Source organism: Allobosea sp. FW305-C-101 (assembly GCF_058783685.1).
Window position 1 is genome coordinate 394575 of record NZ_JBYSYT010000001.1, and the last position, 110083, is coordinate 504657.

At 66.7% G+C, this 110083-nt stretch carries 110 protein-coding genes and 1 tRNA gene (2 of these 111 only partly in view); 52 read left to right on the forward strand and 59 right to left on the reverse strand.

Going from position 1 to position 110083, the window contains the following annotated elements:
* Positions 1-513, forward strand: the 3' portion of a protein-coding gene (locus tag AC3WMA_RS01825) for a fumarylacetoacetate hydrolase family protein (RefSeq protein WP_336813352.1). It extends 336 nt beyond the left edge of the window; 513 of the gene's 849 nt are visible here — the last part of the coding sequence; its start codon lies off the left edge, out of view; its stop codon occupies positions 511-513.
* A gap of 238 nt (positions 514-751) precedes the next feature.
* Here AC3WMA_RS01825 and AC3WMA_RS01830 read toward each other — a convergent pair whose 3' ends face one another.
* The 8 genes from AC3WMA_RS01830 to rplM form a co-directional block, all read right to left on the reverse strand.
* On the reverse strand, positions 752-1852 hold the full coding sequence (locus tag AC3WMA_RS01830; protein ID WP_492283706.1) for a helix-turn-helix transcriptional regulator: 1101 nt from the start codon (positions 1850-1852) through the stop codon (positions 752-754).
* A 103-nt stretch (positions 1853-1955) separates the two neighbouring features.
* Positions 1956-2891: an N-acetyl-gamma-glutamyl-phosphate reductase gene (gene argC, locus AC3WMA_RS01835; RefSeq protein WP_492283707.1), complete on the reverse strand. Its 936-nt coding sequence runs from the start codon at positions 2889-2891 to the stop codon at positions 1956-1958.
* Positions 2892-3077: 186 nt separating this feature from the next.
* Complete coding sequence (locus AC3WMA_RS01840) at positions 3078-3545, reverse strand: YybH family protein (protein ID WP_492283708.1); 468 nt, start codon at positions 3543-3545, stop codon at positions 3078-3080.
* Positions 3546-3646: 101 nt separating this feature from the next.
* Positions 3647-4603, reverse strand: coding sequence for an agmatinase (speB, locus tag AC3WMA_RS01845; protein ID WP_492283709.1), 957 nt, complete (start codon positions 4601-4603; stop codon positions 3647-3649).
* 15 nt (positions 4604-4618) lie between these two features.
* Positions 4619-4897 carry a hypothetical protein gene (locus AC3WMA_RS01850; RefSeq protein WP_492283710.1) on the reverse strand — a complete coding sequence of 93 codons (279 nt, stop codon included), beginning with the start codon at positions 4895-4897 and terminating at the stop codon, positions 4619-4621.
* Positions 4898-5092: 195 nt separating this feature from the next.
* Complete coding sequence (locus AC3WMA_RS01855) at positions 5093-5845, reverse strand: SDR family oxidoreductase (RefSeq protein WP_492283711.1); 753 nt, start codon at positions 5843-5845, stop codon at positions 5093-5095.
* Positions 5846-5942: 97 nt separating this feature from the next.
* Positions 5943-6422 (reverse strand): 30S ribosomal protein S9, encoded by a 480-nt coding sequence (gene rpsI / locus AC3WMA_RS01860; protein ID WP_199090930.1) that lies wholly within the window; start codon positions 6420-6422, stop codon positions 5943-5945.
* Positions 6423-6424: 2 nt separating this feature from the next.
* Positions 6425-6889 (reverse strand): 50S ribosomal protein L13, encoded by a 465-nt coding sequence (gene rplM / locus AC3WMA_RS01865; RefSeq protein ID WP_257731664.1) that lies wholly within the window; start codon positions 6887-6889, stop codon positions 6425-6427.
* Between the two features lie 229 nt (positions 6890-7118).
* On the opposite strand from rplM, the gene AC3WMA_RS01870 reads away from it, so the two are divergent.
* A complete protein-coding gene (locus AC3WMA_RS01870; RefSeq protein WP_492283712.1) occupies positions 7119-7892 on the forward strand; it encodes a substrate-binding domain-containing protein in 774 nt (257 codons plus the stop codon).
* Between the two features lie 24 nt (positions 7893-7916).
* Here AC3WMA_RS01870 and AC3WMA_RS01875 read toward each other — a convergent pair whose 3' ends face one another.
* On the reverse strand, positions 7917-8330 hold the full coding sequence (locus AC3WMA_RS01875) for a PaaI family thioesterase (protein WP_492283713.1): 414 nt from the start codon (positions 8328-8330) through the stop codon (positions 7917-7919).
* A gap of 102 nt (positions 8331-8432) precedes the next feature.
* Here AC3WMA_RS01875 and AC3WMA_RS01880 point away from each other — a divergent pair, with 102 nt between their 5' ends.
* The 3 genes from AC3WMA_RS01880 (at position 8433) to AC3WMA_RS01890 (ending at position 11252) form a co-directional block, all read left to right on the forward strand.
* Positions 8433-9245: an enoyl-CoA hydratase gene (locus tag AC3WMA_RS01880; RefSeq protein WP_492283714.1), complete on the forward strand. Its 813-nt coding sequence runs from the start codon at positions 8433-8435 to the stop codon at positions 9243-9245.
* Between the two features lie 92 nt (positions 9246-9337).
* Positions 9338-9886, forward strand: a complete 549-nt coding sequence (locus AC3WMA_RS01885; RefSeq protein ID WP_492283715.1) for a CoA-binding protein — start codon at positions 9338-9340, stop codon at positions 9884-9886.
* A gap of 88 nt (positions 9887-9974) precedes the next feature.
* A complete protein-coding gene (locus AC3WMA_RS01890) occupies positions 9975-11252 on the forward strand; it encodes an O-acetylhomoserine aminocarboxypropyltransferase (protein WP_492283716.1) in 1278 nt (425 codons plus the stop codon).
* 111 nt (positions 11253-11363) lie between these two features.
* Here the strand turns inward: AC3WMA_RS01890 and AC3WMA_RS01895 are convergent, their stop codons facing one another.
* Positions 11364-12467 (reverse strand): COX15/CtaA family protein, encoded by a 1104-nt coding sequence (locus tag AC3WMA_RS01895; RefSeq protein WP_492283717.1) that lies wholly within the window; start codon positions 12465-12467, stop codon positions 11364-11366.
* A 98-nt stretch (positions 12468-12565) separates the two neighbouring features.
* Between AC3WMA_RS01895 and AC3WMA_RS01900 the strand changes: the two genes are divergently transcribed.
* Positions 12566-12775 (forward strand): DUF2842 domain-containing protein, encoded by a 210-nt coding sequence (locus tag AC3WMA_RS01900; protein WP_454657411.1) that lies wholly within the window; start codon positions 12566-12568, stop codon positions 12773-12775.
* A gap of 6 nt (positions 12776-12781) precedes the next feature.
* Here AC3WMA_RS01900 and AC3WMA_RS01905 read toward each other — a convergent pair whose 3' ends face one another.
* Entirely contained in the window at positions 12782-13843 is a 1062-nt protein-coding gene (locus tag AC3WMA_RS01905; RefSeq protein WP_492283718.1) for a polysaccharide deacetylase family protein, read from the reverse strand.
* Between the two features lie 138 nt (positions 13844-13981).
* Here AC3WMA_RS01905 and AC3WMA_RS01910 point away from each other — a divergent pair, with 138 nt between their 5' ends.
* The gene (locus AC3WMA_RS01910) at positions 13982-15208 is read left to right on the forward strand and encodes a GNAT family N-acetyltransferase (protein ID WP_492283719.1); all 1227 of its coding nucleotides are present in this window, start codon (positions 13982-13984) and stop codon (positions 15206-15208) included.
* Between the two features lie 9 nt (positions 15209-15217).
* Here AC3WMA_RS01910 and AC3WMA_RS01915 read toward each other — a convergent pair whose 3' ends face one another.
* Positions 15218-17380, reverse strand: a complete 2163-nt coding sequence (locus AC3WMA_RS01915; protein ID WP_492283720.1) for a GumC family protein — start codon at positions 17378-17380, stop codon at positions 15218-15220.
* 677 nt (positions 17381-18057) lie between these two features.
* On the opposite strand from AC3WMA_RS01915, the gene AC3WMA_RS01920 reads away from it, so the two are divergent.
* Both AC3WMA_RS01920 and AC3WMA_RS01925 read left to right on the forward strand, forming a co-directional pair.
* Positions 18058-18618 carry a polysaccharide biosynthesis/export family protein gene (locus tag AC3WMA_RS01920; protein WP_492283721.1) on the forward strand — a complete coding sequence of 187 codons (561 nt, stop codon included), beginning with the start codon at positions 18058-18060 and terminating at the stop codon, positions 18616-18618.
* A gap of 15 nt (positions 18619-18633) precedes the next feature.
* Entirely contained in the window at positions 18634-19800 is a 1167-nt protein-coding gene (locus AC3WMA_RS01925; protein ID WP_492283722.1) for a glycosyltransferase, read from the forward strand.
* Between the two features lie 10 nt (positions 19801-19810).
* On the opposite strand, the gene AC3WMA_RS01930 is transcribed toward AC3WMA_RS01925, so the two are convergent.
* Together AC3WMA_RS01930 and AC3WMA_RS01935 are read right to left on the reverse strand one after the other, a co-directional pair.
* On the reverse strand, positions 19811-20146 hold the full coding sequence (locus AC3WMA_RS01930; RefSeq protein WP_492283723.1) for an SMR family transporter: 336 nt from the start codon (positions 20144-20146) through the stop codon (positions 19811-19813).
* Positions 20143-20496 (reverse strand): DMT family transporter, encoded by a 354-nt coding sequence (locus AC3WMA_RS01935; protein WP_492283724.1) that lies wholly within the window; start codon positions 20494-20496, stop codon positions 20143-20145. The genes AC3WMA_RS01930 and AC3WMA_RS01935 overlap by 4 nt, the downstream gene beginning before the upstream one ends.
* 521 nt (positions 20497-21017) lie before the next feature.
* Here AC3WMA_RS01935 and AC3WMA_RS01940 point away from each other — a divergent pair.
* From AC3WMA_RS01940 to AC3WMA_RS01950, 3 genes are read left to right on the forward strand one after another with little or no spacing between them, the layout of a single operon-like run.
* Positions 21018-22571 (forward strand): undecaprenyl-phosphate glucose phosphotransferase, encoded by a 1554-nt coding sequence (locus AC3WMA_RS01940; RefSeq protein WP_492283725.1) that lies wholly within the window; start codon positions 21018-21020, stop codon positions 22569-22571.
* Positions 22568-23812, forward strand: coding sequence for an O-antigen ligase family protein (locus tag AC3WMA_RS01945; RefSeq protein WP_492283726.1), 1245 nt, complete (start codon positions 22568-22570; stop codon positions 23810-23812). The genes AC3WMA_RS01940 and AC3WMA_RS01945 overlap by 4 nt, the downstream gene beginning before the upstream one ends.
* Positions 23809-24969: an acyltransferase family protein gene (locus AC3WMA_RS01950; RefSeq protein ID WP_492283727.1), complete on the forward strand. Its 1161-nt coding sequence runs from the start codon at positions 23809-23811 to the stop codon at positions 24967-24969. The genes AC3WMA_RS01945 and AC3WMA_RS01950 overlap by 4 nt, the downstream gene beginning before the upstream one ends.
* Positions 24970-25022: 53 nt before the next feature.
* Here AC3WMA_RS01950 and AC3WMA_RS01955 read toward each other — a convergent pair whose 3' ends face one another.
* The 3 genes from AC3WMA_RS01955 to AC3WMA_RS01965 all read right to left on the reverse strand — a co-directional run bounded on the left by AC3WMA_RS01955 (position 25023) and on the right by AC3WMA_RS01965 (position 26826).
* Positions 25023-25841, reverse strand: a complete 819-nt coding sequence (locus AC3WMA_RS01955) for a class I SAM-dependent methyltransferase (protein WP_492283728.1) — start codon at positions 25839-25841, stop codon at positions 25023-25025.
* 298 nt (positions 25842-26139) lie between these two features.
* On the reverse strand, positions 26140-26496 hold the full coding sequence (locus AC3WMA_RS01960; RefSeq protein WP_492283729.1) for a hypothetical protein: 357 nt from the start codon (positions 26494-26496) through the stop codon (positions 26140-26142).
* Positions 26497-26748: 252 nt separating this feature from the next.
* Positions 26749-26826 (reverse strand) — tRNA-Pro (locus AC3WMA_RS01965).
* Between the two features lie 435 nt (positions 26827-27261).
* On the opposite strand from AC3WMA_RS01965, the gene AC3WMA_RS01970 reads away from it, so the two are divergent.
* A complete protein-coding gene (locus AC3WMA_RS01970) occupies positions 27262-27453 on the forward strand; it encodes a hypothetical protein (RefSeq protein ID WP_492283730.1) in 192 nt (63 codons plus the stop codon).
* Between the two features lie 96 nt (positions 27454-27549).
* Positions 27550-27798: a hypothetical protein gene (locus AC3WMA_RS01975; protein WP_492283731.1), complete on the forward strand. Its 249-nt coding sequence runs from the start codon at positions 27550-27552 to the stop codon at positions 27796-27798.
* A 324-nt stretch (positions 27799-28122) separates the two neighbouring features.
* Here the strand turns inward: AC3WMA_RS01975 and AC3WMA_RS01980 are convergent, their stop codons facing one another.
* Both AC3WMA_RS01980 and AC3WMA_RS01985 read right to left on the reverse strand, forming a co-directional pair.
* Positions 28123-28746 carry an alpha/beta hydrolase gene (locus AC3WMA_RS01980; protein ID WP_492283732.1) on the reverse strand — a complete coding sequence of 208 codons (624 nt, stop codon included), beginning with the start codon at positions 28744-28746 and terminating at the stop codon, positions 28123-28125.
* 106 nt (positions 28747-28852) lie between these two features.
* Positions 28853-29785: a ring-cleaving dioxygenase gene (locus AC3WMA_RS01985; RefSeq protein WP_492283733.1), complete on the reverse strand. Its 933-nt coding sequence runs from the start codon at positions 29783-29785 to the stop codon at positions 28853-28855.
* Between the two features lie 203 nt (positions 29786-29988).
* On the opposite strand from AC3WMA_RS01985, the gene AC3WMA_RS01990 reads away from it, so the two are divergent.
* The 4 genes from AC3WMA_RS01990 (at position 29989) to AC3WMA_RS02005 (ending at position 32892) form a co-directional block, all read left to right on the forward strand.
* The gene (locus tag AC3WMA_RS01990; RefSeq protein WP_492283734.1) at positions 29989-30414 is read left to right on the forward strand and encodes a DoxX family protein; all 426 of its coding nucleotides are present in this window, start codon (positions 29989-29991) and stop codon (positions 30412-30414) included.
* Between the two features lie 47 nt (positions 30415-30461).
* Positions 30462-31427 (forward strand): LysR family transcriptional regulator, encoded by a 966-nt coding sequence (locus tag AC3WMA_RS01995; protein ID WP_492283735.1) that lies wholly within the window; start codon positions 30462-30464, stop codon positions 31425-31427.
* Between the two features lie 158 nt (positions 31428-31585).
* On the forward strand, positions 31586-32623 hold the full coding sequence (locus AC3WMA_RS02000) for a peptidoglycan-binding domain-containing protein (RefSeq protein WP_492283736.1): 1038 nt from the start codon (positions 31586-31588) through the stop codon (positions 32621-32623).
* Positions 32624-32721: 98 nt separating this feature from the next.
* Positions 32722-32892: a hypothetical protein gene (locus AC3WMA_RS02005; protein WP_492283737.1), complete on the forward strand. Its 171-nt coding sequence runs from the start codon at positions 32722-32724 to the stop codon at positions 32890-32892.
* A gap of 10 nt (positions 32893-32902) precedes the next feature.
* On the opposite strand, the gene sugE is transcribed toward AC3WMA_RS02005, so the two are convergent.
* The 7 genes from sugE to AC3WMA_RS02040 all read right to left on the reverse strand — a co-directional run bounded on the left by sugE (position 32903) and on the right by AC3WMA_RS02040 (position 37677).
* On the reverse strand, positions 32903-33220 hold the full coding sequence (gene sugE, locus AC3WMA_RS02010) for a quaternary ammonium compound efflux SMR transporter SugE (RefSeq protein WP_492283738.1): 318 nt from the start codon (positions 33218-33220) through the stop codon (positions 32903-32905).
* A 159-nt stretch (positions 33221-33379) separates the two neighbouring features.
* Entirely contained in the window at positions 33380-33919 is a 540-nt protein-coding gene (locus AC3WMA_RS02015) for a MerR family transcriptional regulator (RefSeq protein WP_492283739.1), read from the reverse strand.
* Positions 33916-34230, reverse strand: coding sequence for an integration host factor subunit alpha (locus AC3WMA_RS02020; protein ID WP_047573001.1), 315 nt, complete (start codon positions 34228-34230; stop codon positions 33916-33918). The genes AC3WMA_RS02015 and AC3WMA_RS02020 overlap by 4 nt, the downstream gene beginning before the upstream one ends.
* Positions 34231-34420: 190 nt before the next feature.
* Entirely contained in the window at positions 34421-35398 is a 978-nt protein-coding gene (locus tag AC3WMA_RS02025) for a beta-ketoacyl-ACP synthase III (protein ID WP_492283740.1), read from the reverse strand.
* Positions 35399-35411: 13 nt separating this feature from the next.
* Positions 35412-36470 carry a phosphate acyltransferase PlsX gene (gene plsX / locus AC3WMA_RS02030; RefSeq protein ID WP_492283741.1) on the reverse strand — a complete coding sequence of 353 codons (1059 nt, stop codon included), beginning with the start codon at positions 36468-36470 and terminating at the stop codon, positions 35412-35414.
* A 114-nt stretch (positions 36471-36584) separates the two neighbouring features.
* Positions 36585-37142 carry a YceD family protein gene (locus AC3WMA_RS02035; protein ID WP_492283742.1) on the reverse strand — a complete coding sequence of 186 codons (558 nt, stop codon included), beginning with the start codon at positions 37140-37142 and terminating at the stop codon, positions 36585-36587.
* The gene (locus tag AC3WMA_RS02040; protein ID WP_492283743.1) at positions 37132-37677 is read right to left on the reverse strand and encodes a ubiquinol-cytochrome C chaperone family protein; all 546 of its coding nucleotides are present in this window, start codon (positions 37675-37677) and stop codon (positions 37132-37134) included. Before AC3WMA_RS02040 ends, AC3WMA_RS02035 begins: the two co-directional genes overlap by 11 nt.
* Positions 37678-37815: 138 nt before the next feature.
* On the opposite strand from AC3WMA_RS02040, the gene AC3WMA_RS02045 reads away from it, so the two are divergent.
* Positions 37816-38310 carry an outer membrane protein assembly factor BamE gene (locus AC3WMA_RS02045; protein ID WP_492283744.1) on the forward strand — a complete coding sequence of 165 codons (495 nt, stop codon included), beginning with the start codon at positions 37816-37818 and terminating at the stop codon, positions 38308-38310.
* Between the two features lie 75 nt (positions 38311-38385).
* On the opposite strand, the gene AC3WMA_RS02050 is transcribed toward AC3WMA_RS02045, so the two are convergent.
* The 12 genes from AC3WMA_RS02050 to AC3WMA_RS02105 all read right to left on the reverse strand — a co-directional run bounded on the left by AC3WMA_RS02050 (position 38386) and on the right by AC3WMA_RS02105 (position 50495).
* Positions 38386-39312 carry a DMT family transporter gene (locus AC3WMA_RS02050; RefSeq protein ID WP_492283745.1) on the reverse strand — a complete coding sequence of 309 codons (927 nt, stop codon included), beginning with the start codon at positions 39310-39312 and terminating at the stop codon, positions 38386-38388.
* Positions 39313-39668: 356 nt separating this feature from the next.
* On the reverse strand, positions 39669-41825 hold the full coding sequence (locus tag AC3WMA_RS02055; protein ID WP_492283746.1) for a sodium-translocating pyrophosphatase: 2157 nt from the start codon (positions 41823-41825) through the stop codon (positions 39669-39671).
* A 213-nt stretch (positions 41826-42038) separates the two neighbouring features.
* Positions 42039-42839, reverse strand: coding sequence for a (S)-ureidoglycine aminohydrolase (gene allE / locus AC3WMA_RS02060; protein ID WP_492283747.1), 801 nt, complete (start codon positions 42837-42839; stop codon positions 42039-42041).
* Between the two features lie 31 nt (positions 42840-42870).
* Complete coding sequence (locus AC3WMA_RS02065; RefSeq protein WP_492283748.1) at positions 42871-44073, reverse strand: MFS transporter; 1203 nt, start codon at positions 44071-44073, stop codon at positions 42871-42873.
* A 36-nt stretch (positions 44074-44109) separates the two neighbouring features.
* On the reverse strand, positions 44110-45105 hold the full coding sequence (thiL, locus tag AC3WMA_RS02070; RefSeq protein WP_492283749.1) for a thiamine-phosphate kinase: 996 nt from the start codon (positions 45103-45105) through the stop codon (positions 44110-44112).
* 154 nt (positions 45106-45259) lie between these two features.
* Complete coding sequence (nusB, locus tag AC3WMA_RS02075; protein ID WP_047580654.1) at positions 45260-45724, reverse strand: transcription antitermination factor NusB; 465 nt, start codon at positions 45722-45724, stop codon at positions 45260-45262.
* Positions 45721-46230 carry a 6,7-dimethyl-8-ribityllumazine synthase gene (gene ribH, locus AC3WMA_RS02080; RefSeq protein WP_492283750.1) on the reverse strand — a complete coding sequence of 170 codons (510 nt, stop codon included), beginning with the start codon at positions 46228-46230 and terminating at the stop codon, positions 45721-45723. The genes nusB and ribH overlap by 4 nt, the downstream gene beginning before the upstream one ends.
* A 34-nt stretch (positions 46231-46264) precedes the next feature.
* The gene (locus AC3WMA_RS02085) at positions 46265-46912 is read right to left on the reverse strand and encodes a riboflavin synthase (protein ID WP_492283751.1); all 648 of its coding nucleotides are present in this window, start codon (positions 46910-46912) and stop codon (positions 46265-46267) included.
* A complete protein-coding gene (gene ribD, locus AC3WMA_RS02090; RefSeq protein ID WP_492283752.1) occupies positions 46912-48081 on the reverse strand; it encodes a bifunctional diaminohydroxyphosphoribosylaminopyrimidine deaminase/5-amino-6-(5-phosphoribosylamino)uracil reductase RibD in 1170 nt (389 codons plus the stop codon). The genes AC3WMA_RS02085 and ribD overlap by 1 nt, the downstream gene beginning before the upstream one ends.
* On the reverse strand, positions 48074-48568 hold the full coding sequence (nrdR, locus tag AC3WMA_RS02095; protein ID WP_257731624.1) for a transcriptional regulator NrdR: 495 nt from the start codon (positions 48566-48568) through the stop codon (positions 48074-48076). Before nrdR ends, ribD begins: the two co-directional genes overlap by 8 nt.
* Positions 48569-48610: 42 nt before the next feature.
* Positions 48611-49909, reverse strand: a complete 1299-nt coding sequence (glyA, locus tag AC3WMA_RS02100) for a serine hydroxymethyltransferase (protein WP_492283753.1) — start codon at positions 49907-49909, stop codon at positions 48611-48613.
* Positions 49910-50030: 121 nt separating this feature from the next.
* Positions 50031-50495 carry a helix-turn-helix domain-containing protein gene (locus AC3WMA_RS02105; RefSeq protein WP_492283754.1) on the reverse strand — a complete coding sequence of 155 codons (465 nt, stop codon included), beginning with the start codon at positions 50493-50495 and terminating at the stop codon, positions 50031-50033.
* Between the two features lie 95 nt (positions 50496-50590).
* On the opposite strand from AC3WMA_RS02105, the gene AC3WMA_RS02110 reads away from it, so the two are divergent.
* Entirely contained in the window at positions 50591-51775 is a 1185-nt protein-coding gene (locus tag AC3WMA_RS02110; protein ID WP_492283755.1) for an MFS transporter, read from the forward strand.
* 126 nt (positions 51776-51901) lie between these two features.
* Positions 51902-52252, forward strand: coding sequence for a hypothetical protein (locus AC3WMA_RS02115; protein WP_492283756.1), 351 nt, complete (start codon positions 51902-51904; stop codon positions 52250-52252).
* Between the two features lie 80 nt (positions 52253-52332).
* Here AC3WMA_RS02115 and AC3WMA_RS02120 read toward each other — a convergent pair whose 3' ends face one another.
* The 5 genes from AC3WMA_RS02120 to AC3WMA_RS02140 all read right to left on the reverse strand — a co-directional run bounded on the left by AC3WMA_RS02120 (position 52333) and on the right by AC3WMA_RS02140 (position 56766).
* Positions 52333-53577 carry a L,D-transpeptidase family protein gene (locus tag AC3WMA_RS02120; protein WP_492283757.1) on the reverse strand — a complete coding sequence of 415 codons (1245 nt, stop codon included), beginning with the start codon at positions 53575-53577 and terminating at the stop codon, positions 52333-52335.
* Between the two features lie 303 nt (positions 53578-53880).
* Positions 53881-54393 carry a transcriptional regulator LdtR gene (ldtR, locus tag AC3WMA_RS02125; protein WP_336814487.1) on the reverse strand — a complete coding sequence of 171 codons (513 nt, stop codon included), beginning with the start codon at positions 54391-54393 and terminating at the stop codon, positions 53881-53883.
* A 445-nt stretch (positions 54394-54838) separates the two neighbouring features.
* Positions 54839-55279: a DUF6163 family protein gene (locus AC3WMA_RS02130; protein WP_492283758.1), complete on the reverse strand. Its 441-nt coding sequence runs from the start codon at positions 55277-55279 to the stop codon at positions 54839-54841.
* Between the two features lie 2 nt (positions 55280-55281).
* A complete protein-coding gene (locus AC3WMA_RS02135; RefSeq protein WP_492283759.1) occupies positions 55282-56337 on the reverse strand; it encodes an enoyl-CoA hydratase/isomerase family protein in 1056 nt (351 codons plus the stop codon).
* Positions 56338-56421: 84 nt separating this feature from the next.
* Complete coding sequence (locus AC3WMA_RS02140) at positions 56422-56766, reverse strand: hypothetical protein (protein ID WP_492283760.1); 345 nt, start codon at positions 56764-56766, stop codon at positions 56422-56424.
* Positions 56767-56983: 217 nt separating this feature from the next.
* Here AC3WMA_RS02140 and hemB point away from each other — a divergent pair, with 217 nt between their 5' ends.
* The 11 genes from hemB to AC3WMA_RS02195 all read left to right on the forward strand — a co-directional run bounded on the left by hemB (position 56984) and on the right by AC3WMA_RS02195 (position 67021).
* Complete coding sequence (gene hemB / locus AC3WMA_RS02145) at positions 56984-58033, forward strand: porphobilinogen synthase (RefSeq protein ID WP_492283761.1); 1050 nt, start codon at positions 56984-56986, stop codon at positions 58031-58033.
* Positions 58034-58176: 143 nt separating this feature from the next.
* Entirely contained in the window at positions 58177-58584 is a 408-nt protein-coding gene (locus AC3WMA_RS02150; protein WP_492283762.1) for a GatB/YqeY domain-containing protein, read from the forward strand.
* 134 nt (positions 58585-58718) lie between these two features.
* Complete coding sequence (locus AC3WMA_RS02155; RefSeq protein WP_492283763.1) at positions 58719-60098, forward strand: branched-chain amino acid ABC transporter permease; 1380 nt, start codon at positions 58719-58721, stop codon at positions 60096-60098.
* 40 nt (positions 60099-60138) lie between these two features.
* Positions 60139-61383 carry a threonine ammonia-lyase gene (locus AC3WMA_RS02160; RefSeq protein ID WP_492283764.1) on the forward strand — a complete coding sequence of 415 codons (1245 nt, stop codon included), beginning with the start codon at positions 60139-60141 and terminating at the stop codon, positions 61381-61383.
* Between the two features lie 56 nt (positions 61384-61439).
* Positions 61440-61913: an RDD family protein gene (locus tag AC3WMA_RS02165; protein ID WP_492283765.1), complete on the forward strand. Its 474-nt coding sequence runs from the start codon at positions 61440-61442 to the stop codon at positions 61911-61913.
* Positions 61914-62028: 115 nt separating this feature from the next.
* Positions 62029-62793: an arginyltransferase gene (locus tag AC3WMA_RS02170; protein ID WP_336814478.1), complete on the forward strand. Its 765-nt coding sequence runs from the start codon at positions 62029-62031 to the stop codon at positions 62791-62793.
* A gap of 112 nt (positions 62794-62905) precedes the next feature.
* Positions 62906-63553 carry an RraA family protein gene (locus AC3WMA_RS02175; RefSeq protein WP_492283766.1) on the forward strand — a complete coding sequence of 216 codons (648 nt, stop codon included), beginning with the start codon at positions 62906-62908 and terminating at the stop codon, positions 63551-63553.
* A gap of 30 nt (positions 63554-63583) precedes the next feature.
* Positions 63584-63898, forward strand: coding sequence for a UxaA family hydrolase (locus AC3WMA_RS02180; RefSeq protein WP_492283767.1), 315 nt, complete (start codon positions 63584-63586; stop codon positions 63896-63898).
* Positions 63895-65094, forward strand: a complete 1200-nt coding sequence (locus AC3WMA_RS02185; RefSeq protein ID WP_492283768.1) for a UxaA family hydrolase — start codon at positions 63895-63897, stop codon at positions 65092-65094. The genes AC3WMA_RS02180 and AC3WMA_RS02185 overlap by 4 nt, the downstream gene beginning before the upstream one ends.
* 245 nt (positions 65095-65339) lie before the next feature.
* Positions 65340-66329 carry a DUF2336 domain-containing protein gene (locus AC3WMA_RS02190; RefSeq protein WP_492283769.1) on the forward strand — a complete coding sequence of 330 codons (990 nt, stop codon included), beginning with the start codon at positions 65340-65342 and terminating at the stop codon, positions 66327-66329.
* Positions 66330-66421: 92 nt separating this feature from the next.
* Entirely contained in the window at positions 66422-67021 is a 600-nt protein-coding gene (locus tag AC3WMA_RS02195) for an outer membrane protein (protein ID WP_492283770.1), read from the forward strand.
* Between the two features lie 155 nt (positions 67022-67176).
* Here the strand turns inward: AC3WMA_RS02195 and parC are convergent, their stop codons facing one another.
* From parC to AC3WMA_RS02210, 3 genes are all read right to left on the reverse strand, one after another.
* Complete coding sequence (parC, locus tag AC3WMA_RS02200) at positions 67177-69423, reverse strand: DNA topoisomerase IV subunit A (RefSeq protein WP_492283771.1); 2247 nt, start codon at positions 69421-69423, stop codon at positions 67177-67179.
* 122 nt (positions 69424-69545) lie between these two features.
* Complete coding sequence (recO, locus tag AC3WMA_RS02205; RefSeq protein WP_492283772.1) at positions 69546-70307, reverse strand: DNA repair protein RecO; 762 nt, start codon at positions 70305-70307, stop codon at positions 69546-69548.
* 181 nt (positions 70308-70488) lie between these two features.
* Entirely contained in the window at positions 70489-70872 is a 384-nt protein-coding gene (locus AC3WMA_RS02210; protein ID WP_336814470.1) for a tautomerase family protein, read from the reverse strand.
* A gap of 112 nt (positions 70873-70984) precedes the next feature.
* Between AC3WMA_RS02210 and AC3WMA_RS02215 the strand changes: the two genes are divergently transcribed.
* Positions 70985-71824 carry a LysR family transcriptional regulator gene (locus AC3WMA_RS02215; protein ID WP_492283773.1) on the forward strand — a complete coding sequence of 280 codons (840 nt, stop codon included), beginning with the start codon at positions 70985-70987 and terminating at the stop codon, positions 71822-71824.
* A gap of 52 nt (positions 71825-71876) precedes the next feature.
* On the opposite strand, the gene AC3WMA_RS02220 is transcribed toward AC3WMA_RS02215, so the two are convergent.
* From AC3WMA_RS02220 to AC3WMA_RS02230, 3 genes are all read right to left on the reverse strand, one after another.
* Positions 71877-74087: a RelA/SpoT family protein gene (locus tag AC3WMA_RS02220; RefSeq protein WP_492284726.1), complete on the reverse strand. Its 2211-nt coding sequence runs from the start codon at positions 74085-74087 to the stop codon at positions 71877-71879.
* Positions 74088-74248: 161 nt separating this feature from the next.
* Complete coding sequence (gene rpoZ / locus AC3WMA_RS02225; RefSeq protein WP_291651738.1) at positions 74249-74638, reverse strand: DNA-directed RNA polymerase subunit omega; 390 nt, start codon at positions 74636-74638, stop codon at positions 74249-74251.
* A gap of 99 nt (positions 74639-74737) precedes the next feature.
* Positions 74738-76456: an ATP-binding protein gene (locus tag AC3WMA_RS02230; protein WP_492283774.1), complete on the reverse strand. Its 1719-nt coding sequence runs from the start codon at positions 76454-76456 to the stop codon at positions 74738-74740.
* A gap of 213 nt (positions 76457-76669) precedes the next feature.
* Between AC3WMA_RS02230 and AC3WMA_RS02235 the strand changes: the two genes are divergently transcribed.
* Together AC3WMA_RS02235 and acpS are read left to right on the forward strand one after the other, a co-directional pair.
* Positions 76670-77422 carry a pyridoxine 5'-phosphate synthase gene (locus AC3WMA_RS02235; protein ID WP_492283775.1) on the forward strand — a complete coding sequence of 251 codons (753 nt, stop codon included), beginning with the start codon at positions 76670-76672 and terminating at the stop codon, positions 77420-77422.
* A gap of 69 nt (positions 77423-77491) precedes the next feature.
* Positions 77492-77893 carry a holo-ACP synthase gene (gene acpS, locus AC3WMA_RS02240; protein WP_492283776.1) on the forward strand — a complete coding sequence of 134 codons (402 nt, stop codon included), beginning with the start codon at positions 77492-77494 and terminating at the stop codon, positions 77891-77893.
* A gap of 104 nt (positions 77894-77997) precedes the next feature.
* On the opposite strand, the gene aqpZ is transcribed toward acpS, so the two are convergent.
* On the reverse strand, positions 77998-78711 hold the full coding sequence (aqpZ, locus tag AC3WMA_RS02245; RefSeq protein ID WP_492283777.1) for an aquaporin Z: 714 nt from the start codon (positions 78709-78711) through the stop codon (positions 77998-78000).
* A gap of 231 nt (positions 78712-78942) precedes the next feature.
* Here aqpZ and lepB point away from each other — a divergent pair, with 231 nt between their 5' ends.
* From lepB to AC3WMA_RS02275, 6 genes are all read left to right on the forward strand, one after another.
* The gene (gene lepB / locus AC3WMA_RS02250; protein WP_492283778.1) at positions 78943-79710 is read left to right on the forward strand and encodes a signal peptidase I; all 768 of its coding nucleotides are present in this window, start codon (positions 78943-78945) and stop codon (positions 79708-79710) included.
* Positions 79707-80438, forward strand: a complete 732-nt coding sequence (gene rnc / locus AC3WMA_RS02255; protein WP_492283779.1) for a ribonuclease III — start codon at positions 79707-79709, stop codon at positions 80436-80438. Before lepB ends, rnc begins: the two co-directional genes overlap by 4 nt.
* The gene (gene era / locus AC3WMA_RS02260) at positions 80431-81348 is read left to right on the forward strand and encodes a GTPase Era (protein ID WP_492283780.1); all 918 of its coding nucleotides are present in this window, start codon (positions 80431-80433) and stop codon (positions 81346-81348) included. The genes rnc and era overlap by 8 nt, the downstream gene beginning before the upstream one ends.
* Positions 81349-81365: 17 nt before the next feature.
* The gene (locus AC3WMA_RS02265; RefSeq protein ID WP_492283781.1) at positions 81366-81911 is read left to right on the forward strand and encodes a sugar O-acetyltransferase; all 546 of its coding nucleotides are present in this window, start codon (positions 81366-81368) and stop codon (positions 81909-81911) included.
* Positions 81912-82050: 139 nt separating this feature from the next.
* Positions 82051-82683 (forward strand): LabA-like NYN domain-containing protein, encoded by a 633-nt coding sequence (locus tag AC3WMA_RS02270; RefSeq protein ID WP_492283782.1) that lies wholly within the window; start codon positions 82051-82053, stop codon positions 82681-82683.
* Positions 82684-82767: 84 nt separating this feature from the next.
* Positions 82768-83109: an endonuclease domain-containing protein gene (locus AC3WMA_RS02275; protein ID WP_492283783.1), complete on the forward strand. Its 342-nt coding sequence runs from the start codon at positions 82768-82770 to the stop codon at positions 83107-83109.
* A 104-nt stretch (positions 83110-83213) separates the two neighbouring features.
* Here AC3WMA_RS02275 and smpB read toward each other — a convergent pair whose 3' ends face one another.
* Positions 83214-83687: an SsrA-binding protein SmpB gene (gene smpB, locus AC3WMA_RS02280; protein ID WP_061964114.1), complete on the reverse strand. Its 474-nt coding sequence runs from the start codon at positions 83685-83687 to the stop codon at positions 83214-83216.
* A gap of 163 nt (positions 83688-83850) precedes the next feature.
* The gene (dapA, locus tag AC3WMA_RS02285; protein ID WP_492283784.1) at positions 83851-84744 is read right to left on the reverse strand and encodes a 4-hydroxy-tetrahydrodipicolinate synthase; all 894 of its coding nucleotides are present in this window, start codon (positions 84742-84744) and stop codon (positions 83851-83853) included.
* A 168-nt stretch (positions 84745-84912) separates the two neighbouring features.
* Between dapA and AC3WMA_RS02290 the strand changes: the two genes are divergently transcribed.
* From AC3WMA_RS02290 to AC3WMA_RS02310, 5 genes are all read left to right on the forward strand, one after another.
* Positions 84913-86988: a lytic transglycosylase domain-containing protein gene (locus AC3WMA_RS02290; RefSeq protein WP_492283785.1), complete on the forward strand. Its 2076-nt coding sequence runs from the start codon at positions 84913-84915 to the stop codon at positions 86986-86988.
* 271 nt (positions 86989-87259) lie between these two features.
* Positions 87260-88414, forward strand: coding sequence for an amidohydrolase (locus AC3WMA_RS02295; RefSeq protein WP_492283786.1), 1155 nt, complete (start codon positions 87260-87262; stop codon positions 88412-88414).
* Positions 88411-89706 (forward strand): MFS transporter, encoded by a 1296-nt coding sequence (locus tag AC3WMA_RS02300; protein WP_492283787.1) that lies wholly within the window; start codon positions 88411-88413, stop codon positions 89704-89706. Before AC3WMA_RS02295 ends, AC3WMA_RS02300 begins: the two co-directional genes overlap by 4 nt.
* Before the next feature lie 13 nt (positions 89707-89719).
* Positions 89720-90145, forward strand: a complete 426-nt coding sequence (locus AC3WMA_RS02305) for a MarR family winged helix-turn-helix transcriptional regulator (protein ID WP_492283788.1) — start codon at positions 89720-89722, stop codon at positions 90143-90145.
* A 70-nt stretch (positions 90146-90215) separates the two neighbouring features.
* Positions 90216-91103 (forward strand): alpha/beta fold hydrolase, encoded by an 888-nt coding sequence (locus tag AC3WMA_RS02310; protein ID WP_492283789.1) that lies wholly within the window; start codon positions 90216-90218, stop codon positions 91101-91103.
* A gap of 6 nt (positions 91104-91109) precedes the next feature.
* Here the strand turns inward: AC3WMA_RS02310 and AC3WMA_RS02315 are convergent, their stop codons facing one another.
* From AC3WMA_RS02315 to AC3WMA_RS02340, 6 genes are all read right to left on the reverse strand, one after another.
* Positions 91110-91877: a helix-hairpin-helix domain-containing protein gene (locus AC3WMA_RS02315; RefSeq protein WP_492283790.1), complete on the reverse strand. Its 768-nt coding sequence runs from the start codon at positions 91875-91877 to the stop codon at positions 91110-91112.
* A 9-nt stretch (positions 91878-91886) separates the two neighbouring features.
* A complete protein-coding gene (locus AC3WMA_RS02320; RefSeq protein ID WP_492283791.1) occupies positions 91887-94226 on the reverse strand; it encodes an OmpA family protein in 2340 nt (779 codons plus the stop codon).
* Between the two features lie 267 nt (positions 94227-94493).
* Positions 94494-95792: a porin gene (locus AC3WMA_RS02325; RefSeq protein ID WP_492283792.1), complete on the reverse strand. Its 1299-nt coding sequence runs from the start codon at positions 95790-95792 to the stop codon at positions 94494-94496.
* A 405-nt stretch (positions 95793-96197) separates the two neighbouring features.
* Positions 96198-100514 carry a translocation/assembly module TamB domain-containing protein gene (locus AC3WMA_RS02330; RefSeq protein ID WP_492283793.1) on the reverse strand — a complete coding sequence of 1439 codons (4317 nt, stop codon included), beginning with the start codon at positions 100512-100514 and terminating at the stop codon, positions 96198-96200.
* A complete protein-coding gene (locus AC3WMA_RS02335) occupies positions 100514-102526 on the reverse strand; it encodes an autotransporter assembly complex protein TamA (RefSeq protein ID WP_492283794.1) in 2013 nt (670 codons plus the stop codon). Before AC3WMA_RS02335 ends, AC3WMA_RS02330 begins: the two co-directional genes overlap by 1 nt.
* 104 nt (positions 102527-102630) lie before the next feature.
* Positions 102631-103386 (reverse strand): hypothetical protein, encoded by a 756-nt coding sequence (locus AC3WMA_RS02340; RefSeq protein WP_492283795.1) that lies wholly within the window; start codon positions 103384-103386, stop codon positions 102631-102633.
* A 146-nt stretch (positions 103387-103532) separates the two neighbouring features.
* Between AC3WMA_RS02340 and AC3WMA_RS02345 the strand changes: the two genes are divergently transcribed.
* Entirely contained in the window at positions 103533-104045 is a 513-nt protein-coding gene (locus tag AC3WMA_RS02345; protein WP_492283796.1) for a DUF4142 domain-containing protein, read from the forward strand.
* A 180-nt stretch (positions 104046-104225) separates the two neighbouring features.
* Here AC3WMA_RS02345 and AC3WMA_RS02350 read toward each other — a convergent pair whose 3' ends face one another.
* A complete protein-coding gene (locus tag AC3WMA_RS02350) occupies positions 104226-105491 on the reverse strand; it encodes an alkyl sulfatase dimerization domain-containing protein (protein WP_492283797.1) in 1266 nt (421 codons plus the stop codon).
* 248 nt (positions 105492-105739) lie between these two features.
* On the opposite strand from AC3WMA_RS02350, the gene AC3WMA_RS02355 reads away from it, so the two are divergent.
* From AC3WMA_RS02355 to AC3WMA_RS02375, 5 genes are all read left to right on the forward strand, one after another.
* The gene (locus AC3WMA_RS02355) at positions 105740-106876 is read left to right on the forward strand and encodes an ABC transporter substrate-binding protein (protein ID WP_492283798.1); all 1137 of its coding nucleotides are present in this window, start codon (positions 105740-105742) and stop codon (positions 106874-106876) included.
* Between the two features lie 163 nt (positions 106877-107039).
* The gene (locus AC3WMA_RS02360; protein WP_492283799.1) at positions 107040-107918 is read left to right on the forward strand and encodes a branched-chain amino acid ABC transporter permease; all 879 of its coding nucleotides are present in this window, start codon (positions 107040-107042) and stop codon (positions 107916-107918) included.
* Complete coding sequence (locus AC3WMA_RS02365; RefSeq protein ID WP_492283800.1) at positions 107915-108910, forward strand: branched-chain amino acid ABC transporter permease; 996 nt, start codon at positions 107915-107917, stop codon at positions 108908-108910. Before AC3WMA_RS02360 ends, AC3WMA_RS02365 begins: the two co-directional genes overlap by 4 nt.
* Entirely contained in the window at positions 108907-109650 is a 744-nt protein-coding gene (locus tag AC3WMA_RS02370; protein WP_492283801.1) for an ABC transporter ATP-binding protein, read from the forward strand. The genes AC3WMA_RS02365 and AC3WMA_RS02370 overlap by 4 nt, the downstream gene beginning before the upstream one ends.
* An 11-nt stretch (positions 109651-109661) precedes the next feature.
* Positions 109662-110083 carry the 5' portion of an ABC transporter ATP-binding protein gene (locus tag AC3WMA_RS02375; protein WP_492283802.1) on the forward strand. Its footprint extends 316 nt past the window's final position, so the window shows 422 of its 738 coding nt (coding positions 1-422); its start codon is at positions 109662-109664; its stop codon lies off the right edge, out of view.

Sequence of the window (110083 nt, forward strand, 5' to 3'; positions counted from 1 at the left end):
ATCATCCCGAAGGGTTCGCAGAAGACCGACTGGGAGGTCGAGCTCGCGATCGTGATCGGTGACGGCGGCTCCTATATCGAGGAAAAGGACGCGATGGCCGCGATCGCCGGCTTCTGCGTCTGCAACGACGTCTCCGAGCGCGCCTTCCAGCAGGAGCGCGGCGGCCAGTGGGCCAAGGGCAAGGGCTGCCCGACCTTCGGCCCCCTCGGCCCGTGGCTCGTCACCACCGACGAGATCAAGGACATCCAGAATCTCGGCATGTGGCTCGAGGTCGATGGCGAGCGCGTGCAGAACGGCTCGACCAAGACGATGATCTTCGGCGCGGCCTATCTCGTCCACTACATCAGCCAGTTCATGCGGCTCGATCCGGGCGATGTCATCACCACCGGCACGCCTCCGGGCGTCGGCCTCGGCTTCAAGCCGCCGCGCTTCCTCAAGGGCGGCGAGGTCGTCACCCTCGGCATCGAGGGCCTCGGCGAGCAGAAGCAGAACTTCATCCCCTACAAGGGGTGACCATGGCAGGGGCGCTTCGGCGCCCCTTTCATTGTGGCGGCGCGATGCCCGCGATCGGTCGATGCTTCATCTGATTGGGCGAGGCGACGCGAAAAAGCGCTGCCGAAGCCGCTTGACCCAGCTTCGGCAGCGCAAGCTGATACTCGCCTGTGGCCTTGCGGCCTCTCTTGAGAATCCCACCTTGGCGCGGGCACGCCCGTTTGCCATCCCCCAAATGGGGGCTTCCCCGATCAGCCGATCAGCGCGGTCCGGTTGCGCTTTTCAACAAGCCGACCAGATCGGCCTGCCGGCGCGTGCCGGTCTTGGCGAGGATGCGCTTCAGCGTCGTGCGGGCGGTGGCTTCGGTCACGCCGAGGCGCAGAGCCGCATCCCGCGGCGGGTGCCCGCCCGCGATGACGGCCGCCAGCCGGGCTTCGGCCGGTGTCAGGTCGAACAAGCCGGCGATCAGGCCGGCATCCGGCGCTGCGCCTGCCGCGACCGGCGTCGCGACGACGATAGCCCCGGCAAAGGAAAAGACATCGCGCGCCCGGCCGCGCACCGGCGCGACATGCACCACCATCGGGCTCTCGCCGCGACTGGACGGGATCGGCAACGACCGCACGAGCTGAGGCAGATCCGATCGCGAGAAGCCGGCTATCACCGCCGCCAGCATTTCGTCGGCCGGAGCATGGGCCAAGGTCAGCCTGGCCGTGCGATCGAGGAACACGCCCGGCATCAGGTCCTGGAACAGGGTATTGGCGTCGAGCAGATGGCCGCGCAGACTGAGAACCGCAGCCGGCAGCCCCATCAGCTCGAGGGCCTGTGAGGCGGCACGGGCACGCTCCATCGCCAGCCGGCGCCCGAGCAGCCCGGCCCGGGCGAAATGCGGCCGCAGCCGGTCGAGCGCGGCAATGGCCTGACCATCGACGCTGCCCTCGGCGAAGGTCCGCTCGCAATGGACGATCGTCGTGTCGCCGGTGGGCGCGCTGATCACCGTCGCCACTCCCGAGCCGTATCCGGCCGGGATCAGATGTTCCTGATAGACGGGCTCCCGGGCGATCTCGTCATGGGTAAAGACGTCCTCGTCGGTGATGAAACCGTGGCGGCCATGCACGAGCAAGCGCTGCGCCCGCTCGTTGACCGGAAACGGAATGCGGCGCAGCACCTCTTCGTAATTCTCGCAGAACTCCGGCGACGAAGCGAGAAGGCGCACCTCGTCATGCAGCACGGTCCCGAGCAGGGCCTCGCGGCAATGGGCGATCCGCGCAGTATCGCGCAGCACCGCCGGCCAGCTTTCAGGCACGATCGCGGCTTCATAGATGCCGTCGATCAACGCATTCTCGAACTCGTCGCCTGCCACGTCCATCCCTCGCCCAGGGGGGACTACTTTAGCGGGAGCGATGCGAAATTGTCTCCTCTAAATGGAGGAGACAAAATGTCTTCGGCACGCGTCGGACGGACCGTCAGCCCTCAGGCAGGCCGAGCATCAGGCGGATGTTCTGCACCGCCGCACCCGAAGCGCCCTTGCCGAGATTATCGAGCCGCGCGACCAGCACCGCCTGGCCGAGATCGTCCTGCCCGAACACCGTGAGCTCCAGCTTGTTGGTGTCGTTCAGCGCCTCCGGTTCGATCTTGCCGCTCTTGCCGTCCTGCGGGAGGACGCTGACATAGGTCGAGCCGGCATAGCGCTCCGCCAGCGCATGGTGGAGATCGGCGACGCCCGGCCGCCCCGGCAACGTGTCGAGATGCAGGGGCACGGAGACCAGCATGCCCTGCCGGAAATTGCCGACGGAGGGCACGAAGATCGGCCGCCGGGTCAGGCGGGCATAGGCCTGCAACTCTGGCAGGTGCTTGTGGCGGAGCCCAAGACCGTAGAGCTCGAAGGCCGGCGCGACGCCGGTCTCGAAATCCTCGATCATCGACTTGCCGCCGCCGGAATAGCCGGAGACGGCGTTGACGGTGACCGGATGGTCCTGCGCCATCAGGCCGGCATCGACGAGCGGGCGCAGCAGCGCGATGGCGCCGGTCGGGTAGCAGCCGGGATTGGCGACCCGGTCCGCCCTGGCGATCTTCTCGGCGTGACCGGGCTCCAGCTCGGCGAAGCCATAGACCCAGCCGGGCGCGACACGATGGGCCGTCGCGGCATCGACGATCTTGGGCGCGTCGGAGCCGAGCTGATCGGCCAGAGCGACCGATTCCTTCGCGGCATCGTCCGGCAGGCAGAGCACGACGAGATCGACGCTCGCCATCATATCCTTGCGGGCGGCGGGGTCCTTGCGCTTGTCGGGATCAATGCTCCTGACCGCGACCTCCGGCACCACGGCCAGACGCTCGCGGATGCCGAGACCGGTCGTGCCGGCTTCGCCGTCGATGAAGATGGTTTTCAGGTTCTGGCTCATCGGGCACCCCGGTGGCTGGCAGGCAAGTTGGCTAAAGGCATAAAAAAACCGCGCTCTGTGGCGCGGTCGCGGGCGTTCGGACGTCAGCCGAGCGTCATCGCGGGCGCGCCGGAGCGGCCTGGACAGGGCGACGTCGGATGAAGCTCGTCATCATGGCACCGTATATGTTCGCAAGGCGCGCGACTGTCAATCTCGCGCAGTCGCGCCCTTCGCCTGAAACCTGCCCGCCGGCTCGTAGCGCCCCTCCAGCCGGTTAGCGTGCCGGTGCAGCAGGCGCCAGCCGCCCTCCTCGAACCGGAAAACGTGGGTGACGCGATTGGTCCAGCGCGTGGGTGCGGCGCCCGGCGTCAGCGCGACCTCGAAGATCTCGATATCGGTGACGAGGGCGACCGGATCTCCGACCACCGTGGTGACGTTCTCATGCGAAACGGTGCCGCCCTTGAACTGCTCCGCAGCCCAGTCCCAGCGTCGGGAGACAGCCTCCCAGCCCTTCTCATAGCCGCCCCAGCCATAGAAGCTCGTGGCCTCCTCGCTATGCGAATAGAGCGCCTTGATCGCCCGCACATCGCCATTGGCGACATCGGCCAAGGCCCGGCGCAGAGCGGCCAATGCCGCGGGAAAGCTTTCGGCGGATGCTGCGCTTGTTCCTGTCATCGCAAGCCCTCTCTATCCAGGGACAAAGCCCAAAAACGGAATCGGACAAAAGGCTTGAAGAAAAGCCTTCGCAGATTGATTCCGCCGTCTCACGGATCGATTCAACCGCTCCGTTTCAGCGCCAATGCCTGAATGTAATGCTGGACGATGGTCGAGGCCGCGATGGCGGTGATGTCGGCATGATCGTAGGGCGGCGAGACCTCGACCACGTCCATGCCGCGGATATCGAGATCGCGGAGCGCCCAGAGGATGCGCAGCGCCTGATCCGCGGTAAAGCCGCCCGAAACCGGCGTGCCGGTGCCGGGCGCGAAGGCGGGGTCGAGGGCATCGATATCGAAGGTCAGGTAGGCTGCGCCCTCCCCGACCCGCTCGCGGATGCGCCTTGCCGTTCCGACCACGCCAAGCTCCTGCGCCTCATAGGCATCGAGGATGGCGATGCCGCAATCGCGCGGCGCCACCGTGCGGATGCCGATCTGGATCGAGCGCTCGACATCGATCAGCCCCTCGCGGACCGCCTCCAGCACGAAGCTGCCATGGCCGATGCCGCCGGGGCCGTCGTCCCAGGTATCCTGATGTGCGTCGAACTGGATCAGCGCCAACTTGCCGTGACGGGCGACATGGGCCCGCAAGAGCGGCAAGGTGACGAAATGATCACCGCCGAGCGTGACGAGATGGGCGCCCGAGGCGAGGATGCCGGCAGCTTCCGCTTGAATCGCGCGGGAGCATCCCTGGAGATCGCCGCGCGGCAGCGCGCAGTCGCCGTAATCGACGGCGGAGAGCCGGACGAAGGGGTCGATGCCCGAGGGATATTGCGGATCGCCGTCGAAAATCGCGCCGGCACGGCGGATCGCCTGCGGGCCGAAGCGGGCTCCCGGCCGGTTGGTCACCGAGAGATCGAAGGGCACGCCCCAGATGACGAGATCGGCGCCCGTGACGTCCTTGCCGTAGCGGCGGCGCATGAAGGAGAGCGCGCCGGCATAGGTCGGGTCGGCGGCGCCACCGCGCCTGTCGCCGGTGAAGGCGTGGTCGATCGGCGGCTTGTCGGTGGCTTCGGTCATGATCGCCTCAGGGCGTCAGCGACGCGCGTTGAACCAGACATAGAGGCACCAGGGCAGGATCAGCGCCAGCGCGGTCAGGACGAGCCTTAGCATCGTCCAGGCGTTCGGGTTGTTGAGCGCACGGCCATCGAGGTCCGGCACGCCATGGATCAGGCCGAGCGCCACCGCCGGAGCCAAAAAGACGACCAGCGCCCGAGCAATGCGCGCCCCGCGCGGGAGTTCCTCCCGCGCCAGCATCAGCAGGGCCGGCACGGCGATCATGCCGAAGGCGATCAGGACGAGGAGGACGCGCATAGGGTTCCGGGCAGAGTGTCGGTTGCGAGCACTATATGTCGTTTCCCACCCGCGCCGTCATCCCGGGCGACCGAAGGGAGATCCGGGATCCATGCCGGAACCTTTACCGGAAGCGTTCCGGCATGGATCCCGGATCGGCGCCGCTCCGCGGCTTGTCCGGGATGACAGCGCGGTTGGGTGCAAGAGGATTGGAAGCTACCGCCCGCCACCAACCTTCAGGACGATGCCAGTGGTGTAGCTCGACGCACCGGACAACAGGAACAGCACCGCCTCGGCGATCTCGTCAGCGGTCGCGGCGCGCTTCAGCGGGATCATCGGCGCGATCCGCGCGACGCGGCCGGCCTCGCCGGTCGAAAGCGCGTGGATCTCGGTCTCGGTGATGCCCGGCGCCACGCCGTTCACGCGGATGCCGTGCGCTGCCAGCTCCTTGGCGAGGCCGATGGTGAGGGAATCGACCGCCCCTTTCGAGGCCGCGTACCAGACATACTCGCCGGGCGAACCCAGCTCCGCCGCGACGGAGGAGATGTTGACGATCGCCCTGCCTTGCACCCGATCGTTGGCGATGAGCGCACGAGCTGCCTCACGAGCGACGAGGATCGCGCCGGTGACGTTGACGTCGATGCATTCGCGGATGACCGCCGTTTCGGCGTCGACGAGCGGACCCGACTTGCCGGTGATGCCGGCATTGTTGACGACATGGGTCAGCGGGCCCAGCGCCGCCTTCGCTTCGGCAAAGACGCGAATGATGTCGGTCGCGCTCGCCATGTCGCCCTGCAGGGCCACAGCTTTCGCACCCGCCGCCTCGCAGGCCGCGACGACCTCAGCCGCAGCCTTGGCGTTGCTCTGGTAGTTCACCGCGACGTCATAGCCGCGCCCGGCCGCCATGATGCAGGTCGCCGCGCCGATGCCACGGCTGCCGCCGGTGACGAGAAGAACGGGGCGGGTCATGGCGGGCTCCTGCTGATCTGGCGTGACAGGACCAGCCAATACGAAAAGGGCGGCTCTTGCGAGCCGCCCTTCCGCATACCGGTAATCCCGGAAACGATCAGCGCTTCGAGAACTGGAAGCTGCGGCGGGCCTTGGCCTTACCGAACTTCTTACGCTCGACGACACGCGAGTCGCGGGTCAGGAAGCCTTCCTTCTTGAGCGGGCCGCGAAGCTCCGGCTCGTAGAAGGTCAGCGCCTTGGAGATGCCATGGCGCACCGCGCCGGCCTGGCCGGAGAGGCCGCCGCCCTTGACCGAGACGACGACGTCGTACTGGGTCACGCGGTCGACGAGCTGCAGCGGCTGCTTGAGCACGAGGCGCAGCACCGGGCGAGCGAAGTAGACCTCCTGGTCGCGGCCGTTCACGGTGACCTTGCCGGAACCCGGCTTGATCCAGACGCGAGCGATCGCGTTCTTGCGCTTGCCGGTGGCATAGGCGCGGCCCTGCGCATCGACCTTCTTGACGTGGACGGGAGCAGCGGGCTGCTCAGGCTTGGCGACGTCGCCGAGCTGGGCGAGAGACTGAAGAACTTCGGCCACGGTCAGACCCTCTTGTTCTTGCTGTTGAGCGCGGCGACGTCGAGCGCCTCCGGCGACTGGGCAGCGTGCGGATGCTCCGCGCCCTTGTAGACGCGCAGGTTGCCGAGGATCTGGCGGAAGAGCGGGCCGCGCGGCAGCATGCGCTCGACGGCCTTCTCGACGACGCGCTCAGGGAAGCGGCCTTCCAGGATGAACTTGGCCGAACGCTCCTTGATGCCGCCCGGGAAGCCAGTGTGGTGATAATACACCTTCTGGTCACGCTTGCGGCCGGTCAGGGAGACCTTATCGGCGTTGATGACGATGACATTGTCGCCGCAGTCGACGTGGGGGGTGTAGGCGGCCTTGTGCTTGCCGCGCAGACGCATCGCCACAACGGAGGCGAGACGGCCGACGACGAGCCCGGAGGCGTCGATCACAACCCACTTCTTTTCGACATCGGCGGGCTTGAGCGAGACGGTGGTCTTCATCGCGGTACCCCTTCGGTTGCGTAAAAAAGGACAAGCCGCCGGAGAGCCCGGCGGCGGTGTGGCGTCGGGATAGGGGCAAGGAAGCCGGCTGTCAAGCATTCCTGAAAACGCAAAACCCGAAAAAATGCAATTTTCTCATAGCGATGAGCAGAGAGGTATCTGGATACCGCTCATCTCTCTTGCGCCGCGCGATCCCCTGCCCCAGCATCCCGGCGCAGGAGGATACGCCATGACACAAAAACGCATCGCCTTCATCGCCGCCTGCCTGCTTCTTGGTGCCCCGCCCGCCTTCGCCGAGGTCAACGTGATCAGCTCGGGCGGCTTCACCGCCGCCTACAAGGAGCTCGTCCCGGCCTGCGAGGTGAAGATCGGCCAGAAGGTCACGAGCGCCTATGGCGCCTCGATGGGCGCGGCACCGGATGCGATTCCCAACCGCCTGGCGCGCGGCGAGCCGGCCGATGTCGTGATCCTGGCCGGCGATGCCTTCGACAAGCTGGTCAAGGACGGCAAGGGCATGGCCGGCACCCGCACCGACCTCGCGCGCTCGGCGATCGGGCTTTCGGTCAAGGCCGGCGCACCGAAGCCCGACATCTCCACGGTCGAGGCGCTGAAGAAGACGCTGATGGAAGCCAAGTCGATCGCCTATTCGGCGAGCGCCAGCGGCACCTATCTCTCCGAGGAGCTCTTTCCCAAGCTCGACCCAAGCGGCCAGGTCATGGCGAAGTCGAAGAAAATCTTGAGCGAGCGCGTCGGCACCATCGTGGCGCGCGGCGAGGCCGAGCTCGGCTTCCAGCAGGTCAGCGAGCTCATCCCGATCGAAGGGCTGGATTTCGTCGGCACCTTGCCGGAGGAGGTTCAGCGCGTGACGGTGTTCTCGGCGGGGCTTGCGGCCGGCGCCAAGGAGACCGAAGCCGCGAAGGCGCTGATCGCCTGCCTCGGCGGCACGGATGCGGCGGAGACGATCCGCAAGACCGGACTCGATCCGATTCCGGCGAAGAAGTAGCGGTTCCGGCCGCCTCAGCCGCGATCAGCGCACGGGGATCGAGTAGGTCCCCGTCGCATGGCAGACCATCTCCGGCTCGCCTTGAGAATAGAGGCAGACCTCGCCAACAGCGAGCCGCTTGCCGAGCTTGAGCAGCTTCGCCTCGCCGATCAGCGCCGCCTGGCCGGGCTTGCGCAGGAAATTGAAGTTGAGGCTCGTCGTGACCGCCAGGCCGACCGGCCCGATCTGGGCGAGGATCGCCGCATAGAGCGCGAGATCGGCCAGCGCCATCATCGTCGGCCCGGAGATGGTGCCGCCCGGGCGCAGGTGCTTCTCGTGGTAGTCGCAGCGCATCCGGGCCGTCATCGGCCCGACCTCCTCGATGAAATAGGTGCGCCCGCCATGGTGGAGCTGAGGGAAGACCTCGTCGAGATAGGCATCGATCTCGGAGGCGCTCATGCGGGTCGTCATGCGGAAAACCACAGGCTGGAACGGGGCTTATCCCCTTGCAGCATGGCCGGCCGGTTCCGACAATAGGCGGAAATGCGGAAGGGAAGCGCCATGAACGCCCATCACAAGCCGGAGGCCGCGCCCGTGCTGCTGCGCGAGGATGCGCAGGGCATCGCGACGCTGACGCTGAACCGCCCGCTGGCCCGCAACCCGCTGAGCGAGGCGATGCTGGCGGCATTGAGCGAGACCTTTGCCGCGATCGCCGCCGATCGCACGGTCAAGGTCGTCATCCTCACGGCGGCCGGGCCGGTGTTCAGCGCCGGGCACGATCTCAAGGAGATGACCGCCCATCGCGCCGATGCCGACCGGGGCCGGGCCTATTTCACGGACATTCTCGGGCGCTGCTCGGCCATGATGCAGCAGATCACCGCGCTGCCCCAGCCGGTGATCGCGGCCGTCGAGGGCACGGCGACGGCCGCCGGCTGCCAGCTCGTCGCGAGCTGCGATCTGGCGGTCGCCGGCGAGGTCGCGCGCTTCTGCACGCCGGGCGTCCATATCGGGCTGTTCTGCTCGACGCCGATGGTCGCGCTGTCGCGCAATCTTTCGGCCAAGCACGCGCTGGAAATGCTGCTGCTCGGCGAGATGGTGCCGGCGGCGGAGGCGGCTCGCATGGGACTGGTCAATCGTGTCGTGCCGGCCGGCGATGCGCTGGCGGAGGCGCTGCGGCTCGCCGCGATCATCGCCTCGAAATCGCCGGCGACGGTCAAGATCGGCAAGCGCGCCTTCTACGAGCAGCGCGAGATGGGGCTGAAGGCGGCCTATGATCACGCCTCGGCGGTCATGGTCGAGAACATGCTGGCGCGGGACGCCGAGGAAGGCATCGGCGCCTTCGTGGAAAAGCGCGCGCCGGTGTGGGAGGGATGATGGTCGTCATGCCCGGGCTTGACCCGGGCATCTCGTAAACCAGAAATCTCCATCGAAGAGATTCTCGGGTCTGCGCTTCGCTCCGCCCGAGAATGACGCAGAGTGTCCCCATGACCCACGACGCCTATCCCGACAGCCTGATCCGCGAGATCCTGAAATCCGTGAAGCGGATCGCGCTGGTCGGCGCCTCCGCCAACGAGGCGCGGCCGAGCTGGATCGTGACGAAATATCTGATCGACCGCGGCTATGACGTCATTCCCGTCAATCCCGGTCTCGCCGGCCAGGCGATCCTCGGCAAGACGGTCTATGCCGCGCTCAAGGATATTCCCGGCCCGATCGACATGGTCGAGATCTTCCGCAATTCGGAAGCGGCGGGCCCGATCACCGACGAGGCGCTGGCGCTCGATCCCCTGCCGAAGGTGATCTGGATGCAGTTGTCGGTGCGCAATGACGACGCCGCGGCGCGGGCCGAGGCGAAGGGCGTCACCGTTATCATGAACCGCTGCCCGAAGATCGAGTACGGCCGCCTCTCCGGCGAGATCGGCTGGCAAGGCATCAATTCGCGCATCCTCTCGGCGAAGAAGCCGGTGCTCGCCGGCAAAGGCTTTCAGAAGCTGACGATCCATCGGCCGGGGACCTGACGGGGCTGCCGCTCTCGAATTGACGCCTTGCGAACCGTTCGTTAAATCGAACGATCCGTTTTCGACGTCAGATTGTCAGGGAGCAGCCATGACCGACCGCGCACCGGGTTTCAGCACACTCGCCATCCATGCCGGAGCGGCCCCCGACGCGGCGACGGGCGCACGCGCCACGCCAATCTATCAGACGACCTCCTTCGTCTTCGACGATGTCGACCACGCCGCCTCGCTGTTCGGGCTCCAGGCCTTCGGCAACATCTATACCCGCATCGGCAACCCGACGAACGCGGTGCTGGAGGAGCGCGTCGCGGCGCTGGAGGGCGGCACGGCCGCGCTCGCCGTCGCCTCCGGCCATGCGGCCGAGTTCCTCTGCTTCCACGCGCTGCTGCAGCCGGGAGACGAATTCGTCGCGGCGCGCAAGCTCTATGGCGGCTCGATCAACCAGTTCAACCATTCCTACAAGAGCTTCGGCTGGAACGTGATCTGGGCCGATCCGGACGATGTCGAGGGCTTCGCCGCCGCCGTGACGCCGAAGACCAAGGCGATCTTCATCGAGTCCATAGCCAATCCGGGCGGCGTGATCGTCGACATCGCCGCGATCAGCGCCATCGCGAAGAAGCACAACATCCCGCTCATCGTCGACAACACGATGGCCTCGCCCTATCTGCTGCGCCCGTTCGAGCATGGCGCCGACATCGTCGTGCATTCGGCCACCAAGTTCCTGGGCGGCCATGGCAACTCGATCGGCGGCCTGATCGTCGATGGCGGCTCGTTCAACTGGGTCGGCGACGACCGCTACCCGATGCTGTCCAAGCCGCGCCCGGAATATAACGGCATGGTGCTGGGCGAGACCTTCGGCAATTTCGCCTTCGCCATCGCGACCCGCGTGCTGGGCCTGCGCGATCTCGGCCCGGCTCTGTCGCCCTTCAACGCCTTCATGTTGCTGACCGGTATCGAAACCCTGCCGCTGCGCATGCAGCGCCATTGCGAGAGCACGCAGAAGGTCGCCGAGCATCTCCAGAAGCATCCGGCGGTCGAATGGGTCAGCTATCCCGGCCTGCCCGGCGACAAGTATCAGGAGCTGGCCAAGCGTTATGCGCCGAAGGGCGCCGGCGCGGTCTTCACCTTCGGGCTCAAGGGCGGATATGACGCCGGCGTCAAGCTGGTCTCGAACCTCAAGCTGTTCTCGCATCTCGCCAATATCGGCGACACGCGCTCGCTGGTGATCCACCCGGCCTCGACCACGCATCGCCAGCTGACCGACGAGCAGAAGATCGCGTCGGGCGCCGGGCCGCAGGTGGTGCGCCTCTCGATCGGGCTCGAGGATGTCGAGGACCTGATCGCGGATCTGGATCAGGCGCTGGCCTGAGCTCGTGCGTCATTCTCGGGCTTGACCCGAGAATCTCATGATGATGGAGGCGCCGGAGACGGCGCCTTTTTCTTGGGGAGATGCTCGGGTCAAGCCCGAGCATGACGCTCCCTAGTGGCGCGCCGCCTGCTCGCTGCGGGTGACATGCACCACGCCCATCGCCAGCACGGCGAAGCCGAGCGCCTGATGAGCGAGCCCGGCCCAGAGCGGCACCACCAGCAATAGCGTCACGATACCGAGCGCCGATTGCGCCAGGACCAGCCCGGCGATGGCGGTCGAGCGCTTGGCGCTGCCCGAGCCCGGCGCCGTGCGGCGCAGCCTCAGCACGTTCCACAGAGCAACTGCGAGGAGGATGTAGGCACCGAGGCGGTGGTTGAACTGCACCAAGGCGACATTGTCGACGAAGTTCTCCCAGAACGGCGTCTGGGCGAAGAGCTGCGAGCCCGGCGGCACGAGCGCGCCGTCCATCAAGGGCCAGGTGTTGAAGGTGAAGCCGGCCTTCGAGCCGGCGACGAGCCCGCCGAGCGCGACCTGCACGAAGAGCAGCAGCAGGAGCAGCCACGCAGTCGCCCTGCCCCGCGCCGGCTCGACCCGGCGCAGTGGCGTTAGCGCCGTCGCGAAGGCCACGACAGAGGCGAAGAACAGGCCGGCGAAGGTCAGATGCAGCGTCAGCTTCACCGGCGCGACGGCAACCATGCCGGGCTGCAAGCCTGACGCGACCATGATCCAGCCGATCGCGCCTTGCAGGCCGAGCAGCAGGCCCATGCCGAACAGCGTTGCGACCTGCCGGACCGGCAGCAGGCGGCGCAGAGCGACGACGAGGAAACCGGCGAGATAGATCAGCCCGATGAAGCGGCCGAGTTGGCGATGGCCCCATTCCCACCAGTAAATGAACTGGAACTCGCCAAGGCTCATGCCCTCGTTCAGCAATTGGTATTGCGGGCTCGCGCGATACTTGCCGAATTCCTCGGCCCAGGCCTGCGCCGAGAGCGGCGGCATCGCTCCGGTGATCGGCTTCCATTCGGTGATCGAGAGACCGGAGCCGGTGAGCCGCGTCGCGCCGCCCACCACGACCATCAGGAAGACGAGGCCCGCCACGATCCAGAGCCAGCGGCGGATGCCGGCATGATCGGCCTTGGCGTCGGCGCGTGTCTGGTCGAGGGCGAGGGTCACGGGCGGGCTTTCGGTCGCAGGCGGGGATATTTGGGCGCGCATCGCTTCACAAGTGCGCTCGCCAGTGACATAGACCCCTCGCTCCGGCGCGACAACGCCCGCATTGCCGCAGCAGCAAAGTCCGCGCGGTGGAGAGCCCGATGAAACAACGCAACCGCAAGCTGGTCGGGACCGTGCTGATCCTCGTCTTCGTCTGCGTCTACGCGCTCGTCGCCATGGCGCTGGCACAGGGACGGATCACCGAGGCCTCGAAGCCGGTTCAGACCATCGCCTATATCGCGCTCGGCCTCGCCTGGGTGCTGCCTCTGCTGCCGCTGATCAAGTGGATGGAGCGCAAGGACGAGGCCTGACGCTCGTCAGGCGACGTCGATTTTGCGCCCCCTGCTCCGCAGCCAAAACGGCAACCCCGACAGCAGCGCCCGCAGAGCCGCCTCGTTCTGGTGGAGGCCGTTCAGCGAGACGCGCGGCAGGGCGTGGAGATGGGCCGCGTGCTCGGGAAAGAGATGGCACGGTCGCGTCGTGACCGCGCTTTCGAAACCCGCCTCCGCGACAAGCGCGAAATCGCGTGGCCCGGCCGAGCCGGGATCGCCGACCGGGTAGGCGAAATGGCGGATCGGGATCCCCAATTCCGCCTCGAGGCGCTGCTTGCTGCCCGCGATCTCGCGGCGCGCGACATCCGCGTCGTGCTTCGCCAACATCGGATGCGTCAGGGTATGGGCGCCGATGGTCACGCCCGGCGCACCTGAGAGCGCCCGCAGCGTCTCCCAGGGCAGGCATTCACGCTCGACGAGGGCGACGGGGTCGATGCCAGCCTCGGCCGCGAGAGTGTAAATCGCCGAGAACAGAATCGCTTCCGGACCGCGGCGTAGGCGCCAGTAGAGCCTGGCGAAGGCGCGGCTCTTCTCGACATCGCTTTCGGTGCGGGCGGTGAAGCGACCATCCGGCAAGGCGAGATCGAGGCGCGGCAGGGCGCGGATCGCCTCCTCCAGCTCCAGCCACCAGAGCCGCGCCGTCCGGTCGGCGAAGCCCGGCGTGACGAACAGCGTCCAGGGCGCCTCATGCTTCGCCAGCACGGGCCAGGCCTCCTCGACATTGTCGCGATAGCCGTCGTCGAAGGTCAGCGCGACGAAGAAGCGGCCGGGCCTGGGATTGCGCAGGCGCGCCAGCGCCTCCTGCAGCGAGACGATGTCGTAGCCCTCGGCCCGGACCAGGCGCAGCGCGCGATCGAGGAAATCCGGGGTGATGTCGAGCAACGCATTCGGCGCGAAGCCGCGCGTCTCGGCCGCTCGGACATGGTGCAGGGTCAGGATCACGCCCTGCCCTTGCGCGAAGCTGCGGCTCCAGCGGTCGGCGCCGGTCGCCGCCATCATCCGGAATGCGGCCGCGATGGCCTTGTGACGCCCGTTCATCGCCGCCAAATGCAACCGTCCTCTTGCAAACCGCCCGGTAACGCTATCGCGCGATCGCGCGGCCGGGCCGGCACAATGTGGCCGATCCGTTCACAATGACGGGTTAAGGAAGCGCCATCAGTCCCTGCTCGCACGGGCGAAAGAAACATGCCCACCGCCACCGCCTCTCCGCTGGCCACGCTCGACGAGATCCCGACCGGCCGCGCTCCGTCGCGCCCCTGGGCCTCGATCGCGATCGAGACCGATATCGCCGGCCTTGCCGAGACATGGCGCGGCTTCGAAGCGGCGGCGCTCGCGACGCCCTATCAGAGCTATGACTGGATCAGGCCCTTCGTCGAGACGATCGGCGCAGCCCATGACATGGCTTTGCGCTATGCGCTCGTGCGCGATGCCGGCGGCGCACTCTGCGCGCTCCTGCCGCTCACCATCACCGGGCGCAGCGGCTTCCGTTTCGCCGAATTCATCGGCGGCAAGCACGCCAACTATCATATGGGGCTCTACGCGCCGGCCTTCGCGGCGCAGCTCGATGCCCGCCTGACGACGCAGCTGCTGACCGAGATCGGCACAGCCATCGGCGGGCTCGATGCGCTGGCCTTCGTCAACCAGCCTGTCACATGGCAAGGTGTCAGCAATCCCGCGGCGCTGCTGGCCGCCGGGCCGAGCCCGAGCCGCGCCTACAAGCTCGCCCTGATTGCGGGAGACGGCGACGCGACGCTGAAGCGCTCGATGAGCAGCCACGCACGCAAGAAGCTCAAGAACAAGCATAGCCGCTTCCGGGATTTCGGGCCCTCGACCCTGACGCGTGCCACGACGCCGGGCGAGGTCACGCGCATCATCGACGCGTTCCTGTCGCAGAAGGCGGAGCGCTTCCGCGCCATGGGCGTGCCCGATCCTTTCGCCGAGCCGGCGATGCGCGCCTTCCTGGAACAGGGGGCCATGAGCGATGGGTCGACGCATCCGGCGATCGAGCTCTATGCGCTCGATCTCGGTGGCCAGGCGGTCGCGACCTATGTCGGCGCGATCCAGGGCGAGCGCTTCTCAGGCATGGCGACCTCGTTCGACATGGCGAGCGAGACCGTCAAGACGAGCCCCGGCGAGTTGCTGCTGGCCGAATTGATCCGCCTGAAGGCGAGAGAGGGCGTCGCGGTCTTCGATCTCGGCGTCGGCGAGGCCCGTTACAAAACCACCTTCTGCGACGACCATGACGATCTCGTCGACAGCTTCCTGCCGCTGACCTTCAAGGGAGGCTTCTTCGCGCGGATCGCCCGCGCCAAGCGCGAGCTGAAGCGGCAGATCAAGCGCTCGCCGGTCGCGTTGAAAATCGCTCATCGCGCATCGGGCCTGCTTCGGGGCAAGCGCTCCGAAGAGGAGTAAAGCGCCGGATCAGGCCTCGACCGGCACCTCCGAGCGCGAGACCGGAGGCATCGGCGCACCGCCCTCGCCGTCGAGGATCAGCGTCACCGGCGCCTCGGTCAGTTCGCTCAGGCGATAGGCGGTCTCCAGCGCATGGCCGTTGCCCACCTGCCCGCTCATGACGAGCCCAGCCTGCGCGCGGCGGGCAATCGGCTTCAGCACCGCGCCGTCATCGTTCGAGGCGGCAGCGACCAGCACCCAGTCATAGGTCTCGCAGAGCGCATCGAGCGCGACATCGACGAGATCGGGTGCGGCGAGAACCGCCTCACGGCCGGCACGGCCGGAGCCGATGCGATGCAGCCGCGAGCCCGGCGCCCGCATGATGATGTCGGAGAACAGGGCCTCGCCCGCGAGCAGCTCAGAGAAACCGGCCTCGCCGCCGTCAGGATCGGACGACAGGTCGATGAGCACGCAGCGGCAGCGCTGCGCCAGCAATTCGGCGAGGTCGCGGGGCCGCGCGGCGTCGTCTCCGGCGCCGTCGAGGACGAGCGCGAGGGGCGCCATGCCGCGCGCAGGCTCACGTGTCCGCTCGGCGATCTCGGCCAGCGTCAATTCGGGCCGATCGAGGTCGAGCCGGGTCTGACCGAGCTTTCCGGCATGGGTCAGCAGGCCAGCGACGCGTTCATGGCGCGGCGCGGCGGGAACCGGACCGGCCGATCCGGCCTCGTCCTCGGGCGAACCGGCGGAAACCCAGCGCGGGCCCCGCGCGGCGCCCGGCAGGGGCCGGCCCTGGCCGTTGAGCAATTCACGCGTCACGATCGTCGCCAGCGCGATCAGGAAGGTCGCGAGCGTCGCGACCAGCACGACCGGTACCTTCTTCGGGAAGGAGGGCTCGGTCGGCTCGACGGCCCGCGAGATGATGCGCGCATCGGCCGGCGTGGCATTCATGGTGTCGCGCGCGACCGCCTCGCGGTAGCGCTGCATGTACTGCTCCAGCTGCTCGCGCATCGTGCGGGCTTCGCGCTCAAGGGCGCGCAGCTGCACTTCGCTGTCGTTGGCGCTGGAGACGTTCTTCTTCTGCCCGTCGAGCGCGGCCTGGAAGCTTTCGACGCGCTGGCCGGCGATCTTGGCCTCGTTCTCCAGCGTGCGCACGGTGCGCTCGGCGGCGGCACGGAGCTGGCCCTCAAGGTCGAGCAGCTGGGCGTTCAGTTCCTTGATCCGGGGATGCTCCGGCAGGAGGCTGCGCGACTCCGCTGCGATCTGGGCACGCAGGTTGACGCGCTGCTCGATCAGCCGGCGGACGAGGTCGTTATTGGCGACATCAGGGATTTCGAAGGTGCGGCCCTGTTTGATGGCGTCGCGGATCAATCCCGCCTTGGCCTGCGACTCGGCCTGCTGACTGCGGGCACTGGAGAGCTGTGCCGACAGGTCGGTGAGCTGCTGGGAGGTGATGGTGGTGTTGTTCGGGCCGGCGAAGAGCCCGTTCTTCGAGCGATAGTCTTCGACCTTGGCCTCGGCCTCGGCAACGCGTTTGCGCAGGGGCTCGATCGTGGTCGAGAGCCAGTTCGAGGCGCTGCGGGCGTTATCCTGCTTCGCCTGCTCCTGGAATTCCAGATAGGTCTCGGCGATGGTGTTCGCGGCCCGGGCGGCGAGCGCGGGATCGCGCGAGGTGAACTCGATCGAGACGATGCGCGAGCGGCCGACCGGATAAACCAGCAAACGGTCGTAATACTTCTCGAGAACGCGCTCTTCCGGCGACCGATCGGCTGGATGACCACCGAGCCCGATCATGACCGCGAGCTTGCGCACGGCGCCGAGCGCGCCGACGCCCGAGTCGAACTCGGCATTGCCGACCAGGCCGATCCGCTTCACCGCCTCGCGCGCCAGGTCGCGGGACATGATGATCTGGACCTGGCTCTGCACGGCCTCGGCGTCAATCTGGCTGCTGTCGCCGGCCGTCTGGCCCGGCAGCGCGAAGAAGCCGCCGCGGCTTTCCAGCAGCAGCCGCGCCTCGCCGGTATAGCGCGGCGTCACGACATTCACCGCAACGAAGGAGAGACCCAACGCCACGAGCGTCGGCCCGATGATCCAGAGCTTGCGGCGCTTGATCGCCGCCCAGAGGGCGGAGAGATCGAGCATGTCGCCTCGGCCTTCGCCGGCGCCGCGCGCATCAATCCCAGCTTGAGCGGTCATGGGCCCACCTATCGACGCAAAACTGTCGCCCCTAGGGAGGGACGCGGGCGACATTGAACACTCGGTAAGGTTAGTGCCGAGTAAATGCCGACCCGAGGGCAGCAGGAATTGCGGCTGCCCGCCCTTTACGTCACGCGCGAAGATCAGCCGACGAGACCGATCGGACGAATCGCGACCGCCTGACGTCCGACATGACGATGCCAGCCCAACGCCTCGCCCCGCGCGGCGCAACCGAAGCGCCGCGGGGCGATTTTCCGGACGAACCGATCGCATTCGTAAACGATTTTCCGCCCCTCCCCGCCTTTGCCGCCAATGCCTTGAGCGCGTGAGCGCTGTGGCACGGCAAGGATGGTTAACGAGTCGTTGCACCCTCACGAAGCCGCAGCTTCATCCGCCCTTCAGCGAGACGAACGAGATTCGATTCGTCCGGTCAAACGTGTCGCCATGACCGGGCCGCTGCCGACTGCTGCTACCCCCACAGCCTAGCAGTCGGCAGCGTACTTCCTCCCGGCTCGCTGGAGCCGGCTACCGAGGAAAAGCGACTGCGGCGGCCAATCCGCAGCACAGGCCGAGGCCGCCTGCCCTATCGGCAAGATACCCGCGACGGGCCCGCAGGAAGCCTTTGTTAACCATATCCGACCTAAGGATCAGGCGAGTTCTGCACGGGTAAGCCAGTGATGAGTCGACGCCTCGCCTCTCTCGCCTTGGCCGCCGCCATGACGGCGGGCGCCTGCGCGCCCCGCTATCCGGCGTCGGACTATGCGCTCGCCGAGCCGGCCGGCCCCTACAGGCTCGCCAGCGGCGACCGGCTGCGCGTCATCGTCTTCGGGCAGGACAATCTCTCGAACATCTATGCCGTCGACGGTGCCGGGCGCATCGCCATGCCATTGATCGGCTCGGTCGAGGCGCAGGGGCGCACGACGCAGCAGCTCGCCCAGGCGATCGAGGCCAAGCTGCGCGGCGGCTATCTGCGCGAGCCCAAAGTCTCGGTCGAGGTCGATACCTACCGGCCCTTCTTCGTGCTCGGCGAAGTCAGCAATTCCGGCCAGTTCCCCTTTGTGAACGGCATGACCGTGCAGACAGCCGTCGCCATCGCCGGCGGCTTCACGCCGCGCGGCCAGCGCTCTTCCGCCGAAGTGACGCGCCAGATCGAAGGGCAGACCGTGACCGCGACCGTGCCGATCACCTACCCGGTGCAGCCCGGCGATACGATCGTCATCAAGGAACGCTGGTTCTGAGATCGCGCTGAGCTCATGACGGATCGTCTCGCCTCGCGCCCCCTGAAAATCCTGCATGTCTTCCGCGCGCCGCTCGGCGGGCTGTTCCGACACGTTCTCGACGTGGCCCGGGGCCAGGTCGAACGCGGACATGATGTTGGAATCTTCTGCGATTCAAGCACCGGAGGCGCGCGGGCCGACGACGTCTTTCGCGAGCTCGGCAGTCAGCTGACGCTGGGCATCACGCGCGTGCCGATGTCGCGCTATCCGAGCGTGACCGACCTCAAGGCGCAATTCTCCGAAATTGCACTGCGGCGACGCCTCGCGCCGGATGTCGTGCATTGCCACGGCTCGAAAGGCGGGGTCTATGGCCGCATCCCGGCCCTGTTCTCGCCCGGCCGGCGCTATGTCACCGCATACACACCCCATGGCGGCAGCTTCAACTACAAGCCCGGCAGCACGGAGCATAAGGTCTATATGACCGTCGAGCGCCTGCTCGAAGGCGCCACCGACATGTTCCTGTTCGAGAGCCGCTTCATCGCCGGCCGCTTCGAGGCCCATATCGGCCACAAGCCGCGCACGGATCATCGCATCGTGCTCAACGGCGTCTCCGATGCGGAATTCGAGCCGATCGACCATGGCGCGGCGGAATTCGACCTGCTCTATCTGGGGGAGTTGCGCTCGGCCAAGGGCGTCGACACGCTGATCGACGCGCTGGCGCTACTGCGCCGCCGGGACAAGCTGACGCCGCGCATCCTGATCGTCGGGTCCGGGCCGGACGAGGTCGAACTGAGGCAGATGACGCGCGAGCGCGGCATCGCCGACCAATGCGTATTCGAGCCGCCCGCCCCGATCCGCAAGGCCCTGGCCCGCGCCCGGGCCATGGTGATCCCGTCGCGGGCGGAATCCCTGCCTTATGTCATCCTGGAAGCGGCCGCGGCCGCGCAGCCGCTGATCTCGACCGATGTCGGCGGGATCGGCGAGATCTACGGCCCCGGGCATCGCCAGCGCCTGATCCCGGCCAACGACCCGACGATCCTGGCCGGGGCGATCAAGGCGATGATCGAGACCCCGGAGGCCGAGCGCCTCGCCCAGGCGGCCGACCTCGCCAGCCATGTCCGACAGAATTTCCGCCTGGACGACATGGTCGACGGCGTCATTGCCGGCTATCGCGACGCACTGAAGGCACGCGGCATCGCCTGAAGCCTCTGCTTCAGACCATCTTGAGCGCGACGACGCCGCAGACCACCAGCAGAATGCCAAGCCAGCCCACCGGCCTGATGCGCTGGCCGAAGACCAGCGCGCCGATGATGGCCGTGATCACCAGGCCTGCCCCGCCCCAGACGGCATAGGCGACCGAAAGGTCCATGCCCTCGATGGCCTTCGCAAGCGCGGCAAAGGCGCCCATGACGAGGACGATGCCACCCGCCCCTATCGCGCGACGGGTCATGCCGTCCGAGAGCTTGAGCAGATAGGTGCCGCCGATTTCGAGCGCGACGGCGAGCAGGAGCCAGAGGAACGGCGCAGCCTGCATAAGGGAGGTGCTCACACGAGCCTCCCGTGATCCTCGCTACGTTCGTGCCCCACTCCGTTCTCGATCAGCAGGATGCCAGCGAGGATTGCGGCAAGACCAGCCGCACGCGCGGCGGTCAGGTGCTCACCGAAGAGCACATGGCCGATCAGCGCGATGCCGACGATGCCGAGACCTTCCCAGACGGCATAGGCGACCGCCATCGGGATGACGCGCAGCGCGACGCTGAGCAGGACGAAAGACAGACCGATCAGGAGCAGCGGCAAGGTGCCGACGAGCCATGAGGTGGAGACAGCCGACTTCAGCGCGGCCGTCGCGACGATCTCGACGGCGATGGCCGCGAGCAGAACCAACCAATGAAAAGACATGTTGCACACGGGCGAAGCCGGCGCTGAACGTCACGGGTGCGACGCAGGGACAGCCAAGCAATCGTTAGAGTTTAAAATCGACAGATCCGAAAAGAAGACTGGGCCGAAGATTTTCTCCAGCAGCCGGCACCATAGGCAAAATACCTGTTCGGGCGCGGCGCTCTTTAACGAGCAATATGTGCTTCTCAGACACTCATCGAAAACCAATATGCCTACGCGACACGGAACTGTCAACTCGCGATCACTTGCAATAACAATCACTTGCGGGAAATGACAACTTTTTCGCCGGCTTCGAACCTGCGCCAAATCACTGGCCGGCCAAGACAAAATCCACTTTTTCGCCATCGCGTTTCGACATCATGCCAAAGGCGCCCCGGAGAGGCCGCCGGACCGCCCCCGAGGTTTACGAATCCCCGGAAACAGCGAGCGGTCGGGTTAAATGTTCCGTGAGCAATTTCGGGTAGAGCCGAACCGGGATCGCTGCACCCCGGCGCGGCGCTCCGAGTTGAGGGTGTAGGGTCATGGGGACTTTCGACGTCCGCGATATGATGAAGGCGGATGCGGCCGCCTCGGCCTCGCCGGCGATGTTCGGCGGAGCCGACAAGAGCCAGACGCGGCGCTTCCATCCGCTGGCCGAGCGCATCGCGGCGATCCCGGTCAAGCCCACGCTCTCCCCGGTGATGATCGAAGGCGCCGCCCGGCTGCTCGACCTCATCGCCGTGCTCGCGACGGGCGGATTGATCTACTGGCTCTATGCCGCCGGCAAGGTCGAATACACGCTGCCCTATCAGGTGACCGTCGGCGCGCTGGCGTTCGGCTCGCTCGCCCTGTTCCAGGCGCTGCAGCTCTACCCGATCGGTGCGCTACGCCATGTCATCGGCAGCGCCGTCAGGCTGGTTACCGGCTGGACCATGCTGTTCCTGTTCGCGCTCGCGGCCTTCTTCTTCCTCAAGATCGGCGACCAGGTCTCGCGCGTCTGGCTGGTCGGCTTCTATTTCGCCGGTGCCGGCGCCCTGATCACCGGGCGCGTGGTGATGATGGCGGGCGTGCGCCATCTCACCCGCACCGGCCGGCTGGAGCGGCGCACGGCCATCGTCGGCGGCGGCGAGGCAGGCGAGGCCCTGATCCGCGCGCTGGAGAGCCAGAAGGATACCGGCTTGCGCATCTGCGGCGTCTTCGACGACCGCAATGACGAGCGCTCACCCGATCTCGTCGCGGGCTATCCCAAGCTCGGCACGATCGACGACCTCGTCGAGTTCGCGCGTCGCACCAAGCTCGACCTCGTCATCTTCACCCTGCCGATCTCGGCGGAGGCACGGCTTCTGACGATGCTGCGCAAGCTCTGGGTGCTGCCGATCGACATCCGCCTCTCCGCTCATATGTCGAAGCTGCGCCTGCGGCCGCGTTCCTATTCCTATTTCGGCGCCGTCCCGGTGCTCGACGTCTTCGACCGGCCGATCGCCGACTGGGACATCGTCGTGAAATGGGCCTTCGACAAGGTCGTCGGCACGCTCGCGCTGATCGCGCTTTCGCCGGTGATGCTGGCGACCGCGATCGCCATCAAGCTCGACACCAAGGGTCCGGTCTTCTTCCGTCAGAAGCGCTACGGCTTCAACAACGAGACCGTCGACGTCTTCAAGTTCCGCTCGCTGCGCAACGACATGGCCGACCCTACCGCGGCCAAGCAGGTCACCAAGGACGATCCACGCGTGACGCGCGTCGGCCGCTTCATCCGCAAGACCTCGATCGACGAACTGCCGCAGCTGATCAACGTCGTGTTCAAGGGCGATCTCTCGCTGGTCGGCCCGCGGCCGCATGCGATCCACGCCACGGCCTCCAACCGCGCCTATGAGCAGGTGGTGGACGGCTATTTCGCGCGCCACAAGGTCAAGCCCGGCATCACCGGCTGGGCCCAGATCAACGGTTGGCGCGGCGAGACCGACACGGACGAGAAGATCCAGCGCCGCGTCGAGCACGATCTCTACTATATCGAGAACTGGTCGGTGCTGCTCGACCTCTACATCCTCGCCAAGACGCCGTTCTCGCTGCTGACCAAGAACGAGAACGCCTATTGAGCGCGCTGGCGCAACATCCGCCGCGCGGCGAGCGGCCGGCGCGCCTCACCGTCTCCTATGCGGCGATCAAGCGCGGGACGCTGTGGCTGCTCGGCGCCTCCAGCGGGCTCGCGCTGATCGAGCCCTCGCCGTATGAGGTCGTCTTCCTGCTGGCGCTGTTCGTCTTCGCGCTGACGGGCATCCGGTTCTCGCAGAAGCTCCTGCCGCTGGCCGTGCTGCTGCTCGGCTACAATATCGGCGGCATCTTCTCGCTCATCCCCTGGATGGGCGATGGCGACGCGGTGCGCTTCACCGCCGTCTCGGTCTATCTGATGATCACGGCGGTCTTCATCGCCGGCATCATGTCGCAGGACGCGGCCGGGCGGCTGGAGACGCTGCGCCGGGGCTATCTCTTCGCCGCATGGGTCGCGGGCTTTGCGGCGCTGCTCGGCTATTTCGATGTCGCCGGGCTCGGCTCGACCTTCACGCTCTACGGGCGCGCGTCGGGCACGTTCAAGGACCCCAACGTGCTCGGCCCGTATCTCGCGCTGCCGATCGTCTATGTGCTGCAACGCATCCTGACCGGGCAGGTCGGCATGCTGCGCGGCCTCATCACACTCAGCGTCCCGCTCGCCGCGCTGTTCTTCACCTTCTCCCGCGGCGCCTGGGGCGTGCTTGTGGTGTCGGCCGCCCTGATGGTCGTTCTCACCTTCCTGACCGCACCCGATGCCGCCCGCCGGGCCCGCATCGTCACGATGTCGCTGGCCGCGCTCGTCGCCATGGTCGCGGCGCTGCTCGTCGCGCTGTCCTTCGAGGATATCCGCAGCGTCTTCGACGCGCGCGCCAGCCTCAACCAGGATTACGACCAGGGCGTCACCGGCCGCTTCGGCAACCAGCTGCGCGCCATTCCGATGCTGCTCGATGCGCCCAATGGCTTCGGGCCGCTGCAATTCCGCTGGATCTTCAACCAGGCCGACCCGCACAACGTCTATATCAACGCCTTCGCCTCCTATGGCTGGCTCGGCGGGCTGTCATGGGCCTGCCTGATGGTGGCGACCTGCTATGTCGGCTGGCGGGTGGTGTTCCGGCCGGGGCCGACACAGCTGCATGCCATCGCGATCTGGTCCGTGCTCTTCGTCACTATCCTGCAGGGCTTCCAGATCGACAGCGACCACTGGCGGCATCTCTACATGCTGCTTGGCCTGATCTGGGGCCTTGCCGCGCTGAGGCCGGGCGACGGCGGCAGCGAGGAACGCGCATGACGGCAGCCGCCCCCTCTACCGGCGCAGCTGCGCCGGCCGGACAGATCGAGGCCATCCAGGCCCTGCGCGCAATCGCCGCGCTGCTGGTCGTCTTCGGCCATGCCGCTCATGAGACGGAGGCCATCGGCCCGCGCGTCGGCCTGCCCGCCATCGACCCGAACTTCATGCACTGGGGCATCGGCGTCGATATCTTCTTCGTGATTTCCGGCTTCATCATGGTCCATACCTCGGCTGACCTGTTCGGCCGGCCGGGCGCCTGGCGGGTCTTCCTCACCCGGCGCATCGCCAGGATCGTGCCGCTCTACTGGCTTCTGACCAGCGTCCTGCTGATTGGCGGCCTGATCGCGCCCCGGCTGCTGAACGTACCGCTCGGCGACTGGCAGCATATTCTCGCCTCCTACCTCTTCATCCCCAGCCTGCGCGGCGGCGACGAGATCAGGCCGGTGATGGCGCTGGGCTGGACGCTGAACCTGGAGATGTTCTTCTACGTGCTGTTCGCAGCTGCGATGCTCCTGCCCCTGCGGCGCGGCATGATCGCGCTCGCGCTTGTCATCTCCGGCCTCGCGCTGGCCGGCGCGCTCCTGCAACCAGCCCAGGTGCAGCTCGCGTTCTGGACGCAGCAGATCATCCTCGAATTCCTGTTCGGCTGCCTGCTGGCGCTGGTTCATCGGCAGGGCGTCAGGCTGGCCGGCCCGGGCGCGGTGCTCCTCGTGGCGCTCGGCTTCGCCGGCATGTTCAAGTTCCACGGCCTGGATGCCGAAGGAGCGATCCCCCCGGCGCTGCGCTGGGGCCTGCCCGCCGCCCTGATCGTCGGCGGCGCGGCGCTCTATCGTGGAGCCCCACCGCGGCTGGCCCTGCTGCTCGGCGGGCTCGGCAATGCATCCTACAGCCTTTACCTCTTCCACCCCTTCGCCTTGCGGCCGCTCCGAGAGGTCTGGGTCAAGCTGGTGGGCGGGGCACTGCCGCTGGAATTCTATATCGTTGTCGCGATGACGGTTGCGGCGCTGGCATCCGCCCTGCTCTATCGTTGGGTCGAACGCCCGATGGGGCGCTGGTTCCGGCTTCCCTCGTCCTTGAGCAACTCTCGCCGAACGCGCGCGGCAAACGACGGATCAAGCTGGAGCGAGAGCCGGGAAGCCCGCCGCATCGCCAGCTAGACAATCCGGGTTGCGCGCATGGCCGAGCAGGCCTGCGCCGCGGCGACTTCAGCTCAGCCCCTGCCCTTGCGGACCACGACATAGGCGTGGGTGGTCACGAAGTTCCATCCGACCCGCGCCGCGAGAGCGTTGAAGACGTGGTCGACCTGCTTGAGCCCCGGCATCCGGTCGAAATAGCCGTGTCCCCAGAAGCGCTGAACATGGATGTCGGCAAAGCCGGCCTGCTTCAGCATCGGCTCGAGCAAGGCCGGATCGCCGCGGCACCAATCGTAAAGCGCGGGGAACTTCGGATCACCGCCACCATCGCGGCGCGCCGGGAACAGGGCATGCACGATGGCGCGCGAGGCCTTCTCCGGCAGAATGTGGTTCAGCGCGAAGACGGGAGCCCACAAGGTCGGGAAAAACGCCAAGGCCACGCCACCGGGCGCAAGCAACTCGTGGATGTTGCGCCAGGCGAGCTCGACCCCGTCGACATGCTCGAAGACCATGCGCGACACCATCATGTCGTAGCCGCCGCGCCGGACATCGGGCTCGGAGAGGTCGCCGGCGATGTCGAAGCGCGCGGTCTTCAGTCCGCGTCCCGTCAGAGCGAGCTCACCGGCATCGATGTCGTTGACGATGAGATCGATGCCGTTGCGGGCGGCCTGCTCCTGCGTGAACAGCGGATCGCGGCCGCCGCCGATCTCGCAGACGCTGCGCAGGCCGAACTGATGGGCGAGCCCTAGAATGGTCGCCTCGTAGCGGTCCCAGGCCCATTGCGAGTGCCAGTCGGGCTCGATCTCACCGAAGAATGCCGCGAGCGAGCCGGCCGGCTGCGCGATCGCGCGACGCTGCGGCCCGGTGCTCGTGATCGCCAGACTTGCCATGGACATGATCGCTTCCGCCTCTGCACGCCTCCCCGTCCACGGCGACATTGAGCGCACGGCCGAGCAGCCGCAACGACAAGCTTAAGCAAGGGTTAATGACGGGAGCTACCTTGTCGGCACCGAAAGCGCTCGCCTGAAGCAACCGCCGAGCGGATCGAAACCTGTGCTAAGACAGCAGCAACCGATGGTGCCGAAGGCAAATTCAGCGGGAACACGAGATACACTCCAGGGGCCGCGAGCGGACGGCCTCTGGATATCGTAGCCGAGTTGCATAAAACGACGGCCGCTCAACCCTTTATTGAAATCACCACCGCCGGGCACACGGGACGCCGCCACAGCCAAATATCGACGGATGAGGGTCAAGCCGCGGCCCACCACCGTAGCGCGGACCATAACCTTGGCCGTAGCCGCCGCGACCATAGCCATAGCCTCCGTCGCCACGACCGTAGCCATAGCCGCCGCGGCCATAGTGCCGCTGACGGGCCATGTTTTCCTGAATGATCATCAGGCGCTCGCGCTTCGCTTCGGACATCGAGAATTCAATTGGCGCCTTGTCGAGGCGCTTGGAAACGTCCTGCGGCAAGGCTTCGCCGGCCTGAGCCGAAGCCACGATTGCGGCCAAACCAGCCCCGAGCAGCACTGAGGTCACATACCGACGCATGACGATCTCCTTTTGCTCCAGCGATTGAAGCAGATACCTGGATAACGCCGCCTGAACGAAATTGTTCTCTGACGTTCATCTTCCGGATGGAATCGCGGGCGCCAAGTCCCCCTTTTTCGCGCAGGGTCTTTCTCGCGACGCGGAACAGATCTCAAGCAGATGAGTCGCAGATCGTGCCGCAATGGTCGCAGAAATTCGCGGCCCGCCCTCATTCGGCGAACCGGCATTTCTCAACGATTTCCGGCAGTTAAATGGTCGGAGCGAGAGGATTCGAACCTCCGACCCCTTGTCCCCCAGACAAGTGCGCTAACCGGGCTGCGCTACGCTCCGACGGCTCGGCTTATAGTGGCGAGGCCGCGCAGATGCAATGCGCTTCGACACGATCTTGCACAACCCGTCGAAAGGATCCGAGAGACTGGCATCGCCTGATCGCGCGCGTGCCGGCGGATGCGACCACGCTGCCTCCATCTCGCTCGCTTCCTGGGGCAGAGCATGGCTGCTCTCCCAAATGGGAGCTGCGCGCCGGCCTCGACAGTGCTTCGATACGGGTGAGGACGCGATGCTCGATCAAGACGACGATCACCGGCGTGACCGTGCCGCTCTGGTTGCTGTCAGCGATCAATGGAGTAGCCGCAATCGTCCTCATGCTCGTGATCTAATCCGATATCGAATTGATCGCCGGATGCTATCTCCTCCCCCAAATGGGGGGTGCGCGAACGGCCGGGTCGAGGCGATGATGAGCGGGCGGCGTCAGGTAGTTCGATCATGAAACACAAGCAGCAGATGTCGCTTATCGCGCGACGAGCCCAGATTCGACGCGCGGCCGCCAGCCGCAGGGACCAGCTCGCGCTCGAGCCGGCCAGCAGGCCCGTTCTGCGTCTGGTCATCACGACCGGCCACGACACCGAACGGGATCAGCTGCGTGAGCGTCGCGAGCAAGTCTCCGCCGTCGATTGAGCGCCCGCTTTCGATCCTGAACCGCACGTTCAGCCGACAGTCATCTCCGATGGCCCTTGATGTCGTCGCGGCATGCGAATTGCCGTAGCGTCAACGATGAGCACGGACGGTATCGCGTTGAGACAAGACGGGTTCCATTGTGAGGATTGCGGCTCGCCGGGCGTTTCGATTCCGCACGCACTGAGCGATGCGAGCGTCGTCTCCTGCGCCAATTGCGGGTTGAGCCTCGGCTCCTGGGCCGACTATCGCCGCCGGATCGACCAGGTTCTGTTGGCCGAGCAAGCCTGCAAGGCTCGCCGCGTCATCGTCGCGGACCCGGTCGGCTGCGTGCTGGCCAACGCGTAGCAGCGCCTTTCGGCACCGTTCGCGCGGTTGCCCAGCGCATCGATCTCGACAGGTACAGTTGTCCACCTTTTAGCGTCCCCCGCAGACTTGCCAGACGCATCGTCTCGTTCCACGATCCCCTGACGTAGCGTCGATTGGGAGGTCGAGGATGCGTGCGGTGTCGCGTTCGGTGGATATTCCTGTTTCGAGCCAGCGCGCCGTTCTGCTGCGCATGCTCGTGCTTCTGGCCATCACGATGGCCATTTTGATGCCCCTGATCGACTAGGAACGACCGCGCCGCCAGAAGCGGCATCGCGGAACTATGCCCACGATGCCGCTTACGGGTCAGTTGCGTGCCAGCCAATCGCTGAGCAAGCCGATATCCGCCTGCCCGAGGCCGTGGCCGGCCGGCAGCCCGCGGTGCTCGACGGCCGCGCCGTTTTCCGAGAGCCGCCAGGCGAGCGTCTCGGCATTGCTCTTCGGCACGATCGGATCGAGCGCGCCCGACAGGATCAGCACGGGTTTGCCCGCGAGATCGGCGGGGGACGCCTCCGCGAAGGGTACCATCGCGCGCAGCAGCGCCGCGCCGGCGAGGATCTCCGGCCGCTGCTGCAGGAGAGCCGCCGCGATATTGGCGCCGTTGGAGAAGCCGAGCGCGATCGGCGCCGGCAGGCCGTAGCGCTCCCGCGCCCACAGCACGAACTCCGCCAGCTCGTCGGTGCGCCGCTTGAGATCGGCCTCGTCGAAGACGCCCTCGGCGAGGCGGCGGAAAAAGCGCGGCGCCGAACCTTCCAGGACCTTGCCGCGCGGCGAGAGCAGGCCTGCTCCGGGCGCGACGGTGCGGCCGAGCGAGAGGAGGTCACGCTCGTCGCCGCCGGTTCCGTGCAGGAGAAGCAGCGGCCGGCGCGCCGGATCACGGCCGGGCTCGAAGACATGGATGAAATCGGTATCGACGGTCGTGGCGGTCATGGTCGTCTCCCTTCATCAAGCGGAATCGCCCTGCCCCTTGCGATAAGCAGGCAGGGCGTCGTGGTGTCGGTCCGCCGCCCGCCTGGGTGGCGGGCAGCGGGTTTCGTCAGCCGAGAGCGGGCAGGACCGCCTCGATCTCCTTGCGATGTGCCTCGTACTGGGGCGGCAGCTTCAGCGAACGGCCGAGCTCGGCCGCCGGCTCGTCGACCGCGAAGCCGGGGATATCGGTCGCGATCTCGAACAGGACATGGCCGGGCTCCCGGAAATAGACCGAGCGGAAATAGTTCCGGTCGCGCTGTTCCGTGGGGCTGATGCCATGGTTCTGAACGAGGCGGCGCACCATCTCCTCCTGCGCGGCGTCATCGGCCGCCCGGAAGGCGATGTGGTGGACCGAGCCCGCGCCCTGCCGGGCCGGCAGGAAGCCACCGGCGACGCGCAGGTCGATGACGCCACCGATCGCCGTGCCCTTAACTGCGTAGCGGATCAGCGTGTCCTCGCGGCCGATCTCCGTGAAGCCGAAGACGTCGCTGAGGATGGCGCCCGTCGGCGCGGCATCGGCCAGCAGCAGGCTGACGCTGTGGAAGCCGCGCAGCGCATGCTCGGCGGGGATGCCGCCCTCGGCCCAGGCCGGCTCCTTCTCGACACCCGGCAGGCCGACGAGGGCGAGCCTCATGCCGTCCGGGTCGCGGAAGCTCAGCACGGTCTCGCCGAAGCGCTTGACCGGCACCTCATGCGGCACGCCCTGCTCGACGAAGCGATGCGCCCAGAAGCCGATCGAGCCTTCCGGAACCCGGAAGACCGTCTCCTGGGTCTCACCGATGCCGAGGCGACCGGGAGCCGCATGTTCCCACGGGAAGAAGGTCAGGATCGAACCGGGCGCGGCATCCACATCGCCGAAATAGAGGTGATAGGTGCCGGGATCGTCGAAATTGACCGTCTTCTTGACGAGGCGCAGGCCGAGCACGCGGCTGTAGAAGTCGAGATTGCGGCGCGCCGGGCCGGAGATGGCGGTGACGTGGTGAAGGCCGTTGATCTGCATGGTTGGGGTCCTCCGTTGTCCTGATCACGATGAGCGGACATCCGCTCCGTTGGCCGGAAGATCGGCATGAAGGCGGCCGAAAGCCAGAGGCATTTCATTGCATCCATGCAATGTCACTATCGCCAATCTACAATTTGATTTGCGGACAAGGCTGCCCGATCTTTCGGTCCGAGACCAACCGGTCCCGTTTCAGGAGACTTCCCATGATCGACAATCGCCTCGCCCCTTATGGCGCCCTCGGCCTGCGCGTCGCGCTCGGCCTGATGTTCATCGCCCATGCCTATCTCAAGCTCGTCATCTTCACGCCCGCCGGCTTCACCGGCTTCCTTGGACAGGTCGGCCTGCCCGGCTTCCTCGCCTGGCCGATCATGCTGGCCGAGCTCATCGGCGGCATCGCCATCCTCATCGGCTTCCATGGCCGCCTCGTCTCGGCGGCGCTGCTGCCGGTTCTGCTGGGCGCTCTTGCGATCCACGCCCCGAACGGCTGGGTCTTCAATGCGCCGAATGGCGGCTGGGAGTATCCCGCCTTCCTGGCCTTGACCGCGCTGGCGCATGTGCTGATCGGCGACGGCGCGCTCGCCGTCACCGGCTCGCGCTCTTCGGCCTCCGCCAAGCCGGCCCTGGCGTGACGCAAGCCCGCCTTGAAGGGGCTCGCGCCTTGGCCGAGAGTGAGCGGATGAATCAAGCCGCGAAGCCCCTGGCCTGGGACGATTTCCGCCTGATCAAGGCGATCGCCGATAAACGGGCGCTGCCGGCAGCCGCGGCAGCGCTCGGCGTCAACCACTCGACGGTGTTCCGCCGCCTCGGCCAGATCGAGGAAGCGCTCGGCACCCGCCTGTTCGAGCGCCATCGCAGCGGCTATGTCGCGACGCCGGCCGGCGAGGAGATGATCCAGCTCGCTGCCCGCGTCGACGACGACATCACCGCCTTCGCCCGCAAGCTCGCCGGACAGGAAATCAAGCCGGCCGGCGAATTGCGCGTCGCCACCAACGACTCCCTGCTGGTCGACCTGCTGACCCCGCTCTTCGCCCGCTTCCTCGGGCAGTGCCCGGATATCCGGCTCGATATCCTGATCGGCAACCAGGCCGCCAATCTCTCCAAGCGCGACGCCGATGTGGCGATCCGCGCCACCGACAATCCGCCGGAGACGCTGATCGGCCGCAAGCCGGCCCGGATCGCCTGGGCGCTCTACGGCCGCGCCGCCGACTTCCCCGATGCGGAACCGCCCAGCCGCGAAAGCCTGTGGGAGCGCAGCTGGGTCTCGCTCGGCGACCAGTTCACCATGCTGAGCGCGGTGCGTTATCTCGCCCGCCATGTCGCGCCGGAACGCGTCGTCTACCGGCTCAACACCGTGCTCGGCCTGGCCGAGGCGGTCGAGGCCGGGATCGGCGTCGGCTTCCTGCCCTGCTTCATCGGCGACACGCGCCCCGCCCTGCGTCGTCTGGGGGAGCCCGAGCCCGATCTTGCCGCCGATCTCTGGCTGCTGACCCATCCGGACATGCGGCACACGCCCCGCGTCAGGCTCTTCCTCGATTTCCTCGCGGTCGAGCTCGGGCGGCTGAAGCCGCTGGTCGAAGGCGGGCTGCCGATCGGTCGGAGCGCGAGGCCGGACAGCGCCGCGGCGGACGCAGCCGCATCCTGAGCGCCTCTTCGCCCTCCCTCCGTCATGTGGATGACGAGCATACGGCTCCGGCAGTGCTAGCTCTGCATGGAGGCGGCAGCCTGGAGCAGGCGCCGCCGTAATCGCGGCGCTACGGTCGCTCCCGCGACCGTCAGGGCTGGCCGCGACGGAGGCTAAACATGTCCGGGCCTGCCAGGAAATCCGTCTCGAAGGGATCGCGCTGCAACAATACCGCTGCGATCCAGAACGCCATCAACTTCATGAATGGCGGCAAGAACAACCTCAAGGTCGATGGCATCTTCGGCGACAACACCGAAAGCGCGGTCAAGACCTTCCAGCGCGCCTGCGGACTGTTCGACGACGGCAGCGTCGGCAATCTGACAGGCAGCCGCCTGTTCGAGGTCGTCAAGGTCACGCAGATCCTGACGCTGGACCTGCCGGCGGATGCCTTCGCCTTCACCGGCAAGGCCCTGCCGCTGCCGCCGCTGCTCGACACCGCCGGCAAGCTGCTGACGCGGCGCAACGACATCCAGAGCTGGACCTCCCTGCCCCGCCTCGAGAAGACCGGGCTCGACATCCCAAAGCTGGAGCTGCGCCATATCGGCTTGAAGACGGCGACGATGATGGCTCATGGCGTGGTCCCCAAGGCGCTGAAGACGCCGCTGGCTTTGCTGGACCAGCTCAAGCTCGACGGGACGATGCCGCAATCGATCCAGGTCATCGGCACCACCAAGGACCTGCGCAAGCTCACGCTCACCTACAGCATCAACAAGATCGTCCAGCCGCGCGCGCCCAAGTTCTTCAGCCCCTATTTCAAGATGGAAGGCGATATCGACTTCGACCAGCAGAACCTGAAGCTGACCGGGACCTGGAAGACCAAGGTGGAGATCGCCACGCCGACGCTGGTCATCGCGGACTGGCTGGAAGCGGGCATCAACGCCAATCTCTGGGCCAGCGCCAATGGCGCGGTCGGCATGGGCGGCGCGGCCGGCGAAGTCTCCGCGGGAGCGAATGTGGAGGGCAAGGCCGTCATCCACGTCCTCAAGACCGAGACGCCGATCGGCCCGTTCAAGCGCGCCCAGATCGACCTCTTCGGCGGCTTCAATCTCGGGCTCTCCGCCCATGCCTCGATCAGCCAAGACGGGGCGACGTTCAACATCATCCCGCCTAAGCTCGGGCCGACGCTCGGCGTCAATCTGGTCCTGGCGACATTCTAAGGCCCGGCCCGCCAGCGGGTTTCGCGCCGCGCGGGTCGCGCTTCGAAAGGTCGAGGCGGCGATTGCAGCCCGGCCGCCGCGCAGGCTACGATCGCCGCATGGAGATCGTCATACCCCTGATCGTCGGCCTCAGCCTGATCTGGCTCGTCGGCCGCGGCGTGCCCTGGAACGCGAAGCTCATGACCCTCGTGGTCACGCTCGCGATCATCGTCCTGATCGTGCTGGTGGAGCGCGGCGGCTACTGGCCGGAGTCCTGGCGGCGCAGCTGAGCTTTGGCGCTCAGGCAGAGACCAGCTTGAGCCCGACGATGCCGGCGACGATCAGGCCGATGCAGGCCAGTCGCAGCGCACCCGCCGGCTCGCCCAGCAGGGCGATGCCAAGGATCGCCGTGCCGATCGTGCCGATGCCGGTCCAGACCGCATAGGCCGTACCGACGGGCAGCGACTTCAGGGCAAGCCCCAGCAGGCCGAGGCTGACGACCATGCTCGCGCCGGTGAACAGCGTCGGGACAAGGCGCGTGAAGCCGTTGGTGTATTTCAGGCCGATGGCCCAGCCGACCTCGAACAGGCCCGCGACGAAGAGATAGAGCCAAGCCATGCCGGGCGCTCCTTTGAGGGATGGGGCGCAAGGTCCGCGCCGGAGGGAGGCGCGTCGACGGCGTCCTCTGGCCCTGAACCTATGGTCTGGAGCGGAACGATCAACGGGCGCCGCGCCTGCATCGGCGCAAGCGCCGCAGGCGCGACCGCAAGTCCTGGATCAGGCAGCGTCAGGCGCCGGCTGCAAGGCCTGTTCGAGGATGCGCCGGCACTCGCCGAGTTCCTTCATGACCGCCGTCAGGATGGAGACGTCGTCGAGCCCTTCCGGAACGGGCTGCCGGTAAGGCGCCGTCCGCTCCGGCGAGGCCTCGGCCATGTCACCCGGCACGGCGGCCGGGCCGCCTGGCGCAGCAGCTGGCGCGCCGCCGCCCATGGCGCCGATCGGCGCGCCGCGTCCGATCGCCTGGACATGGCGTGGCCCCTGTTCCTTCAGGATGCGCTGGAGGCCCTTGATCGTATAGCCTTCGCTATAGAGCAGGCGCCGGATGCCCTTGAGCAGGGCAACGTCGTCAGGCCGGTAGTAGCGGCGTCCGCCGCCACGTTTCAGCGGCTTGATCTGGTTGAAGCGGGTTTCCCAGAAACGCAGCACGTGCTGGGGTATGTCGAGGTCTTCTGCGACCTCGCTGATTGTCCGGAAGGCATCTGGGCTCTTGGTGTCCAATTCGGCCTCGGTATCGCCGGCGTGGAACTCCAGGCTCACTCAGTCTCACCCTCACCCGTCTGCCCGTTGATGCGGGCCTTCATCACGTTAGAGGGTTTGAACACCATCACGCGACGCGGCTCGATCGGCACCTCAACGCCAGTTTTCGGATTACGCCCGATTCGCTCGCCTTTGTCTCGCACGACGAAAGAACCGAACGAAGAAAGCTTCACATTCTCGCCACGCGCGACCGCGTCGCAGATCTCGTCGAGCACCGCTTCGACGAGCTTCGACGACTCCGTCCGCGACAAGCCGATCTTCTGGTAGACAGCCTCGCACAGGTCCGCGCGAGTGACCGTTTGCCCCGCCATTCATATCCTCCAAGGCGTATTGCGGGCAGCGGCTCAAAACAGCCGGCCCTTCGCCATTACGGACGGCGGACGCTAGGCGCCCCCGTCGCGCGGGTCAATCCTCAAGCGGGGCCATTATGCCCGCGAAGGCCGGATTCGACCCGAAATAGCGACGATTTATGACAATTTTCGCGGAATACCTGCCGCAGCGTCACCAGCGGATCAGAGCCGACCCCCAGGTGAAGCCGCCGCCCATCGCCTCGATCAGCACAAGCTGGCCGCGCTTGATGCGGCCATCGGCATGAGCCTCGGCCAGAGCGAGCGGTATCGAGGCAGCCGAAGTGTTGCCGTGACGGTCTACCGTGACGACGACATTGTCGTGGCTGATGCCCAGCTTGTCGGCCGTCGCGTCGATGATGCGGCGATTGGCCTGGTGGGGCACGAACCAGTCGATATCGGCGCCCGTGAGCCCGGTCTGCTCGAAGGTGTGGCGCACCGTCTCGGCGAGATTGGTGACGGCGTGGCGGAAGACCTCCTTGCCCTCCATGCGCAGGAAGCCGACCGTCTTGGTCGAGCCGGCGCCGCCGTCGACATAGAGCTTGTCCTTGTAGCGGCCATCCGAGCGGATATGGGTGGTGAGGATGCCGCGATCGGCCAGCGTCCCCTCGCCCGGCGCCGCCTTCAGCACGACGGCGCCTGCGCCATCGCCGAACAGCACGCAGGTGGCGCGGTCCTCCCAGTCGAGGATGCGCGAGAAGGTCTCGGCACCGATCACCAGGGCAGCGCGGGCGCCGCCCGTGGTCAGGAACTTGTCGGCCGTCGCCAGAGCGAAGACGAAGCCGGAGCAGACCGCCTGTACGTCGAAGGCCGCGCCGCCGGTGATACCGAGCGCCGCCTGGATCTGCGTTGCGGTGGCGGGAAAGGTGTGATCCGGCGTCGCGGTCGCGACGATGATCAGGTCGATCTCGCCGGGGTCGATGCCGGCGTCAGCGATCGCCGCCTGCGCCGCCTTGAGGCCGACGATGGATGTCGGCTCGTCATCGGCCGCGACATGGCGCTGGCGGATGCCGGTGCGCTGGACGATCCACTCGTCGCTGGTATCGACGCGCGCGGCGAGCTCGGCATTGGTGACGATGCGCGCGGGCAGATAGGAGCCGCAGCCGACGACTTGAGAGCGCAGGATGGACAAAAGAGGTTGTTCCTTACTCGGTCTCGGCGGGCTGCGCGGCCGTCAATTCCGGGCGCGTGCTCGCGGCGACCATTTCGCGGACCTTCGCCATCAGGTCCTCGCGTGCCATTTCATAGCCCAATTCGGCGGCGCTGGCGAAGCCGATCACATCCGTGCCGCCATGGCTTTTGACGACGATGCCCTCCAGGCCGAGAAAGACGCCCCCGTTCGACTTGCGCGGATCGAGCTTGTCCTTCAGCGCCGTGAAGGCGCCGCGGGCGAAAAGATAGCCGATTTTCGACATCAGCGAACGGCCCATCGCGGCGCGCAGATATTCGGCGATCTGCTTGGCGGTGCCTTCGGCGGTCTTGAGCGCGATATTGCCGGTGAAGCCCTCGGTGACGACGACGTCGACCGTGCCCTTGCCGAGATCGTCACCCTCGACGAAGCCATGATAGGCAAGATGCGGCAGGTTGCTCTCGCGCAGGATGCGCCCGGCTTCCTTGACCGCCTCGACGCCCTTGATCTCCTCGACGCCGACATTGAGCAGGCCGACGGTCGGACGGTCGAGATCGAGCACGACGCGGGCCATGGCCGCGCCCATCACCGCGAGATCGACGAGATGGCGGGCATCCGCGCCGATGGTGGCGCCGAGATCGAGCACGATGCTCTCGCCGCGCGCCGTCGGCCACAGGCCGGCGAGCGCCGGCCGGTCGACCTGCGGCATCGACTTCAGGCAGAATTTCGACATCGCCATCAGCGCGCCGGTATTGCCGGCGGAGACGGTGACGTCCGCCTCTCCGGTCTTGGTCGCGTCGATCGCGCGCCACATCGAGGACTTGTAGCGGCCATAGCGCAGAGCCTGGCTCGGCTTGTCGTCCATCTTCACCGAGACCTCGGTGTGATGGAATGTCGTCACCGCCTTGAGCTTCGGGTGCTGGTCGATCAGCGGCAGCACCTGCTTCTCGTCGCCGAAGATTACGAAGCGGCAGTCCGGGCGGCGCTCAAGCATCAGGGCGGCGCCGGGGATGACGACGGAAGGGCCGTGATCCCCGCCCATCGCATCGAGCGCGATTGTAACCGGTCTTGTCATGGAATTCTGGCGTGTCCCGGAAATGGCCGACCTTCGATCCGGGACGGCTCAGTGCCGGCCGGACAATAGCGACTTGGGCCAATGCCGCAAGCAGCGCAAGGGCCGGAGAGCGCTTCAGTCACCGCGTTTCAACTTTGCAAGCGCCGCGAAAGGCGATTCCGTGCCAGTGTCACCCGCAGATGACTCGAAACTGGCGCCGGGCTTGCGCGGATAGGGATCGAGTGCCAGCGCCAGGAATTCCAGCGTGATGGAGCCCAGATCGATCACACCCTCGACGATCGGCTCGGGCGGGTCCGCTTCGTTCAGCAGCACCTCGATATCGATCTCGGCATCGTCCCGCTCGTTGCGCCGGGCGAAGGCCGCGACCTCTTCCTCAGGGGCGAAATCGAGCTGCACGGGCACGTCGAGCTGTACCGGGAACGGATCGAGCGTCACGATGCAGGCTTGGTGCAGCCGGGCGGCGATGCGGCCGTCGAGTTTCACCCGCTCGCCATTGCGCGAGAGCGTATAGCGCGCCTCCAGCGACTCGATGGAGACCAAGCCGAGTTGCGCGGCGATCGCGGGCAGTTGCTCAGCCTCGGCCCGGACCACGACCTCGCTGCCGCGCGGGCGGATCGCCTCGACGCGGATGGTATGCCTGAGCGGCAAAGCCGGCGGGTGATCAGGCGTCATGAGCGACCTCCGGGGTCAAGAAGGCCGGGAAAAGATCGTCCCGGTTCAAGATGCCGTCGAGATCGGCCGTGGCCAGCCTCTCCTGGGCGGCACGCATATAGGCAGCGAGCGCAGGCGCCGCTTCCGGCGCACAGGCATTGCGTCCCAGTGCCTCGACCAACGCCTCCGGGCTGGGGTCCGCAAGCGCCGCCTCATAGGCCTGCACGCGGCCATAAAACATCTGGCCGATCTTCTTCATCTTCTTGGGCACGGCGATGTCGCTGATGCCGCCATTGCGGAAGCCGAGCTCGAGATAGGCAAAGCAGGCATCGACGAAGTCCTGCGCGAGATCGGCAGCCGGGGGCGGCAACTCACGCAGGCGGCGCAGCACCAGGAAAACATGCAGGGTCAGCGATTCGAAGCGGCCTTCGAAGCTGTCGGGAATCCCGCCATCGATATAGAGGGCGGGCAGACGCGAAGCCTCTGCGACCCGCGCGAACAACGCGTCCACAGGAGAGCGCCGATTGGCGCGCTTGCCGAACAACCCGAAAATCACTTGTTTACTCCCGCCCGCTCTTGCCCGGGGCGTCCTCGCCTTGCCAAAGCCATCCTCGGGCGTTACGCCAACCCTTACCCTTTTGACAAGCGGCTTGGGATCGTCCCGCGCCGTGCTCGCCTTTCGGATCGTGCCCGCATGACCCAGATCACCCGCCGCACGGCTCTGCTCGGAGCCCTCGCGACCACCTCCCTTGCGCTCGCCGGCTGCGGCCCCGATGCCGGCGGCTTCATGCTGCCGACCTCCTCAGGCATCAACGAGGTGTTCAAGCGCGGCTTCGTGATGGACGACGCGCTGATCGCGCAGGTCAAGGTCGGCATGGACGTGCAGGCGGTGCTGACGACGCTCGGCACGCCCTCGACGACGTCGACGGTCGGCAACCGCACCTTCTACTATATCAGCCAGACGATGCGCCGCCGGTTCCAGTTCCAGGATCCGCAGACCATCGACCAGCAGGTGCTGGTGATCTATTTCAACAAGGGCTTCAAGGTCGAGCGCATCGCCCATTACGGCCTGCAGGACGGCGTGATCTTCGACTTCATCAGCCGCACCACCCCGACCGGCGGCGAGGAGCAGAGCTTCCTGCGCAACCTGTTCAAGGGCGTCACCAAGTTCAACCCGCTCGGCGCATAAGCGGGGGCGCCATCGCCCAATCAGAAAAGCCCGCGGCACCGGCCGCGGGCTTTTTGCTTTCAGGCAGCGTCGTGATCAGCCTGCCACAGCGCGGCTGCGCAGTGGCAGCGTCATCGCCAGCACGCCGCCGATGACGAGGACGAGCCCGGCCCAGGCCGTCGGCGCCAGCGCTTCGCCGAGGAAGACCATGCCGATCAGCACGCCCGCTGGAACCCGCAGATAGGCGACCGAGGTCGTCGCGACCGAGCCCAGCCGCGCGATCAACCGGAAATAGATCACAAAGGCCAGCGCGGTCGAGACGAGCGAGAGCGCGATCAGCGCCTGGATGGATTGCACTGAGGGCGACAGTGTCCACGGCCGATCCAGCAAGAGGCTGAGCGGCAGCAGGACGAGCGCGCCGCACAGCAGCGAACCCGCCGCCGGCATGATCGGGTCGAGCCCCTTGAAGCTGCGCCCGAACAAGGCCGCGCCGCCATAGCAGATGCTGGCCGCGACCAGCGCCAGCTGCGCCCAGAGCTGTTCGCCGAAGCCCGTCATCGCCTGTGCACCGACAATGAGGACGGTGCCGGCAAGGCCAGTCGCGATGCCTGCCAGGCGGAGAGCAGGCAGGCGCTCGGCCGAGGCCGACAGGCAGGACAGCAGGACGACGAAGATCGGGCTCGTCGAGCTCAGGATCGTCGCCAGTCCGGCATCGACGCTGCGCTCGGCCCAGGCGATCAAGGTGAAGGGCACGACGCTGTTGAGGCCGGCCTGGACCAGGAACAACCGCCACGTCGCGAGATCGCGCGGCAGCCGCAGACCGCGCCAGCGGATGACGACGAGCAGAACGAGGCCGGCGATCAGCGTCCGGGCGGTGATCAGGGTCAGCGGCGGGATCGTCTCCACGCCGAGCTTGATGAAGGTGTAGGAGCCGCCCCAAAGCCCCGCCAGCACCAGCAGCAGGGCGAGTTCCACGGCGCGGTTTGGCGCGGCGGCGGGTTGGTCGAGCATCTGCGTGGACATGGTTCCTCCTGGCGTTGGCGGGACCATGCCAGCCGGGAGGCAGCGAAGCATGCGGGAACGCTACGGAGCCGGCCGTAGCTTCGGAGCTTGATTCAAGGGCTTGTGAAGATGATTCAGGTGGCAGCCATAAATTATTGATTTCAAGGATTTCTTGACGGCCAGCCGGCGCTTTCTGATTTCGGACGGAACCGCATCGTCATCCCGGACAAGCTGCGCAGCAGCGCCGATCCGGGATGACGATGTGGTTCCGAGGATGGATCGGTACGCTCCAGAGCCCCCGGCTGGAGCCACGTTGCGCCCAACGAAAAACCCGCGGCTTTCGCCGCGGGTCCGGAATGCATCGTCGATGCCTGCGATCAGGAATGCGCCAGGATCGCCAGCAGCAGCAGCGCGATGATGTTGGTGATCTTGATCGCCGGGTTCACGGCGGGGCCCGCCGTGTCCTTGTAGGGGTCACCGACGGTATCGCCGGTCACCGAGGCCTTGTGGGCCTCGGAGCCCTTGAGATGGCGCACGCCGTCCTTGTCAACGAAGCCGTCCTCGAAGCTCTTCTTGGCGTTGTCCCAGGCGCCGCCGCCCGAGGTCATCGAGATCGCGACGAAGATGCCGGTGACGATCACGCCCATCAGCATGGCGCCGACGGCCGCGAAGGCGTTGTTCTTGCCGGCGATCCAGTAGATCACGAAATAGGTCACGATCGGCGCCAGCACCGGCAGGAGCGAAGGCACCACCATTTCCTTGATCGCGGCCTTCGTCAGCAGGTCGACGGCGCGGGCGTAATCGGGCCGCTCCGTGCCTTGCATGATGCCGGGCTTCTCGCGGAACTGCCGGCGGACCTCCTCGACGACGGAGCCCGCCGCGCGCCCGACCGCCGTCATGCCCATGCCGGCGAAGAGGAAGGGGATCAGGCCACCGAGCAGCAGGCCGACGACGACATAGGGGTTCGACAGGGTGAAATCGACCGTGACGCCCTTGAAGTACTGGAAGGTCGTCGACCCCGCCTTGTTGGCTTCCCCGATGAAGAAGTTCAGGTCCGAGGTATAGGCCGCGAAGAGCACCAGAGCGCCGAGGCCGGCCGAGCCGATCGCATAGCCCTTGGTGATCGCCTTGGTGGTGTTGCCGACCGCGTCGAGCGCGTCGGTGGAGTGGCGGACTTCCTTGGGCAGGCCCGCCATCTCGGCGATGCCGCCGGCATTGTCGGTGACCGGGCCGAAGGCATCGAGCGCCACGACCACGCCGGCCAGCGCCAGCATGGCGGTGGTGGCGATGGCGATGCCGAACAGGCCGGCGAAGGTATAGGACACGATGATGCCGGCGATGATGACGATGGTCGGCAGCGCGGTCGATTCCAGGGAGACCGCGAGGCCCTGGATGACGTTGGTGCCGTGGCCGGTCACCGAGGCCTGGGCGATCGAGACCACCGGACGCTTGCCGGTGCCGGTGTAATATTCGGTAATGACGACGATGAGCAGCGTCACCGCGAGACCGACCAGCGCGCAGGCGAAGAGGCTGCCCGAGGTGAAGCTGACGCCCTGCGCCGTCTTGAAGGCGGCCGAGAAGCCGCCGAACATCACGTAGTTCACCGCCGCGATCGCGCCGACCGAGAGCACGCCGGCGGCGATGAAGCCCTTGTAGAGCGCACCCATGATCGACTGGTTGGCACCGAGCTTCACGAAGAAGGTGCCGATGATCGAGGTCACGATGCAGGCCGCGCCGATCGCCATCGGGTAGAGCATCATCGTGCCGAGAACCGGCTGGCCGGCGAAGAAGATCGCGGCGAGCACCATGGTCGCGACCAGCGTCACCGCATAGGTCTCGAACAGGTCGGCAGCCATGCCGGCGCAGTCGCCGACATTGTCGCCGACGTTGTCGGCGATGGTCGCGGGGTTACGCGGATCGTCCTCCGGGATACCGGCCTCGACCTTGCCGACGAGGTCGGCGCCGACATCGGCTCCTTTAGTGAAGATGCCGCCGCCGAGACGGGCGAAGATCGAGATCAGCGAGGCGCCGAAGCCGAGCGCCACCAGCGAATCGATCACCGTGCGGCTGGAAGCCTCGAAGCCGAGGAAGGAGGTCAGGATGCCGTAATAGACGGCGACGCCGAGCAGCGCGAGGCCAGCGACGAGCATGCCGGTGACGGCGCCCGCCTTGAAGGCGACGTCGAGGCCCTCGCCCAGCGACTGCATCGCAGCCTGGGCCGTACGGACATTGGCGCGCACCGAAACGTTCATGCCGATAAAGCCGGCGACGCCGGAGAGCACCGCGCCGATCAGGAAGCCGATCGCCACCCATTTGCCGAGCAGCCAGGCGAGCGCGATGAAGAGCACGACGCCGACCATCGAAATGGTGATGTACTGGCGCTTGAGATAGGCCTGCGCGCCTTCGGCGACCGCACCGGAAATCTCCTGCATGCGCTGGTTGCCGGCGTCGCGCTTCATCACATCGCCATAGGCCCAGACGCCGTAGGCTATGGAAAGCGCACTCAATATGATGATGAGAAGCAGAGCTGACATTCGATTTCCTGACCCTAGAGCTTGCAGTCGGCGGGAGCGCTGTCGCTCCTCATTTTTGCAGCGTTGGACGTCAGGCAGCGAAAAAACGGGCCCTAAAGACTCAAGGCCCGCCTCGCGTCGCCAGTGTCAGGCGAATTTGTGGCAAGTTTCGGCGAGGAGCGCAAACGCCCCGGCTTACAAATTTCGTCGGGTGTCAGGCCGTCTGGGGAAAGCTCAGAGGGCGAGATCGCGATTGACGTTCTTGTAGAGCAGGTAGCAGGCGTCGCCGTAGCCGGTCGGGTAGAACTGCTGCGGGCAAAAACCGCCCATCCAGATGAAATCCCGCGCCCAGATCTCGTGCCAGTCGGCCCCGAGCAGGTAGAGCCCCTGCCCTTCCAGCATGTAGAGCCCGTGCTCCATCACATGGGTCTCGACCGCCGGGAAGCAGACGCCCGGCTTGAACCACATCAGGTTCATCTCGAAATCGAAGCGCATATCGCCATAGGGCAGCAGGAACTGGAAGCCGCGCCCCTCCATGCCGGTGTGATTCGCCATCGGCACGGCGTCCTGATGCGAGACGATCGGCTCCGGCACAGCGAGCCCCGGCGCCGGCTCGTAGCGCTTGCGCAGGGCAAGGATGCGGATGGTCTCCGCCGATTCGTTACGCAGGGTGAAAATCGTTGCCGGCGGCAGATAGGCGAAGCCGCCGGCCGTTAGCGTTTCGGTGGCACCGCCAGCGACCGCGATCCGGGCCTCGCCGGAGAGGACGTAGAAGAAGTGCTGGATGCCGTCCTCGCTGAAGGCGGCCGGCGTACCGCCGCCAGGCGCGATCTCGAGGACATACTGAGCGAAGGCCGCGCCCATGACCGGCCCCGTCAGGACGCGCACGATCGTGTCGCGGTACTGCGGCAGGCGGCTGACCAGCACGCCCTCCGGCGGCATGAAGGCGTAGTTGGATTTGATGACGCCGCGATTATGCCCGATGGCGCCGGGCGGAACCTGACCGGTCGCATGCGGGAAGGCGCGGTTGTTCATGGGTCTGCTCCGATCAGGAAGAACCGGCCGCTCAGGCCGTGGCCGGGCGCTGGAAGCGCTGCCAGGCCACCAGCATGAGGGCAATCGCGACCGGCGGGAAGACCATCCAGTTCACGACATTCCAGCCGCCATGGCTGAGCAGGCCGCCCGACGAGAAGGAGGCGATTGCGACCGAACCGAAGACGAGGAAGTCGTTGGCGGCCTGCACCTTCACCCGCTCTTCCGGGCGATAGCAGTCGGTCACCAGCGCGGTCGCGCCGATGAATCCGAAATTCCAGCCGATACCGAGCAGGATCAGGGCCAGCCAGAAATGGCCGACGCTGAGACCCGAAAGGCCGACGATAGCGGCGAGCGCCGTCAGGCCGAGGCCGACCGCGGTGACCGTGCCCTTGCCGAAGCGGGCGATCAGGCGGCCGGTGAAGAAGCTCGGCCCGAACATCGCGAGCACATGCCACTGGATGCCGAGCGTGGCGTCACCCACCGAATGGCCGCAGGCGACCATCGCCATCGGCGCGGCCGTCATGACGAAGCTCATCAGGCCGTAGGCGACGAGCGAGGCCGTCACCGAGGCGATGAATTTCGGCTGGCGCATGATCTCACCGAGCGGGCGCCCGCCGCCCGAGCGGACAGCTGCGACCGGCGGGGCGCGCAAGCGTGAGACGATCAGGATCGCGATCAGCGCGAGCGCGCCCTGCGCGATGAAGCTCGCGGCGAAGGGCGCGGCCGGCGTCAGGTCGCGCGTCCAGTAGACCGATTGCGGGCCGATCACACCGGCGGCAAGGCCGCCGATCATGACCCAGGAGATCGCACGCGGCCGGAAGGCGTCGGTCGCGGTGTCGGCGGCGGCGAAGCGATAGCTCTGGACGAAGGAGCCGTAGAGCCCGCAGACGAAGGTGCCCAGGCAGAACAGCCAGAACAGGCGCAGCGAAACACCGCCGGCCGCAATGCTCGCGCCGGCCGCGCCGACGAGCGCCCCGATCAGGTAACCGTTGCGTCGCCCCAGCCGGCGCATGACCATCGCGGCTGGAATGACGCCCGAGGCGATGCCGAGCTGGAGCAGGCTGACCGGCACGGTCGCGAAAGCCTGGTCCGCGACGAGCTGAGCACCGACGATGCCGCCGAGCGAGACGATGATCGCCGGGTTGGCGCCGCCGAGCGCCTGCGCCCCGGCCAGCACCAGCGCGTTGCGCTTTGCGAGCCTGTCGCCATCGATAGCCGAGAAGTGCTGGTTCATCACAACGCGCCTCGCGGCCGCCATGATGCGCCGCTGTCAGAAATGAGAGAAGGAGCCCTGTGCGAAGCTACGCACTTCACCCTTCTCGCGATAAGTCACCACGCCGGCCTCACCCGAGACCCGCCCGATCGGCGTCAGAAGAAGCATCGCCCCTTCCGCGGCCGCGACAAGAGCGGGATATTCCCTTTCCGAGGCCGCGCAGAGAATTTCGTAGTCGTCTCCGCCGGTCCAGGCCAGTTCCGCCAGCGCGGGAGCGGCCATGAGCGCCGCGCGGGCCGCGCCGGAGAGCGGGATCGCATCGAGATCGATTTCAGCCCCCACGCCGGAGGCCTTCAGGAGTTTTGCGAGATCGCCGATAAGCCCGTCGGATATGTCCATCGCCGCCGAGGCATGGCGCTGCAAGGCGTCCGCGAGCGCATGGCGCGGCTGCGGATGAAGGTAGCGATCGGCCAGGAAGGCGCGATCTTCTCCATTCAGCGCGGCGACCCAATCCGGCTTGTCGGGGCCGTGAACCTTGAGGCCGAGCGCACCGTCGCCGATGCTGCCGGAGACGAGGACGACATCGCCGGACTTCGCGCCGGAGCGCCGGACCATCCGCCCGGCCGGAACCGTGCCGAAGGCGGTGATCGAGAGGGTGAGCGGCCCGGCGGTCGAGACGGTGTCGCCGCCGATCAGCGGGCAACCGGCGGCTTCGGCCATGCGGGCGAGACCGGCGGCGAAATCGGCGAGCCAGCTCTCGGTCCAGCCGCGCGGCAGGGCGAGCGTGAGGACGAAGCCTTCTGGCTTGGCGCCCTTGGCGGCAAGATCGGAGATGTTGACGGCGAGCGCCTTCCAGCCGATCGCGTCGGCCGGATCGTCAGGGAAGAAATGGACGCCGGCGACGAGCGCGTCGGCCGTGACCACGACCTCGTAGCCGCGGCCCGGCCGCAGCAGGCCGGCATCGTCGAGGAGGCCAAGCCCGCCCGGCCCTGCGATCGGCGCGAAATAGCGGGCGATCAGCTCGAATTCGCCGAGGCGCTGGTTATCGGCCATGGGTCAGCGTGGCTCCGCAACTATTCCAAGGTCATCCCGAACAAGCCGCGTCAGCGGCGCCGATCCGGGATCCATGCCTGAACCTCTATCGGACATGCTCCGGCATGGATCCCGGGTCTCCCTTCGGTCGCCCGGGATGACGGCCGAGGAAAACCTAAGCCGCCGGATCGAACTCGTCGGCGCGGAAGTCGCGGGCCATGCGATCGAGCACGGCGTTGACCATGCCGATCTCGTCGCCCTCGTAGAAGGCGCGTGCGACCGCGACATATTCGGAGATGACGGCGCGGGCCGGCACGTCCTTGCGAAAGGCGAGTTCATAGGCGCCGGCACGCAGGATCGCGCGGACCACGGCCTCGACCCGCTTCAGCGGCCAGTCCTTGGCCAGCAATTCGTCGACGGTGCGGTCGACAAGACGCTGCTCGCGGACGACGCCGCCGAGGATATCCCGGAAGAAGGCGATCTCGGCCTCCGGCAGTTCGATCTCCTCGACCTCCTTGCCGATCCAGAAATGCTCGAACTCGGCCATCGCCTCGACGACGCCACGGCCACCGATTTCCATCTCGTAGAGCGCTTGCACGACCGAGAGCCGCGCTCCGCGCCGCTTCTCGGCGCGGCTCACTTGGATTGCTCCGCCAGGGAGCGCTTGTAGCGCAGCACGGCGAGCGCGGCTTCGGCAGCGCCGCCGCCCTTGTTCATGTCCGCGCGGTTGGCACGAGCCCAGGCCTGCGCCTCGTTCTCGACGGTCAGGATGCCGTTGCCGAGCGGCAGGGCGAAAGCGACCGAAAGGTCCATCAGCGCGCGCGAGCTTTCGCCGGCGACGATGTCGTAATGGCCGGTCTCGCCGCGGATCACGGTGCCGAGCGCGACGACCGCCTCATAGGGATCGACGGCCTCGTCGGCGGCGCGCAGGCCGATGACGATCGCCGAGGGGATTTCGAGCGCACCGGGAACGGTGACGACGTCGACGCGGCAGCCGGCTTCTTCCAGCACCGCGAGCGCGCCCGCCAGCAATTCGTCGGCATACTTGTCGTAGAAGCGTGCCTCGACGACGAGGACGCGGGCGCCGTCGATCTCGACGGCAGGAGTTGCGGCCTTGTCGGCCGAGGTCTGCCGGGATCCGGCCATTTCTTCTGTCCTTCTTGGAATGTGATCGGGCTGGTTACCCTTGCGGGCGCGCCTCCGCAAGCCGCGCGGCATACCGTGCCATCAGATCGACCTCGACATGAACGGGATCGCCCTCTTTTCGCTGGCCCCAGGTGGTGACCGCGAAGGAGTGCGGAATCAGCAGGACGGTGAAGACGTCGTCCTCCACCGAGTTGACGGTGAGCGAGGTGCCGTCGAGGCAGATCGAGCCCTTGGTCGCGATGAAGCGGGGCAAGCCCTGCGGCGCGCGGATATGGAATCGCGCCGTCGCGCCCCAGGGCTCGTCCGGATCGGGCTCGATCGGCTCGATCTTGAGGATGCGGCCGACGCCGTCGACATGGCCGGTGACGAGATGGCCGCCAAGTTCCTCGCCGACCTTGAGCGAGCGCTCCAGATTGATCCGCGTGCCCGGCTCCCAGGAGCCGACATTCGTCTTCGCCAGGGTCTCGGCGGCGGCCTCGACCTGGAAAATGCAGCCGGGCTCGCCGTCGGTGCGGGCGCGCAGGGCCGTGACGGTGAGGCAGACGCCGGCACAGGCGATCGAGGCACCGATCGCGATGCCTTCCGCCTCATAGGGGCAGGCGATGGCGAGGCGCTTGAGGCTCGGCCCCTTGCGCTCGGCCTCCACGACCTCGCCGATGGCGGTGACGATGCCGGTGAACATCAGCCTCTCCTCGTGAAATGCTCGAAACGGTCCTGGCCGATCTGACCGGCCTCGACAAGGGCGTATAGATCGGGGTCGGCCAACTGTGCGGCAAGGCCTGGACGCACCGCAACGACGCCGGGCTGCCCCAGCGTTTTCGGAGAGGTCGAGACGATGACCTCATCCGCCAGCCCTGCGAGTGCGAGTTTCTCGCCGATGCGCGGGCCGCCTTCCGAAAAGACGCGGTTGATGCCGCGCGTACCGAGCAGCGTCAGCGCCTCGCCAAGGTCGAGATGCCCGTCCGGCCCCAGCGAGACCCGCATGACCTCGACACCGGCCGCGACCAGCGCCTGCTCCGGCGCGATCGGCGCTGTCTCGGCCGCGATCACCCAGACGGGGACCTCATGGGCCGTGCGGACGAGCTTCGACGCCAGGGGCAGGCGCAGATGCGTGTCGAGGATCACGCGGATCGGCGAGCGATCCGCCAGGCCGGGCAGGCGCACGGTGAGCTGCGGGTCATCCGCGAGCACCGAGCCGATGCCGAGCATGATGACATCGTGATGCGCGCGCTGGAGATGGACCCAGCCGCTGGCGACCGGGCTCGATACGGCGAGCGGCACGCTCCCTGCCCCGCCGGCATAGCCATCCGCGGTGCGGGCGATCTTGAAGGTCACCATCGGGCGGCCCTGCGTGATGCGCGTGAGATAGCCGCGATGCGCCTGCCGCGCCTCCTCCTCCAGCACGCCGACCGTGACCTCGATGCCGGCCGTCCGCAGCAGCGCGTGGCCGAGCCCGGCGATGAAGGGGTTCGGATCGGACATCGCCGAGACCACACGCTTCACGCCCGAGAGGATGGTGTGCTCGACGCAAGGGATGCCGCCGCGCACCGAGCGGTGCGAGCAGGGTTCGAGCGTGACATAGAGCGTGCCGCCCATCGAGGCGGCGCCCGCCCGCGAGAAGGCATGCGCCTCGCCATGCGGACGGCCGCCGGGCTGGGTATGGCCGCGCGCGACCACCACGGGACCATCGGGCGTTTCGCGGGTGATGATGGCGCCGACGGAAGGATTGGTCGCGGTCGTGCCGAGGCCGCGCGCGCCATAGGCTAGCGCCTGGCGCATGAAGATGCGGTCGGTCTCCCGTTTTCGTTCGGACGCGCTTTCGTCGCCCGAAAGCGCCTTGAGATCAGTCATCGACGCGGCGCGGCGGGGCGGAAACGCCCTCCTCCTCGATCGTGCCGAGCTGGCCGAGCAGCTCCTCGAAATCCTTGGCCTCGCGGAAGTTCTTGTAGACCGAGGCGAAGCGGACATAGGCGACGTCGTCGAGGCCCTTCAGCCCCTCCATCACCAATTCGCCGATGGCCGAGCTCTGGATCTCGGCCTCGCCCGAGCTTTCGAGCTGGCGGACGATGCCATTGACCATGCGCTCGATCCGCTCCGGCGCGACCGGGCGCTTGCGCAGGGCATGGGCGATCGAGGTCTCCAGCTTGTCGCGGTCGAAGGGCGTGCGCCGGCCCGAGCGCTTCACGACCGTGAGCTCGCGCAATTGCACGCGCTCGAAGGTGGTGAAGCGGCCGCCGCAATCGGGACAGACCCGGCGGCGGCGGATCGAGGCGTGATCGTCGGTGGGACGGGAGTCCTTCACCTGCGTGTCGAGGGAGCTGCAATAGGGACAGCGCATTCCGGTTCGCCAGCCTTTCTCAGAGCCCCTTCAACGATGCCTTCAGTAGATCGGGAAGCGCGCGGTGAGCGCCTTCACCTTGACGGTGACCGCCTGCTCGATGGCAGCATTGCCCTCCTCGCCATGAGCGGCGAGACCGTCCAGCACCTCGGCGATCAATTCGCCCACCTGCTTGAACTCGGCGATGCCGAAGCCGCGCGAAGTCGCAGCCGGGGTGCCGAGGCGGATGCCCGAGGTCGTCATCGGCTTCTCGGGGTCGAAGGGGATGCCGTTCTTGTTGCAGGTGATATGGGCGCGGCCAAGCGCGGCCTCGGCCGCCTTGCCGGTCAGCTTCTTCGAGCGCAGGTCGACCAGCATCAGGTGGTTGTCGGTGCCGCCGGTGACGAGGTCGAAGCCCTTCGACTTCAGCGTCTCGGCCAGCGCCTTGGCGTTGGCGACGACGGCGTGAGCGTAGGTCTTGAACTCCGGCTGCAGCGCCTCGTGGAACGAGACCGCCTTGGCCGCGATGACATGCATCAGCGGGCCGCCCTGGATGCCGGGGAAGATCGCCGAATTGACCTTCTTCGCGATCGCCTCGTCATTGGTCAGGATCATGCCGCCGCGCGGGCCGCGCAGGGTCTTGTGCGTCGTGGTGGTGACGACATGGGCATGCGGGAACGGCGAGGGATGCGCGCCGCCCGCGACGAGCCCGGCGAAATGCGCGATGTCGACCATGAAGTAAGCGCCGACCTTGTCGGCGATCTCGCGGAAGCGGGCGAAGTCCCAGTGACGGGCATAGGCGGAGCCACCGGCGACGATGACCTTCGGCTTGTGCTCCACGGCGAGGCGCTCCATCGCGTCATAGTCGATCATCTGGTCGACGACGCAGACGCCGTAGGAAACGACGTTGAACCACTTGCCGGACTGGTTGACCGGTGCGCCATGGGTCAGGTGCCCGCCAGCGGCGAGATCGAGGCCCATGAAGGTGTCACCGGGCTGCATCAGCGCCATGAAGACGCCCTGGTTGGCCTGCGAGCCGGAATTCGGCTGAACGTTCGCATAGGTGCAGCCGAAGAGCCGGGTGGCGCGCTCGATCGCGAGCTTCTCGGCGATGTCGACGAACTGGCAACCGCCATAATAGCGCCGGCCCGGGTAACCCTCGGCATATTTGTTGGTCATCACCGAGCCCTGCGCTTCGAGCACGGCGCGGGAGACGATGTTCTCGGAGGCGATCAGCTCGATCTCGTCGCGCTGGCGACCGAACTCCAGGTCGATCGCGCGGGCGATCTCAGGATCGGCATCATGCAGCGAAGCGCCGAAGAAGGAGTTCGAGAGGTGCTTGTTCAGCGCGGCGTCGGTCATGTCCGGCTCCTGAAGTTCAACGGCCGGTGGGCGCCCGGCTTCGTCGCGGCTCCCCTATCATGTGGCGGGGGGCTGTCCAAGCGATAGATCGCGCGCGGGAAAAGCTGCATCGCCGCAGCCGTCAATCGGCCGGCCTGCGCCGCTTCGACAGCATTTTCTTCTCCTTGTCCGGGCGGGGCGGCGTGTAGGCAAGCGGCCGGCGTGAAGCCGTGCGCAGCAGTGCCCGGAAAGTTGGGCATTCCAGGTGAGTCGGCGCCCGGCAATCCGCGACATGGCGGAGCGCATCGCGCAGCGTCCTGAGCCCGATCATCTGGCGCTGCAATTCGTCGGCCCGCGCCCGCAATTGCTCGCGCGGAATGTTCGGTTGCCCGTCCGCCCCGAACATCGCGGCGATCTCGTCCAGCGAGAAGCCGGCGGTCTTGCCGAGCCCGATCAGCGACAACCTGAGCAGGACATCGGGATCGTATTGCCGCCGCAACCCGCGCCGCGCCTCCGAACGGATGAGGCCGATCTCCTCGTAATAGCGCAGGGCCGAGGCCGGCACGCCCGAGCGTTCCGCGATCTCCCCGATATCCAGAAGAAGCATGCTTGACCTCAAGTCGACTTGAATTCGTAGGCTCTGCCGAACGGATGATTTCGACAAGAGGAAAAATCATGGAACGTCTTGGATCAACACAGGAAATGCCAATCTGGCAGGAGCCACGCGCCATCGCGCTCCTGCTGGCGGCATCGCTCACCACGATGGCGAACGCGACGATCAGCCCGGCGCTGCCGGGCATCGAGCGCCTGTTCGCCGATGACCCGAATGCCGCGCTGCTCACGCGGCTGCTGGTGCCGGCGCCATCGCTCAGCGTCGCGCTGTTCGCGCCGCTCGCAGGTCTCGCCGCGGATCGGATTGGCCGCCGCGTGATGCTGCTCGCCGGCGTCATGCTGTTCGTGATCGCGGGCTGCGCAGGGCTTGTCCTGCCAGACCTGCCCTCGATCTTCGCGAGCCGTCTCGCACTCGGGATCGCAGTGGCGCTGATCATGACGGCGCAAACCGCGCTGATCGGCGACTATTTCAGCGGCGACGATCGGAATGCGCTGACTGGCCTGCAAATCTCGGCGCGGAATTTCGGCGGCCTCGTCTTCATTTCGCTAGCCGGCTGGGCGGCAACCCTGTCACCGCGCCTGCCCTTCGCGATCTACGGGCTCGCCGCCCTCTTCCTGCCGCTGATGTGGATCGCCATCGTCGAGCCGCCGCGTGTCGGTTCGATGGCTGGGGCCGCGCCTGCGAACGGCCGCGACGGTCATCCGTACTGGCGCGGCCTGCTCGCCCTGCTGGTCCTGCTTCAGGGCGCCACGAACATGATCTTCTTCCTGATGCCGACGCAGATCTCGTTCTTCCTGGAGGCTCGCGGCTACGAGAGCGCGGTGATGACCGGGACCGTCCTCGGGCTGCTGATGATCTCCGGCGGCTGCTCCGCCCTGCTCTACCGGCGCGTCCAACGGAGGGTCGGCTACGCAGGCGTCTTCGCCGCGGGCTATGGCGCGATGGCGCTGGGTTTCCTGCTCCTGTCGCAGGCGGCCGCGCTTCCCTCCCTGCTCGCAGCTGCGCTTTCTATCGGGGCCGGCTATGCGCTGGTTTCACCAAGCTTCATCGCCGTGGCGCTCGATCTGGCACCTGGACGCTCGCGGGGCTTGGCCGGCGGCATCCTGACCGCCTCGATCTTCATCGGCCAGTTCTGCTCGCCCTTGGCCAGCACGCCGCTGATCTCGAGCCAAGGCTATGCCGGGCTTTTTCGCGGCACGGCGGGGCTGCTCGCGCTGATGACGGCTGCGGCGGCGCTGGCATGGTTGCGGCCGCTCCCCGGCCGGAAGAGCTGATCCCCGGACTTTTGGCGCATAATCGGCCGGCGTGCATCCGCCAAAATCCGTGCAAACGCATTGGTTAACAAATTATGGCTTGCGGCTTGCTGCGAGAGGCATCAGCGTAACACTGGATGCCTCTCAATGACACAGAACGCCCCAAAACAGCACGCGCCCGGCGCCTCCTCCCCGGCCTCTTCGATCTCGGCGCAGATCAAGAAGGTCTTTCTCGGCGGTGCGAGCGCGATCGCCCTGTCGATGCCGATGATGAGTCAGGAGGCGTCCGCCGAAACCTGGACGGTGACCAGGCAATATTATCCGGGTGGGTCCACAAGCGTCTATCGCTTGCTCCCGGGTGGCGACAACAGCATCGCGCGTCTCAACAATCCAGCCCCCGGGAACAACTGCCCCGTGCCGGCCTTTGAGGTGATGAATCCGGGGCGCGGAGAGGCGCGCTGCGTCGGCTACGTCGCCCCGTCCTGGCTGACGCGCTGAAACCTGTAGCGAGCATCCAGATATGAAAAAGCCCGCCGGAAACCGGCGGGCTTTCTCGGTCTTCGGATGAAGCAAACGCCTCAGATGTCCTGATCGCCCTGCAGCGCCGCGACAGGCGCAGGCCCGAGGCCGTCCTTGTTGTAGATGTCGTCGCGGAACTGCACGCCGCCATCGGGCGTGGCCCAGGCGGTGACATAGACCCAGTAGCAGGCCACGGGATCGGCGATGCGGGCGTTGACGCGCTGGCCGGACTGGATGGTCTCGTCGATCTTGGCGCGATCCCAGCCGGGCGTGTTCTTCAGGAGCCAGGCGACATAGTCGCGCACGTTCTGGACGCGCATGCAGCCCGAGGAGACGAAGCGGTAATCGTCGCCGAAGATGCCCTTCGACGGCGTGTCGTGCATGTAGACGCCGTGTGGGCTCGGAATGTTGATGCGTACGAAGCCGAGCGAGTTGAACTCGCCGCCCGGATCCTGCCGGAAGGTGTAGCGCGTCGCCTCGTCGGAGTTCCAGTTGACGCTGGCCGGCGCAATCTCGCCGCCATTCGGCGAGATGATGCGGATCTTGTTCTCCGTCAGGTAGTTCGGCTGCTTGCGCATGGTCGGGATCAGGTCCTTGCGGATGATCGAGGCCGGAACCGTCCAGGTCGGGTTGAAATTGACTTCGGGAATCTTGGTCTGAAGCAGCGGCGACTGACGGTCGATCTTGCCGACGCCGGCCGCGTGGCGCGTGGCGACATGGCCGTTCTCGACGGTCTCGACCGTCGCGGCCGGGATGTTGGCGACGACATAGCGGCCGCCGAGATTGCCTGACCAGCTGCGCAGCCGGACGACATTGGTCTCGAGCTGGCGGATGCGGCGATCGATCGGTACGTTGAGGGCTGCGATGGTCGCGCGGTTGATCGAACCGGTGGTCGACAGGCCCATGCGCGACTGGAAGCGGCGCACGCCCGCCTCGACATAGGAATCATAGACGTTGCTGTCGCCAGCCGCGGCATCGAGATCGCCGGTGACGATCAGACGGCGCCGCAGGGCCACGACGCCCTGCCCCTTGGCACCCACGCTCATGCGCTCGGGCAACTGAACCTGCGGCCAGCCACCGCGCGCGGCGAGGTCGCGATAGGCCGCGATCGCCTGCTCCGTCGCCTGCAGCGCCTCGGCCGACAGCATCGGCGTCGAGGAGCGCACCACGGCGTTGCGCGCGCCAGCATCGTAGCTCTGGCGCCATTCGGCCTGCTGGGCGAACGCCGGTGCGGCGGCTGCCGTGGCGGCGCCCGACAACAGGGCCAGCACGGTTTCGCGGCGGGTCAGGCTCAAATGCGACATCTCTTCCCTCTTCAAGACTTCACGCATGCGCGCAGACCACACAAAAACGTCGCCTGAACGGGCGACGCTGGCGATGCACTGGCGCGACGGACAAGTTCACTGCCGCCGACGGTGTCCTAGCACAGTTAACGAGGCGTGATGACAGAGGCGAATTTAGGGCATGGCCCGCTTTTGCTGCATGCATGGCAGCAAAACCACAGTCCCGCCGGCAACAGCCGGAAACGCGCCAGCGCGACCGGGAGGTGTCCCGGCCGCGTCAGGGCAGGCGGATAGGCATGTCGTCGCCGAAAAGCGACTGATATCTCAGAGCTTGTAGCGGATCTGGTCGGTCCAGAAGCGCTCCAGGCGCAGCAGGGCGTTGTTCATCCGCTCGAAGTCATCGGCCGCGATGCCGCCGATCTGCTCGACCGTGCGGACATGCTTGTCGTAGACGCCCTTCACGATATCGTGCACCGCAGCACCCTTATCCGTCAGGCTGATGCGGACCGAGCGACGGTCGATGCGCGACCGGGCATGGTGGAGATAGCCGAGCTCGACCAGCTTCTTGACGTTGTAGGAGACGTTCGAGCCGAGGTAGTAGCCGCGGGTCCGCAGCTCGCTGGCCGACAGCTCGGCATCGCCGATATTGTAGAGCAGCAGGGCCTGCACGCTGTTGACGTCGTCCCGGCCGCGGCGCTCGAACTCATCCTTGATGACGTCGAGCAGACGGCGATGCAGACGCTCCACCAGCGTGAGGGACTCAAGATAAAGAGGCTTCACGTTGAGGTCGGCATCGCTCGTCTTGGCAACATCCGAAGTCTTGACGCTCGCTTTCATGGTATATCCCGCCTGTTGTGTGTCGGCCAGGATTTGTCTCCCGGTCCGCTTCTGAAAAACACCATATGCTGGAGCGGATGAAAACGAGTTTAAATATCAGGATGAATCAGGGATTTACCCCTTTGGGTGAATCGTAAGTGAAGCCAGAAACGCTTAAGCTAAAGCGATTCTTACCATGACTCGGCGCAATCGAGCGGTCAGGCGGCTACTCCGCGCTGTCATCCCGTGCGCGGTGCAGCGCGAAGCGGTGCGCCGCAGATACGGGACCGCGTGACGAGAAAGGCGCCTTTTCATGAGGACGGTCCCGTGTCTGCGCAGCAGCGTTTCACGCTGCGGCGCGCACGGGATGACAGGCACCTTTTCCGGATGACGGTCCCGCATCTGCGCAGCGGCATTGCATGCCGCAGCGCGTGCGGGAAGACACCTTCTGCCGACACGCCGCCAGCTACTCCGCCTCGTTCTCGGCCGCCCAGGTCGCCAGGAAGTAGACGGCGATCAACCCGATATAGAGGCCGACGAGCCAGGCCGTCATCGGCACGAAGCGCGGGAAGAAGAAGCCGAGCAGCATCTGGCTGATCGCGGCGAGCAGCCAGAGCACGCCGCCCCAGGTCGAGGTCAGCCAGAGGCCGACGGCGGCGACGAGGTCGATCACGGCGAAGTAGACGATGATCGCCTGGTAGCTCAGCAGGCGGTTCTCGAAGGGCGGCTGCGGATTGCCGGGCAGGCCGAAGATCACCATCCAGGCCGTCAGCCCCTTGGCGAGCCAGAAGGCCGAGAGCAGGCGCAGGAACCAGACGAGGACGAGCCGCCAGCGGTTCGACCGCTTGGCTTCGGCCTCGCCCGCCCCGGCACCGCGCAGGGCCTCGCCGTCTCCGCCCAGGCCCAAGCTCAGCCCTCCAGCTTCAGTTCATCGGCACCGAGCGGCGCGAAATAGGCGTCGATATCGGCTTGCTGCACCTCGTCCAGCGTCGCCGGCTGCCAGCGCGGCGCCTGATCCTTGTCGATTACCACGGCACGCACGCCCTCATAGAAGTCATGGCCGCGGGCGATGCGCGAGACGATGCGGTATTCGGTGCGCATCGCCTCGGCGAAATCGAGCCCGGCTCCACGTCGCATCTGCTCGAAGGCGATGGCGACGCTGGTCGGCGACTTCACCGCGATAGTCTGCAAGAGCTTTCCGGCCAGCGCGCTGCCCTTCTCGGCGGCCCGGCGCAGGCGCGCGATCACCTCCGGCAAGGTCGCGGCCGTGAAGGCCTCGGCCATCATCGCCCTCTCGCCATGCAAGGGGCCAGGGCCGCGCTGCAGCGTGAAGCCGGCAAGGATGTCGTCGACGGAGCCCGGCCGGGTCAGCGCATCGGCGAGTTCCGCCATGCGCTCGCTCGGCACGCCATGGGTCGCGAGCCCGCCTGCCAGCGCATCGGCCGCGCCGACGCGCTCGCCGGTGAGCGCGAGGAAGCTGCCGAAGCCGCCTTCCAGGCGCGGCAACGCATAGGTCGCGCCGACATCCGGGAAGAAGCCGATGCCGACCTCCGGCATGGCGAAGAGATAGCGGTCGCCGGCGATGCGATGGCTGCCATGCAAGGATATGCCGACACCGCCGCCCATGACGATGCCGTCGATCAGGGCGACATAGGGCTTGGGATAAGTCTTGATGCGGTGATTGAGGATGTACTCCTCGCCCCAGAAGGCGAGCATCTCGTCATGGCGGCCGGCCTTGCCGCAATCATGCAGCCAGCGGATGTCGCCGCCGGCCGAAAAGGCCTTCTCGCTCGTGCTGATGACGACGACGCGCGTGACCTGCGGATCGTTCTCCCAGGCGTCGAGGGCACGCGCGAGCTCGCGGACCATGCCGAGGCTCAGCGCGTTCAGCGCCTTCGGCCGGTTGAGCACGACGACGCCGGCAGCGCCGCGAATCTCGCAGATGATCTCGCGATCTTCAGTCATGGTCCGATCCCGCTTCCGTGGGCAGCGGTTCTGGAAGGCGGGGGATGGCTTGTCAACGCGAGGGATCGGCGGTCCATCTGGGCATCAGCGCAGGATGATGCCGCGCCCGTAGCCGCCATGAGCCGAAGGGAGCACGGTGCAGACCATCGCCCGGCCATGCTGCTTCTCGACCGTTTGCAGCGCCACGACCTGCTCCTCATAGCTTTCGGTGCGGCGCAGGCCCTCGACCGTCCCCTTGATCGATTTCAGGTTCTGCTCGATGCGCTGCCGGCCGATCCGCAGCGACGGGCAATGGCGCTCGGCATAGTCGGCGGATGCCAGTGCGCTCGCCGTCTGAGCCTCGATCGCGTCGCGGCGCGTGACTTCGGCCGGGGCCGGGCCCGCGGCAAGGCAAAGCATGGGGACGATGATCCAGATCGGTTTCGGCACGCGAGGGGTCCTTGCGGTCAGCAGGGCAGACTTCGTCGCGAAAGGACGCGCAAGGCAAGAGCGGGATCGCCGCCATCCACGGCCACCGCGATGCCGGCAAAGTTGCGACCATGCGCCCTGTTTTGGAATCGTTCCGATGTGATAAAGAAGTGATCGGCCGGTTTCGCCCGCATGACGAAAGCCGCGCCCGTACCGTTCATCGCTTGAGGCAATCGCCATGGAATCCCCGGTCGTGCGGCCTTTCCCGACCCCGAAATCCCGTCATGACGACGTGCCGTCGCTCGGCCTGACGCGCCGCATGCGCCGCAACCGCAAGGCGGAGTGGTCGCGCCGGCTGGTGCGGGAATCGGCGCTGACGACCGACGACCTGATCTGGCCGATCTTCCTGATGGATTCCAGCGAAGCCCGCTCGCCGGTGGAATGGATGCCCGGCGTCGACCGGCTCAATATCGACGAGGCCGTGCGCCAGGCCGCCGAGGCCGCCGCGCTCGGCATTCCGGCGATCGCGCCCTTCCCTTATGTGGACAAGGCCCTGCGCGATCCGACCGGTTCGGAAGCGCTCAATACCGGCAACCTGATGTGCCGCGCCGTGCGCGCGATCAAGCGCGAGGTGCCCGAGATCGGCATCATCTGCGACGCCGCGCTCGACCCCTATACCTCGCATGGCCATGACGGCGTGATGGAGGGCGAACGAGTCCTCAACGACGCCAGCGTGCAGATCCTCGTCGGGCAGGCGCTGGCGCTGGCCGATGCCGGGGCCGATGTGATCGCGCCCTCGGACATGATGGACGGGCGCGTCGGCGCGATCCGGGCGGCACTCGACGGTGACGGCCATGAGGACGTGCAGATCATGGCCTATGCGGCGAAATACGCCTCGGCCTTCTACGGCCCGTTCCGCGATGCGATCGGCACCAATGCCACGCTCGTCGGCGACAAGCGCACCTACCAGATGGACCCGGCCAATTCCGACGAGGCGATCGCGGAGGTGATGCTCGACCTCGAAGAGGGCGCCGACATGGTGATGATCAAGCCCGGCCTGCCCTATCTCGACGTGGTGGCGCGTGTGAAGGATCATTTCCGCGTGCCGACCTTCGCCTATCAGGTCTCCGGCGAGTACGCGATGATCATGGCTGCGGCGAATAATGGCTGGCTCGACGGGGACAAGGCGATGCTGGAGAGCCTGCTGGCGTTCAAGCGTGCCGGCGCCGACGGCGTGCTGACCTATTTCGCACCGCGCGTGGCGAAGAAGCTGAAGGCCGGCGCGTAACCACGCCAAGGGTGTCATCCCGCACGCGCTGCGGCACGTTAGTGCTGCTGCGCAGATGCGGGATCGCTTGCCGGAAAAGGCGCCTTCTCGTCGCGCGGTCCCGTGCCTGCGGCGCATCGCTTACGCGCTGCACCGCGCACGGGATGACAGCGCGCTTCCAGGAACACCATGGTTTCGACATGACAACGGATGAAAGCCAGAGCTTCCTGGCCACCCTCAAGGCCGCCCTGCGGGCGGCGATGCGGGAACGGAAAGCCACCGAGGTGACGACGCTGCGCGGTTTGATTTCCGCGATCGACAATGCGCAGGCCGTCCCTGTCGGGGACAAGCACGACACGTATGTCTTCCATGCTTTCGGCGACAGCGCCGTCGAGGTTCCGCGCCGGGCGCTGAGCCAGGATGATATTCGCCAGTTGGTCGAGGCTGAAATTCGGGCTCGGAACGATGCGGCGGAGGACTATCGTCGCCTCGGCCGCGACGACAAGGCGCAGGAGCTGACGGACGAGGTTGAAATTCTGACCTACTACCTAGGCTCGCACGGCGCGAGCTAGCGTGTCACCCCGCACGCGCTGCTGGCACGTCAGTGCTGCTGCGCAGATGCGGGACCGCCATCCGGTAAAGGCGCCTCCTTCTGCCGACGATCCCGTGTCTGCGGCGCATCGCTGCGCGCTGCACCGCGCACGGGATGACACCGCGGCCCCGCAAGCGCTACCGTCGCGCCAGCATGCGCCCGCTCCTTCTGTCGATTCTGGCCGTCGTCACGCTCGCCCTCGCGGGCTGCGGTGCCGATTTCGACACCGACCAGATGCGCCTTTGCCGGCAGGCGATCCCGCCGCTCAATCCGCCGAACGCCAAGATCGAGATCGAGCGGACCACCAAGGGGCCCCTGCCGCGCGCGCTTCGGCTGCTCTACCGGGTCCAGCTCGGCGACGGCCTGTCGCGCCATCGCAGCATCGATTGTCTGTTTGCGAGCGAAGGAACCGGGCCGAGCCGCGGCGCCATGATCGGCATTGCCTCGGACGGGCGGCCGATGGCCGATGCGAGCTTCTACCTGCTGCGACGCTTCTATCTGGAGGACCGGGCCTCGCCACCGCCGGACCCGGCCGAACCGGCAGCCGAGAGCTTGCCGGCGATTCCCGCCGGCCTCGCCTATGGCCTGCAGCAGGGCCTGAGCGCCCTGCCCTCGGCGGCGATCTACGGCATGCTCGCGGCGGCCTACGCCCTTGTCTACGGCCTGACCGGGCGGATCATCCTGAGTTTCGGCGAGTTCGCGGCGCTGGGCGCGCTTGCTTCCGTCGTCGGCGTCGCGCTGCTGCTCTCGCTCGCCATCTCAACGCCGATCTCGGGGCTGGTCGTCGCCTTCGCCGTCGCGATCGCCGTCTGTGCCCTGCATGGCTTTGCCATGGGCCGCTTCGTGCTGCGCCATCTCGAGCGCGGCACCGGCCAGCAGATGCTGATCGCCACGATCGGGCTCGCCATCGCGATGTCCGAATATCTCAGGCTGGCGCAGGGGCCGGAGCTGCGCTGGCTGCCGCCGGTGTTCAACACGCCGATCCCGCTGGCCCATGCCGGCAATTTCATCCTCACCCTGAACCCGCTCGCGCTGGTGCTGGCGGCAATCGGGCTCGGCACGACGCTCGGTGTCGTCCTGCTGATCCGGCGCACCGCCTATGGCCGAGCCTGGCGAGCCGTGTCGGATGACGCCAAGACCGCGGCACTGTTCGGCGTCGATGCCCGCGCGGTCCATGACGTCGCCGTCATCATCGCCTGCGCCGCTTGCGGGATCGCCGGCGTCATCGTCACCGCGATCTATGGCGGCATGGGCTTCGCCGGCGGTTTCTCGCTCGGCCTGAAGGCGCTCGTCGCAGCGATCCTCGGCGGCATCGGCTCGGTCAGCGGGGCTGCGCTCGGCGGCCTCTGCATCGCCGCCTTCGAGGCGATCTGGTCGGCGACGCTGCCGATCGAGCAGCGCGACCTCGCCGTCTATTCATTGCTCGCCATCGTGCTGATCTGGCGCCCCGGCGGCTTTTTCGGCGACGGCGAATTGACGCCGCGCCGCGTGTGAGGCCCTCTCCTTCGCCTGCCGACGGAATCGAGACCCGAGCATGAGCGAAAGCTTCGCGATCACCCCCGAGGATATCGACGCCGCCGCCGGGCGGATCGCCGGGCATGTGCTGCGCACGCCACTCGTGCCGGCGCCGCGTCTGTCCGAACTGACGGGCGCGACCGTGCTGGTGAAGCACGAGAACATGCAGGCGACGGCGTCCTTCAAGGAGCGTGGCGCGGTCAACAAGCTGCTGACGCTGAGCGAGGCCGAGCGGGCGCGCGGCGTCGTCGCGATGTCGGCCGGCAACCATGCCCAGGCTATCGCCTATCACGCCAAGCGCTTCGGCATCCCGGCGACGATCGTGATGCCCGAGCCGACGCCGCTGGTGAAGGTCGAGAATACCCGCGCTCACGGCGCCCGCGTCGTGCTGCATGGCGAGACGCTGTCGGAAGCCAGCCACAAGGCGCACGAACTCGCCGGAGCCGAAAAGCTCACCTTCGTCCATCCTTACGACGACGCCGCCGTGATGGCCGGGCAAGGCACGCTGGCGCGGGAGATGCTGGCGGATGCTCCCGATCTCGACATGCTGATTATCCCGCTCGGCGGCGGTGGGCTGATGGCCGGTAACGCGGTCGCAGCCAAGGCGATCAAGCCGGGAATCGAATTGATTGGCGTCGAGGCAGGCCTCTACCCGTCCTTCTTCAATGCCGTGCATCACCAGGACAAGCCGATCGGCGGGCCGACATTGGCCGAGGGCATCGCGGTCAAGACCGTCGGCCAGCTCACCTTGCCGGTGATCTCCGCCCTCGTCGGCGACATCGTGCTCGTCGGCGAAGACCTGATCGAGCGCGCGGTCAACGCCTATGCCAGCCTTCAGCACAGTCTGGCGGAAGGCGCCGGCGCGACCGGCCTCGCCGCGATGCTGAAGGAGCCGGAACGCTATGCCGGCCGCAAGGTCGGGCTCGTGCTCACCGGCGGCAATATCGACACGCGCCTTCTCGCCGCGATCATGGTGCGCGAGCTGGAACGCGACGACCGCATCGTCGCCTTCCGCCTGACCACCAGCGACCGGCCGGGCCTGCTCGGCCGGATTGCGAGCCTGCTCGGCGAGGAAGGCGCGAATATCCTCGAGGTCAGCCATGGCCGGCTCTTCCTCGACGTGCCTGCCAAGGGCGTCTCGCTCGACGTCACCGTGGAGACGCGTGGAGCAGCGCATTCGCGCGCGATCGAGGACGCGCTCGCCAAGAACGGCTTCGCGCCGCGACGGATTCTGCCGCGCGGTCTTGCGGAACCGGCTCGCTAAACAAACATTATCTCCTGGGCACGCATTTCGCGCGCCGATGGAGGATCGAAGTCCCGATGAGCGATACCCGTTATGGCCAGCCGCCGATCACGGCGCTGGAGCCGCGTCCCTACCAGAACGTCAGCGGCGTTCTCGGCTCGCGACTGTTCGCCTGGTTCGTCGACATCGTCGTGCTGTTCTTCCTGGGCGGGCTGGTCGTGTTCCTGCTGGGCCTGCTCGGCATCGTCACCTTCGGCGCGACCTGGCTGCTGATGCCCGTCGCCACCGTAGCGACCGCGCTCGGCTATGCCGCGCTGACGATCGGTGGGCGCAAGCAGTCGACCTGGGGCATGCGCGTCGCGGGCCTCAGGGTCGAGACCGCCAGTGGCGGGCGCCCCGACGGCCTTGCCGCAGCCGTGCATGCGTTGCTGTTCTATGTCGCGGCCGGCACCTTCCTGCTCTGGCTCGTCGATGTCGCCTGCGGCTTCGCCCGCGAGGACCGGCGCATGGGCCATGACCTGCTGACCGGGCTCGTCGTAGTTCGCGCCTGAACGATTGAGCCAGGTCAAAAGACCGCTAATCCACCTCTGATCGGCCGCGCCGTGCTTGTTGCCGGTGCGGCTGATGTTACATTCAGAGTCGGAAGCTTCCGGGGAGCCAGCCGACGTGACGCGCCCATTGCGGGATGCCCCGCAATTCTACCTGACCTCACCGACGACTTGCCCCTATCTGCCCGGGCGCGAGGAGCGGAAGGTGTTCACGCATCTCGTCGGTTCGCGGGCGCGAGAGCTCAACGACGTGCTCTCGCAGGGTGGCTTCCGGCGCTCGCAGAGCATCGCCTACCGGCCCGCTTGCGAGATTTGCCGGGCCTGCGTTTCGGTCAAGGTCTGCGTCGATGATTTCCGGATGTCGCGGGGGTTCCGCCGGGTGCTCGCCCGCAATAGCGACCTGATTGGCGAAGCCCTGCCGCCACGGCCGCGCTCCGAGCATTACTCCCTGTTCCGCTCCTATCTCGACGAGCGCCATCCCGATGGCGGCATGGCGACGATGTCGGCGCTCGATTTCGCGATGATGGTCGAGGACACCCATGTCGAGACCAGCCTGATCGAATATCGCCGCCGCGGCCCCGATTCCGGCTTCACCGGGCGGGGCGAAGGCGATCTCTTCGCGATGGCCCTGACCGATACGCTGAGCGACGGGCTCTCGATGGTCTATTCGGTCTATGACCCCGGCCTGGAGCTGCGCTCGCTCGGCACCTTCATGGTGCTCGACCATATCGCCCGGGCGCGCCGTCTCGGCCTGCCTTATGTCTATCTCGGCTACTGGGTCGAGGGTTCGCCGAAAATGGCCTACAAGGCGCGCTTCCTGCCGCAGGAGCGCCTGATGCCGCAGGGCTGGGAGCGCGTGGATCGGAACGATTCAACCGATTGAAACGCATCCACGACGCGCAGAAAACGCGCTTGCCGCCCGTCGCTCCTCCCGACACTCTAGCGGCAACGGCCATGGCACAGAGCCACGCGACAGAGGCCGATCCGGAGGAACGATGAGCCAGGAACTGACCGACAGGCTGGAGCGCTGCTATACCGGCATCATCCACGACACGATGCGGGCGATGGGCCTGACGGATTTCGTCCTGCCGCCGGAACTGCGCCCGCTCCTGCCCGGCCAGAAGCTGGCGGGGCCGGCCTTCACCGTCGAGGGCAAGACCGGCGAATTCGACGCGCATGAGACGCTCTTGGGCTGGACCGGCCTGCTCTCCGCCGCCAAGCCCGGCCATGTCTGGGTCTGCCAGCCGAACACCAACGAGATCGCGCTGATGGGCGAGCTTTCGGCCGAGACGCTGAAGAACAAGGGCGTGCGCGGCTGCGTCATCGACGGGCTCTCGCGCGACACCGAATTCATGGTCGAGATGGGCTTCCAGGCCTATTTCAAGGCCTATACGCCGCGCGACATCGTCGGCGCCTGGCTGCCCAAGGCGGTCGACGAACCCATCAAGATCGGCGAGGTCTGGATCCGGCCGGGCGACTATATCCTCGCCGACCGCGACGGCGTCGTCCGTATTCCCATCGAGATCATCGAGGAAGTCCTGGACAAGTCGGAGACCGCGATCTCGGCCGAGAACAAGGTCCGCACCGCGATCCTCGCCGGCACCGATCCGCAGCAGGCCTATCTCCAGTACGGCAAGTTCTGACGCGATCCCTCCTTCGAAGGGCGGCTCCTCATGACCCACGATCCGCGCCTCATCCTGCTCGATCCGCGCGACAACGTCCTCGTCGCGCGGGTTCGGCTGAAAGCCGGCGAGACTGTCGAGACCGGGACCGGCCCGGCCGCGCTCGATCGCGACATCGCGCTCGCCCACAAAGTGGCGCGCCGTGCCATCGCAGCCGGCGAGAAGATCCTGAAATACGGCGCGCCGATCGGCGTCGCGACCGAGGCGATCGCACCTGCCGCGCATGTCCATGTCCACAACATGCGCAGCGACTACACGCCGACCTATCATCTTGAAGACGAACGTAAGGCGGGAGCCTCGGCATGAGCACGATGCGCGGCTATCTCCGGTCCGACGGGCGCAAGGGCATCCGCAACACCGTCGCGGTCGCCTATCTCGTCGAATGCGCCCACCATGTCGCACGCGAGATCGCCCTGCCCTGGCGCGAGGAAGGCGTCCACGCCATCGGCTTTCCCGGCTGCTATCCGAACCCCTATGCCGAGCGGATGATGGAGCAGCTCTGCACCCATCCCAATGTCGGAGCGGTACTCTTGGTCTCGCTCGGCTGCGAGAGCTTCAACAAGTATGCGCTGGAGCGCGCCGTGCGCGCCACTGGCCGCCCAGTGAAGACGATCATCATCCAGGGCACCGGCGGCACCCGCGCCTCGATCCGCGAGGGTCGTGCCTGGGTCGAGGAGCAGCGCGCTCTCCTCGACACGCAGGAGACGGTGCCGATGGCGGTGTCCGAGCTCGTGGTCGGCACGGTCTGCGGCGGCTCGGACGGCACCTCCGGGATCACCGGCAATCCGGCCGCCGGACGCGCCTTCGACCAGCTCATCGCGGAAGGCGCCGCCTGCATCTTCGAGGAAACCGGCGAATTGATCGGCTGCGAGCACATCATGGCGGCGCGCGCGATCACGCCCGAGCTCGGCGCCGAGCTGGAGAAATCCGTGGCCAAGGCGGCGCGCTACTACGCCACGCTGGGCTACGGCTCCTTCGCCGCCGGCAATGCCGAGGGCGGGCTTTCGACCATCGAGGAGAAATCGATGGGCGCCTATGCCAAGTCCGGAGCGTCGCCGATCTCCGGGCTGATCAAGCCCGGCGACGTGCCGCCGCATGGCGGACTCTATCTGCTCGACGTGGTGCCGGATGGCGAGGTGCGGTTCGGCTTCCCGAACATCAACGACAATGCCGAGATCGCGGAATTGATCGCCTGCGGAGCGCATTGCGTGCTGTTCGTGACGGGGCGCGGCTCGGTCGTCGGCTCGGCAATCTCGCCCGTGGTGAAGATCTGCGCCAATCCCGAGACTTATCGCCGGATGTCCGAGGATATGGATGTCGATGCCGGGCGTATCCTCGAAGGCCGCGCCGGGCTCGACGAGGTGGGCACGGAAATCCGCGATCTGGTGGTCTCGCTCGGCCAGGGAGGTCGGACCAAGTCGGAAGAGCTGGGGCATCAGGAATTCATCCTGACCTACAAGAGCTTCGAGCCGCTCGGCCCAGCCTGTCTGCCCGCGGCTTGAGCCGCATTAAGTCAGCGCGCATCGCCCGATAACGGATTTGCAACTTTTAGTTGTATAACCTGCAGAACTTGCCGCCTGCGGGCAGCGAGTTCACCACGGACTGAACAGCGGGGCGCAGCGCCCCGTTGTTCGGAAAAGAACGTCGTCGCCTTAAGAGTAAATCAAGCCGCACCTGCGCAGAGTGCCGCCACTGCTTTGTCGCGGGGGCCCTCATGCTGCGTAACCTGACCCGAATGCCGGCGCACATGTCGTCGGATTCGCGCCGGCAGCTTCTCAATGCCGTGACGGACCTCTTCCTGCTCGACCACGACCCGAACGAGGCCGCAAAGGAGCACTACGGCGAGATCGCAACCAGCTCGCTCGGCCATCTCGGAGACGAGGACCGCAAGGGCTATGCCGATCGCGTCGCCGCGATGCCGACCCTGCCGCACAATGTCGCGGTCACGCTCGGCGGCGACAGCAATGCCGAGGTCGCATGCCTCGTGCTGTCGCTCTCCCCGGTCCTGACCGATACCGACCTTGCCGCCATCGCGGTTACCCAGTCGCAGCAGCATCTCGTCGCCATCGCCGAGCGCGCGCGCCTGTCCGAGGGCGTCACCGACATCCTCGTCGAGCGCGGCGACCAGAGGGTGCTGCACACCGTCAGCGCCAATGAAGGCGCCGCCTTTTCCGATCGCGGCTTCGACCGGCTGCTGGAACGCGGCGAGGGCGATGCCGCCATCACCGGTGCGCTCGCCCGCCGCTCCGACCTTGCACCGAACCGTGCCCAGCGCGTGCTGCGGATCGTCGAGCAGTTCTCCGACGGCGGCAGCGCCGCGCCCGCCACCGACGCCAATGTCTCGCTCGCCCGGCAGGCGCGCCAGCAGCGCCTGGAGGTCAAGCTCCTGCTCTCCGACCTCGCCGCCAAGGTGCGCGAGCTCGACGACGTGCTGACCATGCTGGCCGACGAAGACCGCGCCTATCACCTTTCGCAAGTGCTCTCCGAAGTCGCCGGCATCTCGATCGAGCAGGCGCTGCGCGTGCTGATGCAGCGGGATTCCAGCGGCATCGCCGTCGCCTGCCGCTCGCTCGGCATCGGCGCCACGGCCTTCCGGGCCATCCTGCAATTGCGGGCGCGGCGGCTCTATTTCTCCTCGCGCGACGTCGACGACGATGTCGATGCCTATGCCAAGCTCGATCTGGCAACGGCGGAGCGCACCCTGCGCTTCCTCAAGCTCAGGACCAAGATCGTCTGAGCCGCGGCAAGCAACGCGCCACAAAACGGCGACATTCGCCTCGCTCCATGCTAGCTTCCGACGGGGCACGCTGTCGCGAGGACGCTTTCGACGTGAGATTTCCGCTTCTTTCCACCGCGACGCTCGCCGCCTTGCTCGGTGCAGGCGCCTCGGCGCAGGCACAAGCTCTCCTGCCCCTGTCCGGATTTGCTCAGCTGCCGTCCTTCGCCTGGGATCAGCCGAGCCTCTCGCCGCGCTGGGAGGGCTCCTATGCCCGCATCTCCTCGGGCTTCCAGGTCACCAGCGGCAAGCATATGCGCACCAGTGCCGGCCCGACGATCGGGCTGGAAGCCGGGACGATGCGGCGCGAGGGCAATTTCGTCTACGGCATCGCCGGTGCGATCGACTACATGCCGGCGGTGGGCGGCTATGGCTATCCGAGCTTCGGCAATGCCGCCTATACCCGCGACTTCGCCGGTGCCTTCAAGGTCAAGGCCGGCGTGCTGGTGACGCCGGACGTGCTGCTCTACACGACGGTTGGCATGAGCGCGGCTAACGAGACCTGGCGCTTCGGCGCAAGCGACTTCTCTTCGCCCTTCAGCCGCAGCAGCATCGCGGTCCGCCCCGAGGCGCGGGCCGGCGTGCTCTGGGCCGTCACCGACAAGATCACGATGGGCCTGGAAGTCGGTGTCGTCGGGCGGGAGATCCGCTGAGGATCTGATTCAGGCGGTTGCGGGATTGATTCCGGTTCTGCCGGCAAGCCTTTGATCTGGCGTCATTCTCGGGCTTGACCCGAGAATCTCATGCCGGGAAGGCGCTGGTCATGAGATGCTCGGGTCAAGCCCGAGCATGACGCGCGTCTCTCCCCTTACCCGCCGAAGGTATTGCTCTTGGGGAAGCCCTTGGGCGGCAGGCGGCCGGCTTCGGCGCGGTGGCCGAGCCATTCCAGCAGGTCGGCCTGCGTCACTGTCCAGGTCCGCCCGGAGGTGTCGAGCCAGGTCAGGCCGTCAGCGAGGTTGAAGGTCCTGGCGTCGGAGAGGCCGCCATCCTTGTAACGCTGCAGGCGCACGCCCTTGCCGCGGCCCATCTCCGCCACTTCCGAAATCGGGAAGCAGAGCAATTTGCGGTTCTCGCCGATGATCGCGACATGATCGCCATCGGCCGGGACCGCCAGAACGGCGACGTTCGCCCCATCGACATTGAGCACCTGCCGCCCTTTGCGGGTATTGGCGACGACATCGTCGGCCGGCGCGACGAAGCCCCTGCCCTCGCTCGACACCATCAGCAGTTTCGAGCCCGGCTTATAGGGGAAGGCGGAGACGATCTCGGCCGTCTCCTCCAGCTCGATCATCAGGCGGATCGGATCGCCGAAGCCGCGTCCGCCCGGCAGCTTGGACGCGTCCAGCGTGAAGACCTTGCCGTTCGAGGCCAACACCAGGACTTTCGCGGTCGTCTCGGTGAAGAACGCCGTCTGGAGCGCGTCGTCGCCCTTGAAGGAGAAGCTCGACTTGTCCTGGACATGGCCCTTCAGCGCCCTGATCCAGCCCTTCTTCGAGATCACGACCGTGATCGGCTCGCGCTCGACCATGGCCTGGGTCAGGTCGATATCGGCAGTCTCCGGCATATCGGCGAAATCGGTGCGGCGCTTGCCGATCGCCGTTTCCGGGCCGAAAGTCTTCTTCACCTGCCGGATATCCCAGGCGATCGTCTTCCACTGCGTTGCCTCGGAGGCGAGCAGCGTCTCGATCTGCTCCTTCTCCTTGGTCAACTCGTCGAGCTCGGTCTTGAGCTGCATCTCCTCGAGCTTGCGCAAGGCGCGCAGGCGCGTGTCGAGGATCGCGTTGGCCTGGATCTCGGTGAGCTCGAAGACCTTCATCAGCTCGATCTTCGGCTCGTCCTCCTCGCGGATGATTTTGATCACCCGGTCGAGGTCGAGATAGACGATGAGCAGGCCGCGCAGGATTTCGAGGCGCTTGTCGATCTGGCCGAGCCTGAAGCGCGAACGCCGCTGCAGCACCTCGCGGCGATGGTCGAGCCAGGCACGCAGCGCCTCGGCGAGGCCGAGCACGCGCGGCACCAGCCCGCCGGTCAGCACATTCATGTTCATGGAGATGCGCGCTTCCAGCTCGGAGAGCCGGAACAGCGATTCCATCATCAGGTTGGGATCGACATTGCGGGCGCGCGGCTCGATGACGATGCGGATGTCCTCGGCCGACTCGTCGCGCAGGTCCGCGACCAGAGGCAGCTTCTTGTCGTTGAGGAGTTCCGCGATCTTCTCGATCAGGCGGCCCTTCGAGACCATGTAGGGAATCTCGGTAACGACAACCTGCCAGGCACCGCGTTCGAGATCCTCCTTCACCCAGCGCGCGCGGGTGCGGAAGGCGCCGCGCCCAGTGCGGTAGGTCTCCGCCATCGAGGCGCGGGTCTCGACGATGATGCCGCCGGTCGGGAAATCCGGGCCCGGCACGAAGGTCATGAGCTGCTCGGAGGAGGTCTCCGGGTGCTGGATCAGGTAGAGCGCGGCGTCGCAGAGCTCGGCCGCGTTGTGCGGCGGGATCGAGGTCGCCATTCCGACCGCGATGCCCTGCGAGCCGTTGGCGAGCAGGTTCGGGAAGGCGGCCGGGAGCACGACCGGCTCCTCGTCCTCGCCGTTATAGGTCTCGCGGAAATCGACCGCGTCCTCGTCGATGCCGTCGAGGAGCAGACGCGCGACCTCGGTCATGCGCGCTTCGGTATAGCGGTAGGCGGCGGCGTTATCGCCGTCGATATTGCCGAAATTGCCTTGCCCGTCGACGAGCGGGTAGCGCTGGGCGAAATCCTGCGCGAGGCGAACCAGCGCGTCATAGACCGACTGGTCGCCATGCGGGTGGAATTTACCGATGACGTCGCCGACGATGCGGGCGCATTTCTTGTGGACCTGGCCGGGGTCGAGCCTGAGCAACCGCATGGCGTGCAGGATGCGGCGGTGGACCGGCTTCAGGCCGTCGCGCGCATCCGGCAGGGCGCGGTGCATGATGGTGGAGAGCGCATAGGCGAGATAGCGCTCTTCGAGCGCCGATTTCAGATCGATGCGCTCGGACTCGTCTTCCGGCGGCGGATCGACCGGTTTGCCCATGCTGCGTCAGCCCTCATGCTGTCCAAAATTCGCGCCTGCTCTATGGCACGTCGCGAATCAGCCCGCCAGAACAATGCAGGTACGAAGACCCCAGCGCAAACGCAGGGGGCGCCTTTTCGCGCTTAGGCGGTGGATGATTCGCCGGGCGGCGCATTCGCCGCCGCCCGCGTTGCCATTTCGACCAATCGTGCCCGCTCGGGAGGCTCGCGCAGGCCGCGCGGATCGAGGATATTGCGGCGCAGGAAGAAGCCGGTCAGGGCGAAGCCCGAGAGGATGTCGGCAGGCGATGGGCGTCGCCCGCCCTGCCCTTCGACGAGGAACGAAGGCAGCTTCAGCAGGCGGTCGAGATAGGGCTGCGCCGCCCGCCGGCTCACGGCCTTGCCGGATTTCGGCGAGACATGGCTGAGATCGTCTGGCGAGCCGGTGACGGCGCAGCGCGCGAGGTCGAGCCCGAAGCCCAGTTCCGTGAGCATGGCCAGTTCGAAGCGGATGATCAGGGCCGGCGCCATCTCCGCTTCGTCGAGATGGGCGACGAGGACCGAGAGACCCTCGTAGAGGCCGGGATGCGGATCGCGCTCCGGCAGCAGGCGCAGCAGGCCGGCGATGGTGCCGAGCCCGTAGAGCGCGACCGGCGCGGCGATCAAGCGGGCTGCGTGTGAGGTGAGCAGCTCGACCTTGTACTCGCCGAGATGCTCGTCGAGCCTCGCACGCCAGGTCAGAGAGACACTGTTTCCGGGCTGGAGCGAGGCTTGCGCCTTGGAAGAGCGCCCGCCCCTGACGAGGCCGAGATGGCGGCCGTGCCCGCGCGTCATCGCCTCCAGGATCACGGCGCTTTCGCCATGAGCCTTGAGGCCGATGATCGTGCCCTCGTCCGTCCATTCCATGAGGAGGGTTTAGGGCGTGACGCGCGGCGCCGCAATTTCACGCGCGCCGTCATCCCGGCCGCAGCGAAGCGGAGCGCCGGGATCCATCATAGGGCTACGGCGCTCTACGATGGATCCCGGATCTTCGCTGCTCCGCAGCTTGTCCGGGATGACGACGCGGTTGGTGAAGACGGGGCGTGCCTCACGCCACGTATTGCGCGATGCCGCCGCCGAAGGACCAGTCCTCGCGCTTGACCTCGACGAGGTTGATGAAGATGTCGTCCGGCTTCAGGCCGGGCTCCTTCGTGAGGTTCTCGACGATCGCGGCGTAGAGCTTCTTCTTCTGCGTGACGCCGCGCGTATTGGCCACCGTGAGCTGAATGATCACCAGCCTGTCGCTGCGATTGAAGCCGAAATAATTGGCGTCGAAGACGAATTCGTCGGCGTCATGCTGGTGGACGACGGCGAAGAGATCTTTCTCCGGCACTTCGAAGGTCTCTCGCAGCGCCTTGTAGACGCCGTCGATGATCGCGGCCGGCTCGGAAGCCGGACGGCCACGGCGCATGGAAATCCTGATCAGGGGCATGGTCTGTCTCCGTGTCTAGGCGCAACCGCGCCTGTCGAAGAGCACCATAGGCCGCTTCTCATGATCTGAAAATCGCATCTATGACGATATCAATGATATGGTATTATGATTTATGAGCACTCTGGACATCGATGCCGTCGCCTCCTTCCTGCGAGCGGCCGAGCTGAAGAGCTTCACCCGCGCTGCCGAGGCGCTCGGCACGACGCAATCGCTGGTCAGCACGCGCGTGAAGCGGCTGGAGGACGGTCTCGGCCGCCTGCTGCTGCAGCGCCATCCGCGGCTCGTCAGGCTAACGGCCGAGGGCGAGCGCTTCCTGCCCGCCGCGCGCGACCTGCTGGCGGCCCATAGCAAGGCGCTCGCGGCCTTCGCGGTCGCGCCCGAGCATATCGCGGTCGGCATCAGCGAACAGGCTGTCGGCGCCGAGGTGCCGGCCGTTCTGGCGCGGCTTACGGCGCATGATCCCGGCATCGTCATCAATCTCAGGATCGAGCCGTCGCGGACGCTGGAAGAAGCGTTCGAACGGGGCGAGCTCGATGTCGTGATCGTCCGCCGGCTCGCGGCAAGCCGGACCGGGGAAGTACTGCGCGACGACGCCGTCGGTTGGTTCGCGGCGCCCGATCTCGTGCGGCAGGCGGATGCGCCCGTGCCCTTGGTGAGCCTCGTCGCCGAATGCCGCCTGCGCCGGCACAGCATGGACACGCTCGACCACGCCGGCATTCCATGGCGCGAAGCCTTCGTCGGCGGCGGGATGGCGGCGGTCGCGGCCGCCGTGCAGGTCGGGCTCGGCGTTTCGCCGCTCGCGGCGCGGATCGCGCCGGCAGGCACGGTCGATGTCGGGCCGGCATGGGGGCTACCGTCGCTCGGCGGATCGCAGGTCGTGCTCAGGAGCAATGTCGCGACGCCGCGCGCGGGCGCGTTCGTCCGCGAGCTGGCGGCGGCGTTCCGGGGATAAGGCTTGCGGAGAATGCTCGGGTTGGCCCGAGCATCCTATCGGGGACCGCGCCCTACCCGACCACCCGCTCGACGCGGCTGATCACGCGCTTCTCGCGGAGTTCGCTGATGATGGCCGAGAGATGCTTCAGGTCCCAGACCGTGAGGTCGATGGTGACGTCGGTGAAGTCCTGGTTCGGCCGGTTCATCGAGACGGAATCGATGTTGCCGTCATGCTCCGCGATGGTCGTGGTGATCTGGGCGAGCGAGCCGGGCTCGTTGATCGACTTCAACGCGATGCGCGCCGGAAAACGCTGCGGCGCCTTGTCGTCGAGGTCCCAGCGGACATCGAGCCAGCGATCCGGCTCGTTGTCGAAGGCGGCGAGCGCCGGCGACTGGATCGGATAGATCGTCACCCCCTCGCCCGGCGTCAGGATGCCGACGATGCGATCGCCCGGCACGGCTCCGCCATGCGGCGCGAAGCGCACAGGCAGGTCGCCGCCGAGCCCGCGGATCGGAATGGCATTGTCCGGCGCCTCGCCCGGCAGCTTGAACTTCAGGTTCTCGCCCTGGCGCAGTTCGAACCAGCCCTTACCGTTAGGGGCGGCGGCTGGCTTTCCATCGGACGAGCCACGCTTCTCGGGCTCGAGGTCCGGATACACGGCCTTGACCACGTCGCCGGAATACATCTCGCCGCGCCCAACCGCCGCGAGCACATCGTCCACGGTGTTACGCGCGAGGCGCTTCAGCGCGGCCTTGAGCTTGTCGTCGGAGAAGGCCCGTTCGGCGCGGGAGAAGGCCCGTTCGAGAATCTGACGACCGAGCCCGGCATATTGGCGGCGGACGGCGGCGCGGGTGGCGCGGCGGATGGCGGCGCGAGCCTTCCCGGTGACGACGAGCGATTCCCAGGCGGCCGGCGGGGCCTGCCCGTCGGCACGGGTGATCTCGACCTCGTCGCCGTTCTGCAATTCGGTCAGGAGCGGGGCAATGCGACCATTGATCTTGGCGCCGACCGCGCTGTTGCCGACATCAGTGTGGACGGCATAGGCGAAGTCGATCGGCGTCGCGCCGCGCGGCAGGGCGATGAGCCGCCCCTTCGGGGTGAAGCAGAAGACCTGATCATGGAAGAGCTCGAGCTTGGTGTGCTCGAGGAATTCCTCGGGGCTGTCGCCCTCGGCCAAGAGGTCGACGGTGCGGCGCAGCCATTGATAGGCGCGGCTCTCATCAGCGAGGCCCATCGGCTGGCCGGCGCGGCCGTCCTTGTAATGGGCATGGGCGGCGATGCCGTACTCAGCGATGCGGTCCATGTTGTCGGTGCGAATCTGCAGTTCGACACGGCTATGACCGGGGCCGACGACGGTCGTGTGGATCGAGCGGTAGTCGTTCTGCTTCGGCGTCGAGATGTAGTCCTTGTAGCGGCCCGGCACCATCGGCCAGGTCATGTGGACGATACCGAGCACGCGGTAGCAATCCTCCGGCCTGTCGACGATGACGCGGAAGCCGAAGATGTCGGAGAGCTGCTCGAAGGAGACGGATTTCCGCTCCATCTTCTTCCAGATCGAATAGGGCCGCTTGCGCCGCCCGAAGACCTCGGCCTGGATGCCGCTGGCGGCAAGCTTGCCCTTCAGGTCGTCCTCGATCTCGCCGATGACCTTGCCTTCGCGCTCGGTCACCTCTTCCAGCCGCTTGGTCACGGTGGCGTGGGCCTCGGGCTTGATATGGCGGAAGGAGAGCTCCTCCAGCTCCTCGCGCAGCTCCTGCATGCCCATGCGGCCGGCGAGCGGCGCATAGATCTCGATCGTCTCCTCGGCGATGCGCAGACGCTTCTCCGGCGGGACGAAATGCAGGGTGCGCATGTTGTGCAAGCGATCGGCGAGCTTGACCAGCAGCACGCGGATATCGTCGGCGATGGCGAGCAGCAGCTTGCGGAAGTTCTCGCCCTGCGCCGCCTTCTTCGAGACGAGGTCGAGCTTCTTGATCTTGGTGAGGCCATCGACGAGCCGCCGGATATCCGGCCCGAACATGCTCTCGATCTCTTCCAGCGTCGCGGCCGTGTCCTCGACCGTGTCGTGCAGGACGGCGGCGACGATGGTGGCGTCGTCGAGCTTGAGGTCGGTCAGGATCGCCGCGACTTCGAGCGGATGCGCGAAGAAGGGATCGCCGGAAGCGCGCTTCTGCGTGCCGTGTGCACGCATGGCATAGACATAGGCCCGGTTGAGCAGGTCCTCGTCGGTATTCGGATTATAGCTCCTGACCCGGTCAACGAGCTCATATTGCCGCATCATGCCCATGCGGGCCCCAACCTCATCCTGCAATCATTGCAACACATTATTATTTGCACAGGCATTGGCGGCAGCAAGGCGTTTTCCGGATGGCGGGCATGAAAAAGCCCGGCACTGCCGGGCTTTAACTGGAAACAGTGAACAATCGATTCACGCGAGGAGAATCAGTCCTCGTCGTCGGCGCTCTCGGTCGGCGGCACGAGGCCGTCGAGGCCGCGCAGCAGGTCCTCTTCGCTCATGCGATCGAACTGGACTTCGCTGTCCGGGGTCGCGGCGCTCGTGGGGCTGGCGAGCAGCGGAACGGTCTCCTGCTCCGGCTCGTCGACCTCGACATGCTTCTGCAGCGAGTGGATCAGGTCTTCCTTGAGATCCTCGGGCTTGAGCTTCTCGTCGGCGATCTCGCGCAGCGCGACGACGGGGTTCTTGTCGTTGTCGCGGGGGACGAGGATCGACGAGCCCGACTGGATCATCCGCGCGCGATGGCTGGCGAGCAGCACCAGCTCGAAGCGGTTCTCGACCTTGTCGATGCAGTCTTCAACGGTAACGCGAGCCATGGCCGGCTTCTTCCGATCTCAGCGATGCAGGGAAATGGATTGAGCACGGCCTTACAGGCAAAGCCACCGCGATGCAAGATTTTCGCAACCCGCGGAGCGTCAGGCGCGCATGCGCCTGACCATGTCGTCCAGCGTCGGCTCGAGTCGACCCGCGCCCTCGCCGCCGCGCGCCCCCATCGCCGGCAATTCATGCGGCTTGAGCTCGGCGAAGCGCATCCGCATCGTCGTGGCGACGCCCTCGCCGAAGGCGATGGCCTCGCGGTTGCCTATCGAGGACAGGAAATTGATCGTGCTGGCGGAGGCATCCGAGATCGCCGAACGGATGATCTGCTGGTCGCGCTCGTTCGCCAGCCGCATCGCGAAGATGGTCGAACATTGCGACAGGATCGTGGGGTCCAGGTCGCCCGGGCGCTGCGTCACGATGCCGAGATAGGAGCCGTATTTGCGGCCCTCCTTGGCGATCCGGGCAAGCGCCTGCCGTGTCGGCGCGAAGCCGAGCGAAGTGTCCGCGGGAACGTAGCGATGGGCTTCCTCGCAGAGAACCAGGATTTCGCAGGCGCCCTGGCTCGCAGCAGCGAGGTCGAAGGCCAGGCGCGACAGCACCGAGGCTACCGCGTTGACGACATCGCCCGGCAGGCCGCCGAGCTGGAACGCGGTGATCGGCCGCCCATGCATCGGGATGCGGAAAACCTGGGCCAGAATCGGGGCGACGGTCTCGTACATGTTGGCGCGGCCGAACATGAAGCGATAGCGCGGATCGGCGTGCAACGATTCCAGCCGCACCTTGAGCGAGCGCAGGGCGGCGCGGGGCCAGCGCTGCTCGTGCAGGCCGATCATCTCGTCGATGACGGCGAAGGCATCCTTGAGGCGATAGGGCGTGACCGCATCGACGGCCCCGCCTTGCCCCTGCGGCGCCTCGGCCGGCTGACGCGAGGTGCCGAGATCGAGCGGGCGCTTCAGCAGGCTGGAACCGAGATCGCGCGCCAGTTCCTGCCCGTTGCTAGGCATGCGGTAGCGCGTACGCGCGGCAGAGACGACCTCGCGCAGAATGTCCGGCTCGTCGTCGAGAACCGCCCGCCCCCTGAACACGACCTCCGCGAACTCCTCCTGCCTGAACATCCAGAAGGGCAGGTCGAGGCTTTCGCCGTCTATGGTCAGGGCGAGATCGGGAAAGGCGCTGGAATATTCGTTGTGCGGATCGAGGATGAGCACGCGCAGGCGCGGGCGCACGGCAACGGCGCGACGCAGCAGAAGCGAAACCGCGCTCGACTTGCCGACGCCGGTGGTGCCGACCAGCGCGAAATGGCGCGACAGCATGTCCTGGATACTGACGGTCGCGGGGATGCTGGCATCCTGCGTCACATGGCCGATCTCGACACCGGAGCGGTCCCCGAGATCATGGACGAGCGCGAGGTCGCCGGCGCGGATGCGGTGAGCGATCGCGCCGATCGGTGGAAAGGTGCTGATGCCGCTCTGAAAGCGCGTGCGGCCGTCAGGGCCTTCCAGAACCTCGCCGAGGAACTCGACCTCGACCTGGATCGGATTCTCGTCCGTCTCGTTCCAGACGGGTTCGACGGCATGCAGTCTGTAGACCAGCGCGACGATGCGGCTCGACCCCAGATTGATCGACACCATGCGGCCGATAGCCCAGGCATCGCCCGCCAGCCAGTTCCCGGTCGAGACAGCGCTGAGAATCGTGGCGCGCGAGCCGTCGCAAGCGATAACGCGGCCCAGCGCGCGCTCGGGCGGCTGGTTGCCCTCACGCCTGTCCGGCAGGACATCTGTGTGGAAAGCCGCGTTCTTCAGTGGCAGTTGCATGAGCTCGATTGAATTCTGCAATGACGTATCTCGACATTACAGAGCTTCGGTTACGATTACCTTCACAACGAGCCGCCATTCCGCTTTATCGTTTCGTAAAGATTTCCGGCACGGCCACACCGATCACATTTCGTGAGCCGGGCATCACAATCCCTGCATTGAGCCGGTGCGCCGCTTTCGTCTAAGCAGGACTCAAAGAAACAAGGGGGATGCATGATGGCCGACCGGCTGTGCCTGGGCATCAATATCGACCATGTCGCCACGGTGCGAAACGCGCGCGGCGGCGCCCTGCCCGATCCGGTCCGTGCGGCGCATCTCGCCATCGCAGCCGGTGCCGACGGCATCACGGCGCATCTGCGCGAGGACCGGCGCCATATCCGCGACGCCGACATGGACCGCCTCGCCGCCGAGCTGACCAAGCCGCTCAACTTCGAAATGGGCGCGACCGAAGAGATGATCGCTCTGGCGGAGCGGCTGAAGCCGCACGCGGCCTGCCTGGTCCCGGAGAAGCGCGAGGAACGCACCACCGAGGGCGGTCTCGACGTCGTCGGGCAGGAGGCTCACCTCTCGCCGGCCATCGCCAGGCTGAAGGCGGCCGGCTGCCGCGTCTCGCTGTTCATCGAGCCGGACGAGGCGCCGATCGCGATGTCGGCCAAGCTCGGCGCGCCGGTCATCGAACTGCATACCGGCAGCTGGTGCCACGCCGTCATCGATGGCGAGACCGCGAAGGCCGAGGCGGAATTCCAGCGGCTGGCCAACGGCGCGGCACTGGGAGCAAAGCTCGGGCTGGAGGTCCATGCCGGGCACGGGCTCGACTACGATACGGCGCGCACGCTCGCCCGCGTGCCGGAATTCGTCGAGTTCAATATCGGCCATTTCCTGGTCGGCGAGGCGATCTTCATCGGCCTCGAAGAGGCGATCCGCCGGATGCGGCAGGCGATGGACGAGGGCCGCGCCGGACGCTGAACGTTCAGGCATAACCCTTCCCAGCCCGAAGACGGTTCCGATCCGACGCAAAGCGCGCTACACGCGGGCATGATCCTCGGCATCGGCTCCGACCTCTGCGACATCCGCCGGATCGAGCGCTCGCTCGAACGCTTCGGCGAACGCTTCACGCATCGCGTCTTCACGGAAGGCGAGCGGACGAAATCAGACCGGCGCGCGACCCGCGCCGCTTCTTACGCCCGCCGCTTCGCCGCCAAGGAGGCCTGCTCGAAAGCGCTGGGCACCGGCATGCGCGCCGGTGTGTTCTGGCGGGACATGGAAGTGGTCAATCTGCCGGGCGGGCGCCCGACCATGCGCCTGACCGGCGGCGCGGCGGAGCGATTGAAGGCCATGACCCCAGCGGGCTTCGAGGCCTTCGTCCATGTCTCGCTGACGGACGATCCGCCTTTGGCCCAGGCCTTCGTGGTGATCGAAGCGCGGCCGGTCGTCTGACCCACCTTCTGTTCAAGCAGAAGCCGCTGCCATTCCGGAGCACCGCTTGGCGATGAACCGGAACGACGGCGGCTTTTGAGACGCTATCTACGTTGTCGAGCCGTTCAGCGTCCGGTGACTTGGCCTTCCGGCTCGTCGCTCAGCCAGCGATAGATCACGCCGCCGAGCACGCCGCCGATCAGTGGAGCCAGCCAGAACAGCCAGAGCTGCTGGAGGGCCCAGCCACCGACGAAGAGCGCAGGCCCCGTGCTGCGGGCCGGGTTCACCGAGGTGTTCGTCACGGGAATGCTGACGAGGTGGATCAGGGCGAGGCCGAGGCCGATCGCGAGCGGGGCGAAGCCGGCCGGCGCCTTGCCGTGGGTCGAGCCCATGATGATGAACAGGAACATCATGGTCATCACGACTTCCATCAGGAAGGCCGAGACGAGATTGTATTTGCCGGGCGAATGCTCGGCATAGCCGTTCGAGGCGAATCCGCCGGCAAGGTCGAAGCCCGGCGCACCGCGCGCGATGAGATAAAGGACGCCCGCCCCCGCGATCGCGCCGATCACCTGCGCGACGATATAGGGAACGACCTGCCCGGCCGGGAAGCGCCCGCCGGCCGCGAGACCGACCGTCACCGCCGGGTTGAGATGGCAGCCGGAAATATGGCCGATCGCGTATGCCATCGTCACGACGGTCAGGCCGAACGCCAGCGAAACGCCGAGCAACCCGATACCGACATTCGGAAATCCCGCGGCGATGACCGCGCTGCCGCAACCCGCAAAGGTCAACCAGAACGTGCCGATGGCTTCGGCGGCTAGTTTCTTCGTGCTCATGAGTGATTCCCCCAGTGTCGCGCGACCGTGATGCTGTTGGCGAAAATGCAGGCAGTCAATCTGCTGCACGGGCGTAAACTACCGCAATCTTGCCATTTTCCCGCTTTGGATTTGCATTTGACATCCTTTCGCCATCCACTGGCGCCTTTCCCCCTTGCCGCTCTTGCGCGTTGTCGCAGGCGCGATAGTCGGCTAGACCGCGCGCTGGACTGCAGCCTCAGGAGCGCCCGCGTGGCCAACGACGTCGACAGCAAAAGCAAGGCGGCCAAGGAAGAAGGCGGCGTTCTCGAGACGATCAAGGTCGTCGTCCAGGCGCTGCTGATCGCCCTGGTCATCCGCACCCTGCTGTTCCAGCCCTTCAACATTCCCTCGGGCTCGCTGATCCCGACGCTGCTGATCGGCGACTATCTGTTCGTGTCGAAATACACCTACGGCTATTCCAAGCACTCGATCCCGTTCAGCCCGCCGCTGTTCTCAGGGAGGGTCTGGGCGGCCGAGCCGAAGCGTGGCGACATCGCCGTGTTCAAGCTGCCGAGCGACAATTCGACCGACTACATCAAGCGCGTCATCGGCCTGCCGGGCGACCGCATCCAGATGATCGACGGCATCCTGCACATCAACAACCAACCGGTGAAGCGCGAGCGCATCGCCGACTACGTGACCGCCGACAACTGGGGCCGCAGCGTTCCCACGATCCAGTATCGCGAGACGCTCCCCAACGGCGTCAGCCACCAGATCATCGAGCGCGAGGGCGATACCGGCACCTTCGACAACACGCAGGTCTTCATCGTGCCGCCCGGCCATTTCTTCATGATGGGCGACAACCGCGACAACTCGCTCGACTCGCGCGACCGCAGCGTCGGGCCGGTGCCGTTCGAGAACTTCGTCGGGCGCGCCGAGATCATCTTCTTCTCGATCGAGGACGGCGCCTCGGCCTGGAAGATCTGGGAATGGCCCTACACGGTTCGCTGGAACCGTCTGTTCAGCACGATCAAGTGAGCAAAGCGGGCGACGGCGGGCGCAAGGCCCCGGACACCGCGCGGCTCGAAGCCGCGCTCGGGCACCGCTTCGCGGACCAGAGCCTGCTGGCCACGGCGCTGACCCATATGAGCGCCGAGGATTCGCGCCTCGCCAGCTACCAGCGCCTCGAATTCCTCGGGGACCGCGTGCTCGGCCTGTCGGTCGCCGAGTTGCTGTTCCGGCAGTTCCCGCAGTCGGAGGAAGGCAATCTCTCGCGCCGGCTCGCCGATCTCGTCCGCAAGGAGACCTGCGCCGAGGTGGCACTGGGCTGGAATCTCGGCCAGTTCATGCGGCTCGGCGAAGGCGAGATCTTGGGCGGCGCCCGCAAGAACAAGGCGATCCTGGCCGATGCCTGCGAGGCGATCATCGGCGCGGTCTTCATCGATGGCGGCTACGAGGCAGCGCGTGCGCTGGTCGAGCGCGCCTTCGGCGAGCGCATGCTGAAGCCGGTCCGGCCCTTGCGCGACGCCAAGACCGCGCTGCAGGAATGGGCGCAAGGCAAGGGTTACCAGACGCCGACCTATAGCGAGCGCGGCCGCTCCGGCCCCGACCACGCGCCGGTCTTCGTCGTCGCCGCCAAGATCATCGGGCTCGCCGACGCCGAGGCGCGCGGCCCCTCCAAGCGGCTGGCCGAGCAGGCCGCGGCCGAAACGTTCCTGAGGCGCGAAGGCCTGTGGAACGACAACCCGGAAGGCGATAATGTCTGAAACCGATCAAGCCACGCGCTGCGGCTTCGTCGCGCTGATCGGCGCGCCGAATGCCGGCAAGTCGACGCTGCTGAACCAGCTCGTCGGCGCCAAGATTTCGATCGTCTCGCGCAAGGTGCAGACGACGCGCACGCAGGTGCGCGGCATCGCGCTCTCCGGCACGGCGCAGATCATCTTCGTCGACACGCCCGGCATCTTCGCGCCGAAGCGCCGGCTCGACCGCGCGATGGTGACGAGCGCCTGGGGCGGCGCCACCGATGCCGACCTGATCGGCGTGCTGATCGACGTCGCGCGCTTCGACCATGAGGAGAACACGGCGCTGTTCGAGCGGCTTGCCGAGCTGAAACAGCCGAAATTCCTAATTCTCAACAAGATCGACACCGTGCCGAAGGAGAAGCTGCTCGAAATCACCGCCAAGGTGAACGAGCGCGGCAGCTTCGAGACGACCTTCATGGTCGCGGCGCTGACCGGCTATGGCGTCAAGGACATCCTGGCCTGGCTGGAGAAGCGCCTGCCGCTCGGCCCCTGGCTCTATCCGGAGGACCAGATCTCGGACGCGCCGCTGCGTTTCCTCGCCGCCGAGATCACCCGCGAGAAGATGTTCGAGCGGCTGCATGACGAACTGCCCTATCGCTCGACCGTCGAGACCGAGTCCTGGCAGCAGAAGCCGGACGGCTCCGTCCGCATCGAGCAGACGATCTATGTCGAGCGCGAGGGCCAGCGGAAGATCGTGCTCGGCGAAGGCGGCCAGACGATCAAGGCGATCGGCCAGAAGGCGCGCGTCGAGATCGCCGAGGCGGCCGAGGCCAAGGTCCATCTCTTCCTGTTCGTGAAGGTGCGCGAGAACTGGAGCGACGATCCGGAGCGCTATCGCGAGATGGGGCTGGAATTCCCGAAGGGCAAAGGCTGAGCGGCGCAGCAAACGTGATGCGCAGCGAAAAGGACAAGATGCTGGCCGGCGAGCTCTATCGCGCCGACAGCCCCGAGCTCATCGCCGATAACCGCCGCATCAGCGCCTGGATGGAGCGTTTCAACGCGACCGGAGCGACGCCGGAAGCGCGGCTGCCGCTGATGCAGGAGGCCTTCGGGCATGTCGGGCGCGACGTCGTCATCCGCCCGCCCTTCCATTGCGACTACGGCTACAACATCAGCCTCGGCGACGGCGTCTTCCTGAACTTCAACTGCGTCATCCTCGACGTCGTCGCGGTCACGATCGGTGACGGCACGCAGATCGGCCCCGGCGTGCAAATCCTGACCGCCGACCATCCGCGCGACCCCGCGCAGCGCCGGCAGATGCTGGAGTTCGGGCGCCCGGTCGCGATCGGCCGCAATGTCTGGATCGGCGGCGGCGCGGTCATCCTGCCGGGCGTCACCATCGGCGACGATGTCATTATCGGCGCGGGCAGCGTGGTCACCCGCGACGTGCCGGCCGGCGCCACGGCAGTCGGCAACCCGGCCCGCCTGCGCCCCTGACGTAACGGAAAATTGAGCTGCGTCAGTGTGCCACGGCCGACCCTTGTAATTTGTCAAATTTCAGTCGCGAAACGACATTGTTAGAACGCGTTTTGCGTCCATTTCGATGCCTTAAGATATTTCAGCAGGAGTGATTGCCATGAGCGCCGTACCGCGCATCGCGCTGTTCATCGATGGCGCCAATCTCTACGCCACTTCGAAGCAGCTCGGCTTCGACATGGACTACCGGCGCCTGCTGCGCGAGTTCCAGGGGCGCGGCAACCTGATCCGCGCCTTCTATTTCACCACATTGGTGGAGAGCGAGGAGTACTCCTCGATCCGGCCGCTGGTCGATTGGCTCGACTACAACGGCTACCGGGTCATCACCAAGGCGGCGAAGGAATTCACCGATGCCACCGGCCGGCGCCGGATCAAGGGCAACATGGATATCGAGCTGGCGATTGAGATGCTGGAGCTCGCGCCGCATCTCGACCAGATCTACCTCTTCTCCGGCGACGGCGATTTCCGGCCGCTGGTCGAGGCGGTGCAGCGCAAGGGCGTCAAGGTTTCGGTGGTCTCGACGATCTCGAGCAACCCGCCGATGGTTTCGGACGAATTGCGCCGCCAATGCGACGAGTTCGTCGATCTCGCCCAGCTCATGCAGAAGATCGGCCGCGATCCGGCCGAGCGCGCCAGCCGGAGCGGCACTGCTGGAGCATCGGGCACGCCCGGCAACCCGTCGCTGGAACGGCGCTACGGCATCCGCCAGGGCGACGAGCCGGCCGAGGGGTAAGGGCTACCCGAAAAGGGCGCGGGATCCCCTCTCCTGTAAGGAGAGGGGTAGGGGTGAGGTGTAGGCCGTTCGCAGGAAAGAGCGATGGTATCGGAGCAGCAGAGCTTCGCCCGAAAGCTGCGGCGGCAAGCGACCAAGCCGGAGGACATCCTCTGGGAGCTGGTCAGAGGTCGCCGGATCGATGGCCTCAAGTTCCGCCGTCAAGCGCCGCTTCTCGCCTATACCGCCGATTTCCTCTGTTTCGAGCGCAAGCTGGTCGTTGAGATCGACGGTCGCCAGCATCTGGCGGATCGCGATTACGATGCGGCGAGAACAGTCGAGATCGAAAGCCACGGCTTCCGGCTTGTCCGGTTCAGCAACGAGGAGGTGCTGAACGATCGCGATGCGGTCGTCGCGAAAATCCGGGCTGCCGCCGGGGTCTCGTGAGCCGCTGAAATCGCACCGCTTCACTGGTCCAGGGGCCTACACCTCACCCCTGCCCCTCTCCTTACAGGAGAGGGGTTCCCCGTGCCTTATTCTGAAAGCGGCTTCTACCCGCCAGTCTTCAACAGTCGCTGCTTGTCGCGGTTCCAGTCGCGCTCTTTCTCGGTCTCGCGCTTGTCGTGGAGCTTCTTGCCCTTGCCGAGGCCGAGCTCAACCTTCGCCCTGCCCCTGTCGTTGAAGTAGACCTTGAGCGGGATCAGGGCCATGCCCTCGCGCTGGACCGCGCCCATCAGCTTGTTGATCTCCCGCCTGTGAAGCAGGAGCTTCCGCGGCCGGCGGACCTCGTGATTGAAGCGGTTCGCCTCTAGGTATTCCGGAATATGGGCGTTGAATAGAAAGAGCTCCGTCCCCATCGGGCCGGCATAGCTCTCTCCGATCGTTGCCTTGCCGCCGCGCAGCGACTTGATCTCGGTCCCCTGCAAGGCGATGCCCGCCTCCACGGTTTCCTTGATCTCGTAGTTGAAGCGCGCCTTGCGGTTATCCGCCGCGAGGCGATAGCGCTCCGGATCAGGTTTCTTCATGCCGTTCAGCTGAACCCATCTTGTATGGCCAGCGCTGCCAAAGCTTGAGAATCCGATTCGGAATCGGCGCCCAAGCCTCTGAAAAAGCAGGCCTTGTCATTCTGCCGTCCGCCGCGATTGGCGAACGAATGACCGCGCTTGGCGGCGCGGCCATCTATCTTACTTAAGCATTCAACAGCCCGGCGAAAACCATGGCCTCGCGGATCACCTTACCGGTCGCCGGGGTCACCGGCATCAGCGGCAGACGGACCTCCTCCTCGATGCGGCCGAGCAGCGTGAGGCCGTGCTTGGCGCCGGCGAGGCCGGGCTCCTTGAAGATCGCGTCATGGAGCGGCACCAGCCGGTCCTGCACCTTCAGCGCGCCGGCATAATCACCCTTCTGGACGGCCTCCATCAGGTCGGCGCAGAGGCGAGGCGCGACATTGGCGACGACCGAGATGCAGCCATGGCCGCCGGCCGCCATATAGGCGAGCGCGGTCATGTCCTCGCCCGAGAGCTGGATGAAATCCGGCCCCATAGCGTGGCGCTGCTGCGAGACGCGGGCGAGGTTGGCGGTGGCGTCCTTCACGCCGGCGATGTTCTTCAGCTCATAGAGCCGCGTCATCGTCTCGACCGACATGTCCACCACCGAGCGCGGCGGGATGTTGTAGATGATGATCGGAATGCCGATCGCATCGTTCACCGCCTTGAAGTGCTGGTACATGCCCTCCTGGGTCGGCTTGTTGTAATAGGGCGTGACCACGAGCACGGCATCGGCGCCGGCCTTCTCGGCATGGACGGCGAGGTCGATCGCCTCGATCGTGTTGTTCGAGCCGGCGCCGGCGATGACCGGGACGCGGCCCTTGTTCTGGTCGATGACGATCTCGACGACGCGCTTGTGCTCGTCATGGGAGAGCGTCGGGCTCTCGCCGGTGGTGCCGACGGGCACGAGCCCGGTCGAGCCGTTCTCGATCTGCCATTCGACCAGCGCGCGCAGCGCCTGCTCGTCGACCTTGCCGGATTTGAACGGCGTGACCAGAGCGGGCATCGAGCCGGTAAAGGCAATGTGCTTGGTCATGGGACGATCCTGGGACGAAAACGCGGGTTACGGGGCCGCCACACATAAACCGTCGTCTCGCCAAGGCAAAGCCGGCAAGTCATGAAAATGCGTGGCCTCATAGTTAAGCCTTCATAAACTGCCTTCCCCGACCATCCCCTGATGACCGCACGAGCCTGGAGTCGCGCCATGGCCTCGCCTGCCGCCGCGAGGAGACTGATCTGCCTGCTGCTGCCCGCCCTGCTCTCGGCGTCGTCGACGCGGGCGGGTGATGACGGCATGCTCGCGACCCAGCGCAAGCTCGCCATGCTCGGCGATGTCGAGGCCACGGGCGCGCTGCCCTATCCCGCCAATGCGCTGCGGGGCGAGAACGCCGTCAATGTCGAGGCTGTGAAAGCGGCTGTCGCCGCTTATCGGCGCGGTGCGCTCACGGAGGGCGACGATCTCGCGGCGCGGATCGACGACCGCTCCACGCGTTCGCTGCTCGAATGGGTCGCGATCCATGCCAATGCCGGCGCCGTGCCCTTCCTGCGCATCGACGCCTTCCTGCGCGAGCATCCGAACTACCCGGCCACGACCCGTTTTCGACGCCGCGCCGAAGAGGCGCTGATCGCCGAGAAGAAGAGCCCTGGGATCGTGCGCGCCTTCTTCCATGGCCAGCAGCCGGTGTCGCCGGCCGGGCGGATCGCGCTGGCGATCGCGCTCAAGGAGGAAGGCAAGGCCGAGCAGGCCAACGCCCTCATCCGCCAGAGCTGGCGCAAGGACCCGTTCGGGCAGGCGCTTGAAAAGATCGCGCTCGGCGCCTTCGAGACGGTGCTGAGCAAGGACGATCATCGTCTGCGGACCGAGCGCTTCCTGTTCCGCGAGAATGGCGAGGCAGCCCTGCGCAATGCCGCCCGCGTCTCGGCCGACTACGTCGTGCTGGCCAAGGCGCGGCTCGCGAGCGCCAAGGCGCGCCGGCCGATCTCCGAGAAGCTGATCACGGCCGTGCCGGCTTCGGTGCGCGGCGATGTCTCCTTCGCCTTCCTCCAGGCCCAGCAGGCGCGCCGCGGCGACAAGCTCGACGAGGCCGTGAAGGCGCTGACCGCGATCCCGCGCGACCCGACCCTGCTCGGCGACGGCGATGGCTGGTGGGAGGAGCGGCGCATCATCGCGCGCAAGCTCCTCGATGCCGGCCAGCCGCAGAAGGCCTATGAGGTCTCATCCGGCCATGGCGCCGAGGATTCAGCCGAGCGGATCGAGGCCGAATGGCATGCCGGTTTCCTCGCGCTGCGCTTCCTCAAGAAGCCGGATGTCGCGCTCAAGCATTTCGACGCAGCAGCCGGCATCGCCGAGACGCCGATCTCGGTCGCGCGGACCGCCTATTGGCAGGGCCGCGCCTATGAGGAACTCGGCAAGGCCGAGGAAGCCAAGACCGCGTTCGGCAAGGCGGCGGAGCAACCGATCGCCTATTACGGGCAATTGGCGCGGGCGAAGCTCGGCTTCCCGGATCTGCCGCTGCGACGCACGGTTGCCGCCGGTCTTGAAACCCTGCCCGGCCATCGCGCCGTGCGCCTGCTCTACCGCATCGGCGAGCGCGATCTCGCCACGCTGATGCTGAACGATCTGGCGCAGCGCCTGCACACGACCGAGGCGCTGGAGGCGATCGCGGCCATCGCCCGGCGGGAGACCGATGCACGCGCGCAGGTCGGCATCGGCAAGGCTGCGCTGCAACGTGGCTTCCCGCTCGACATGACGGCCTATCCGGTCAACGGCATCCCGGAATTCGACGTGCTCGGCGATCCGATGGAGCGCGCCATCGTCCACGCCATCGCCCGGCAGGAGAGCGCCTTCGACCCGACCGCGATGTCGCATGCGGGCGCGCGCGGGCTGATGCAGATGATGCCGGCGACAGCGCGCGAGACGGCAAGGCGCGCGAGCCTGCCCTTCGATTGGGAGAAACTCGGAAAAGACCCGCTCTATGCGGCGCGGATGGGCGCGGCCCATCTCAACGACCTGCTCAAGGAATGGCGCGGCTCCTATATCCTGACCTTCGCGGCCTACAACGCCGGCTCGCCCAATGTGAAGAAATGGATCGCCGCCTATGGCGACCCGCGCGACCCGGAAGTCGACGCCGTCGACTGGGTCGAGCGCATCCCCTTCTCCGAGACGCGCAACTACGTCCAGCGCGTGATGGAGAACCTGCAGGTCTATCGCGAGCGCCTGAACCAGCGCACGGCCTATCTGATCGACTACGACCTGAAGCGCGGCGGCAAGCGGGACTAACTAACCCCGGCCAGCCGCCTCACCGTCATTCTCGGGCGAAGCGTAGCGAAGACCCGAGAATCTCGTGACAAGACGGCACTGGTTTCCGAGATGCCCGGGTCAAGCCCGGGCATGACGCACTGGGCGCGCCGTCATAGCCGCTTCTGCCGCTCGCAATGACGGCGCGCCCATCGCCTATCTCCGTCAAGCTCTCGGCACCGCAACGATCTTCCCTGCCGATTGCAATATTTGAAACTTTCAATTACCTCTGCGGGGCAGCGGAGGAATTTCAATGCTGCAGGACATTGCCGATTTCGCGCCCACGCTTGAGGCCTGGCGACGCGACCTTCACGCCCATCCCGAAATCGCCTTCCAGGAATTCCGGACCTCGGATTTCGTCGCCAGGACGCTCGCATCCTTCGGCATCGAGGTGCATCGCGGGCTTGGCGGCACCGGCCTCGTCGGCGTCATCAAGGGCGCCGCTGATGGGCCCACCATCGGCCTGCGCGCCGACATGGACGCGCTGCCGATGGAGGAGGATACCGGGCTCGACTACCGCTCGACCACGAAGAACCAGTTCCATGGCTGCGGCCATGACGGCCATACCGTGATGCTGCTAGCCGCAGCACGCCATCTCGCCGCCAATCCGCCGAAGCGCGGCAAGGTCCACCTGATCTTCCAGCCCGCCGAGGAAATCGGCCAGGGCGCCCAGAAGATGATCGAGGACGGGCTGTTCGAGCGCTTCCCCTGCTCGGAGGTCTACGCGCTCCACACCATCCCGCTCTATGAGGAAGGTACTGCCGCTGTCCGCCCCGGCCCGACGCTGAGCGGCACGACCGTTTTCCAGATCACGATCAAGGGCAAGGGCGGCCACGGCGCGGCGCCTCATACGACCGACGATCCGCTCCAGGTCGCGGCGCGGCTCGCGATCGAGATCTCCTCAATCGTCGGCCGCCATGTCGACCCGATGCAGCCGGCCGTGATCAGCCTCGGCAAGCTCGTCGCCGGCACGGCCTCGAACATCATCCCGGACTCCGCCGAGCTCAGCGGCACGATCCGCACCTACAATCCCGAGACGGAAGCCCGCATCATCGACAAGCTCGATGCGGCCTGCCGGGGCTTGGCGCTGATGTCGGGCTGCACGATCACCTGCGAGAAGAAGGCGAGCTGCCCGCCTTGCCTCAACGACCCGCGTGCCGCCGCTGCTGCGGCAGCCGCTGCAGGGCAGGTTCTCGGCGAAGCCAATGTGCAGACCGATCTCACGGCCCTGCCCTTCTCCGATGATTTCGCGCTGATGCTGCGGCAATGGCCGGGCGCCTATATCTTCCTCGGCCAGCCCGGCGCGATGTGCCACCACCCGACCTTCGATTTCGACGACCGCCTGCTGCCGGTCGGCGCCAGCATCCTGTGCCGCCTCGTCGAGCGCCAGACCGGAGCCAACGCATGACCGCAGCCGCTATCCAGGGCGCCGAGCCGCGCTCCCCGGCCATGGTCCGCCGCGCCGTCATCTCATCGGTGATCGGCAACGGCCTCGAATGGTACGACTTCCTCGTCTACGGCTTCTTCGCCACGGTCATCGCGCAGGTCTTCTTCCCGACCTCAGACCCGCTGGTCTCGGCCCTGCTGACGGCGGCGACCTTCGCGATCTCCTTCCTCGTCCGCCCGGTCGGCGGCGTGCTGCTCTCGACCTATGCCGATCGCTTCGGCCGCAAGCCGATCCTGACGGTGATGATCCTGATCATGGGCTTCTCGACCGTGCTGATCGGCCTGACGCCGAGCTATGCGACGATCGGCATCCTGGCACCGATCCTCATCATCATCGCCCGCATCCTGCAGGGCATCTCGGTCGGCGCCGAATTCGCCTCGGCCACCGCCATGCTGGTCGAATATGCCCCGCCGGGCCGGAAGATGATGTTCGGTAGCTTCCAGATGTGTTCGCAGGCGCTGGCGCTCGCGCTCGCGGCCTTCTCCGGCTACGCGCTGGCGACGCTGCTGACGCCGGAAGCGCTGCAGGGCTGGGGCTGGCGCATTCCCTTCCTGCTGGGCTCGCTGATCACGCCGCTCGGCTTCTATATCCGCCGCTTCGTCGACGAATCCCCGGAATACGAGAAGGACACCAAGCAGAGCGCCGGCCAGACGCCGTTCCGCACCGTTCTCTCCGAACATCGCAACGCGCTGCTGCGCTGCTTCGGCATCATGATCCCCGGCACGGCCTCGAACTATGTCTGGTTCATCTTCCTGCCCGGCTATGTGATCCGCCAGCTCAAGCTGCCCTTTACCAGCGCCATGCTGAGCTCACTGATCGGCGGCATCCTGCTCTTCATCTTCGTGCCGATCATGGGCCATCTCGCGGATCGCTGGAGCGCCTTCCGCGTCTGGCTTTTGGGCATGCTGAGCTTCGCGCTGCTGTCCTATCCGCTGCTGGCCTATGTCGTGGCGGAGCCGAGCTTCGAGCGGCTCCTGACCGCGCAGGCGATCTGCGCGCTCTCCATCGCCGCGATCTGGGCGCCGACGCCCGGCCTGCTCGCCGGCATGTTCCCGACGCAGGTGCGCTCGACCGGCATGTCGATTGCCTACAATGTCGTGGTGCTGCTGTTCGGCGGGCTCGCGCCCTTCACCCTGACCTGGCTGGTGGCGAAGACGGGGTCGGATATGGTTCCCTCATATTATCTCCTCGCCTGCACGGCGATCTCGCTGCTCGCGCTGAGCCTGGCGAACCGGGCGCGCACGCAAGGCTGAGTAAGGGAGCAATATGGCCCGCGACTCGTTCCTGACCTTCCGGCTCGACCAGTTGAGCCAGACCGCGATGGCGAAGGCCTCGCAGGTCTACAAGGAGCGGCTCGGCCTCAATATCCGCGAGTTGCGGGTGCTGCGCGCCATCGGCGACCAGCCGGGGCTGTCGTCGCGAAGCCTGTCCGAGGCGACCTTCATCGAGCAGACGCTGGTCTCGAAGCATCTGCGCAAGCTGGTCGATGCAGGACTGGTCCAGCGCACGCTGGAAAGCGCCGATGCGCGGCGCGTCGCCCTGCATCTGACGGCTCAGGGCGAAGCCATCCGCGAGCAGGCCGACCAGCTGGGCGAGGAGATGGAGCGCGATTTCCTGTCGGTGCTCACGCCGGAGGAACTCGCCCAGTTCAACCACTGCCTCGCCAAGCTGCGCCGCTGGGGCGCCTCCTGAGCCGAAAGCCGGCTTCCGTAGGCGTCGGCGCCATGGTTAGGTGCGTCCCCCGCACCCTTTGAGTCCCCTGATGCCCGAATCCGGTTTCACCTCCCGCTTCGTCAGCGCCAGCGACGGACTCAAGCTGCATTATCGCGATTACGGCCCGCTCGCGGCGACGACGTTGCCGGTGATCTGCCTGCCCGGCTTCGCCCGCACCGCCGCCGATTTCCATGAAGTGGCGCTGGCGCTTGCCGACGAGACCAAGCCGCGCCGCGTGCTGGCGCTCGACTATCGCGGCCGGGGCTTGTCCGAATACGACAAGAACTGGAAGAACTACGACATCCGCATCGAGCTCGACGATCTCGTCCAGGTGCTCGTCGCCGGTGGCATCGAACAGGCCATCTTCGTCGGCACCTCGCGCGGCGGGCTGCTCACCATGGCACTGGCGGCGGCGCGGCCCGCCATGATCCGCGGCGTCGTCTTCAACGATGTCGGCCCGGTGATCGATGCGCGCGGCCTGCTACGCATCCGCGGCTATGTCGGCAAGCTGCCGGTGCCGCGCAGCTTCCAGGAAGGCGCCGAGATCCTGAAGCGGCTCTCGGACCAGCAATTCCCGATCCTCGGCGAGGCCGAATGGGAGATGATGGCGCGTCGCACCTGGACGGATCGCGACGGCGCGCTGAAGCCCGATTACGATGTCCGCTTGATGAAGGTGCTGGAGGAGCTCGATCTCGAGGCGCCGTTGCCGGTGCTCTGGGCCTATTTCGATGCGCTCAAGACCGTGCCGATGCTGGCGATCCGCGGCGCCAATTCCGACCTTCTGGCGGAGAAGACGCTGGAGGAGATGGCGGAGCGCCATCCCGACTGCGAGATCCACACCGCGCCGGGCCAAGGCCATGCCCCGCTGCTCGGCAGCAAGGACATGATCCGGCGAATCGCCAAGCTGGTCGCCCGGGCCGAGCGCCGCGCCGGCTGACCGGCTTCAAGGCTTCGAGCGCTTCGCCTCGGTCTTATCCTCGACAATTTCGGCGACATTGCCCTGCCCCGCCGTGCCATCATCGCGCGAGGTTTCGACCTCGCCGGCCTTGGCCCGCCTGGCAAACTCCGTCTCAGTTCCGGCCGCCAGAAGCCTGGCCTGCCCGACCCAATCCTCGCGCTCGATGCGGCCGGGAAAAGCGAGATAGCCGCCGACCCATTCGACGTTCTCGGGCGTCCAGCCGGCGATCTGCTCGAAATGCCAGATGCCGAGGCCGTGGAGGCGGCCCTCGTTCTGGCGGCCGATGCCCTTGATCAGCTTGAGGTCGTCCGGCGTGTCGTCGCGGGCCGTGACGAGCCCAGCCGGACGCTGGCCGGGCAAATCGGCCTCATTCTCGACAGGCGGCAGTCGGGCCTTAGTCTCCACGGGCAGCGGGGCCGACGGGGCGCTTGCAACGACCGTGGCCTGTGGCGCCGTCACGGGCTCGGCAGCATCTTGCGAAGCCTTCGGTTTGCGCAGGAAGCCCGCGCAGACGCAACCCGCCCAGTAGACGGCCGTGAACAGCAGCGCCGTCTCGACCCAGGTTGCCGGCACGCCGTTCAGGAACTGGAACCAGGTCAGGACGGCACCAACACCCCAGAGCGCAGCCAGCACACTCCAGGCGCCACTCCAGAGCCGCGCCTTGCCGCCGTCATGGCCGATCCATCCCATGGCGAAGCCGAGACCGAAGGCGGCAAGCAGGAACCAGACGAACTGGCTGGCGAGATAGAGCATGTCAGCCTCCTACTTCGCCACGGTGAACTGCACGCGGCGGTTCATCGCGCGCGCTTCCGACGCTTCGTGCGGCACGAGCGGCCGGCTGCTGCCATAGCCCTTGACGGCGAGCTGCCCTGGCTCGATGCCGCGCCGCGCCAGTTCGTCCCGCACGCGCAAGGCCCGGCGCAGCGACAGGTCGGTGTTGTCGAAGCCTCGCCTTTCGCCGTCGCGATTGGCGTGCCCCTCGATGACGACCGGGGAACCCGGACATTTCTTCAAGATGGCCGCAGCCTCACTGACGACGCGCTCGGTCGTGGCATCGAGCGCGACGACCGACGTTCCCTGGCCAAAGAGCACGGTATTGCGCCTGGTCAACCCGTCGAGATCGTTCTGGCAGCTCGCCGGTGGATCGACCACGCAGCCGGTCTGGCGCAAGCCCACTACCGCATCGACCTTGAAGCCTTGCGGCAGGCCGGTGGCGGCGCTGGTCTCGATTTCACTCTTGATCAGGTCGCGGCAGGTCAGCCCGCGCAAGCTGATGCGATCATCCACCACCGAGGCCGAGCCCAGATCGAGGCGCAGCAGGTCGGCAAGCACGGCCCGGGCCGCCTCGGCAAAGCCGGCCGGCGCACCGGGAAGCAGCGTGGTCGTATCCTCGAACCGTTCCTTCAGGGGCGAATCCGCGATCAACGCCCGTAATGCGGTCTGCGTCGCCTGATCCGGCAGGTATCCGGAGAGCCGCAAGCCGGTCCGGTCCGCCGAGAGCGAAAGTCCGTAGGGCCGCACGACGACGCTCTCCGGCAGGCTGGACAGCGTCAGGCCGGCAGGGGCATTGCGGGAGAGGAGTTCCTGCAAGGCCGCCAGACTCGCGGCATCCGCAGCCTCGCCAGCGATCGCGAAAGCCTTGTCCCGGATCGTCACCGAGCCGGCCTTGAGCTTGGACAGCGCATCGAGCGCGAAGGCGATTGTCGTCCGCAAGTCGAGTTCGGACCGCAGCGCCGGTTCGATCGCCATGCGGTCGTCGAGGGCCGCCTCGCCGAAACGGCTGCGCGCAGCGGCAAGGATATCGGCGCGAGCAGGCTCATCAGGGAGCTTTCCGTTCAGGCGAAGGCCACTTTCGCCGCGGACTGCGCTCCAATCCAGCGGCACGGGCGCAACTGCACGGGGAGCAGCAATCGGCGCACTCGGCGGCGATCCAGGCACCGGGCCTTGCGGCACCGCAGGAGCGGGCGGGGTCACAGGACCTTCCGGCCTCGGCGAGACCGGCAGCACATCATGGAGAACCAGCCCCGGCACCTCGGGAAGCGGAACGACCACCGGCACGGGCGGCGGCGCCGGGGGGCATTCGATCACCGCCTGGGCGACCGAATCCGGACCGTCCAGCTGGGCGATCTGCAGGCGCAGGGCCTGGCATGCCTCGTAGGTCTCCGGGCCCTTCCCGGCCAGGACATAGCTGTCGTCGTTGATCTCGACCCTGCCCTGCCGCAGCCGGGTCAGGTCTGTAAGCGCGCGCGTGACTTTCGCGATGAAGGCGGAAGGCGCGCCAAGCGCGGGCTTCATCTCGTCGCGAATGGCGGCGCCGGCCCCGAAAGCCTGCCGCGCCGCAGCCAGAATCTGGCCCCGCGCATCAGCGCCGGGATAGGAACCGCGCAGCACCAACCCGGAGCCGGCCTCCTGCTCGGCGCTCCAGCGGTAGGGCGCGACGGTCGGCGGTTCAAGATCGCATTTCACGGCTCGGAAGCCCGGCCGCTCAATCTGTGCGGTCATCGCTTCCAGCGACAGGAACGAATCCGAACTGGCCGCTTTGCCTTCGATGCAGAAGCGGCCGTCATCGAGCGTGACCCGGCCCGTCGCCAGCTTCGGCAGTTCGGCGAGCATGGCCACTGCCATCGCGGCGAAGCCCTCGGGGGCTCCGAATGCAACAGCCTGGCGGTCATCGATCCGCAAGCCCGGCAAGGCCGCTGCGGCCACCGCCATGTTGGCCATCGCGGTCTCGAGATCCGGCACGAAACCGCCGAGCGTCACGCTGTCCGACTGGCGACTGGCGAACCAGGAATAGGGCTTTTGAGCGACGACCTGCGACAGCCCGCCGAGCGTCCTGCGTACGCCGAACTCGCCATGCAGACGGGCCATGGCCTTGCTCGCCCCATCGGAGGACAAGACCTCGCCACCGATCGTGACGTCGCGACCGTCGACCTGGGCCACGACCGGCCGAGCTCCCGGCGTCGTGCCGGCCACGGCAGCCACCGCCTGCTCGGCGCGCATGCCGACATCGCGTTCGATGACGGAATCGAGCGCGAGATTTCCGGCGGCCCACAACAAGCCCAGTGGAATCAACCCCCAGAGCCAACGCGCCGGTTGAGACATGCACAAGCCCCCTGCCCGCGCCGCCTTCAAGCTAGGCACGGCACCCCAAGATCGCGATCACCCTTGTTTTTTCAACGGCTTGTCGAGCGACCCGCAGATATCGTTTCAAAAGGCGCCCGGCGCCACATCCCAGGGGATCGTGGCAGGAACACCTGGACCAGATCAGGCCGGGCCGCAGGTCCCCGTCAACAGCGAAGCTGGAACAACCCACATAAAAAAGAAGCCCCGGGTTTCCCCGGGGCTTCCTGACTAGAGATCGGAAACCGATCAGAAGTCGCGCTGGATGCGCAGACGGCCGGTCCAGGCGTCGTCCGACTTGATCGTACGACCGTTGACGGCGAAGGCCTTGGCGTCCGGAACGCGGACACCGTACTCGGTGCGCGAGTAGAGGACTTCGACACCGATGTCGAGGCCGGAGACCGGCGACCACACCAGGTTGGCGCCGAGGATCATCTCCTTCGGATCGACCGAACGGATCGCGCCGTCGTTCGTCTGGAGAGCCGAGTACGAAGCCAGGAAGTCCGAACGGATGGCCGGGGTCCAGTAGTGGCGCAGAGCCGCAACCAGGTTGTAGCCAGTGTTCGACTTCAGGTTGCCGAAAGCGTTCGGGCCGAAGTTATTGACGGTGTAGGCAGGAAGACGGCCGTAACCGGCGATGCCACCATCCCAACCGAGGTACTCGAGAGCGCCGTCGGCGTAACCGGCCTGCAGGAACAGGGCGTCGCCAGCAGCCAGCATCGGCAGGTTGATCTTCACGCCGGCCTGGATAGCCCAGCCCATCTCGTCCTTCTTGGCGCCGTTGCCGCCAGCGAAGGGCGACGAGTAAGCGCCACGGTCGCCGATGGCGCCCGACAGCTGAGCAGCGCCCCAACCCTGCTCGACGCGCAGCGAAGCGACGACGTCAGGATAGGTCGTGCCCTGGTAGGCAGCGAAGGTCGACGGACGACGACCGGTGGTCTTCGGATCTTCGAGCGAGATCGTGGCGCTGAAGCCGCCGCCGAAGGTGGCGGTGTAGGCCAACAGGTTCGGCGAACGGTCCGAGGTGCGGAGGACGCTGAAGCCGAAGTCGTTGGCGTAGAAGTCGTAGAACGACTGCGCCTTACCAGCGGTGATCGGGCCGAACTGAACGAAGGCCTTGTCGAGCGACATGGCGCTCGAGTCGGTCACGCCGTTGACGCCCGAGAAACGGTTGGCGCCAGCGTTCGTGCCGCCGTAGCGGTAAGAACCGGTGCTGGTCGTCACGTCGTAACGCACGAAGGTGCGCAGCGTGCCGTAAGCGGTCTGGTTGCGGGCGTCGATGTAGATACGGCCGCGAGCGCGGGTGCCGTACGAATCCTGGCCAGCGTTCCAACGCTCACCGAAGGTGTACTCGGCGCGGACACGACCACCGATACGAAGGCAGGTGTCGGTGCCCGGGATGTAGAAGAAGCCGGCGCCAAAAGCGGAGCAGACACGAACGTATTCGACCGGAGCGGCCTTCCGCGAGGGAAGGTCGGCGGCCTGAGCCCCGGCGACCGCGGCGATGCCGGCGGCGGAACCGAGGAGGAGGCTCTTGACGAGCTTCATTTGGTAACCTCCAAAAGAGTTTCGAGACCCTCGGGCTTCAGCCTGCCCCCCGCCCCAGACTTTCAGCCTGATCGCAGAACCTGCCTATTCCCGGTCTTTCGCCTGCGTCACCGACCTATTTCGGAGGCGAAGGCGAAAAACAGCGACCGGGAACGTCCCGACGCATTTCCACCATACGAAAGCCGCCTCGCCGATCAACCTCGATCCGCTGCCCAAGGCCGGGAATGGGGTGCTTTGAAAACCGGTGTTGCAGGCGAGCCACGCTTTGACCGGCGAAATTCACCAAGCATTAACCCCGACGGCACCGCACAAGCAGTTTTTGCCTTGCGAAGCCGGGGAATCGCTCCATCGGAAACCGGATTCGGGCCGAATCTCTCCACAGCCCGATTCCCGCGGGAAACCTGTTCAGTATTCCCACTCGGCGCCGATTCCGACAGCAGCGCTGCCGTCCGCCCCGGTTTCGGCCTGGAGCTTCAGGCGCTTGGTCACGTCGATGCCGACCGAGACGCCGCTATCCTCCGGCTTGGAGCCGACCTTCACCCCGACGGAGATATTGTCGCTGATATAGCGCGAGGCTCCGACGGTCGGTCCGCCCGCCCCCATCTGGATGTCGAGATTGTCGACGCCCAGCGAGCGGCGCAGGCGCTCGAATGTATCGTCACCGCCACCACCGGCGAACTGTGCGGCGGCCTGGGCCAGTTGCAGGGCCTGGAAGGGCGAGAGCGAGCCCGAGGCGCGAGCGAAGAGCAGCCGCGACAGGACTTCATCCTGCGGCAATTCGGGCTGCGAGGTGAAAGCGAAGACCGGCTGGTCGGCCGGCCCGCTGATGATGATCCGGGCAGTGACGTCGCCGGCGCTGGTCTGGGCGATGAAATCGAGCTCCGGAATGAGCCCGCCCGCAAAGGTCAGCCGACCGCGGCTGAAATCGAGCCGCTGGGTCAGCACACTGAGCCGGCCGCGACGCAGTTCGAAGCCACCGTCGAGCGCCGGTGCAGAGGAGGTGCCGCCGACGCGAATCTCGCCGCCGAGTTCGGCATCGATGCCGCGGCCACGGATGAAGACCTTGCTGGGAGCGGAGACGGTCAAAGCAAGCGTCGCATCGAAAGCGGGCGCCGCGCGACCGCGCCCTTTCGCCTGCTGCGCCTTGCGGGCGGCGGCGAGACGCGCGGCGGCAGCGCCGCGCGCATTCACATGCTTGATGCCGTCCACCGGGCGAAGCGTGGCGGGCAGACGATCCGGCACGGAGACTTCGAGCGAGGCGATGTCGATCCGGCCGCTGAGGCGCGGGCGCTGCGCCAGCGGCCCGGTGATCTCGAGGTTCAGCCCGGCCACGGCCGTCACCAGCCCGCTGGAGACGAGCTGGGCGCGGTCGCCGCGAATGCGGATATTGCCGGGGAAGCCTGCAGCCGGATCGACCTTGACCTGGCCGCTCGCGGAGATCGTGCCGCCATTCGGCGTCTGAGCGGAGGCGCGCTCGATCGTCAGGTTGTCGCCATTGGCGACGATGCGCGCCTCGATGGCGTTGAGTCGGATGCCTTGCAAGGCATCGGTGAAGCTGCCGCCCGAGAGCGTCACGTTGCCGCTAAGGCGCGGGGCCGAAGCCGTTCCACCGGCGCGCATGTCCAGAGCGACCGCTCCGGTAACGCGCTGTCCGCTTGCTGCGAGCATCGTATTGGCGAGCGCGGCATCCACGCGCCCCTGAGCGGAGAGGTCAAGCGGGCCAGTGGCGTTGAGCGGCGCGGTGCCGCGCACGGTCAGGCTGGCGCCCTTGCCGGCGTTCACGGTGGCGGAGATACCGGCGGCATCACCCTTGAGCGTGCCCTCGCCCTGGATCTCAACCGGTGGCAGGCCGGCCTGACGGGTCTCGGGCGTGACGAGCTGCGCGATCCTGAGCTTCCACGGGCCCGAGAGATCGCCGGGGCGGCCCTGGACCTGCGCCTCGGCATTCAGCGTGCCGCTGAGCTTCAGGCTGGGCACGGCGATGCTCGCGGCGGAGAGCGGCACGTCGCGGGCGGCGAAGCGCAGATCGAGCGTCTCGCCGGCGCGGCCATCGAGCGTCACCCGCCCCTTGTCGATCAGCAGCACGAGATTGGCGATCTCGACGCCGGAGGCCGGGAAGCTGAAAGCCGCGGGATTGGCGAGCGTGATCGCGCGGCCATCCCGGCGCGCATCGAAGGAGGCGAGTTCCAGCTTCAAGGGCTCGCCCGGAACGAGGCGGCCGGCGCCCTTCAAAGCGAAGCCGCGGGCATTGGCGCTGAGCGTGAAGGCGCTGGCATCGGGCGCGCCCTTCGAATCGAAGCGGATGCCGCTGATCGCCTCACCGGCCGCGACGGCGCGATCGATCGCGATGGCCGCATCGAGCATCGGGCGGCCGTAGATATCGCGGGCATTGGCGCGGGCATCGAGCTTGTCGATGGTGAAAGACGGGCCGGCGAGGCGCGAGCCGCGGGCGGTCAGGTCGATGTCCTGGCGGCCTTCCGGCGTCGCGAGCACGATATCGGCATCGAGCTGGCCGCCGAGCTTGGTCAGCGCCAGCGCCGAGAGATCGTCGAGATTGCGCGCAGCCAGCGTCAGGCGCCCGGCGGCACGGCTCGCCGTGTCGAGCGTCAGACCGCCATTGAGGCGGACGGAACCGAGCGCGAAATCGAGCGTCGAGAGGTTCCAGCTGTCGTCAGGTTGACGCGCGAGACGCAGCGAGCCGGTCGCGGGCTTGGAATCGACTTCGCCCGCCAGCGTGACGCTGGCATCGAGCGCCCCCTGCAGATCCTTCGCCACCGCATCGATGGTCAGGCGCGGGATCGGCCGGGCGAGCGCAGTCGCGTTGGCGACGGCGATACGGGCCGTGGCGTCCAGCTTGTTCTGCGGCCCGGTGATCCGGGCGGTGACGTCGCCACGACCGGAGAGACGCGGATCGGCGCGCTTGAGATCGGGCAAGTTCAGCGCGAGCTTCAGGTCGGATTGCTGCTGGCCGATCGAGCCGTCTGCGGTGAAGGCCGCATGCTGGCCGGCGACGCGCAGGCCGGTCACCGTATAGTCACCGGCGAGTACATTGACGCGGCCGGCAAGGGTGAGATTGCCGGCGAGCAGCCGGTCGAGGGCAGCGTCTCCGGTCGCCAAGCGCTCGGCCTTGCCGGCGAGCACCGCCGCGTAATTGTTGAGGCGCGGCGTCGCATCGAGATCGGCGGTGATATCCGCCCTGCCCCCGAGCGGGCGCCCGGCCAACCCGCTCAGCCGGGCGAGATCGGGCAGCACCGCCTTGAGTTGGCCGAGCATGCGCGCCTGGCCGAGCTTGCCCTTGTAATCCAGCTCGACGCCGGACAGGGCGAGCTTCAGCGTCTCGAAATCGGCGGTGCCGTCATCCTGCCCGGTACCGCGCAAGGTGAAGGTGACCTTGTCGCCGACCGCGCGCATCAGCGCCTTGTCGGCCAGCACAATCCCGCTGGCCTCGCCGTCGGAGGTCAGGGTAATGCGGGTGCCGGGCTCGCCGATCGTGCCGGTCGGCGTCGCGTTGAAGGCGAGCGCGACCTTGCCGAACTGTCCGGCCGGCAGCTTCGCATCGCTTGCGTCCAGCTTAGCGGCGATGGTCGGGCCGGCGACAGGGCCGCGGATCGTCGCGTCGAAGGCGAGCTTGCCGATCTCGGTGCCAGCCGTGACGGTTCGGCCATCCGCATTGGGGCGCGAGGCGGCGGTGACGCGCAGATCGAGCGTCCTGTCGGGATTGTAGCGACCGAGCACGTCGAGACGCGCCAGCGCCGAGACCAGCGCGAGATTGCGGATGTCGACGCCGCTGTCGTCACGGAGGCCGATCGAGCCGTCGAGCCGGGTCGAGCCGGCAAAGACCGGGGCTACCGGCACGGGCATCAGCCCTTCGATCCGCGCATCGAGCGCGAGCGCGAGCTGGCGTTCGGCACCCGAGCGGGACAGCGTCGCGGAGCCGTCGGCACCGATGGTCGGACCGGCGGTGAAGACGAGGCTGGAGCGGAATGCGTCGAGCGGGCCGTCACCGGTAAGGTCGAGCTTCACCGGCGGTTCGCCCGGCAGGCCGGCAACCTTCGAGATCAGGCCGCCTGCCGGCTCATCGAGCTTGGCTGCGAGCTGCAGGCGCGTGCTTTCCGGCACGAAGGACAAGGTGACGTTGAAGAGCCCACCCATGTCGAGCCGCTTGGCCTCGAGCTTGAGGTCGAGCCCCTCGTTGGGCGGCCCCAGCCGCGCTGCGCCACTGGCGCTCAGGCGAGCGGCGACGCCGAGCACGGGTTGCCCCAGCGCCAGTTCGTTGAGCTGGAGCGCCCTGATGATCACCTTAAGCGGCAGCTCGGGCAGGATCGGCTCGTTGCTCGTCGGCGCCGTGCCGGCCGGCGGCGGCGCGGGCTTGCGCAGGATCTCGAGCTTGCCGATCTCCAGCCGATCGACATCGAGCCGGCGCAGCAGCAGGGCGCTGCGCGTCCAGATCAGGCGGACACGGTCGAGGCGCAGCCAGGCGCCGTCGCGATCGGAGAGCACGATGTCGCGGATTTCGACATCGGAGGAGAGCGCGCCGTTGACCTGACCGATCGAGACCTGGCTGGAATCGCTCGATAGCGCCTTGGAGATGAGGTCGGCGATGACGCCGCGATCGGTCTGGGCGTTCTGGGCGAAGCCGCCGAAATGGGCGGAGAAGAGGAAGCCTGCCGTCAGCAGCAAGGCAAAAAGCGCGAGGCGCGGGATGGTGAGGAGCCGGCGCATCAGAAGGCCTGCCCGATGCTGACATAGAGCGCGACCGGCTTGTCGCCCTTGCGCGGATTGAGCGGCGCGGCGACATCGACCCGGATCGGCCCGATGCCGGTATAGTAGCGCAGGCCCAGGCCAGCGGCCATCTGCAGCTTCTGCTTGCCGTCCGGCAGGCTCGATTCGAAAGCAGTGCCCGCGTCGAAGAAGGGCACGATGCCGATCGTGTCGGTGATCTTGATGCGAGCCTCGACCGAGGCTTCCAGCAGGCTGCGTCCTCCGGTGACGCGGCCGAACGGCCCGAGCGGCGACAGGCTGCGATAGGCATAGCCGCGTACGGAGCCACCGCCACCGGCATAGAAGCGCCGCGTCGCCGGTATCTCATCGAGGCTGGCGCCCGAGACCGAGCCGAAGCCGATGCGGCCGGCGAGCACGTAACGGGCGTCCTCGTCGAGCGCGTAATAGGCGGAGACGCTCGCCTTGGTCTGGTAGATACCGACCGTCGAGCCGAGGAAGGTCGGATAAGGCGTGAAGGAGGCCGTCGCACGGAAGCCGCGCGTCGGATCGAGCAGGTTGTCGGTGGAATCGTATTTCACCGAGAGCGGAATGCCGACCAGCGTGTAGTCGACCTGCCCCAGCACGTCGCTGGTCTGGCCGCGTTCGACCTCGATGCCGCCCTGGATCGAGAAAGTGTCGCTGAAGCGGTGGCGGATCGCGGTGGTGACGTTACCGTAGCGGGCGGTGTAGCCGCCATAGCGATTGAGGCCGACACGCTCGCGCGTCGCGACACCATCGAGCAGCCAGTCGTTACGGCTGCCGCCGAGCGCAGGCTTCATGAAGTTGAGGGCAAAGCGGCCGCCGAGATCGGATTCCTTGAAGTCGCCGAAGCGCTGAAGCTTGCTGCCGTCGATGCGCGGCGCGAAGAAGACGCTGGCCTCCAGCCGCAGGCGCTCGGCCCCGCCGAACAGGTTGCGGTGCTCCCAATAGGTCTTCACCGCCGGGCCATCGACGGTCGAATAGCGCGCGGAGAAGCCGAGCAGGCGCTTGGGCCGCTCGGTCACATCGACGAAGATCGGCAGGTTGCCGGCGCGATCGAGCTTGTCGTCCTCGCGGATGCGGACGGAGCCCACGGCCGGGATCGTCGCGATCGAGCGTCGCGTATAGGCCAGCGCCTTCGGCGAATAGGGGTCGCCCGGCTCCAGATAGATGAAGGAGCGCACGACCTCGGGCGGAATCTCGTCGGTCTGTCCGATGGTGATGTCGCCGAAGCCAGCGAGCGGGCCGGGCGCGAGGACATAGGTCACGTCCATGATGCCGGCGGCATGATCGACGACCGGCCGCAGCTCGACGATCTTGGCGAGCGGGCGCGACTGCGCACGCATATAATCCACCAGAGCCGCCTGCGCGGCCTTCAACGTCGCCGTGGTGGCTGCCTCGCCCTCCTTCAGCCTGGACACCTTCAGCGGATCGGCGATCGCCGGCGGGCCGGATTCGTCGCGCTCGACCACGTCGATCTTGCGCAAACCGAAGACCTTGCCGGGTCTTGCCCTGACCGTGATCGGCACGGCATCGCGGTTGCGATGTGCTTCGAGCGCCCGGACCAATGCCGCGTTGGGCTCGGCCCCGACGCCGAGCGCGACGCCATCGACGATCAGCGTGACATCGGCGTTGAAATAGCCCTGCGACCAGAGCGCATCCAGCATCGGGTTGAGATCCACCGCCATCCGGCGCGACAGGGATTCGCCATCGGGCGGCGCATCCTGGCGCAGACGATAAAGCAGCGAGGCGTCCTGCAGCGAGCGCGTCAGGGCCTTGGCGTTATCGGCCTCGCCGAGATCGAATTCGAGCTTGTAGGGCAAGGCGGACGGGCTCGGCGGCGGCGGTTCGTCCTTCTTGGTGAAGAGGCCGAACACGTCGAGCGACGACAGATCGAAAGCCCGGGCAGGTTCAGCCTGCAGGCTCAGCAGTGTGGCAAACGCACAGCCGCCGCTCAGCGCGACCGCATGCCCTGCCCTACGCCAGAACCGCATCCACCCTCCAAGCAACCCCCGCCACACTCAAATCATGCCCATGCCCTCCGCCATCATAGGCCGGCGACAGGCTCGCGCAATGCTCAAGGACTCGATCGTTCCTGCTAACGAAGGGTTAAGGTCACGGTCGCGAGCGGGGAAAGCCTCGTCTCAACCTCGCCCTTTCCGGGCGAGAGCACGCCGCCGCAAAGGCTGCCGGTGGTGATGATCTGACCGGCCTTAAGACTGCCGAGATCGTCGCTCTGGCGGTTTGCCCAGGCGAGGAAGGGCGTCATCGGATCGCCGTTTCCGTGAACGGCCGGCTGGTCGTAGATCGTGACGCCATTGAGCGAGATGAAGCAACCGAGGCCGTTGAGATCGTCCAGCACGGCGACATCGAGTTCCGGCCCGATCAGATAGCCGCCATGGCCCATGGCGTCGGCGAGCCAGAGCGGGAAAGCGACATTGCCAGACCAGTTGGCGAGGCGGCTCTCGACGATCTCGATGCCGAGATAGGCCTTGTCGCAGCAAGCGAGCAATTCGGCGCGCGAATAGGCTTGCGCCGGACGGAACGGCACGTCGCGGGCAAGCCGGAGCGCGATCTCGATCTCGATACGCAACTCGGCGCCGATCGCCCCGTCATAGACATCGCCGGGCGCCAGCCAGGGGCCGGGCATCAGGCCGGCGACCGCCGTGCCATCCTCGGCAATGCCGACCTTCCAGCCGAGTTCGGGCAGGCCCAGCGCCTTGCCCACAGCCGCCTGCGCGACAAGCCCCTCGGACAGGGTCGCCGGCACCGGCAGGCTCGCGATCTCGGCCAACGAACGCTCGCGGCGGGCCTTCACCAGCGCATCGCGCACGGTCTCGACGGTGGTCGGCATGGGGTTTCCTCTGCATCCGGACGGCAAGCGTATAGGGTCCTGCTAGCGCAGCCGGCCAAGTGCGACAAGGCAACTCAACGCGCCGGCGCCGGACTTCGGCGCATGGAACCTCGCCGCGGCTTCTCCGTTCCCCGAGCATGACCCAGATGCTTCATCATTCTCGGCGGGCGTTGCTGAGCGGCTTTGCCGGCCTCGTCCTGTTCGGCGCGGCAGCCCAGGCGCAATCGCCGGTTCCGGCCCAGGAATTCGTGCGCCAGGCAGCGATTGTGCACATGTTCGGGATCGAATCGGCGACGCTGGCGCTGCACAAGACCAGCTCGCCCGCGATCAAGGATTTCGCGCACGCGCTGACCAGCGAACAAGGCGCGGCGACCAGCGGCCTGCGCCGGATCGTCGCCAAACGCTCGGACATCGCCCTGCCCGACCGGCCCGACGGGCGCCATCTCGACCTGCTGCGCGACCTCAACGGCAAGCAGGGCGCCGCCTTCGACCGGGCCTATGTCGAAACCCAACGCAACACGCATCACGAAGCCGCCCTGCTGATGGAGCGCTATGCCAGCGAAGGCGACGATGCCGAGCTGAAGCGCTTCGCCGCGCAGTCGCTGCCGTTGTTCCGCGAACTGGACCGCAGGTCGCAGGAGCTGCCGGTCGCGCCATAGGAGTGTAGCCGCCGCTTCGTGAGGGCGAAGACCATTGTCATTCCGGGGCGTACCGCAGGTGCGAACCCGGAACCCACGACTAGGTGAAACTCTCGATGCCCGGTTGTCGGCGGCTCACCCAGTCGTGGGTTCCGGGTTCTTCGCTTCGCGAAGCCCCGGAATGACAAGGCTGGGCCGCCATCACGCCTTCGAACGCCCTGCCGCCTCGCGCTCATAGACGGCGAGGAAGGCCTTGCCCATCAGCGAGTTCTCGCCGTCGATCAGCTTGCGTAGCGTCGCCGCGCGGATGGCCTGGAGCTCAGGGTCATCCGGGACGGCCGCCGCCGCGAGTTCGGCCAGCGCCACGGCGAGGCGGTTCTGCCCCTGCCCTGCCAAGGCCTCGGCACGCTCGGCCAGCTTGCGGGCGCCACCGGCGAGTTCGGCCAATTCAGCGGCCAGTTCGGCGGTTCGGGCGGGTTTCAGATGAGCCGCATTGCCGTCGAACCAGCCGGCATAGAAGTGGTAGATGCCCCGCACGAGGAATTCCGGGTCGTCGTATTTCGGCAGCAGATAGGGCTTGGCGAGATAGCTCGCGGGCACCTTGACCTTGCTCAGGACATCTTCGAGCCCCGCGCCTGCATTCATCAGTGAGAGCGTCTCGCGGACGAGATGCTCCAGCGCCTCGGCGCCGTCGCCCAGCATCCGCGCCACGCGCTCCGCCCCGAAGACGACGGGGCCGTGGCCGGGGATGAGGATTTCCGGCTTGAGCGCCTCCATCCGCCGCAGCGCCTGCGCCCATTCCGCCGCATAACGCTGGACCTTGCGCGGGTTGCCGGCGTTGGGGAACACCCAGATCACGAAATCGCCGCTCGCCAGCACGCGCCGCTCCGGCAACCAGACGAAGGTCGCGTCATCGGTCTCGCCGCGGCCTTGGAAGAGTTCGAGCCGCTCTCCGCCGACCGCCAGCGAGAGGGTGTCGTCGTAGACCTCGTCCGGGCGGCGCTGACCGATCGGATAGACATAGCCGGGCATGTTGAACTGCTGGCTCTGAACGAGGCTGTTGAAGCCATGCGAGTCGACATAGCGCTGCATGCGTCGGGCGACATTGCGGTGCGCGACGATGCGCGGGCGCGGCCATCCGCGCGCATCCGCCTCCTCGTCGATCACCTTGATGCCGCTGGTATGGTCGATATGGCCGTGCGTGAAGATCACCGTATGGATCGGGCCATCGTCCCAGGAGCGGATGACATCGAGCGTCTGTTTGGCGGTATCGGGCTTGGCGGTGTCGATCAGAACCAGCCCTTCGCGCGTGCGGATCGCCGTGACGCTGCCGCAGAAATAGGTGGTGTGGACCGTGATGATGTTGTCGTCCACCTGCGTGATCGCGCCGTGCGAGACCGACGCGGTCCATTCCTCCATCGCGGCGCTGCCATCCCAGAGGCGCTCGAATAGCGGGTCCTGTGTCATGCGGCGTCCTCCGGCGAAGTCCCCGCCTGTTTAGCACCATCGACCGGCTGCGACAGGCCGGCACGGCCGCCTGCTGACAGGAGGCGTCAGCGGCCCGACCGGCCTCATCCCCGGCAAAGCGAAAACCTCAACCCCACCAAGCCCTTTCGCCTCTGGACATCGCGCCCCAAAGCCCGGCAAGAAGCGTGCGGGCGCCGCGGCTATCAAGACCGCGCGTGTGAACAAGAAACGTCCGGAGGAGTCAGGGAATGAAATCGCTTTGGGTCATGGCCGCCGCGCTCGGCGCCGCGCTCAGCCTGCCCGCGCAGGCGCAGGACAAGGTCAAGCTGGTCGACGTCATCGAATTGTCGGGCGCGGGTGCCGCTGCCGGCACCAACTGGAAGAACGGCGCCGACATGGCCGCCGCCGACATCAATGCCAAGGGCGGCATCCTCGGCAAGCAGGTCGAGATCGTCCATTACGACACGCAGACCAATCCGGGGAACACCCGCGCCGCCGTGCAGCGCGGCATCGACGAAGGCGCCTATGCCATCCTCGGGCCGATCTTCTCCGGCCCGATCGGCGCCTCCATGCAGATCTCGCAGCGCGCCGAAGTCGCCCAGATCGTCGGCGGCGAGGCGGCCGGCTTCACCAAGCAGGGCAACCCCTACATCTTCCGGACCTCGTTGAGCCAGACGGCGGCGATGCCGAAGATCGCCAAATACCTCAAGGACACCGTCAAGGCCGGCTCGATCGCCGTGGTCTGGGTCAATAACGACTTCGGCAAGGGCGGGCGCGACGCCATCCTGCCCGAACTCGAGAAGGCCGGCATCAAGGTCGCCGTCGATGTCTCGACCGAGCAGGGCCAAGCCGATTTCACCGCCGACGCGATCAAGGTGAAGAACGCCAATGCCGATGCCGTCTTCGTCTATCTGAACGAGGAGGAGAGCGCCCGCTTCCTGCGCGCCGCCAAGCAGCAGGGCATCGCCAAGCCGATGATCGGCGAGACGACCCTGCTCGGCGCCAAGGTGCTGGAACTGGCTGGCGACGCCGCCAACGGCGCCAGGGGCCATGTCGGCCTCTCGACCGACGCGCCGATCCCGGCCCTCCAGGAGTTCGGCAAGCGCTACCGTGAAAAGTACGGCTTCGCTTCCGACCATAACGGCGTGAAGGGCTACATGGCCGTCTTCATGGTGAAATGGGCGACCGAGAAGCAAAAGAAGCTCGACAAGAAGGGCCTCGCCGACACGCTGCGCGGCGCCACCATCAAGGCGAGCGAGGAGCCGGGCATCCTGATCGACACCGTGATCGAGCAGAACGGCGACCTCGACCGCGAGAGCTTCCTGGCCGAGGTCGTCAACGGCAAGCAGGTGATCAACACCACCCTGCCGCGGATCAAGCCGTAAGCAGCCTGTCCACACGCGACGTCATCCCGGGCGAGCAGCGCTCGACCTGGGATCCATCGAAGGGCGCCGCGCTCTACGATGGATCTCGGATCTCCGCTTCGCTGCGTCCGGGATGACGCGCACTGATTGAACACCAAACGCTCTCCAACTGAGCGCAGATCGCATGGCCGAATTCATCGCCTATCTCATCGCCGGCATCGCCACGGGCGCGATCTACGCGCTCGCCGCGATCGGCTTCACGCTGGTCTGGCAGACCTCGCAGACGATCAACTTCGCCCAGGGCGAGTTCGTCATGCTGCCGGCCGTGCTGATCCTGCTCGCGGTCAAGCTCTTCGGCCTGCCGCTCTGGGCCGGCGGATTGCTCGGCATCGCCGTCTTCCTGCTGATCTTCGGCGCCGGCTTCAAGCTCGTCGTCGTCGACCCGATGATCAAGCATGGCGTGCTGCCGCTCGCGATCGCCACCATGGCGCTCTCGATCGTGATGAAGGAAGGCGCCAAGGACGGCTTCTCGGCGGAGGCGCAGAGCTTCCCCTCGCTGGTGCCGACCGACATGATCAACCTGCTGGGCGCGTCGATCTCGCTGCAGCATCTCGCGATCATCGTCGTCGCCTTCGCGGCCATTGGCCTGCTGCAATGGTTCGTCGGCGGCACGAAACTCGGCCGGCAGATGCAGGCGACGGCGCAGAACCCGACCGTCGCGCGCATCCTCGGCATCCCCGTCGAGCGGATGGTGCTGCTGACCTTCCTGCTCAATGCCGCGCTTGCGGTCGTCGCCTCGCTTTTGATCTCGCCGATCTATCTGGCGAAATTCTCGAATGGCGAGACCATCGGCCTCTTTGCCTTCATTGCCGCCATCGTCGGCGGCTTCAACCAGGTACGCGGCGCGCTCGTCGGCGGCATCCTGATCGGCGTCGCGGATTCACTGACCGCCGCTTACATCTCGACGCAGTACCGGCTGGCAGTGCCGCTGGTGCTGCTCGTCGCCATCATCCTGATCAAGCCGGAAGGGCTGATGGGCCGCAAGGAGGAGCGCCGCGTATGAGCGCCCCTGCCGTCCAGAATTCCGTGGCCCCGGCCCGCCGCATCGATGCGGCGCTGATCGGGCTCATCCTCGGCGCCGTCATCCTCTGGTTCGCGCCGGTCGGGATGGGCCGCTACGGCACCTATGTGCTCTCGCTCTGGCTCGTGATGAGCATCGGCGTGATGGGCCTCAACCTCACGCTCGGCTATGCCGGCCAGACCTCGCTGGCGCAGGCCGCCTTCATGGGTCTCGGCGCCTACACGACCGCGATCCTGACCACGAAATACGGGGTGAATTGGTATGCCGCCTTCGCGCTCTCGGGCCTGCTGACCTTCGCGGTCGGCCTGCTGCTCGGATTCCCGGCTTTGCGTGTCCGCACGCATTACCTCGCCTTCGTCACGCTCGCCTTCTCGACGCTGATCTGGCTGGTACTGCGCAACGAGCAATGGCTGACCGGCGGTGTCTTCGGCATCTCCAACATCAACCGTCCTGACTTCTTCGGCATAAAGCTGTTCGGCGCGCTCGAATTCCACCGCTTCGTCGTCGTGGTCACGCTGATCCTGTCGCTCAAGCTGTGGTGGCTGATCCGCTCGCCCTGGGGCCGCGCCTTCACAGCGCTGCGCGAGAACCCGGTCAGGGCCGCGAGCCTCGGCATCGACACCCGCGCCTACACGCTGCTCGCCTTCGCCATCGGCTCGGCCTATGGCGGCTTCGCGGGCGCGCTCTATGCGCCGCTGGTCGAGTTCATCGACCCCTCGCCCTTCTCGCTGTCGCAGAGCCTGTTCCTGCTATTGATGGTGGTCGCGGGCGGGGCCGGCTATCTCTTCGGCCCCTTCGTCGGCGCGCTGCTCGGCGTTGTGCTGCCGGAATGGCTGCGCTTCGCCGGCTCGCTTTACCTCATCATCTTCGCCGCAATCGTGCTCGCGCTGCTGGTCATCTGCCCGCAAGGCGTCAGCGGCCTTGTCGAACGCGGCTGGCATGCGCTTCGCCGCAGGACCGGAGGCGCGCGATGAGCCCGGTCCTCGAAGTCCACGACCTGCACAAGGCCTTCGGCGGCATCAAGGCCGTGAACGGCGTCTCCTTCTCGGTGAACGAGGGCGAGATCCTCGGCATCATCGGGCCGAATGGCTGCGGCAAGTCGACCCTGTTCAACTGCATCCTCGGCCAGCTCGAACCGACGCAAGGCGCGGTGAAGCTCGACGGCCGTGATGTCACCAACATGCGCCCGTCCGCGCTCAACCGGCTCGGCGTCAGCCGCACCTTCCAGCTGCTGCAGGTCTTCCCGGAGCTCTCGGTGCGCGAGAACCTGATTCTTGCGGGCCAAGAGCATCAGGGCTCGATGCTCGGCCGGCTGTTCGGTGCGCGCGATGCCGGTCTCTCCGACAAGGCCGAGCAGATGATCGGCTTCTTCAAGCTCGGCCATCTCGCGGATGCCAAGGCCGGCGGCCTCTCCTATGGCCAGCAGAAGCTGCTCGACGCCGCGATGGCCTTCATGGCGGGCCCCCGCCTCGTCCTGCTCGACGAGCCGGCGGGCGGCGTGAACCTGACCATGCTCGGCGATCTCAAGGAACGGCTGCGCGCGATCAATGCCGAGCAGGGCGCGACCTTCGTTGTGATCGAGCACAACATGGATTTCGTGATGTCGCTCTGCACGCGCGTCATCGTGCTCGCCGAGGGCAAGGTGTTGGCCGAGGGCACGCCGGCCGAGGTCCGCGCCAACCCGGCCGTGATCGAAGCCTATCTGGGACACTGAGGAGCGCGGCGATGAGCACACCGATCCTCGAACTCGACGGCGTGGTCGGCGGCTATGGCGCCATGACCATCCTGAACGGTACCTCGTTTGCCGTGAAGCGCGGCGCGATCACCACGGTCATCGGGCCGAACGGCGCCGGCAAATCGACCGTATTCAAGGCGATCTTCGGCCTGCTCAAGCTGCGCGAGGGCCGCATCCGCTTCGATGGGCGGGACATCACCGGCTGGAACCAGCGCAAGCTGCTCGAAGCCGGCATCTGCTATGTCCCGCAGGGGCGCAACATCTTCCCGGAGCTCTCGGTGCGCCACAATATCGAGCTCGGCACGGTCGCCGCCGGCTCAGGGATCACCGACATGCCCCGGCGGCTGGAGGCAGCGCTCGATCGCTTCCCGGCGCTTCGCGCCAAGGCCGATCAGCAGGCCTCGACGCTCTC

What these genes read in the sequence shown, in the direction of transcription:
- AC3WMA_RS01895 (WP_492283717.1), bottom strand. Translation starts at nt 12,467, where the DNA reads ATGCGCGCCCAAATATCCCCGCCTGCGACCGAAAGCCCGCCCGTGACC.
- AC3WMA_RS02165 (WP_492283765.1), top strand. Translation starts at nt 61,440, where the DNA reads ATGAGCGATACCCGTTATGGCCAGCCGCCGATCACGGCGCTGGAGCCG.
- argC (WP_492283707.1), bottom strand. Translation starts at nt 2,891, where the DNA reads ATGAGCCAGAACCTGAAAACCATCTTCATCGACGGCGAAGCCGGCACG.
- AC3WMA_RS01950 (WP_492283727.1), top strand. Translation starts at nt 23,809, where the DNA reads ATGACGGCAGCCGCCCCCTCTACCGGCGCAGCTGCGCCGGCCGGACAG.
- AC3WMA_RS02370 (WP_492283801.1), top strand. Translation starts at nt 108,907, where the DNA reads ATGAGCCCGGTCCTCGAAGTCCACGACCTGCACAAGGCCTTCGGCGGC.
- AC3WMA_RS02035 (WP_492283742.1), bottom strand. Translation starts at nt 37,142, where the DNA reads ATGACGCCTGATCACCCGCCGGCTTTGCCGCTCAGGCATACCATCCGC.
- glyA (WP_492283753.1), bottom strand. Translation starts at nt 49,909, where the DNA reads ATGACCGACGCCGCGCTGAACAAGCACCTCTCGAACTCCTTCTTCGGC.
- AC3WMA_RS02085 (WP_492283751.1), bottom strand. Translation starts at nt 46,912, where the DNA reads ATGTTCACCGGCATCGTCACCGCCATCGGCGAGGTCGTGGAGGCCGAG.
- plsX (WP_492283741.1), bottom strand. Translation starts at nt 36,470, where the DNA reads ATGACAAGACCGGTTACAATCGCGCTCGATGCGATGGGCGGGGATCAC.
- rplM (WP_257731664.1), bottom strand. Translation starts at nt 6,889, where the DNA reads ATGAAGACCACCGTCTCGCTCAAGCCCGCCGATGTCGAAAAGAAGTGG.
- AC3WMA_RS01920 (WP_492283721.1), top strand. Translation starts at nt 18,058, where the DNA reads ATGAGTCGACGCCTCGCCTCTCTCGCCTTGGCCGCCGCCATGACGGCG.
- AC3WMA_RS02340 (WP_492283795.1), bottom strand. Translation starts at nt 103,386, where the DNA reads ATGCCGACCACCGTCGAGACCGTGCGCGATGCGCTGGTGAAGGCCCGC.
- AC3WMA_RS02355 (WP_492283798.1), top strand. Translation starts at nt 105,740, where the DNA reads ATGAAATCGCTTTGGGTCATGGCCGCCGCGCTCGGCGCCGCGCTCAGC.
- ribD (WP_492283752.1), bottom strand. Translation starts at nt 48,081, where the DNA reads ATGACTGATCTCAAGGCGCTTTCGGGCGACGAAAGCGCGTCCGAACGA.
- ldtR (WP_336814487.1), bottom strand. Translation starts at nt 54,393, where the DNA reads ATGAAAGCGAGCGTCAAGACTTCGGATGTTGCCAAGACGAGCGATGCC.
- nrdR (WP_257731624.1), bottom strand. Translation starts at nt 48,568, where the DNA reads ATGCGCTGTCCCTATTGCAGCTCCCTCGACACGCAGGTGAAGGACTCC.
- acpS (WP_492283776.1), top strand. Translation starts at nt 77,492, where the DNA reads ATGATCCTCGGCATCGGCTCCGACCTCTGCGACATCCGCCGGATCGAG.
- AC3WMA_RS01975 (WP_492283731.1), top strand. Translation starts at nt 27,550, where the DNA reads ATGAGCACGGACGGTATCGCGTTGAGACAAGACGGGTTCCATTGTGAG.
- rpoZ (WP_291651738.1), bottom strand. Translation starts at nt 74,638, where the DNA reads ATGGCTCGCGTTACCGTTGAAGACTGCATCGACAAGGTCGAGAACCGC.
- AC3WMA_RS02275 (WP_492283783.1), top strand. Translation starts at nt 82,768, where the DNA reads ATGGTATCGGAGCAGCAGAGCTTCGCCCGAAAGCTGCGGCGGCAAGCG.
- AC3WMA_RS02290 (WP_492283785.1), top strand. Translation starts at nt 84,913, where the DNA reads ATGGCCTCGCCTGCCGCCGCGAGGAGACTGATCTGCCTGCTGCTGCCC.
- AC3WMA_RS02005 (WP_492283737.1), top strand. Translation starts at nt 32,722, where the DNA reads ATGGAGATCGTCATACCCCTGATCGTCGGCCTCAGCCTGATCTGGCTC.
- AC3WMA_RS02215 (WP_492283773.1), top strand. Translation starts at nt 70,985, where the DNA reads ATGAGCACTCTGGACATCGATGCCGTCGCCTCCTTCCTGCGAGCGGCC.
- AC3WMA_RS02325 (WP_492283792.1), bottom strand. Translation starts at nt 95,792, where the DNA reads ATGAAGCTCGTCAAGAGCCTCCTCCTCGGTTCCGCCGCCGGCATCGCC.
- era (WP_492283780.1), top strand. Translation starts at nt 80,431, where the DNA reads ATGTCTGAAACCGATCAAGCCACGCGCTGCGGCTTCGTCGCGCTGATC.
- AC3WMA_RS01880 (WP_492283714.1), top strand. Translation starts at nt 8,433, where the DNA reads ATGAACGCCCATCACAAGCCGGAGGCCGCGCCCGTGCTGCTGCGCGAG.
- AC3WMA_RS02310 (WP_492283789.1), top strand. Translation starts at nt 90,216, where the DNA reads ATGCCCGAATCCGGTTTCACCTCCCGCTTCGTCAGCGCCAGCGACGGA.
- AC3WMA_RS02295 (WP_492283786.1), top strand. Translation starts at nt 87,260, where the DNA reads ATGCTGCAGGACATTGCCGATTTCGCGCCCACGCTTGAGGCCTGGCGA.
- AC3WMA_RS02180 (WP_492283767.1), top strand. Translation starts at nt 63,584, where the DNA reads ATGACCCACGATCCGCGCCTCATCCTGCTCGATCCGCGCGACAACGTC.
- recO (WP_492283772.1), bottom strand. Translation starts at nt 70,307, where the DNA reads ATGGAATGGACGGACGAGGGCACGATCATCGGCCTCAAGGCTCATGGC.
- AC3WMA_RS01840 (WP_492283708.1), bottom strand. Translation starts at nt 3,545, where the DNA reads ATGACAGGAACAAGCGCAGCATCCGCCGAAAGCTTTCCCGCGGCATTG.
- AC3WMA_RS02160 (WP_492283764.1), top strand. Translation starts at nt 60,139, where the DNA reads ATGAGCGAAAGCTTCGCGATCACCCCCGAGGATATCGACGCCGCCGCC.
- AC3WMA_RS02365 (WP_492283800.1), top strand. Translation starts at nt 107,915, where the DNA reads ATGAGCGCCCCTGCCGTCCAGAATTCCGTGGCCCCGGCCCGCCGCATC.
- AC3WMA_RS01980 (WP_492283732.1), bottom strand. Translation starts at nt 28,746, where the DNA reads ATGACCGCCACGACCGTCGATACCGATTTCATCCATGTCTTCGAGCCC.
- AC3WMA_RS01955 (WP_492283728.1), bottom strand. Translation starts at nt 25,841, where the DNA reads ATGTCCATGGCAAGTCTGGCGATCACGAGCACCGGGCCGCAGCGTCGC.
- AC3WMA_RS02150 (WP_492283762.1), top strand. Translation starts at nt 58,177, where the DNA reads ATGACAGCGCGCTTCCAGGAACACCATGGTTTCGACATGACAACGGAT.
- AC3WMA_RS01885 (WP_492283715.1), top strand. Translation starts at nt 9,338, where the DNA reads ATGACGCAGAGTGTCCCCATGACCCACGACGCCTATCCCGACAGCCTG.
- AC3WMA_RS02190 (WP_492283769.1), top strand. Translation starts at nt 65,340, where the DNA reads ATGTCGTCGGATTCGCGCCGGCAGCTTCTCAATGCCGTGACGGACCTC.
- AC3WMA_RS02330 (WP_492283793.1), bottom strand. Translation starts at nt 100,514, where the DNA reads ATGCGCCGGCTCCTCACCATCCCGCGCCTCGCGCTTTTTGCCTTGCTG.
- AC3WMA_RS01915 (WP_492283720.1), bottom strand. Translation starts at nt 17,380, where the DNA reads ATGACCGCTCAAGCTGGGATTGATGCGCGCGGCGCCGGCGAAGGCCGA.
- AC3WMA_RS02315 (WP_492283790.1), bottom strand. Translation starts at nt 91,877, where the DNA reads ATGCTCTATCTCGCCAGCCAGTTCGTCTGGTTCCTGCTTGCCGCCTTC.
- AC3WMA_RS02305 (WP_492283788.1), top strand. Translation starts at nt 89,720, where the DNA reads ATGGCCCGCGACTCGTTCCTGACCTTCCGGCTCGACCAGTTGAGCCAG.
- AC3WMA_RS01855 (WP_492283711.1), bottom strand. Translation starts at nt 5,845, where the DNA reads ATGACCCGCCCCGTTCTTCTCGTCACCGGCGGCAGCCGTGGCATCGGC.
- aqpZ (WP_492283777.1), bottom strand. Translation starts at nt 78,711, where the DNA reads ATGAGCACGAAGAAACTAGCCGCCGAAGCCATCGGCACGTTCTGGTTG.
- ribH (WP_492283750.1), bottom strand. Translation starts at nt 46,230, where the DNA reads ATGGCCGGATCCCGGCAGACCTCGGCCGACAAGGCCGCAACTCCTGCC.
- thiL (WP_492283749.1), bottom strand. Translation starts at nt 45,105, where the DNA reads ATGGCCGATAACCAGCGCCTCGGCGAATTCGAGCTGATCGCCCGCTAT.
- AC3WMA_RS02020 (WP_047573001.1), bottom strand. Translation starts at nt 34,230, where the DNA reads ATGGCGGGGCAAACGGTCACTCGCGCGGACCTGTGCGAGGCTGTCTAC.
- AC3WMA_RS02050 (WP_492283745.1), bottom strand. Translation starts at nt 39,312, where the DNA reads ATGTCCACGCAGATGCTCGACCAACCCGCCGCCGCGCCAAACCGCGCC.
- AC3WMA_RS02230 (WP_492283774.1), bottom strand. Translation starts at nt 76,456, where the DNA reads ATGCAACTGCCACTGAAGAACGCGGCTTTCCACACAGATGTCCTGCCG.
- AC3WMA_RS01925 (WP_492283722.1), top strand. Translation starts at nt 18,634, where the DNA reads ATGACGGATCGTCTCGCCTCGCGCCCCCTGAAAATCCTGCATGTCTTC.
- AC3WMA_RS02135 (WP_492283759.1), bottom strand. Translation starts at nt 56,337, where the DNA reads ATGACTGAAGATCGCGAGATCATCTGCGAGATTCGCGGCGCTGCCGGC.
- AC3WMA_RS01875 (WP_492283713.1), bottom strand. Translation starts at nt 8,330, where the DNA reads ATGAGCGCCTCCGAGATCGATGCCTATCTCGACGAGGTCTTCCCTCAG.
- AC3WMA_RS02115 (WP_492283756.1), top strand. Translation starts at nt 51,902, where the DNA reads ATGACACAGAACGCCCCAAAACAGCACGCGCCCGGCGCCTCCTCCCCG.
- AC3WMA_RS01960 (WP_492283729.1), bottom strand. Translation starts at nt 26,496, where the DNA reads ATGCGTCGGTATGTGACCTCAGTGCTGCTCGGGGCTGGTTTGGCCGCA.
- hemB (WP_492283761.1), top strand. Translation starts at nt 56,984, where the DNA reads ATGGAATCCCCGGTCGTGCGGCCTTTCCCGACCCCGAAATCCCGTCAT.
- AC3WMA_RS02045 (WP_492283744.1), top strand. Translation starts at nt 37,816, where the DNA reads ATGACCCAGATCACCCGCCGCACGGCTCTGCTCGGAGCCCTCGCGACC.
- AC3WMA_RS02335 (WP_492283794.1), bottom strand. Translation starts at nt 102,526, where the DNA reads ATGCGGTTCTGGCGTAGGGCAGGGCATGCGGTCGCGCTGAGCGGCGGC.
- AC3WMA_RS02220 (WP_492284726.1), bottom strand. Translation starts at nt 74,087, where the DNA reads ATGATGCGGCAATATGAGCTCGTTGACCGGGTCAGGAGCTATAATCCG.
- AC3WMA_RS02175 (WP_492283766.1), top strand. Translation starts at nt 62,906, where the DNA reads ATGAGCCAGGAACTGACCGACAGGCTGGAGCGCTGCTATACCGGCATC.
- AC3WMA_RS02235 (WP_492283775.1), top strand. Translation starts at nt 76,670, where the DNA reads ATGATGGCCGACCGGCTGTGCCTGGGCATCAATATCGACCATGTCGCC.
- AC3WMA_RS02105 (WP_492283754.1), bottom strand. Translation starts at nt 50,495, where the DNA reads ATGCTTCTTCTGGATATCGGGGAGATCGCGGAACGCTCGGGCGTGCCG.
- AC3WMA_RS01935 (WP_492283724.1), bottom strand. Translation starts at nt 20,496, where the DNA reads ATGTCTTTTCATTGGTTGGTTCTGCTCGCGGCCATCGCCGTCGAGATC.
- AC3WMA_RS02265 (WP_492283781.1), top strand. Translation starts at nt 81,366, where the DNA reads ATGCGCAGCGAAAAGGACAAGATGCTGGCCGGCGAGCTCTATCGCGCC.
- AC3WMA_RS01910 (WP_492283719.1), top strand. Translation starts at nt 13,982, where the DNA reads ATGCCCACCGCCACCGCCTCTCCGCTGGCCACGCTCGACGAGATCCCG.
- AC3WMA_RS02300 (WP_492283787.1), top strand. Translation starts at nt 88,411, where the DNA reads ATGACCGCAGCCGCTATCCAGGGCGCCGAGCCGCGCTCCCCGGCCATG.
- AC3WMA_RS01900 (WP_454657411.1), top strand. Translation starts at nt 12,566, where the DNA reads ATGAAACAACGCAACCGCAAGCTGGTCGGGACCGTGCTGATCCTCGTC.
- AC3WMA_RS01940 (WP_492283725.1), top strand. Translation starts at nt 21,018, where the DNA reads ATGGGGACTTTCGACGTCCGCGATATGATGAAGGCGGATGCGGCCGCC.
- parC (WP_492283771.1), bottom strand. Translation starts at nt 69,423, where the DNA reads ATGGGCAAACCGGTCGATCCGCCGCCGGAAGACGAGTCCGAGCGCATC.
- AC3WMA_RS01970 (WP_492283730.1), top strand. Translation starts at nt 27,262, where the DNA reads ATGAAACACAAGCAGCAGATGTCGCTTATCGCGCGACGAGCCCAGATT.
- AC3WMA_RS02210 (WP_336814470.1), bottom strand. Translation starts at nt 70,872, where the DNA reads ATGCCCCTGATCAGGATTTCCATGCGCCGTGGCCGTCCGGCTTCCGAG.
- AC3WMA_RS01870 (WP_492283712.1), top strand. Translation starts at nt 7,119, where the DNA reads ATGACACAAAAACGCATCGCCTTCATCGCCGCCTGCCTGCTTCTTGGT.
- AC3WMA_RS01990 (WP_492283734.1), top strand. Translation starts at nt 29,989, where the DNA reads ATGATCGACAATCGCCTCGCCCCTTATGGCGCCCTCGGCCTGCGCGTC.
- allE (WP_492283747.1), bottom strand. Translation starts at nt 42,839, where the DNA reads ATGAACAACCGCGCCTTCCCGCATGCGACCGGTCAGGTTCCGCCCGGC.
- smpB (WP_061964114.1), bottom strand. Translation starts at nt 83,687, where the DNA reads ATGAAGAAACCTGATCCGGAGCGCTATCGCCTCGCGGCGGATAACCGC.
- AC3WMA_RS02185 (WP_492283768.1), top strand. Translation starts at nt 63,895, where the DNA reads ATGAGCACGATGCGCGGCTATCTCCGGTCCGACGGGCGCAAGGGCATC.
- AC3WMA_RS02320 (WP_492283791.1), bottom strand. Translation starts at nt 94,226, where the DNA reads ATGTCTCAACCGGCGCGTTGGCTCTGGGGGTTGATTCCACTGGGCTTG.
- sugE (WP_492283738.1), bottom strand. Translation starts at nt 33,220, where the DNA reads ATGGCTTGGCTCTATCTCTTCGTCGCGGGCCTGTTCGAGGTCGGCTGG.
- AC3WMA_RS01985 (WP_492283733.1), bottom strand. Translation starts at nt 29,785, where the DNA reads ATGCAGATCAACGGCCTTCACCACGTCACCGCCATCTCCGGCCCGGCG.
- AC3WMA_RS02120 (WP_492283757.1), bottom strand. Translation starts at nt 53,577, where the DNA reads ATGTCGCATTTGAGCCTGACCCGCCGCGAAACCGTGCTGGCCCTGTTG.
- AC3WMA_RS01995 (WP_492283735.1), top strand. Translation starts at nt 30,462, where the DNA reads ATGAATCAAGCCGCGAAGCCCCTGGCCTGGGACGATTTCCGCCTGATC.
- AC3WMA_RS01890 (WP_492283716.1), top strand. Translation starts at nt 9,975, where the DNA reads ATGACCGACCGCGCACCGGGTTTCAGCACACTCGCCATCCATGCCGGA.
- AC3WMA_RS02055 (WP_492283746.1), bottom strand. Translation starts at nt 41,825, where the DNA reads ATGTCAGCTCTGCTTCTCATCATCATATTGAGTGCGCTTTCCATAGCC.
- AC3WMA_RS02350 (WP_492283797.1), bottom strand. Translation starts at nt 105,491, where the DNA reads ATGACACAGGACCCGCTATTCGAGCGCCTCTGGGATGGCAGCGCCGCG.
- AC3WMA_RS02360 (WP_492283799.1), top strand. Translation starts at nt 107,040, where the DNA reads ATGGCCGAATTCATCGCCTATCTCATCGCCGGCATCGCCACGGGCGCG.
- AC3WMA_RS01850 (WP_492283710.1), bottom strand. Translation starts at nt 4,897, where the DNA reads ATGCGCGTCCTCCTCGTCCTGATCGCCTTCGGCATGATCGCCGTGCCG.
- AC3WMA_RS02270 (WP_492283782.1), top strand. Translation starts at nt 82,051, where the DNA reads ATGAGCGCCGTACCGCGCATCGCGCTGTTCATCGATGGCGCCAATCTC.
- AC3WMA_RS02110 (WP_492283755.1), top strand. Translation starts at nt 50,591, where the DNA reads ATGCCAATCTGGCAGGAGCCACGCGCCATCGCGCTCCTGCTGGCGGCA.
- dapA (WP_492283784.1), bottom strand. Translation starts at nt 84,744, where the DNA reads ATGACCAAGCACATTGCCTTTACCGGCTCGATGCCCGCTCTGGTCACG.
- speB (WP_492283709.1), bottom strand. Translation starts at nt 4,603, where the DNA reads ATGACCGAAGCCACCGACAAGCCGCCGATCGACCACGCCTTCACCGGC.
- AC3WMA_RS02065 (WP_492283748.1), bottom strand. Translation starts at nt 44,073, where the DNA reads ATGAACCAGCACTTCTCGGCTATCGATGGCGACAGGCTCGCAAAGCGC.
- AC3WMA_RS02155 (WP_492283763.1), top strand. Translation starts at nt 58,719, where the DNA reads ATGACACCGCGGCCCCGCAAGCGCTACCGTCGCGCCAGCATGCGCCCG.
- AC3WMA_RS02345 (WP_492283796.1), top strand. Translation starts at nt 103,533, where the DNA reads ATGCTTCATCATTCTCGGCGGGCGTTGCTGAGCGGCTTTGCCGGCCTC.
- AC3WMA_RS02000 (WP_492283736.1), top strand. Translation starts at nt 31,586, where the DNA reads ATGTCCGGGCCTGCCAGGAAATCCGTCTCGAAGGGATCGCGCTGCAAC.